Source organism: Nonomuraea sp. NPDC048826, assembly GCF_043198225.1.
Taxonomy (GTDB): Bacteria; Actinomycetota; Actinomycetes; order Streptosporangiales; family Streptosporangiaceae; genus Nonomuraea.
Genome location: NZ_JBICUQ010000001.1, coordinates 465,385 through 578,526 on the forward strand (window position 1 = coordinate 465,385; position 113,142 = coordinate 578,526).

Annotated in this window: 104 protein-coding genes and 1 pseudogene (2 of these 105 cut by a window edge); 61 read left to right on the forward strand and 44 right to left on the reverse strand. The window is 71.5% G+C overall.

The window, feature by feature from the left end; all coding sequences use genetic code 11:
• On the reverse strand, positions 1-732 hold the 5' portion of the coding sequence (locus ACGFI7_RS02515; protein ID WP_393398213.1) for a pyridoxal phosphate-dependent decarboxylase family protein. It extends 627 nt beyond the left edge of the window; only the first 732 of its 1,359 coding nucleotides appear in the window; the start codon lies at positions 730-732; the stop codon falls past the left edge of the window.
• 64 nt (positions 733-796) lie between these two features.
• Here ACGFI7_RS02515 and ACGFI7_RS02520 point away from each other — a divergent pair, with 64 nt between their 5' ends.
• Genes ACGFI7_RS02520 through guaA form a run of 4 tightly spaced genes read left to right on the forward strand, consistent with a single transcriptional unit; the run spans position 797 to position 5,125 of the window.
• Positions 797-1,270: an Lrp/AsnC family transcriptional regulator gene (locus ACGFI7_RS02520; protein ID WP_393398215.1), complete on the forward strand. Its 474-nt coding sequence runs from the start codon at positions 797-799 to the stop codon at positions 1,268-1,270.
• 12 nt (positions 1,271-1,282) lie between these two features.
• On the forward strand, positions 1,283-2,029 hold the full coding sequence (locus tag ACGFI7_RS02525) for an N-acetyltransferase (RefSeq protein WP_393398217.1): 747 nt from the start codon (positions 1,283-1,285) through the stop codon (positions 2,027-2,029).
• Between the two features lie 24 nt (positions 2,030-2,053).
• Positions 2,054-3,544, forward strand: coding sequence for a DUF885 family protein (locus tag ACGFI7_RS02530; RefSeq protein WP_393398219.1), 1,491 nt, complete (start codon positions 2,054-2,056; stop codon positions 3,542-3,544).
• Between the two features lie 33 nt (positions 3,545-3,577).
• Positions 3,578-5,125, forward strand: coding sequence for a glutamine-hydrolyzing GMP synthase (guaA, locus tag ACGFI7_RS02535; protein WP_393398221.1), 1,548 nt, complete (start codon positions 3,578-3,580; stop codon positions 5,123-5,125).
• Positions 5,126-5,208: 83 nt separating this feature from the next.
• On the opposite strand, the gene ACGFI7_RS02540 is transcribed toward guaA, so the two are convergent.
• On the reverse strand, positions 5,209-6,192 hold the full coding sequence (locus tag ACGFI7_RS02540) for a CapA family protein (protein WP_393398223.1): 984 nt from the start codon (positions 6,190-6,192) through the stop codon (positions 5,209-5,211).
• 123 nt (positions 6,193-6,315) lie between these two features.
• On the opposite strand from ACGFI7_RS02540, the gene ACGFI7_RS02545 reads away from it, so the two are divergent.
• Positions 6,316-6,750, forward strand: coding sequence for a CBS domain-containing protein (locus ACGFI7_RS02545; protein WP_393398225.1), 435 nt, complete (start codon positions 6,316-6,318; stop codon positions 6,748-6,750).
• An 83-nt stretch (positions 6,751-6,833) separates the two neighbouring features.
• Here the strand turns inward: ACGFI7_RS02545 and ACGFI7_RS02550 are convergent, their stop codons facing one another.
• The 4 genes from ACGFI7_RS02550 to ACGFI7_RS02565 form a co-directional block, all read right to left on the reverse strand.
• Positions 6,834-7,253 carry a PIN domain-containing protein gene (locus tag ACGFI7_RS02550; RefSeq protein WP_393398227.1) on the reverse strand — a complete coding sequence of 140 codons (420 nt, stop codon included), beginning with the start codon at positions 7,251-7,253 and terminating at the stop codon, positions 6,834-6,836.
• Positions 7,250-7,534 carry a hypothetical protein gene (locus tag ACGFI7_RS02555; protein WP_393398229.1) on the reverse strand — a complete coding sequence of 95 codons (285 nt, stop codon included), beginning with the start codon at positions 7,532-7,534 and terminating at the stop codon, positions 7,250-7,252. Before ACGFI7_RS02555 ends, ACGFI7_RS02550 begins: the two co-directional genes overlap by 4 nt.
• A 193-nt stretch (positions 7,535-7,727) precedes the next feature.
• On the reverse strand, positions 7,728-7,931 hold the full coding sequence (locus ACGFI7_RS02560; RefSeq protein ID WP_393398231.1) for a DUF397 domain-containing protein: 204 nt from the start codon (positions 7,929-7,931) through the stop codon (positions 7,728-7,730).
• Positions 7,924-8,781: a helix-turn-helix domain-containing protein gene (locus ACGFI7_RS02565; RefSeq protein WP_393398233.1), complete on the reverse strand. Its 858-nt coding sequence runs from the start codon at positions 8,779-8,781 to the stop codon at positions 7,924-7,926. Before ACGFI7_RS02565 ends, ACGFI7_RS02560 begins: the two co-directional genes overlap by 8 nt.
• A 220-nt stretch (positions 8,782-9,001) precedes the next feature.
• On the opposite strand from ACGFI7_RS02565, the gene ACGFI7_RS02570 reads away from it, so the two are divergent.
• From ACGFI7_RS02570 to ACGFI7_RS02585, 4 genes are all read left to right on the forward strand, one after another.
• On the forward strand, positions 9,002-9,277 hold the full coding sequence (locus tag ACGFI7_RS02570; protein ID WP_393398235.1) for a hypothetical protein: 276 nt from the start codon (positions 9,002-9,004) through the stop codon (positions 9,275-9,277).
• The gene (locus ACGFI7_RS02575) at positions 9,274-9,723 is read left to right on the forward strand and encodes an ATP-binding protein (RefSeq protein ID WP_393398237.1); all 450 of its coding nucleotides are present in this window, start codon (positions 9,274-9,276) and stop codon (positions 9,721-9,723) included. The genes ACGFI7_RS02570 and ACGFI7_RS02575 overlap by 4 nt, the downstream gene beginning before the upstream one ends.
• Before the next feature lie 309 nt (positions 9,724-10,032).
• Positions 10,033-12,948, forward strand: a complete 2,916-nt coding sequence (locus ACGFI7_RS02580) for an AAA family ATPase (RefSeq protein ID WP_393398239.1) — start codon at positions 10,033-10,035, stop codon at positions 12,946-12,948.
• A 211-nt stretch (positions 12,949-13,159) separates the two neighbouring features.
• Entirely contained in the window at positions 13,160-17,065 is a 3,906-nt protein-coding gene (locus ACGFI7_RS02585) for a S8 family serine peptidase (RefSeq protein ID WP_393398241.1), read from the forward strand.
• A gap of 45 nt (positions 17,066-17,110) precedes the next feature.
• Here the strand turns inward: ACGFI7_RS02585 and ACGFI7_RS02590 are convergent, their stop codons facing one another.
• From ACGFI7_RS02590 to ACGFI7_RS02600, 3 genes are all read right to left on the reverse strand, one after another.
• Positions 17,111-18,112, reverse strand: a complete 1,002-nt coding sequence (locus ACGFI7_RS02590; RefSeq protein WP_393398243.1) for a zinc-binding dehydrogenase — start codon at positions 18,110-18,112, stop codon at positions 17,111-17,113.
• Positions 18,113-18,198: 86 nt separating this feature from the next.
• A complete protein-coding gene (locus ACGFI7_RS02595; RefSeq protein ID WP_393398245.1) occupies positions 18,199-18,873 on the reverse strand; it encodes a polysaccharide deacetylase family protein in 675 nt (224 codons plus the stop codon).
• A gap of 98 nt (positions 18,874-18,971) precedes the next feature.
• Positions 18,972-20,147: an acyl-CoA reductase gene (locus tag ACGFI7_RS02600; protein WP_393398247.1), complete on the reverse strand. Its 1,176-nt coding sequence runs from the start codon at positions 20,145-20,147 to the stop codon at positions 18,972-18,974.
• Positions 20,148-20,405: 258 nt separating this feature from the next.
• Here ACGFI7_RS02600 and ACGFI7_RS02605 point away from each other — a divergent pair, with 258 nt between their 5' ends.
• The 3 genes from ACGFI7_RS02605 (at position 20,406) to ACGFI7_RS02615 (ending at position 24,001) form a co-directional block, all read left to right on the forward strand.
• Positions 20,406-22,028 carry a hypothetical protein gene (locus tag ACGFI7_RS02605; RefSeq protein WP_393398249.1) on the forward strand — a complete coding sequence of 541 codons (1,623 nt, stop codon included), beginning with the start codon at positions 20,406-20,408 and terminating at the stop codon, positions 22,026-22,028.
• Positions 22,029-22,127: 99 nt separating this feature from the next.
• Positions 22,128-22,934: a CDP-alcohol phosphatidyltransferase family protein gene (locus ACGFI7_RS02610; RefSeq protein ID WP_393398251.1), complete on the forward strand. Its 807-nt coding sequence runs from the start codon at positions 22,128-22,130 to the stop codon at positions 22,932-22,934.
• Positions 22,935-22,954: 20 nt separating this feature from the next.
• The gene (locus tag ACGFI7_RS02615) at positions 22,955-24,001 is read left to right on the forward strand and encodes a sulfotransferase family protein (protein WP_393398253.1); all 1,047 of its coding nucleotides are present in this window, start codon (positions 22,955-22,957) and stop codon (positions 23,999-24,001) included.
• A gap of 42 nt (positions 24,002-24,043) precedes the next feature.
• Here the strand turns inward: ACGFI7_RS02615 and ACGFI7_RS02620 are convergent, their stop codons facing one another.
• The 8 genes from ACGFI7_RS02620 to ACGFI7_RS02655 form a co-directional block, all read right to left on the reverse strand.
• A complete protein-coding gene (locus ACGFI7_RS02620; RefSeq protein ID WP_393398255.1) occupies positions 24,044-25,108 on the reverse strand; it encodes a glycosyltransferase in 1,065 nt (354 codons plus the stop codon).
• Positions 25,105-27,735: a CDP-glycerol glycerophosphotransferase family protein gene (locus tag ACGFI7_RS02625; protein ID WP_393398257.1), complete on the reverse strand. Its 2,631-nt coding sequence runs from the start codon at positions 27,733-27,735 to the stop codon at positions 25,105-25,107. The genes ACGFI7_RS02620 and ACGFI7_RS02625 overlap by 4 nt, the downstream gene beginning before the upstream one ends.
• A gap of 85 nt (positions 27,736-27,820) precedes the next feature.
• Positions 27,821-28,522, reverse strand: coding sequence for an SRPBCC family protein (locus ACGFI7_RS02630; RefSeq protein ID WP_393398259.1), 702 nt, complete (start codon positions 28,520-28,522; stop codon positions 27,821-27,823).
• A 90-nt stretch (positions 28,523-28,612) separates the two neighbouring features.
• Positions 28,613-29,467: an FAD binding domain-containing protein gene (locus tag ACGFI7_RS02635; RefSeq protein ID WP_393398261.1), complete on the reverse strand. Its 855-nt coding sequence runs from the start codon at positions 29,465-29,467 to the stop codon at positions 28,613-28,615.
• A complete protein-coding gene (locus ACGFI7_RS02640) occupies positions 29,464-31,791 on the reverse strand; it encodes a xanthine dehydrogenase family protein molybdopterin-binding subunit (protein ID WP_393398263.1) in 2,328 nt (775 codons plus the stop codon). The genes ACGFI7_RS02635 and ACGFI7_RS02640 overlap by 4 nt, the downstream gene beginning before the upstream one ends.
• Positions 31,788-32,270 carry a (2Fe-2S)-binding protein gene (locus tag ACGFI7_RS02645; protein ID WP_393398265.1) on the reverse strand — a complete coding sequence of 161 codons (483 nt, stop codon included), beginning with the start codon at positions 32,268-32,270 and terminating at the stop codon, positions 31,788-31,790. The genes ACGFI7_RS02640 and ACGFI7_RS02645 overlap by 4 nt, the downstream gene beginning before the upstream one ends.
• Before the next feature lie 74 nt (positions 32,271-32,344).
• Positions 32,345-32,548: a hypothetical protein gene (locus ACGFI7_RS02650; protein ID WP_393398267.1), complete on the reverse strand. Its 204-nt coding sequence runs from the start codon at positions 32,546-32,548 to the stop codon at positions 32,345-32,347.
• Positions 32,538-34,118, reverse strand: a complete 1,581-nt coding sequence (locus ACGFI7_RS02655; RefSeq protein ID WP_393398269.1) for a PspC domain-containing protein — start codon at positions 34,116-34,118, stop codon at positions 32,538-32,540. The genes ACGFI7_RS02650 and ACGFI7_RS02655 overlap by 11 nt, the downstream gene beginning before the upstream one ends.
• 111 nt (positions 34,119-34,229) lie before the next feature.
• Here ACGFI7_RS02655 and ACGFI7_RS02660 point away from each other — a divergent pair, with 111 nt between their 5' ends.
• The 9 genes from ACGFI7_RS02660 to ACGFI7_RS02700 all read left to right on the forward strand — a co-directional run bounded on the left by ACGFI7_RS02660 (position 34,230) and on the right by ACGFI7_RS02700 (position 41,296).
• Positions 34,230-35,438, forward strand: a complete 1,209-nt coding sequence (locus ACGFI7_RS02660) for a PspC domain-containing protein (protein WP_393398271.1) — start codon at positions 34,230-34,232, stop codon at positions 35,436-35,438.
• Positions 35,435-36,067 carry a response regulator gene (locus ACGFI7_RS02665; RefSeq protein ID WP_393398273.1) on the forward strand — a complete coding sequence of 211 codons (633 nt, stop codon included), beginning with the start codon at positions 35,435-35,437 and terminating at the stop codon, positions 36,065-36,067. The genes ACGFI7_RS02660 and ACGFI7_RS02665 overlap by 4 nt, the downstream gene beginning before the upstream one ends.
• 143 nt (positions 36,068-36,210) lie before the next feature.
• On the forward strand, positions 36,211-37,674 hold the full coding sequence (locus tag ACGFI7_RS02670; protein WP_393398275.1) for a glutamate--cysteine ligase: 1,464 nt from the start codon (positions 36,211-36,213) through the stop codon (positions 37,672-37,674).
• 5 nt (positions 37,675-37,679) lie between these two features.
• Positions 37,680-38,333, forward strand: a complete 654-nt coding sequence (locus ACGFI7_RS02675) for a neutral zinc metallopeptidase (protein ID WP_393398277.1) — start codon at positions 37,680-37,682, stop codon at positions 38,331-38,333.
• A 110-nt stretch (positions 38,334-38,443) separates the two neighbouring features.
• Positions 38,444-38,683 (forward strand): WhiB family transcriptional regulator, encoded by a 240-nt coding sequence (locus tag ACGFI7_RS02680; protein ID WP_393398279.1) that lies wholly within the window; start codon positions 38,444-38,446, stop codon positions 38,681-38,683.
• A 56-nt stretch (positions 38,684-38,739) separates the two neighbouring features.
• A complete protein-coding gene (locus ACGFI7_RS02685) occupies positions 38,740-39,480 on the forward strand; it encodes a CPBP family intramembrane glutamic endopeptidase (protein ID WP_393398281.1) in 741 nt (246 codons plus the stop codon).
• Entirely contained in the window at positions 39,480-40,466 is a 987-nt protein-coding gene (locus tag ACGFI7_RS02690) for a DUF2804 domain-containing protein (protein ID WP_393398283.1), read from the forward strand. The genes ACGFI7_RS02685 and ACGFI7_RS02690 overlap by 1 nt, the downstream gene beginning before the upstream one ends.
• 195 nt (positions 40,467-40,661) lie before the next feature.
• Complete coding sequence (locus ACGFI7_RS02695; protein WP_393398285.1) at positions 40,662-40,886, forward strand: type II toxin-antitoxin system VapB family antitoxin; 225 nt, start codon at positions 40,662-40,664, stop codon at positions 40,884-40,886.
• Positions 40,868-41,296: a PIN domain nuclease gene (locus tag ACGFI7_RS02700; protein ID WP_393398287.1), complete on the forward strand. Its 429-nt coding sequence runs from the start codon at positions 40,868-40,870 to the stop codon at positions 41,294-41,296. The genes ACGFI7_RS02695 and ACGFI7_RS02700 overlap by 19 nt, the downstream gene beginning before the upstream one ends.
• A 24-nt stretch (positions 41,297-41,320) precedes the next feature.
• Here ACGFI7_RS02700 and ACGFI7_RS02705 read toward each other — a convergent pair whose 3' ends face one another.
• Positions 41,321-42,040, reverse strand: a complete 720-nt coding sequence (locus ACGFI7_RS02705; RefSeq protein ID WP_393398289.1) for a PIG-L deacetylase family protein — start codon at positions 42,038-42,040, stop codon at positions 41,321-41,323.
• A 124-nt stretch (positions 42,041-42,164) separates the two neighbouring features.
• Here ACGFI7_RS02705 and pcrA point away from each other — a divergent pair, with 124 nt between their 5' ends.
• Positions 42,165-44,387 carry a DNA helicase PcrA gene (gene pcrA, locus ACGFI7_RS02710; protein ID WP_393399588.1) on the forward strand — a complete coding sequence of 741 codons (2,223 nt, stop codon included), beginning with the start codon at positions 42,165-42,167 and terminating at the stop codon, positions 44,385-44,387.
• A gap of 147 nt (positions 44,388-44,534) precedes the next feature.
• Here pcrA and ACGFI7_RS02715 read toward each other — a convergent pair whose 3' ends face one another.
• From ACGFI7_RS02715 to ACGFI7_RS02725, 3 genes are all read right to left on the reverse strand, one after another.
• Complete coding sequence (locus tag ACGFI7_RS02715) at positions 44,535-45,533, reverse strand: L,D-transpeptidase (RefSeq protein ID WP_393398291.1); 999 nt, start codon at positions 45,531-45,533, stop codon at positions 44,535-44,537.
• 219 nt (positions 45,534-45,752) lie between these two features.
• A complete protein-coding gene (locus ACGFI7_RS02720; RefSeq protein WP_393398293.1) occupies positions 45,753-46,625 on the reverse strand; it encodes a hypothetical protein in 873 nt (290 codons plus the stop codon).
• 235 nt (positions 46,626-46,860) lie between these two features.
• Positions 46,861-47,676: a hypothetical protein gene (locus ACGFI7_RS02725; protein ID WP_393398295.1), complete on the reverse strand. Its 816-nt coding sequence runs from the start codon at positions 47,674-47,676 to the stop codon at positions 46,861-46,863.
• A 277-nt stretch (positions 47,677-47,953) separates the two neighbouring features.
• Between ACGFI7_RS02725 and sucC the strand changes: the two genes are divergently transcribed.
• From sucC to ACGFI7_RS02740, 3 genes are all read left to right on the forward strand, one after another.
• Positions 47,954-49,135, forward strand: a complete 1,182-nt coding sequence (sucC, locus tag ACGFI7_RS02730) for an ADP-forming succinate--CoA ligase subunit beta (RefSeq protein ID WP_393398297.1) — start codon at positions 47,954-47,956, stop codon at positions 49,133-49,135.
• Positions 49,136-49,138: 3 nt separating this feature from the next.
• A complete protein-coding gene (gene sucD, locus ACGFI7_RS02735) occupies positions 49,139-50,014 on the forward strand; it encodes a succinate--CoA ligase subunit alpha (protein ID WP_393398299.1) in 876 nt (291 codons plus the stop codon).
• A 145-nt stretch (positions 50,015-50,159) separates the two neighbouring features.
• Positions 50,160-51,788: a DUF6350 family protein gene (locus ACGFI7_RS02740; RefSeq protein WP_393398301.1), complete on the forward strand. Its 1,629-nt coding sequence runs from the start codon at positions 50,160-50,162 to the stop codon at positions 51,786-51,788.
• A gap of 28 nt (positions 51,789-51,816) precedes the next feature.
• Here the strand turns inward: ACGFI7_RS02740 and ACGFI7_RS02745 are convergent, their stop codons facing one another.
• Complete coding sequence (locus tag ACGFI7_RS02745; protein WP_393398302.1) at positions 51,817-52,236, reverse strand: hypothetical protein; 420 nt, start codon at positions 52,234-52,236, stop codon at positions 51,817-51,819.
• 76 nt (positions 52,237-52,312) lie between these two features.
• Here ACGFI7_RS02745 and purN point away from each other — a divergent pair, with 76 nt between their 5' ends.
• The 3 genes from purN to ACGFI7_RS02760 all read left to right on the forward strand — a co-directional run bounded on the left by purN (position 52,313) and on the right by ACGFI7_RS02760 (position 54,783).
• Positions 52,313-52,942, forward strand: coding sequence for a phosphoribosylglycinamide formyltransferase (gene purN / locus ACGFI7_RS02750; protein WP_393398304.1), 630 nt, complete (start codon positions 52,313-52,315; stop codon positions 52,940-52,942).
• A complete protein-coding gene (gene purH / locus ACGFI7_RS02755; protein ID WP_393398306.1) occupies positions 52,939-54,483 on the forward strand; it encodes a bifunctional phosphoribosylaminoimidazolecarboxamide formyltransferase/IMP cyclohydrolase in 1,545 nt (514 codons plus the stop codon). The genes purN and purH overlap by 4 nt, the downstream gene beginning before the upstream one ends.
• A 117-nt stretch (positions 54,484-54,600) precedes the next feature.
• Complete coding sequence (locus tag ACGFI7_RS02760; protein ID WP_393398308.1) at positions 54,601-54,783, forward strand: hypothetical protein; 183 nt, start codon at positions 54,601-54,603, stop codon at positions 54,781-54,783.
• On the opposite strand, the gene ACGFI7_RS02765 is transcribed toward ACGFI7_RS02760, so the two are convergent.
• From ACGFI7_RS02765 to ACGFI7_RS02775, 3 genes are read right to left on the reverse strand one after another with little or no spacing between them, the layout of a single operon-like run.
• Positions 54,762-55,751, reverse strand: a complete 990-nt coding sequence (locus tag ACGFI7_RS02765; protein WP_393398310.1) for an ROK family protein — start codon at positions 55,749-55,751, stop codon at positions 54,762-54,764. The two genes, ACGFI7_RS02760 and ACGFI7_RS02765, sit on opposite strands and share 22 nt — an antisense overlap.
• Entirely contained in the window at positions 55,751-56,494 is a 744-nt protein-coding gene (locus tag ACGFI7_RS02770) for a hypothetical protein (RefSeq protein ID WP_393398312.1), read from the reverse strand. The genes ACGFI7_RS02765 and ACGFI7_RS02770 overlap by 1 nt, the downstream gene beginning before the upstream one ends.
• Positions 56,491-60,708 carry a glycoside hydrolase family 38 C-terminal domain-containing protein gene (locus ACGFI7_RS02775; protein ID WP_393398314.1) on the reverse strand — a complete coding sequence of 1,406 codons (4,218 nt, stop codon included), beginning with the start codon at positions 60,706-60,708 and terminating at the stop codon, positions 56,491-56,493. Before ACGFI7_RS02775 ends, ACGFI7_RS02770 begins: the two co-directional genes overlap by 4 nt.
• 112 nt (positions 60,709-60,820) lie before the next feature.
• Between ACGFI7_RS02775 and ACGFI7_RS02780 the strand changes: the two genes are divergently transcribed.
• Entirely contained in the window at positions 60,821-61,687 is an 867-nt protein-coding gene (locus tag ACGFI7_RS02780; protein ID WP_393398316.1) for a bifunctional methylenetetrahydrofolate dehydrogenase/methenyltetrahydrofolate cyclohydrolase, read from the forward strand.
• Positions 61,688-61,834: 147 nt separating this feature from the next.
• Positions 61,835-62,605: an IclR family transcriptional regulator C-terminal domain-containing protein gene (locus tag ACGFI7_RS02785; protein ID WP_393398318.1), complete on the forward strand. Its 771-nt coding sequence runs from the start codon at positions 61,835-61,837 to the stop codon at positions 62,603-62,605.
• Between the two features lie 6 nt (positions 62,606-62,611).
• Here the strand turns inward: ACGFI7_RS02785 and ACGFI7_RS02790 are convergent, their stop codons facing one another.
• The gene (locus ACGFI7_RS02790) at positions 62,612-63,748 is read right to left on the reverse strand and encodes an epoxide hydrolase family protein (protein ID WP_393398320.1); all 1,137 of its coding nucleotides are present in this window, start codon (positions 63,746-63,748) and stop codon (positions 62,612-62,614) included.
• A gap of 222 nt (positions 63,749-63,970) precedes the next feature.
• On the opposite strand from ACGFI7_RS02790, the gene ACGFI7_RS02795 reads away from it, so the two are divergent.
• Positions 63,971-65,680, forward strand: coding sequence for a hypothetical protein (locus tag ACGFI7_RS02795; RefSeq protein ID WP_393398322.1), 1,710 nt, complete (start codon positions 63,971-63,973; stop codon positions 65,678-65,680).
• A gap of 9 nt (positions 65,681-65,689) precedes the next feature.
• On the opposite strand, the gene ACGFI7_RS02800 is transcribed toward ACGFI7_RS02795, so the two are convergent.
• Positions 65,690-66,571, reverse strand: coding sequence for a MurR/RpiR family transcriptional regulator (locus tag ACGFI7_RS02800; protein ID WP_393398324.1), 882 nt, complete (start codon positions 66,569-66,571; stop codon positions 65,690-65,692).
• The gene (locus ACGFI7_RS02805; protein ID WP_393398326.1) at positions 66,556-67,986 is read right to left on the reverse strand and encodes a glycoside hydrolase family 3 N-terminal domain-containing protein; all 1,431 of its coding nucleotides are present in this window, start codon (positions 67,984-67,986) and stop codon (positions 66,556-66,558) included. The genes ACGFI7_RS02800 and ACGFI7_RS02805 overlap by 16 nt, the downstream gene beginning before the upstream one ends.
• A gap of 205 nt (positions 67,987-68,191) precedes the next feature.
• Here ACGFI7_RS02805 and ACGFI7_RS02810 point away from each other — a divergent pair, with 205 nt between their 5' ends.
• Positions 68,192-69,604: a glycoside hydrolase family 10 protein gene (locus ACGFI7_RS02810; RefSeq protein ID WP_393398328.1), complete on the forward strand. Its 1,413-nt coding sequence runs from the start codon at positions 68,192-68,194 to the stop codon at positions 69,602-69,604.
• A 4-nt stretch (positions 69,605-69,608) separates the two neighbouring features.
• Positions 69,609-70,760 (forward strand): anhydro-N-acetylmuramic acid kinase, encoded by a 1,152-nt coding sequence (locus ACGFI7_RS02815; protein ID WP_393398330.1) that lies wholly within the window; start codon positions 69,609-69,611, stop codon positions 70,758-70,760.
• On the opposite strand, the gene ACGFI7_RS02820 is transcribed toward ACGFI7_RS02815, so the two are convergent.
• On the reverse strand, positions 70,713-71,354 hold the full coding sequence (locus ACGFI7_RS02820; RefSeq protein WP_270156883.1) for an FHA domain-containing protein: 642 nt from the start codon (positions 71,352-71,354) through the stop codon (positions 70,713-70,715). The genes ACGFI7_RS02815 and ACGFI7_RS02820 overlap by 48 nt on opposite strands.
• A 181-nt stretch (positions 71,355-71,535) precedes the next feature.
• On the opposite strand from ACGFI7_RS02820, the gene ACGFI7_RS02825 reads away from it, so the two are divergent.
• The 4 genes from ACGFI7_RS02825 to ACGFI7_RS02840 all read left to right on the forward strand — a co-directional run bounded on the left by ACGFI7_RS02825 (position 71,536) and on the right by ACGFI7_RS02840 (position 75,380).
• A complete protein-coding gene (locus ACGFI7_RS02825) occupies positions 71,536-72,657 on the forward strand; it encodes a citrate/2-methylcitrate synthase (RefSeq protein WP_393398333.1) in 1,122 nt (373 codons plus the stop codon).
• Positions 72,654-72,959 carry a DUF3017 domain-containing protein gene (locus tag ACGFI7_RS02830; protein WP_393398335.1) on the forward strand — a complete coding sequence of 102 codons (306 nt, stop codon included), beginning with the start codon at positions 72,654-72,656 and terminating at the stop codon, positions 72,957-72,959. The genes ACGFI7_RS02825 and ACGFI7_RS02830 overlap by 4 nt, the downstream gene beginning before the upstream one ends.
• A gap of 51 nt (positions 72,960-73,010) precedes the next feature.
• Positions 73,011-74,225: an NADP-dependent isocitrate dehydrogenase gene (locus tag ACGFI7_RS02835; RefSeq protein WP_393398337.1), complete on the forward strand. Its 1,215-nt coding sequence runs from the start codon at positions 73,011-73,013 to the stop codon at positions 74,223-74,225.
• Between the two features lie 153 nt (positions 74,226-74,378).
• Positions 74,379-75,380, forward strand: a complete 1,002-nt coding sequence (locus tag ACGFI7_RS02840) for a polysaccharide deacetylase family protein (RefSeq protein WP_393398339.1) — start codon at positions 74,379-74,381, stop codon at positions 75,378-75,380.
• Here ACGFI7_RS02840 and ACGFI7_RS02845 read toward each other — a convergent pair.
• Together ACGFI7_RS02845 and ACGFI7_RS02850 are read right to left on the reverse strand one after the other, a co-directional pair.
• The gene (locus ACGFI7_RS02845) at positions 75,377-76,375 is read right to left on the reverse strand and encodes a hypothetical protein (RefSeq protein ID WP_393398341.1); all 999 of its coding nucleotides are present in this window, start codon (positions 76,373-76,375) and stop codon (positions 75,377-75,379) included. The genes ACGFI7_RS02840 and ACGFI7_RS02845 overlap by 4 nt on opposite strands.
• Positions 76,372-77,838, reverse strand: a complete 1,467-nt coding sequence (locus ACGFI7_RS02850) for a hypothetical protein (RefSeq protein WP_393398343.1) — start codon at positions 77,836-77,838, stop codon at positions 76,372-76,374. The genes ACGFI7_RS02845 and ACGFI7_RS02850 overlap by 4 nt, the downstream gene beginning before the upstream one ends.
• A gap of 243 nt (positions 77,839-78,081) precedes the next feature.
• On the opposite strand from ACGFI7_RS02850, the gene ACGFI7_RS02855 reads away from it, so the two are divergent.
• The 3 genes from ACGFI7_RS02855 to ACGFI7_RS02865 all read left to right on the forward strand — a co-directional run bounded on the left by ACGFI7_RS02855 (position 78,082) and on the right by ACGFI7_RS02865 (position 81,748).
• Complete coding sequence (locus tag ACGFI7_RS02855; protein ID WP_393398345.1) at positions 78,082-78,621, forward strand: hypothetical protein; 540 nt, start codon at positions 78,082-78,084, stop codon at positions 78,619-78,621.
• A gap of 114 nt (positions 78,622-78,735) precedes the next feature.
• Positions 78,736-80,718, forward strand: a complete 1,983-nt coding sequence (locus tag ACGFI7_RS02860) for a serine/threonine-protein kinase (RefSeq protein WP_393398347.1) — start codon at positions 78,736-78,738, stop codon at positions 80,716-80,718.
• A gap of 55 nt (positions 80,719-80,773) precedes the next feature.
• Positions 80,774-81,748 (forward strand): malate dehydrogenase, encoded by a 975-nt coding sequence (locus ACGFI7_RS02865; RefSeq protein WP_393398349.1) that lies wholly within the window; start codon positions 80,774-80,776, stop codon positions 81,746-81,748.
• 60 nt (positions 81,749-81,808) lie between these two features.
• On the opposite strand, the gene ACGFI7_RS02870 is transcribed toward ACGFI7_RS02865, so the two are convergent.
• The gene (locus ACGFI7_RS02870; RefSeq protein WP_393398351.1) at positions 81,809-81,943 is read right to left on the reverse strand and encodes a hypothetical protein; all 135 of its coding nucleotides are present in this window, start codon (positions 81,941-81,943) and stop codon (positions 81,809-81,811) included.
• Positions 81,944-82,002: 59 nt separating this feature from the next.
• Complete coding sequence (gene galE, locus ACGFI7_RS02875) at positions 82,003-82,950, reverse strand: UDP-glucose 4-epimerase GalE (RefSeq protein WP_393398353.1); 948 nt, start codon at positions 82,948-82,950, stop codon at positions 82,003-82,005.
• A gap of 86 nt (positions 82,951-83,036) precedes the next feature.
• Between galE and ACGFI7_RS02880 the strand changes: the two genes are divergently transcribed.
• From ACGFI7_RS02880 to ACGFI7_RS02895, 4 genes are all read left to right on the forward strand, one after another.
• Positions 83,037-84,344, forward strand: a complete 1,308-nt coding sequence (locus ACGFI7_RS02880; RefSeq protein WP_393398355.1) for a hemolysin family protein — start codon at positions 83,037-83,039, stop codon at positions 84,342-84,344.
• Between the two features lie 14 nt (positions 84,345-84,358).
• A complete protein-coding gene (gene trpS, locus ACGFI7_RS02885) occupies positions 84,359-85,363 on the forward strand; it encodes a tryptophan--tRNA ligase (protein WP_393398357.1) in 1,005 nt (334 codons plus the stop codon).
• 76 nt (positions 85,364-85,439) lie between these two features.
• Positions 85,440-86,039, forward strand: coding sequence for a hypothetical protein (locus tag ACGFI7_RS02890; RefSeq protein WP_393398359.1), 600 nt, complete (start codon positions 85,440-85,442; stop codon positions 86,037-86,039).
• On the forward strand, positions 86,039-86,281 hold the full coding sequence (locus tag ACGFI7_RS02895; RefSeq protein WP_393398361.1) for a helix-turn-helix domain-containing protein: 243 nt from the start codon (positions 86,039-86,041) through the stop codon (positions 86,279-86,281). The genes ACGFI7_RS02890 and ACGFI7_RS02895 overlap by 1 nt, the downstream gene beginning before the upstream one ends.
• A gap of 2 nt (positions 86,282-86,283) precedes the next feature.
• Here the strand turns inward: ACGFI7_RS02895 and ACGFI7_RS02900 are convergent, their stop codons facing one another.
• Together ACGFI7_RS02900 and ACGFI7_RS02905 are read right to left on the reverse strand one after the other, a co-directional pair.
• Positions 86,284-86,712 (reverse strand): MarR family winged helix-turn-helix transcriptional regulator, encoded by a 429-nt coding sequence (locus tag ACGFI7_RS02900; protein WP_393398363.1) that lies wholly within the window; start codon positions 86,710-86,712, stop codon positions 86,284-86,286.
• Positions 86,713-86,926: 214 nt separating this feature from the next.
• A pseudogene (locus ACGFI7_RS02905) lies at positions 86,927-87,991 on the reverse strand (ATP-binding protein); the annotation flags it as partial.
• A gap of 261 nt (positions 87,992-88,252) precedes the next feature.
• On the opposite strand from ACGFI7_RS02905, the gene ACGFI7_RS02910 reads away from it, so the two are divergent.
• Positions 88,253-89,203: a YihY/virulence factor BrkB family protein gene (locus tag ACGFI7_RS02910; RefSeq protein ID WP_393398365.1), complete on the forward strand. Its 951-nt coding sequence runs from the start codon at positions 88,253-88,255 to the stop codon at positions 89,201-89,203.
• On the opposite strand, the gene ACGFI7_RS02915 is transcribed toward ACGFI7_RS02910, so the two are convergent.
• Positions 89,198-90,298 (reverse strand): D-alanyl-D-alanine carboxypeptidase family protein, encoded by a 1,101-nt coding sequence (locus ACGFI7_RS02915; protein WP_393398367.1) that lies wholly within the window; start codon positions 90,296-90,298, stop codon positions 89,198-89,200. The two genes, ACGFI7_RS02910 and ACGFI7_RS02915, sit on opposite strands and share 6 nt — an antisense overlap.
• A gap of 89 nt (positions 90,299-90,387) precedes the next feature.
• On the opposite strand from ACGFI7_RS02915, the gene ACGFI7_RS02920 reads away from it, so the two are divergent.
• Positions 90,388-90,582, forward strand: a complete 195-nt coding sequence (locus ACGFI7_RS02920) for an SCO4848 family membrane protein (RefSeq protein WP_393398369.1) — start codon at positions 90,388-90,390, stop codon at positions 90,580-90,582.
• A 65-nt stretch (positions 90,583-90,647) separates the two neighbouring features.
• Here ACGFI7_RS02920 and ACGFI7_RS02925 read toward each other — a convergent pair whose 3' ends face one another.
• Positions 90,648-91,997, reverse strand: a complete 1,350-nt coding sequence (locus ACGFI7_RS02925) for a peptide ligase PGM1-related protein (RefSeq protein WP_393398371.1) — start codon at positions 91,995-91,997, stop codon at positions 90,648-90,650.
• Positions 91,998-92,539: 542 nt separating this feature from the next.
• On the opposite strand from ACGFI7_RS02925, the gene ACGFI7_RS02930 reads away from it, so the two are divergent.
• Positions 92,540-93,772, forward strand: coding sequence for a M20 family metallopeptidase (locus tag ACGFI7_RS02930; protein WP_393398373.1), 1,233 nt, complete (start codon positions 92,540-92,542; stop codon positions 93,770-93,772).
• 51 nt (positions 93,773-93,823) lie between these two features.
• Here ACGFI7_RS02930 and ACGFI7_RS02935 read toward each other — a convergent pair whose 3' ends face one another.
• Entirely contained in the window at positions 93,824-95,710 is a 1,887-nt protein-coding gene (locus tag ACGFI7_RS02935; protein ID WP_393398375.1) for a Xaa-Pro dipeptidyl-peptidase, read from the reverse strand.
• A 280-nt stretch (positions 95,711-95,990) separates the two neighbouring features.
• Between ACGFI7_RS02935 and ACGFI7_RS02940 the strand changes: the two genes are divergently transcribed.
• The 6 genes from ACGFI7_RS02940 (at position 95,991) to ACGFI7_RS02965 (ending at position 102,764) form a co-directional block, all read left to right on the forward strand.
• Entirely contained in the window at positions 95,991-97,067 is a 1,077-nt protein-coding gene (locus ACGFI7_RS02940) for a BMP family protein (RefSeq protein WP_393398377.1), read from the forward strand.
• A gap of 88 nt (positions 97,068-97,155) precedes the next feature.
• Entirely contained in the window at positions 97,156-98,700 is a 1,545-nt protein-coding gene (locus ACGFI7_RS02945) for an ABC transporter ATP-binding protein (RefSeq protein WP_393398379.1), read from the forward strand.
• Entirely contained in the window at positions 98,700-99,839 is a 1,140-nt protein-coding gene (locus ACGFI7_RS02950) for an ABC transporter permease (protein WP_393398381.1), read from the forward strand. The genes ACGFI7_RS02945 and ACGFI7_RS02950 overlap by 1 nt, the downstream gene beginning before the upstream one ends.
• On the forward strand, positions 99,836-101,098 hold the full coding sequence (locus ACGFI7_RS02955) for an ABC transporter permease (RefSeq protein ID WP_393398383.1): 1,263 nt from the start codon (positions 99,836-99,838) through the stop codon (positions 101,096-101,098). Before ACGFI7_RS02950 ends, ACGFI7_RS02955 begins: the two co-directional genes overlap by 4 nt.
• Complete coding sequence (locus tag ACGFI7_RS02960) at positions 101,095-101,490, forward strand: cytidine deaminase (RefSeq protein ID WP_393398385.1); 396 nt, start codon at positions 101,095-101,097, stop codon at positions 101,488-101,490. Before ACGFI7_RS02955 ends, ACGFI7_RS02960 begins: the two co-directional genes overlap by 4 nt.
• Positions 101,490-102,764, forward strand: a complete 1,275-nt coding sequence (locus ACGFI7_RS02965; RefSeq protein WP_393398387.1) for a thymidine phosphorylase — start codon at positions 101,490-101,492, stop codon at positions 102,762-102,764. Before ACGFI7_RS02960 ends, ACGFI7_RS02965 begins: the two co-directional genes overlap by 1 nt.
• Here the strand turns inward: ACGFI7_RS02965 and ACGFI7_RS02970 are convergent.
• Together ACGFI7_RS02970 and ACGFI7_RS02975 are read right to left on the reverse strand one after the other, a co-directional pair.
• Entirely contained in the window at positions 102,754-103,746 is a 993-nt protein-coding gene (locus ACGFI7_RS02970; RefSeq protein ID WP_393398389.1) for a hypothetical protein, read from the reverse strand. The two genes, ACGFI7_RS02965 and ACGFI7_RS02970, sit on opposite strands and share 11 nt — an antisense overlap.
• A gap of 32 nt (positions 103,747-103,778) precedes the next feature.
• On the reverse strand, positions 103,779-104,171 hold the full coding sequence (locus ACGFI7_RS02975; protein WP_393398391.1) for a MarR family winged helix-turn-helix transcriptional regulator: 393 nt from the start codon (positions 104,169-104,171) through the stop codon (positions 103,779-103,781).
• 165 nt (positions 104,172-104,336) lie between these two features.
• Between ACGFI7_RS02975 and ACGFI7_RS02980 the strand changes: the two genes are divergently transcribed.
• The 3 genes from ACGFI7_RS02980 to ACGFI7_RS02990 are packed head-to-tail and all read left to right on the forward strand — an operon-like array spanning position 104,337 to position 106,374.
• The gene (locus tag ACGFI7_RS02980) at positions 104,337-104,912 is read left to right on the forward strand and encodes a hypothetical protein (RefSeq protein WP_393398393.1); all 576 of its coding nucleotides are present in this window, start codon (positions 104,337-104,339) and stop codon (positions 104,910-104,912) included.
• A 4-nt stretch (positions 104,913-104,916) separates the two neighbouring features.
• Entirely contained in the window at positions 104,917-105,270 is a 354-nt protein-coding gene (locus ACGFI7_RS02985) for a cupin domain-containing protein (protein WP_393398395.1), read from the forward strand.
• A gap of 30 nt (positions 105,271-105,300) precedes the next feature.
• Positions 105,301-106,374 carry an adenosine deaminase gene (locus ACGFI7_RS02990; protein ID WP_393398397.1) on the forward strand — a complete coding sequence of 358 codons (1,074 nt, stop codon included), beginning with the start codon at positions 105,301-105,303 and terminating at the stop codon, positions 106,372-106,374.
• Positions 106,375-106,413: 39 nt separating this feature from the next.
• Here the strand turns inward: ACGFI7_RS02990 and ACGFI7_RS02995 are convergent, their stop codons facing one another.
• On the reverse strand, positions 106,414-106,788 hold the full coding sequence (locus ACGFI7_RS02995) for a helix-turn-helix domain-containing protein (RefSeq protein ID WP_393398399.1): 375 nt from the start codon (positions 106,786-106,788) through the stop codon (positions 106,414-106,416).
• 14 nt (positions 106,789-106,802) lie between these two features.
• On the opposite strand from ACGFI7_RS02995, the gene ACGFI7_RS03000 reads away from it, so the two are divergent.
• Positions 106,803-107,414 carry a hypothetical protein gene (locus tag ACGFI7_RS03000; protein ID WP_393398401.1) on the forward strand — a complete coding sequence of 204 codons (612 nt, stop codon included), beginning with the start codon at positions 106,803-106,805 and terminating at the stop codon, positions 107,412-107,414.
• Here ACGFI7_RS03000 and ACGFI7_RS03005 read toward each other — a convergent pair.
• Positions 107,411-108,262 carry a helix-turn-helix transcriptional regulator gene (locus ACGFI7_RS03005; RefSeq protein WP_393398403.1) on the reverse strand — a complete coding sequence of 284 codons (852 nt, stop codon included), beginning with the start codon at positions 108,260-108,262 and terminating at the stop codon, positions 107,411-107,413. The two genes, ACGFI7_RS03000 and ACGFI7_RS03005, sit on opposite strands and share 4 nt — an antisense overlap.
• Before the next feature lie 103 nt (positions 108,263-108,365).
• Here ACGFI7_RS03005 and ACGFI7_RS03010 point away from each other — a divergent pair, with 103 nt between their 5' ends.
• Together ACGFI7_RS03010 and ACGFI7_RS03015 are read left to right on the forward strand one after the other, a co-directional pair.
• Entirely contained in the window at positions 108,366-109,913 is a 1,548-nt protein-coding gene (locus tag ACGFI7_RS03010; protein WP_393398405.1) for an MFS transporter, read from the forward strand.
• Positions 109,910-110,410 (forward strand): hypothetical protein, encoded by a 501-nt coding sequence (locus tag ACGFI7_RS03015; RefSeq protein WP_393398407.1) that lies wholly within the window; start codon positions 109,910-109,912, stop codon positions 110,408-110,410. Before ACGFI7_RS03010 ends, ACGFI7_RS03015 begins: the two co-directional genes overlap by 4 nt.
• Before the next feature lie 34 nt (positions 110,411-110,444).
• Here ACGFI7_RS03015 and ACGFI7_RS03020 read toward each other — a convergent pair whose 3' ends face one another.
• Positions 110,445-111,275: a hypothetical protein gene (locus ACGFI7_RS03020; protein WP_393398409.1), complete on the reverse strand. Its 831-nt coding sequence runs from the start codon at positions 111,273-111,275 to the stop codon at positions 110,445-110,447.
• 89 nt (positions 111,276-111,364) lie between these two features.
• Here ACGFI7_RS03020 and ACGFI7_RS03025 point away from each other — a divergent pair, with 89 nt between their 5' ends.
• Positions 111,365-111,793, forward strand: a complete 429-nt coding sequence (locus ACGFI7_RS03025) for a MarR family winged helix-turn-helix transcriptional regulator (RefSeq protein WP_393398411.1) — start codon at positions 111,365-111,367, stop codon at positions 111,791-111,793.
• Between the two features lie 67 nt (positions 111,794-111,860).
• Positions 111,861-112,367, forward strand: a complete 507-nt coding sequence (locus ACGFI7_RS03030) for a F0F1 ATP synthase subunit B (RefSeq protein WP_393398413.1) — start codon at positions 111,861-111,863, stop codon at positions 112,365-112,367.
• Between the two features lie 282 nt (positions 112,368-112,649).
• Here ACGFI7_RS03030 and ACGFI7_RS03035 read toward each other — a convergent pair whose 3' ends face one another.
• A protein-coding gene (locus tag ACGFI7_RS03035) for an enoyl-CoA hydratase/isomerase family protein (RefSeq protein WP_393398415.1) crosses the window boundary here: on the reverse strand, positions 112,650-113,142 show its 3' portion. It continues 236 nt past the right edge of the window; 493 of the gene's 729 nt are visible here — the last part of the coding sequence; the start codon falls outside the window, past its right edge — the gene reads right to left on this strand; the stop codon is at positions 112,650-112,652.

Here is a 113,142-nt window from a genome sequence, read left to right on the forward strand (position 1 = left end):
CTCGCCGATCGCCCGCAGGTCGTCGTGCAGCCCGGTGCCGGTGGCGCAGGCCGCCGCCACCAGCGCCATCACCCGCCGGCCTGAGAGGTCGGGCAGCCGCGCCGGGTCGATCCGGCCCAGCTCGTCCGTCTCCAGCGGCACCATCGCCCGCTGCCCGAGTCCGAGGATGGAGACCGCCCGGGAGATCGAGTAGTGCGCCGACGGCGGGGCCAGGATCACCAAGTCGCCCGGCACGCCCTCCTCCCACGCCTCCGGCACCGCCCGCGCCCGGGCCGCCAGCATCGCGGTCAGGTTGGCCAGCGAGCCGCCGTGCGTCAGCACCCCGCCGCCGGCCGGGAAGCCCACCTTGTCCAGCATCCAGCGCAGGACCTCGAACTCGACGGTGGCCGCCGACGCGCCCATCTCGTAGATGTTCATCGGGTTGTTCATCGCGCCGTGCACGAAGTCGGCCAGCGCGGCGGGGAAGTCGGGGGAGGCGGTCTGGTGGGCCAGGAACGCCGGGTGGTGCAGCCGGGTGCCCTCGGCCAGGTAGGCGCGCAGGAACGCGCGGTACGAAGCCGGGGTCATGCCGCCCTTGGCGATCAGCTCACGCAGGCTCAGCCGGTCCGCGAGCTCGCGCGGCGGAGTGCGCCGGAGCACGGGGGCCTCGCCCCGCTGGCTGTCGGCCACGTAGGCGGACAGCTCCTCGACCGTGACGCCGGCCGACTCGATGAACTCTTCCACGTTCCACATATCTCGAAATAGTGAGGACATCGTCGGCGTACGGCTAGTCTTGCCGAATCGGAGGGCGATATACGTGCATAACGCCGAACTGGATTCGATCGATCTGGCCATCCTTGCCGAGTTGCAGAGGGACGCCCGGCTGCCCAACAAGGATCTCGCGGAACGGCTCGGCGTCGCACCCTCCACCGCGCTCGAACGGGTGCGCGCGCTGCGCCGGCGCGGAGTGATCACCGGCTTCCGCGCCTCGGTCGACATCGCCAGGCTGGGCCGCCCGCTGCAGGCGCTGCTCGCGCTCCGGGTACGCCCGCACACCAGCCAGCTCGTCGACCCGCTGCGCGCCTTCGTCCTGTCACTGCCCGAGACCATCACGCTCTTCCACGTGGCCGGGGCCGAGGACTTCCTGGTGCACGTGGCCGTGGCCGACGCCGAACACCTGCACCGGCTCTGCCTGGAGAGATTCCTCGTACGGTCCGAGATCGTCCATCTGCAGACCACGCTGATCTTCAAGAGCGAGCACCAGCCCGTCCAGCGGCCCGCCGAAATGTGAAAATATCCGGGCATGGCCCTTCGGATCACCACGCTCGCCGAACGCCCCGAGTTCGCCGCCTCGCTGTGGGACATGGACAACGCCTGGCCGGAGTTCATGATGAAGGACCCGCTGGCCGACTTCTTCTACACGATCGCCGACACGGTCTACCCCGAGTACGTCCTGGTGGCCGACGACGACGCCGAGCCCGGCAGGCTGGCGGCACGGGGCTGCATGATGCCGTTCACCATGAAGGGCGACGAACTGCCCGACGACGGCTGGGACGGCGTCATCAGGCGCGGCTGGCTGGCCCGCGAGCGCGGCGAACGGCCCGACCGGGTCTCCGCGCTGGAGATCACCGTCCGCCGCGACCTGCTCGGCCAGGGCGTCTCGCCCCTCATGGTGGCCGCCATGCGCGACAACGCCGCCCGCCTCGGGTTCGCCGAACTCGTCGCGCCGGTGCGGCCCTCCTGGAAGCACGAGGAGCCGTACACCCCCATGCCGGAGTACGTCGCCCGCACCCGCTACGACGACGAGCTGCCCTACGACCCGTGGCTGCGCGTGCACGTACGGGCCGGCGGCGAGATCGTCAAGGTGGCGCCGCGCTCGATGACGATCGCCGGGACGCTCGCCGAGTGGCGCGCGTGGACCGGCCTGCCCTTCGACAAGCCCGGCCCGGTGGAGGTGGCGGGCGCGCTCACCCCCGTCCTCGTCGAGCCCTGGCACGACTTCGCCGTCTACGTCGAGCCGAACGTCTGGGTCCGCCACCCGCTCTGCTGACCATGAGGCGTTAGCGTTTCCGGCATGACGGAACTCCAGCCAAGATTGCGGGCCATCATCGACCTGATGGTCCCGGAAGCGCGCGAGTCGGGCGGACGGCACGAGTACGACGGCGCCGTCCAGGACCTGTCACCCGAGGGCGTGCGCGCGGGCCTGGCCCGGCTCGGCGACGGCGACCTGCCCGGCGACCCCCACGACGCCCGCCACCTCCAGGTCTTCGAGGAGGCCCTGCGCGTCCAGCTCGGCGAACTCGAACTGCACCGCAAGAACCCCCTCATCCACCTGTCCAACCTGGAGCTCGCCTGCTACGACCGCGAGTACGCCCCCGAGGAGCACCGCACCGCCGCCCAGGCCGCCCACCTCGCGCGCTGGCCCGAGGCCGTGGAGCACGCGATCACCTCGCTCGACCAGGTCAGCGCCCCCGTGGCGGCCTCCCTGCTGGGCGCCGTCAAGGGCCTGGCCGCCGGCGTCACCGACCCGGCCGCCCTGGAGGCGCACGCCCGCCTGGTCGCCCACATCGAGCGGGCCGCCGGGCACGGCGCCCCCGACGCCGCGCTCGGCGCCGCCGCGCTGGCCCGGCTCATGGGCTCCGCCGAGGGCCTGGACGTCGACCTCGGCAGGCTGGCCGAGCGCGCCGACGCCGAACGCGACCGGCTGACCGCCCGCCTGGCCGACGCCTGCGACCGGCTCGGCCAGGGCGGCAGGCCGCCGCTCGACGTGGTCCGCGAGCTGGTCAAGCAGCACCCCGACGCCGACGGGGTGATCGAGGCGGCCAGGATCGGCACCGAGAAGGCCATCGCGTTCACCCGCGAGAAGGACCTCGTGCCCTACCACGACGGCACCTGCCTGGTCGGCCTCGCCCCCGAGTCGCGCCGCTGGGCGATGGCCATGATGTCGTGGAACGCCCCCGGCGAGCCCGACGGCCCGTCCTGGTACTACGTCACCCCGCCCGACCCGTCCTGGCCGGAGCAGGACACCGAGGAGTGGCTGGAGGTCTTCAGCGACACCACGCTGCCCGCGATCAACGTGCACGAGGTCGCCCCCGGCCACTTCTCCCACGGCCTCGCGCTGCGCCAGGCCCGGTCCGACGTGCGGCGGCTGCTGGTGTCCCTGTCGTTCGTCGAGGGCTGGGCGCACTACGCCGAGGAGCTCTGCGTCGAAGAGGGCTTCGAGTCCGGCGACCCGCGCTTCGAGATCGGCGTCTGGGTGGAGGCGCTGATCCGCGTCACCCGCCTGGCCTGCGCGATCGGCGTGCACACCGGCACGATGACGGTGGACGACGCGGCCGCCCGGTTCGCCTCACACACCCACCTGGCCGGCCCCGCCGCCATGGCCGAGGCCAGGCGAGCCACGTTCGATCCCACGTACGGCCGCTACACCTGGGGCAAGCTGGCCATCATGGACCTGCGCGAGCAGGCCAGGCAGGCGTGGGGCGCCGGCTTCACCCTCCAGCGCTTCCACAAGCACCTGCTGGACCTCGGGTCCCCGCCGCTCGGTCTGCTGTCGATAGACTGAGTCCACCGCATTCGCCTTTGGGGGGTCCTTTCGGTGTCTGAGTTCGACACGGTCCTGGTGGTCGACTTCGGCGCGCAGTACGCGCAGCTCATCGCCAGGCGGGTACGCGAGTGCCACGTCTACTCCGAGATCGTCCCGTCGACCATGCCGGTCGCGGAGATGATGGCGAAGAACCCCAAGGCGATCATCCTGTCCGGCGGCCCCTCGTCCGTCTACGCCGACAACGCCCCCGCCGTGCCGCACGGCCTGTTCGAGACCGGGGTGCCGACGTTCGGCATCTGCTACGGCTTCCAGGCGATGGCGCAGGCGCTGGGCGGCGAGGTGGCCCGCACGGGCGTCGCCGAGTACGGCGGCACCGCCCTGGAGGTGCTCGACGAAGGCGTGATCTTCGCGGGCCTGCCCATGGCGCAGAAGGTCTGGATGTCCCACGGCGACAGCGTCGCCGCCGCCCCCGAGGGCTTCCTGGTGACCGCCTCCACCCGCGAGACCCCGGTCGCCGCCTTCGAGCACCCCGGCCGCGGGCTCTACGGGGTGCAGTTCCACCCCGAGGTGCTCCACAGCGAGCACGGCCAGCAGGTGCTCAGACACTTCCTGGACGCGGCGGGCTGCCGTCCCACCTGGACCATGCTCAACATCGTCGAAGATTCGGTGGAGGCGGTGCGTCGTCAGGTCGGCGACGGGCGTGCCATCTGCGCGCTGTCCGGCGGGGTCGACTCGGCGGTGGCCGCCGCGATCGTGCAGCGGGCCATCGGCGACCGGCTCACCTGCGTCTTCGTCGACCACGGGCTGCTGCGCAAGGGCGAGGCCGAGCAGGTCGAACGCGACTTCGTGGCCGCCACCGGCGTGCGACTGCGGGTGGTCGACGCCTCCGACCGGTTCCTCAAGGCCCTCGACGGGGTCTCCGATCCTGAGGAGAAGCGCAAGATCATTGGCCGCGAGTTCATCCGGGTCTTCGAGGACGAGCAGCGGGCCATCATGGCTGACGGTCCGGTGGATTTCCTGGTGCAGGGGACGCTTTATCCGGATGTGGTGGAGTCCGGTGGGGGTACGGGGACGGCCAACATCAAGTCCCATCACAACGTGGGCGGGCTGCCGGAGGATCTGCAGTTCAAGCTGGTGGAGCCGCTCCGCACCCTCTTCAAGGACGAGGTGCGGCGGGCCGGCGAGGAGCTGGGGCTGCCGTCGGCGATGGTGTGGCGCCAGCCGTTCCCGGGGCCGGGGCTGGGGATCCGGATCGTGGGTGAGGTCACCCGTGAGCGTCTCGATCTGCTGCGTGAAGCCGACGCGATCGCTCGTGAGGAGTTGTCGCGGGCGGGGCTCGACCGGGAGATCTGGCAGTGCCCGGTGGTGCTGCTCGCCGATGTTCGGTCGGTGGGGGTGCAGGGGGATGGTCGTACGTACGGGCATCCGGTGGTTCTGCGGCCGGTGACGTCCGAGGACGCCATGACGGCGGACTGGTCGCGGGTGCCTTATGACGTGCTGTCGCGGATCTCCACGCGGATCACGAACGAGGTGCGTGAGGTGAACCGCGTGGTGCTGGATGTCACCAGCAAGCCGCCGGGCACCATCGAATGGGAGTGACCCCGGCGACCTCGTCACGTCGTACACCAAGCGGCGGGGCCGGTCGGTTCGTTCCCCTCGTCGGCGAGCACCTCTGATCGCGGTCATCCTCCCCGCCTGGCGCGCAGGTCCACGACGAGCAGGTCGTCCTCCCAGGAGGCCGCCGTGCCGAGCGCCTCGCATGCCCGGACGAACCGCCGGACGAGCCAGGAGCGCTCCGCGCCTTCCGCCAGGACGGTGCGGCAGTAGTCGAGCTTGAGCGGTACGGCGCGCAGCCGTATCGGGCCGAGCTCGTCGACGGTCACCAGGAACAGCAGCGACAGGTCGTTGCGCAGATCCGGGTCCACCGCGTAGTCGTCGATGAAGTCGCCCAGGTCGTACAGGATCGGCGGTGCCACCCCGTGCGCGACGTGCGCGGAGTGGCCGGCGATCAGCGTCGCCCCGGCGTCGGCCAGCATCGTGGCCGCGACGCGGACGTACGGCAGCGGCCCTGTTGTCATGTTGGGCCCCCAGTGCGGGCTGACCAGCACCGCATCCGATTCCGTATGCATCCTCGCCACGGTGTCCATCAGCCAGCCCGGGACCCCGGAGGGCAGGTCGGCGTGGGCGACGCCGGGCCGGTCGGGCGTGGCCGCGTAGTCGTCCGGGTGGTCGGTCACGGAGACGACGGCGACACGCAGCCCTCGTACGGCGAGGACGACCGGCGCGCGCGCCTGCTCCAGGGTCGCGCCCGCACCCGCCGCCCGGATCTCCACGCGTTCGAGCTGGGCCCGGGTGTCGAGCAGCGCGTCGTAGCCGTAGTCCAGCGCGTGGTTGTTGGCCAGCGTTACACAGCTGACGCCGAGCTCGGCGAGCAGGTCGGCGGCCTGCGGCGGGGCGCGGAAGTGGAAGGCCTTGCCCGGCGCGGGCCAGGGACTGCCACGGTCGGAGACGCAGCACTCCAGGTTGAGCACGATGGCGTCGGCCTCGGTCAGGTATGCGCGGACGCCGTCCGAGACGAACGCGTCCGGGGCGTGGGAATCGGCCAGCCGGTCCGCGACGCCCCTGCCGAGCATCGTGTCACCTGCGAGCGCGAGCGTTACAGCCACGGGATTCCCCTGCCCCCGATGACGGGTTGAACGCCGGAAAACCCCGTTTCACCTGCAATGATCCACCATCTGGGGGTAGGGGGTCAGGTGAAGCAGCAGCGACCTTCTCGGGGGAGGCAAGCGATGAGCACACCGGGAATCGGCAAGAGGGTCCAGGACGTGATGCACCAAGGGGCCGAGTGCATCGGCGAGCAGGACAGCCTGCGCAAGGCCACGCAGATGATGCGTGACCTGTCGGTCGGCGCGCTGCCGATCTGCGGCGACGACGACCGGCTCAAGGGCATCATCACCGACCGCGACATCGTGGTGAAGTGCTGCGCCGAAGGGAAGGACCTCGACCGCACCACGACGAGCGAGCTGGCCCACGGCCTGGTCTGGGTCGAGGCCGGCAGCAGCGTCGAAGAAGCGCTGGAGAAGATGGAGAAGCACCAGATCAAGCGGCTGCCCGTGATCGAGAACAAGCGGATCGTGGGCATGGTCAGCGAGGCCGACCTGGCCAAGGAACTCCCCGACAACAAGCTCGCGGAGTTCGTCCACCGGATCTACGCACCCTCCTGACGGAGCAGGGCGGGCCCGCCATCGTCCCGGCCGCGCGAACAGCGGCCGGGACGCCGTCTGCAGGACGACTTCCGCCTCGGCGGCTACGCCCCAGGGTCGGCGATCTCGATGACGTGCAGCGATTGCTCGAAGGCGTGGACCGCACGCTCCCAAAGGTTCTTGTCCAAGGTGAGCACCGGGCAGACGGAGGCGTCGGCGATGGCGGCGACGTGAGCATCGCCCCAGTCGAGACCGGTACGAGTGATCGCGGACGCCAGCGCGATCCCGTGATCTGGCTCCCGCAGGCCGGCGACGGTGATCTGTTGCATGGTGGCGATGCCCAGGAGCAGGTCGGCCGCGTCCTTGGATCCGGAATCCACCGAGGCCCCCGCGACGGCCAGGACAGAGAGGACCATCGGCCGGCCCTCTGCGTCGAATCGGGCGACCATCTCCATCAGGTTGTTGTCGCCCCTGGCCAGTTCGACAAGGATGCCGGTGTCGAGGATGAGCGGCGGCAGGGTCACTGCCCGCCGCCATCGGAGTAGCGGGGATTGTCGGCGAGCTGCCTTTTGACGTGGGCCATCATGCGATCGACACGCGCGTGGTCGGCGCTCGCGTGAGCGCGGGTCAGATGGGTCTCGAGGAGTGCCTTGCGCCGGCGCTCCTCACGAACACGCGCGGCGAGGGCTTCGTTGACGTAGGTCGACAGGGACTTGACGTCGTCATCGCCGACCCGGCTCTTCACGTAGTCGATGAGGTCGGGGTCGAGGGTGACGGCGATGCTGGACTTGGGCCGGCTGCTCATGGGCTCAATGCTAATACCGTCCTATGATCTTTTGGCGTCATCGGCGGTGACCGATGGTGTGCGGGTCTGCCGAGAGGCAAGGCCGCCTACCGTGACACCAGCATCAGGCCCGACTGGGCCGCCGCGACATTCCCCAAAAGCCGCCGATCAGATCGGCGAGCCGAACCGTAAGAGAACGCGGTGAACCTGCTAGTCAGGCCAGGTCGAACTCGCCGCCCTTTACTCCGGAAACGAATGCTCTCCACTCGCTGGGATTGAAGACCAGTGCCGGCCCCTGAGGGTCCTTGCTGTCGCGTACGGCCACGATGCCGGGAAGGTTGTCAGCCACTTCGACGCAGTCGTTCCCGCTTCCGCTCAGGCTGCTCTTACGCCACGCGGCGTTCGCCAGGTCAGTCATGAGTCAGCTGCTCCTTGACGTCGATGATGAGCTTCCGGGATTCCTCAGGCGACAGGGCGACATCCCATATGCGCCCGAATACGATCTTATAGCGATCTACCTGCTCCGAGCTCTCCACATATATGTCACCGGCCGTGCCTTCGACGTAGGCAACATCTGGGTCCACCGCTTCGGCGAAGGATAGGACAGAGAAGGCCCCTTCGAGCCCTGCGTGCGCGCCGACGCTGTAGGGGAGGATGCGGATGGTGATGTTGGGCCGACGAGCGGCGATCAGGATGGCTTCCAGCTGATCTCGCATCATCTCGCGACCGGCGATGGGGCGATGGAGAACGCTCTCGTCCATCACGGCATGCAACTCTGGCGCACCTGGACGACTGAGCAGTGTCCGCCGTGCCATGCGCGCCATCACGCGGCGCTGGATGTCTTCAGGGTCATGCGGTTCAGGTCTTCCGGCCTTGATCACTACGCGCGCATAGTCTTCAGTCTGCAAGAGCCCCGGAACGAGTTGCACCTGCCACTGGCAGATCCGCGATGCTTCATCCTCCAAGCCCACGTAGGAGCCGGTGAACACGTCGGCATAGGCGGTCCACCAACCCCGCTTGCGAACCTCCTTCGCCAACTGAATCAGCATGGCGCGAACGTCTGACCTGGCCCCGTACAGATCGCAGACTGCGGCGACATCCGAGAGGCTGGCTTTGGTACGGCCCGTTTCGATTCGGCTGATCTTGCTGCGGTGCCATCCGAGTTGAGCGGCGGCGGTTTCGGGAGTCAGTCCCTTCTCCTCCCGCATGGTGCGTAGCTCACGAGCGAGACGACGCAGTCTCACGGTTGGACTGTGACTCGATTGCATGAAGTAACTATTTCAGTTCGCTGCGTGATGTAGATGGTGATTGCTCAAAGTCATGCTCGCGTGCACTGTGCATTGACAGATTACACTACGTAGCTACATGCTTGCGGACTGAAGCGGATGTGGACCCTCACGGACTGACCCGTCTCTGACCGTCCGGAGTCTGCTGTTCCGGCACCGAAGGGCGGTTCCAGCGATGCGACGTACGCGGAAGCATGACGACGTGACGGGGCCGGCGCCGCCGAGCCTGGAGCAGGTGCAGTTCTTTCACCTGACCCGGCTGGCCTGGGCGTTGAAGGTGCGGGGGCTGGCCGTTTCGGTCCAGTTGCCGCGACGGGGAGAGCCGTGTCTCTCGGTGCGGCGGGAGTCCGGGCCGCTGCTCGTCCGGGCCGCGCTGCACGGGCAGCGATGGGTCTTCACCTGGGGGCGCGGGCGTAGCCGGTGCGTGGACGAGCGGGACGAGAGCGCGTTCGAGCGGGTGTGGGAGGTGGCGCAGTGAGTGAGCGGGTTCTGGTGGATCTGACGATTCCGGGCAACGCGGCTTGGGTCTGCTTGGTTCGCCGCTGGGTAGCCGACGCTTTGACGGTGGCCGGTCATCGTGATGTGGACGATGCCCGGCTTGTCGCGAGTGAGCTGGCGGGGAACGCCGTGCTGCACACTGCGTCGGGGCGGCCGGGTGGGCTGGTGCGGGTGAGGGTTTTCGAGGTCACTGACGCGCTGGCCAGGGTCGAGGTGATCGACGAGGGGGCGGCGACGGTTCCCCATCCCCGTCGGCCGGGTGAGGAGGAGTGCGGCGGCCGAGGGCTCTGGCTGGTTCAGCAGAGCGCAATCAGATGGGGGACCCGGACCGTACCGGAGCAGTGGAATCTGGTCTGGGCCGAGGTGCCCACGGTGGACGTGCTCCTTGCCCGTGGCACCGAAGACGCGGAAGAGGTTTCAGCATGATCCCTGACTTCCACGGACCTCACGCCGACGTCGGTGTTGCCCGCAATGGCCTCAGGCGAATCTCACAAGGTCGGGTAGCCCGGGGGAGAGACTCCCTCGGGCTACCCGACCATCGAAGTCGGCCGCGGACGAGGACTTCACCAGCGACACACCCTCGGGACGAGGCTCGCCCGCGAGGGCTACGAAGAGGACCTGGCACGCGGCAGCCCGGAGGGCCCGGGTCGGAATTCTGGCGTGGTGTGTTCTCTGACGACTATGATGATCTAGCTCGGTTCCGGTCTGTGGTCTCACGATAGGGAGCACCCGGCTGTGGCTGGTGCGGCGACTTCCGGCGCCGGTGCGCCGCGGCTGATGGCGGTGCCCGCGTTCGTGGGCCGCGAGTCCGAGCTGGCCGCGTGCCGCCGGGCGCTGGCAGGGGAGCCGGCGATCGTGCTGGTCGAGGGGGAGGCCGGGGTCGGCAAGAGCCGCCTGTTACGGGAGCTCCTGAGCACGCGTACGGACCGCGGCCTGGTGGCTTACTGCCCGCCGTTCCGCGAGCCGCACACGCTGGGCCCGGTGGTGGACGCGGTCCGGCAGGCCGTCGGCAGCGTCGCGGAGCTGGGGCTGAGCGCGCTGGCCGGGGCGCTGCGGCCGTTGTTCCCCGAGTGGGCCGACGGGTTGCCGCCCGCGCCTGAGCCGCCCGGGGACGCCCCCGCCGCCCGCCACCTGCTCTTCCGCGCCCTCGACGAGGTGCTGGACCGGCTGGGGGTGTCGGTGCTGGCGGTGGAGGACGCGCACTGGGCGGACGAGGCCACGCTGGAGTTCCTGCTGTTCCTGGCCGCCCGGCACCCGTTGCGTACCAGCCTGGTGGTGACCTACCGCCCGGATGACGTGCCGCAGACCTCGCTGCTGCTGCGGTTGTCGTCCCGGCTGCCCGCGACGGGGCTGCGGCTCGCGCTGGAGCCTCTGGACGTGGCGCGCACCGGCGCGCTCGTGTCGTCGATGCTGGACGACGAGCCCGTGTCCCCGGGGTTCGCCCAGCTGCTGCACCGGCACACCGACGGGGTGCCGCTGGCCGTCGAGGAGTCCGTACGCCTGATGTACGAGCGCGCGGACCTGACCCGCAGGAACGGGGAGTGGGCGCGGCGCAAGCTGGCCAGGATCGACGTGCCGCCGACCGTGCGGGACGCGGTGCTCGAACGGGTCGCGCGGCTCCGCCCGGCCGCGCGGGCCGTCCTCCAGGCGGCGGCGGTGCTGTCCGCCCCGGCGGACGAGGCCACGCTCGCCGCCCTCGTCCGAGGGCCCGGCGAGCACCCGCCGGACGGGCCGGGTCTGCCGGACGCGCCGCTGGACGGGCTGGCCGAGGCGCTGGCCTGCGGGCTGCTGCGGGACGACGGCGGGTCGCTGTCGTTCCGGCACGTGCTCGCCTCCAGAGCCGTGTACGAGGCGATCCCCTCGCCGCGCCGCCGGGCGATGCACCTGAGAGCCGGTCGCGCCCTGGCCTCGCGGACGCCGTCTCCGGTGTCGCAGCTGGCCCGCCACTTCCGCGAGGCGGGGGACGTGGCCGCCTGGCGGCGCCACGCCGAGCGGGCCGCCTGTCTCGCTCTGGCCGCCGCCGACGAGGCCGGCGCCGCGTCCTTGCTGTACGACCTGATCACCCATCCGGCCGCGCCCCCGGCCGACGCCGCCCGGCTGGTCGCCGAGATCCCGTTCTCCTCCTTCACCGGTGACGACCGCTTCCAGGGGCTGGTCCGGAGCCTGCGGTCCGCGTTGGAGCCGGGCAGGCTGTCGCTCAGGGACGCGGCGGAGACCCGCTGCCAGCTCGGCCGGGTGCTGCTGATCATGGAGGAGATCGAGGCGGGCCGGGCCGAGCTGAGGAAGGCGGTCGCCCACCTGCCGCCCGGCTCACTGAGCGCCGTGCGGATCATGACGTACCTCGGCTGGCCGCGCGATCCGTTCACGCCCGCGTCCACGCACCTGCGCTGGCTGCGCCGCGCGGCCGCGGCCACCGAGTCGGTGCCGGCGACGGAGCGGCTCAACCTCCTGGTCGAGCGCGCCACCGCGCTCCTGATGCTGGGGGAGGAGGAAGGGTGGGCGGAGACGCCCCGCCTGACCCGTGAGCCGGCCGACGCGGAGGAGGCGCGCGAGGTCGGGAAGGCCCTGCTGAACCTCGGGGACGCCGCGGTGCGCTGGGGCCGCCACGCGGACGCCGCGCGCTTTCTGGCGCGGGCCGAGCTGATCACCGAGCGCCACCGGTTCCTCCGCTACCGGGACGTCATTCTGGCCACGCGCCTGCATCTCGACTGGCACGAGGGCCGCTGGCGGGGGCTCGCCGACCGGGCCGCCGGTCTCTTGGACAACGACGCGGTGCAGCCGGTGACGAGGCTGGAGGCGATCCTGGTGGCCGGGCTGCTGCGCGGGGCGGCGGGTGACGCCGGGGCCGAGGAGCGGCTGGCGCACGTGCTGGCGGAGAGCCGGCGGTACGGCGCGGTCGAGCTCCTGGCCGAGCCCGCGGCGGCCCTGGGCGAGCTGCTGCTCGCGCGCGGGGCCACAGGCCAGGCGCTGCAGGTCACCGACGAGCCCGTGCGGCAGGTGGCGGAGAAGGGGATCTGGCTGTGGGCGGTGGACCTGGCCCCCGCCCGCGTCCGGGCGCTGGCCGACGCCGGACGGCCGGACGAGGCCGGCGACCTGGTCGACGCGTTCGCCGCCTGGCTGAGCGGCAGGGACGCCCCGTCGGCCGCGGCCGGGCTGGTGCTGTGCCAGGCGATCCTCGCCGAGGTACGCGCCGGTCCCGTCGAGGCGGCGGCCGGGTACGGTCGCGCGGCGGAGGCCTGGCAGCGGCTTCCCCGGCCCTACGACGCCCTGCTGGCCCAGGAACGGCAGGTCGCCTGCCTGCTGGCGGCCGGTGACACCGAGACGGCCCTCCCGCTCGCCCGGCGGGTGCTCCAGGGGCTGACGGCGCTCGGCGCCCGCGCGGCGGCCGAGCGGGTGGCCGCCCTGCTCCGCGAGCACCAGGTGGAGGTGCGCGGACGGGGGCGGCGCGGCTACGGCGACCAGCTCTCGCCCCGTGAGCTGGAGGTCGTCCGCCTGCTCGCCACCGGCAGGACCAACCGGGAGATCGCGGCCGTGTTGTCGAGGTCGCCGAGAACGGTCGCCGCACAGGTCAACTCGGCCATGCGCAAGCTCGGGGTCAACTCCCGCACGGCGCTCGCGGTCGCCGCCGTCGAGGCGGGTCTCGTTTCCTGACCGCGCACCGGTTCCTGCTGTCATTTATTAGGTCATCCAACCCATGACAAGGGCGGTGGACTCACGCAAGATCGCTGCGTGAAGACCCCTCCGAGCGACCTTCGGGATGACTCTCCGGCCGACGAGGACGCGCCGCCCGAAGCCGAGGCCGAGGAAAGACCGGCCGAAGACGAGTACGAACCGCTCTGACACCCCCTCAGGAGAACCCCCCATGAAGATCTTCACTGGCGTGCGCCGACGATGGCCGGTCGCGGCCCTCGCGGCGCTCGCGATGGCCGCCACGGCGGTGCACGCGCCGGCCGCCGCGGCCGGCGACAACACCGGCGGCGACAACGCGGGCGAGCCCGCCCGGGCCGCCGCGCCGATCACCCTCGACGGCGTCGCGCCGGGCACGCACGAGATCACCCTCATCACCGGCGACAAGGTGACGCTGACCGAGGAAGGCGGCGGACGCTACCGCTTCGAGACGAAGGCCGCGCCCAGGCCCGGCGGCGCCCTGCCGTCCTTCCACGGCCAGGGCGGACCCGACGGCTTCTACGTCTTCCCCGCCGACGTGCTGCCGGCGGTCGAGTCGGGCCGCGTCGACCGCGCGCTGTTCGACGTGAAGTACCTGGCCGAACACGGCTACGCGGACGACCGGTCGACCCCGGTGATCGTGCAGTACCCCGGCGCGTCCGGGAACCGCAGGGCCGCGGCCGACGCGCTGCCGGCCAGCACGCCGACCGCGGCGCTCGACAGCATCAACGGCGCCGCGCTGACGGTTCCGCACGACCGGACGGCCACGTTCTGGTCCGCCGTGCTGGGCGGCACGCCGAACGGGCGGGCGGCGAGCACGCTCGGCGCGGGGCTCGCCAAGGTGTGGCTCGACCGCAAGGTCGAGGCCGACCTCGACGTCAGCGTGCCGCTGATCGGCGCGCCGCAGGCGTGGGCCGCCGGTTCGGACGGCACCGGCGTCAAGGTCGCCGTGCTGGACACCGGGATCGACGACACCCACCCGGATCTCGTCGGCAAGGTCACCGAGAGCCGGTCGTTCGTGGCCGGGGTGGAGACGGCGAAGGACGGCCACGGGCACGGCACCCACGTCGCCTCCACCATCACCGGCAGCGGCGCCGCCTCGGGCGGCACGCACAAGGGCGTCGCGCCCGGCGTGGAGCTGGCCGTCGGCAAGGTGCTCGACGACAGCGGCAGCGGCGAGTGGAGCGACGTCATCGAGGGCATGCAGTGGGCCGCGGCCAGTGGCGCCAAGGTCGTCAACATGAGCCTCGGCGGCGGCCCCACGGACGGCACCGATCCGCTCAGCCAGGCACTCGACAACCTGACGGCCGAGACGGGCGCGCTGTTCGTCGTCGCCGCGGGCAACGCCGGCCAGGCCGAGAGCGTCGGCGCGCCGGGCGCCGCCCGGTCGGCCCTGACCGTCGCGGCCACCGACAAGCAGGACAAGCTCGCGCCGTTCTCCAGCCGGGGCCCGCGCACCGACGGCGCGCTCAAGCCGGACATCGCGGCCCCCGGCGACGACATCGTCGCGGCCCGCGCCGCGGGCACGAGCATGGGCACCCCCACCGGAGACGCGTACACGTCGGCGGACGGCACCTCGATGGCCACGCCGCACGTCGCCGGCGCGGCGGCGATCCTCGCCCAGCGGCACCCTGACTGGACGGCGGCCCAGCTCAAGGCCACGCTGATGAGCACCGCCAAGGACGTCGGCCTGACCGTCTACGAGAGCGGGGCCGGACGGCTGGACCTGGCGAACGCGATCACCCAGAAGGTCCACGCGACCACCCCGAACCTCGACTACGGCTACGTCGAGGCGGGCGCCGCGCCGGTGACCAAGGAGATCTCGTACGTCAACGCCTCGGACCGGCCGGTGACCCTCACCCTGACCCCCGAGCTGGCCACCACCGCCGGCGAACCGGCCCCGCAGGGCACCCTCACGGTGGACGGGACGCTGACGATCGAGCCCGGCCGGACGGGCACGGCCACGGTCACGCTCACTCCGGCGGACCTGGCCATCGGCGCCTACACGGGCGCGGTGACCGCCACGGACGACCAGGGCACCCGGCTGACCGTCCCCGTCGGCCTGCTCCGCGAGCCGCCGAAGGTCAAGCTCTCCATGCGCTTCCTCGACCGTGCGGGCACGCCCTTCCTCCCCCGGCTCCTGTCCGTCATCGACGTGACCGGCGACCGGGGCAACCTGGCCGGCCGCGCCCAGCTGGAGGAGCCCGACGTCATCACCGTCATGGTGCCGCACGGCGTCTACAGCGTCACCGGTCATCTCGGCTGGATCGACCCGGTGACGTACGTGCCCAGCGACGCCTGGCTGACGAGCCCCGAGGTGAAGGTCGACGGGGACACCGAGGTCACCCTCGACGGGCGTACGCTCCGGGAGATCCGCTTCGACACACCGAAGCGGGCCGTCCCGTCCCCCGAGTCGCAGACGTACACCCACCTCCAGCAGACGATGAAGAACGGCGTGCCCTGGTGGAGCTACACGTCCAGCGCGCCCTTCTTCCAGCACTGGATCACTCCCACCAAGCGCACGACCGAGAGCGAGCTGCTCTTCACCACCAGCTGGGGTCTGGCGCTGCCCGAGGTGACCATGGAGGTGCGCGGGCGGGACCGGCTCAAGCTGAATCCCGCGGTCTGGCCGCACGCGGGGAAGGTCGCCAGGGGCTTCCCCATGGAACAGATCCCCTTCACCGGTGACCTGAAGGCGGGCCTGGTCGACGTCGGCGTGGGCGACAACCTGACGGGTCGCGACCTGCGCGGCAAACTGGCGCTGCTCGACGACGGCGGCGACTGCGGCGGACGCGTGGAGATCTTCCGGAGGCTCCGGGACGCGGGAGCGGCCGGGATCCTGATGTGGCCGTCGGCGCCGTTCGGATCCTGCGGCTTCGGACCGCTCATCCCCCAGCCGGTGTACGCAGAGCCGGGCGACACCAGCACGGAGGTCGGCATCCCCTACGTCACGGTGGCCCCCGCCGAGGCGAAGGAGCTGATCAAGCGGCTGGCCAAGGGCCCGGTCACCATCGCCGTCAAGGGCACGCCCCACTCGCCCTACGCCTACCAGATGCACCCCGTCGAGCGGGACCGCGTTCCCGCGTCCATGACGTACAAGATCACCGAGCGGCAGCTGGCCACCGTGGACACCCACTACCACTCCGGCACGCCCGCGGACTACGAGTCCAGCTCCTGGCCGGTGGCCAAGGGCCTGCCGAGCGTCTACCCGGCCTTCCTGCCGATCGTCCGGGCTCCGGACAGGCGCACCGAGTACGTCGGCCCGATCGACCCCGAGGTCGTGGTCGTGCGTCAGACGAGCAGCGAGCAGCGGAACCTCATCCGCACCATGCACGTGTTCGACAAGCCGGTCCGGTTCACCCAGCGGTGGAACGCGGGGCCGTTCACGCCGGGCGCCTTCACCGCGTCGGAGCCCGTCCGCCGGGCGACCGACGGGGAGACGATCGGGTTCTGCCCGATCTGCCGTCAGGGAGACGTCCTGTGGGCCGCCTACTCCATGATCGGGCCCGACGGCCAGCTCGGCGACACGTACATCGGCGGCACGCGCCTGTACAAGGACGGGACGGAGATCCCGCCGAGCGACGCCGGCGGGCTCCCGGCCTACGTCCTGCCCAAGGAGACGGGCGACTACCGGCTGACCCTGGACGATCCCGGGAACGGCACCACGGCGGAGTGGACCTTCCGCTCCGGCACGGTGACCGAGGACGCCACCCGCGGCCTGGGATGCGTGGGCAACCTGTTCGGCATCACCGATCCGTGCCGGCCGGAGCAGGTCGTGTTCGTCTCGTACGACATGTCCGACGGCATCGGGCTCGACAACAGCGTGCCGGCGGGCAGGCGGCACACCTTCGACGCCGACGTCCACCACACGCCGACCAAGGCCCGCACGCCGAAGGTCTCCGGGCTCAAGCTGTGGACCAGCACCGACGACGGCGCGAGCTGGACCCCGGCCGACGTCCGCCGGGGCCGTGACGGCGGCTACACCGTCTCGGCCACCTATCCCCGCTCCGCCAAGGGCGCGGTGAGCCTGCGGGCCGAGGCCTGGGACGCCGCGGGCAACCGCGTCACCCAGACCACGCTCCGCGCCTTCACCCTCCGCTAGACGTCTCCCGGCGGGCTCCGCATCCAAGCGGGGCCCGCCGGGGCGTCAGTCGCAGGTCAGGAGGGTCTTGCCGAGGGTCGTCCTGGCGGCGACGGCCGCGTGCGCGTCGGCCGCGCGGTCCAGCGGGAACGTCTGCCCGACGTGCGGCCGGAGCCGTCCCGCCGCCGCCTCGGCCAGCGCCCGCTCGATCAGCTCCCGCACCCGGTCCGGTCCCGGCGCGCCGTCCGTGATCCCGATCAGCCGCACGCCGCGGGCCGCCGCCTGCTCGGCGGTGAAGTCGGCGAACGCGCCGCCGGCCGCGCCGTAGGCGAAGAAGCGGGCCCCGTTCGCCGTCGTCTCCAGCGCCTGGCGGCCGAGCGGGCCGCCCGCTCCGTCGAACACCGCCTGGACACCGCCGGTCAGGTCGAGCACCCGCTCGGCCCAGCCTTCCTCCGTGTAGTCCACGGCTTCCGCCGCGCCGGCCTTGCGCGCCAGGTCCAGCTTGTCCCGCCCGCGCGCCGCCCCGACCACCCGCGCCCCGGCGGCGGTCGCGAGCTGGGTGATCACCACGCCCAGGCTTCCGCCCGCCGCCGTGACCAGCACCGCGTCGCCCGGCCGGAGGCCGGCCCGGTCCACCACCCCCAGCGCGGTCGGCCCGTCGTGCAGCAGCGCCAGCGCCTCGTGCGCGCCCAGCCCGCCGGGGACCTCCACCAGGGTCTCGGTACGGGCGACCGCCTTCGTGGCGTACCCGCCGACCGGGGCCAGGACGGGGCTGCCCTCCCGCACGGGCTTCCCGGTACGGGCGACCACCCGCCGACCTGCCCACCCGGGGTCCACGCCCTCCCCGACGGCCACCACGGTCCCGGCCACCCCGTCACCCGGCACGTACGGCGGCCGCACCGGGAAGAACTCCACACCCCAGCCCGACCGGAGCTGGGTGTCGAGGAACAGCACGTCCACGGCCACCACCTCGACCAGGACCTCACCGGGCCCGGCGACCGGATCCGGCGCGTCCCGCGCCACCAGCACCTCGGGCTCCCCGAACGCGGTCACTTCGACGACTCGCATGCCACTCGCTCCACTCCGTCTGTCGGTAACTGTCTCCGACAGCCTGTGACCTCAACCAAAGTTGAGGTCAAGACGGAGGTCGCGCGTTACGGGTAGCTGACGCCCGCCCTCAGCTTGCCGCCGTAGAGCTGCGGCACGGTCACCAGGTGGTAGCCCTGCTTCTTGAGCTCCTTGATGACCTCCGGCATGGCCTGCACCGTCTGCGGCACCGTGTCGTGCATCAGGATGATGCCGTCGCGCTTGGCGAGGCTGAGCACCTTGGCCTTGATCTTCTTCTTGTCCTTCAGCGCCCAGTCGTGGGTCGTGCCGGTCCACTTCACCTCGGCGAGGTCCAGCTCGTCGGCGATGCGCAGCACCCGCTCGTCGGTGTGGCCGAACGGCGGCCGGAACATCGTCGGCGTCCGGCCGGTGGCCTGCTCGATGGCCTGCTTGCCGGCCTGGATGTCGTCGAGGATCTCGCCGTCGAGCCGGGGCGTCAGCGAGAAGTGGGAGTAGGTGTGGTTGCCGACGGCGTGGCCCTCGGTCATGATCCGCTTCGCCAGCCGGGGATGCTGGTCGACGTACTTGCCCGTCAGGAAGAACGTCGCCTTGGCGCGTTCCTTCTTGAGGGTCTTGAGCAGCTTCGCGGTGTGCTTGCCCGGGCCGTCGTCGAAGGTGAGGGCCAGGCACTTGACCTTGGTGCAGTCGATCTTCGCCTGGGTGGTGGCGGCGGGGGTCCCGCTCAGGGCCAGCGACACGACGAGCAAGCCATGAATCAGCACAGCGAACACTTTACGGGCAAACCGGACCTGTCAGTGATCATGCCGAGGCATCGGTGCAGGTCGTCGTCTTTTGGACCGTTATTTGTTATCGACCCGTGTCAGGCGAACACCGTCACCAGGCGGGTGAACTCGGCCGCGACGTCCATGCCGTCCCAGACCCGGTGGAAGCTGAGCGCGTCGCCGAACGGCACCATGCGGTCGACGCCCCGCCCGGCCAGGGCGTGGGCCAGCTCCATCAGCTCCTCGCGGGTGAAGCCGAAGTGGGTCATGGTCTGGTCGCGCCGGCCCACCAGGGGAACCAGCTCGGCCAGCGAGTCGAGCCTGGCGTGCGCGAACGTGCCCGTGCCCAGCCAGCGGCGCGGCACGGTCGTGGCCGGCGCGAGTGGGTCGTCGTGCGGATCGGCCGCCACCTCGTAGGCGGCCACCCGCTTCCGCACGGCCGTGGTCGCCTCGACCGCCCACCCGCGCCGCCGGACGGCGTGCGCCAGGCAGGCGACGAAGTCGGCGCGGGCGGCGTCGCAGTCGGCCCGCCGCCCCACCCAGAACACCGTGCGCGGCGAGGAGCAAGCGGCCTGGTCGAACCAGTAGAAGTCGTTGACGAACCCCTCCGCCACGGCCGTACGGGTCTCGGGCGGCGCGCTCAGCCAGGCCGGGGCGCGCACCACCGCGAACGAGGATCGGTCGGGGAAGGTCAGCTCCCGCGCGTGCGGGGCCAGCGGATGGCGGCGGAGCTCGTGCACCGTGCGGTCGCCGCCCCAGATGACGCGCAGGTCGCAGGCCGAGGAGAGGGCGGCCGTGATGGTGGCGGAACGGTCGTAGCAGATGATCCGCTGGGTGGCGGCCACCACCGGGTCGGCGCCGTCGAGCGCCTCTTGCAGGGTGTCGACGATGGTGGCGGCCAGCGGGCCGGCCCGCGGCGACAGCCGCACCACGTTGCGGTTGCCGGTCAGCGCCGACAGCGCCCACGAGTAGACGAACACGGTGTCGACGGTGGCGGGCGGGATGTGGAAGGCCAGGCCGCGCGGCATCCGCACGTGGTCGCCGCGCAGCGCGTCGATCGTGCGCAGCAGCTCGCCGGGGCTCAGGAAGAAGCCGAGCGTGTCCAGCTCGCGATGGCGGCGGGCCAGCGACGGTCGCAGCAGCCTGCGGCCGAACGCCACCAGGAAGTCGCGGATCCGCTCGTCGCCCACGGTCAGCCGGCTCCCGGCCATGATCTCGTCGAGCAGGTGGTCGACGGTGACGGGGGGACCGGCGGGGAACCTGACGTCGAGCATTACGCCCTCGCCCGCCCGCTGACACGCGCCACGGCACTCACTCTCCGTTATCGGATGGCACTCAGTGTAGCCGGGATGGGTCGTAACTGAAACCGAGACCCCGGAGCGAGTAAGGGAACCGTATAAGCCCCCGTGACCCCGGCGCGCGGCTGCGAAGGTCGGACGGGGCGCGCCAACCGCACGAGGGGACACCATGGACGATCGCGACGACGGGTACGGTCACTCCTGCGTTCCGGGCGGGAAGCGGGTGCGGGGCGCGTGACCGAGGCACTCGAGAAGCGCGTGTGCGAGGGGCCGGGTAACGTCCGGCTGATCGGCGGCGAGATGCTGCTCTGGTCCGACACGGGCGAGGTCACCGGCTGGCGGGCCGCCGCGCTGGAGCTCCTCGACCGGCTGCTGCCCGGCGCGGCCCGGGTCCTGCTGGTCGGCCCGCACCCGATGGAGCTGGTCGACCGGGTGGTCGAGCGGGCCGGGTCCGTGGCGGCGGTGCTGCGGTCGTTCCCCGACGCGTGCGCGCTGGGCGAGCGGCACCCGGGCGTCGGCGTCCACTGCGGCCGGCTGGACCTGCTCGCCCTGGACGGGCCGTACGATCTGGTGCTCGCGCTGGACGGGCTGGCCCGCACCCACTCGGCGGAGGCCCCGGCCGTGCCGTGGGGGCAGTCGCTGGCCGCGCTGGCCGGGCTCGCCGCCCCCGGCGGGCGGCTGGTGCTCGGGGTCCGCAACGACCTGGGGGTCGACCGGCTGATGGACGCCCGCCCGCCGGACCGCGACGGGGCCGACGAGGGGGAGCCGCCCGGCTTCGATCCCACGTACCCGAGCGGGCCTGTCGCGCTCGACGTCGCGCTGGAGTCGGCCGGGCTGCGCGTCGAGCGCTGCTACGCGGCCTATCCCGACGGCCGGGCGCCGCGGGCCGTGCTCGCCCGCGAGCTGCTGGCCATGGACCTGCCGGAGGCGCTGACGTTCCCGTTGAGCGCGCGCGACGGGCAGCGCATGCTGGCGGCCGATCCGCTCCGGCTGACCAGGCTCGTGTTCCGGCACCGGCTGGGCGAGGAACTGGCCCCGCTCTGGCTCGCGGTGGCCGCCCGGGGCGAGCCCGCGCCGGTGGAGCTGCCGCTCGGGCTGGTCGAGGAGGGCGCGTCCGTGCACGAGCTGGTCGGCGACGGCGCCGGCCGGCTCGCCGCCAGGCGGCTGCCCGCGGGCCGCGAACGGCCGGTCCCGGCGGGCCGGGTCGTGGAGGAGGTCCTGGTCGAGGCCTGCGCCCGCGAGGACGTGCGGGCGGTGCGGGTGCTGCTCGGCGCGCTCGCCGAGTGGGTCGAGGACGGCGGCGACGTCACCGCGGCGACCGACACGCTGGTCTGGGACGGCGACTCCTTCCATCCGCTCGACCCCGGCCCGGACCTGCCGGACCCGCCCCCGCCCGCCGTGGTGCTCTGCCGGATGCTGTGGCGGTTCGCGGTGCGGCTGCTGGCCGCCGGGCACCACCATCCGTGGCCGTGGCCCCTGGAGAGCGACCAGCTCACGCTCACCCTGTGCGGCCTGGCCGGGCGGCCCTGCGACCGCGCCGAGCTGGAGCGGGCCCGCAGGCTCGACGCCGAGCTGGGCCCGGCCGCGGAGCCGGGCGGGCAGGCGCCGACCTATCGCGACCTGCTGCGGGCCAGGGACCGGCTGGCCGAGCAGCTCGCCGCCGCGCTGGCCGGCATCTCCCGGCTGGAGGAGCGGCTCGCCTCCCGCGAGCGGGCGCTGGCCAGGGCGCGCTCGCGGCTCAGGCGGCGCCGGCACAGCGCGTCCGCCTATCGCAGGACGCTCGGTTACCGGCTGTCACGGGGGCTGTCGCGCCCCCGCAGGGTCGCCCGCAAGGTCATGCGCCTGCTCTCAGGCTGAACACCCGGGGCTGCAGATGGTCAAGAACAGGCATGGACATCCCCTAGGAGTAGCAGAGAGTAAAGATCCAAACACGGTAAGTCGTCATGCTGTTAGCCCATGAGGACCTATTCGCTCGATGACGTCTACGAGACACGCAAGCGGAGAGACTCCTGGTGGACGGTGTACTTCGTGGACCCGGTCGCCTGCCGGGTCGCGCTCGTGGTCGCCAACAGAAGCCAGATCACACCCAACAACCTCACCGTGTTCTCGCTGGTCCTCGGCCTGGCTTCGGCCGTGTGCCTGGGGGCGGGCGAGCTGGTGGCCGGTGCGCTGCTGTTCTATCTGAGCTTCATGATCGACTGTGTCGACGGCAAGATCGCCAGGCTGAAGGGCACGGGGACGCCCTTCGGGCTCTGGCTCGACTACGTCGGCGACCGGGTGCGGGTGGTGCTCTGCGCCGCGGGCCTCGCCTACGGGCAGTACGAGCGCACCGGGGAGGTCGCCTACATCCTGCTGGGCGCGGCGGTGGCCGTGCTCGACCTGTTCAGGTACGTCAACGCGCCGCAGATGAAGCGGGTCCGCGACGCCATCACCAGGGATCGGGCCGCCGGGGAGCCCCTGATCGACCTGGTGCCGGCGCCGCGCGAGGAGGACGCCGAGGTGCCCGGGGGGCCGGGCTTCCTGCGACGGCTCAACAGGTTCCTGGCCCGTCACCGGGTGCGATCGCACCTGATCAGCGGGATCGAGTTCCATGCGGCCGTGTTCGTGATCGCGCCCCTGATCGGGGTGGCGGCGCTGATCCCGGTGGCGGCGGGGGCGAGTTTCCTGCTCCTCGCCAATGAGGTCTTCCTTGTTTACCGGATGTGGCTCTTCGCGCGCAGGCACGAGGTGTCCCAGGAGAGCCGAGAGCACGTTCTCGTCTAAGTTTCGGGGGTTAGTACGAAATGTCCGACCGGCCGGTGTTCGTCATCGGGTGTCCGCGCTCCGGCACCACGATGCTCCAGCTCATGCTCCACTCCCACCCGCGGCTGGCGGTGCCGCCTGAGACGAGGTTCGTCCTTCCCGCCTACTACCGCCGCCGCGTGTTCGGGGACCTGCGCGAGGCCGCGCGCCGCCGCTCCCTGGCCGAGTGGATCGCCAACGACCGCAGCACCAAGTTCCGCGAGCTGAAGATCGACAAGGTCGACTTCGTCCGCCAGGCCGTGGAAGGGCCGGGCTCGCTCGGCTCGGTGATCGGCACCGCCCTGCGCATGTACGCCGACCGCTTCGCCAAGCCCCGCTGGGGCGACAAGCGGCCCAGCTACATCAAGCACACCGACCTGCTGCTCAGGCTCTTCCCCGACGCCCAGTTCATCCACCTGATCAGGGACGGGCGCGACTGCGTCGCCTCGCTCAAGGAGATGCCCTGGTACACGGCCGACTCCTTCCACGCGGTCGCCACCTGGGCCGAGGCCATGGACGCGGGAGAGCGGCTGCGCCGGACCCTGCCCGAGGACACGTACTTCGAGCTGCGGTACGAGGACCTCACCGACGATCCGGAGACCGAGCTGAAGAAGCTCTGCGTGTTCCTGGAGGAGGACTTCTCGCCCTCCATGGTCTCGCCGCGCGAGGCGGCCAGCGTGGCCGTGCCGACGCACAAGGTCTGGCACAGCAACACCCACGGCGAGGTGACCCGCAGCCGGGTCGGGAGCTGGGCCACCCGGCTGGACCCGTGGGAGATCTCGCTGTGCGAGCAGATGTTCGGCGAGCGGCTGGAGTCCAACGGCTACGAGCTGTCCGGCGCGCCGCGCGCGGCCAAGGAGCACGTGACGGCCTGCCAGAAGACGATGGCCAGGCGGCGGACCAGCCGGTTGCGCAAGAGCTTCCGCGACCGGCTCAACCGGATGCGCGAGCCCGGCCCGGTGGCGGCCCTGCTCACCAGCGGCCAGCGCGTGCTGGCAGGCGTGCCGCAGCAGCGCAACGAGTCGCCAGAACTGGCCGAGCACAGCTGACCCGCGGGGCGGCGCCGGCCACGGGGGCCCGGCGCCGCCCCGTCAGCGCTCGATGTGGGCGAACAGGGACTCCCAGTGGTCCAGGACGCGGTCCAGGCGGAAGGCCTCGGCGCGTTCGCGGGCGGCGGCCCCCAGCCGTCGCCGCTCGCGCTCCGACCCGGCGAGCCATCCCAGCCGATCCGCCAGCGCGTCCACGTCGCCGGGCGGCACGAGCACCGGCCGCGCCGAACGCACCCCGCCCGACACGTCGAACGCCACCGCGGGCACCCCGTGCGCGGCGGCCTCCAGCAGCACGACCGGCAGCCCCTCGTGCTCGCTGCTCACCGCGAGGAGCGAGGCGGCCCGGTACTCGGCCGGCATCTGACCGGCGGACACCCGCCCGCGGAACACCACCCGGTCCGCCACGCCCGCACGCGCGGCGTGGTCGCGCAACCGGTCCAGCTCCGCCCCGTCACCCAGCAGGTGCAGCTCCCACGGCGGCGGCGCCCCCGACCGGGCGAAGGCGCTGATCAGCCGGTCGAACCGCTTGACCCCCTCCAGCCGCCCCACGCCCAGCACGCGCGGCGCGGACAGCTCCGACACCCGGTCCGGCCAGCTCGCCAGCGGGTTCGGCAGTGCCCGGGCGTTGGGCAGCAACGCGTGCTCGGCGAAGCGCCACGCGTCCTCCTCGCTGAGGAACACCGCCTGCTCAAGCCCCGGGTAGTGCTTCCTGATCGAGCCCAGGTGCCAGCAGCCGCTCGCGTGCTCGTACGAGCCGTGATACTGGCCGATCGCCCGCAGGTGCGCGGGCACCAGCCCGGCCGTCCTGGACACCGCGCCCGGCGAGGTGAGCACCGCGTAGCCGGGCCGCATCCCGCCCAGCAGCTCCCGCAGCCTGCGCCGGGACCGGAGGCGCGCGAGCCGGCCCTCGGGGCCCACCGGCGCCCGGCTGATGAGGTGGGCGCGGTAGCGCGGGCGCTCCACGTAGCGGAACGGCGCCTGCGCCCGGTGCAATCCGATCACGTGCACCTCGTGCCCGCGCCCGGCCAAGCCCTGCGCGAGGGTGTGGGTGACCTGCTGGATGCCGCCGAGCGTGTCGGCGTCCAGACAGGCGAAGACGACGTTCACGCCGCGCCGCCGAAGAAGTCGGTGACGACCCGGGCGGCGGCGTCGCCGCGTTCGTCGGCGCACCATAGCTCGCGGAACGCCGCGTAGCGGCCGGCGTGCGCGGCGTGCCCGGCGGGCAGGTCGCGCAGGCGTTCGACGAGCTCCTCCGTGGTGGTCACGCACGGTCCTGGCGCGATGGAGAGCAGGTCGTGGTAGACGCCGCGTTCGGTCAGCCGGTACTCGTCCCAGTCGTCGACGAAGAACAGCATCGGCTTGCCGGTGATCGCGTAGTCGCACATCACGGACGAGTAGTCGGTCAGCAGCGCGTCGGAGACCAGCATCAGGTCGTTGATCTCCGGGTACCCGCCGGCCGGGCGCACGAAGGGGAGCAGGTGCTCGGGCGGCCGGTAGCGCTCGACCGGGTGGGTGCGCAGGATGACCACCCACTCGCCGGACAGCTCCGCGGCCATCAGCTCCAGGTCCACCCGGATGGAGCGGCCGCTGCCCTTGGCCCGGTCCCGGTAGGTGGGCGCGTACAGCAGCACCTTCTTGCCGGCGGGCAGCTCCAGCCGCCGGCGCGGGTCGCCCGCCAGCTCGCCCTTGACCAGCGCGTCGCAGCGCGGCGTGCCGTGCCGGTAGACCGGCCCGCGGTAGCCGTTGGACGGGACGAAGCAGCGGGAGAACTCGGCGCTGGGCGAGATCAGCGCGTCCCAGCGGGCGACCGCGGCCCGCCATCGCGCGCGCGGCTTGTCGAAGTCGCCGCGCAGGTCGGGCGCGTCGAAGCCGATGGACTTGATGCCCTGGCCGTGCCAGGTCTGCAGGTAGCGGGTGCCGCGCGGCTTGGGGTAGTCGAGCGGGAAGCCGTGGCTGTCCACCCAGTAGCCGGCCCTGGCCAGGGTCCAGACGTACTTCCAGCCGCCGCGCCGCACCGTGCGCGCCCCGGCCGGGGCCTTGCCGCGTCCCTTGGCCACCGACCAGACCACCTCGACGGGCAGGCCGCGCCGCCGCAGCTCCTCGTACACGGCCCGGGGGCTGCCGGTGCAGCCCTTGCCGACGTCCGACTCGAACAGCGCCAGGTCCGCGCGCGGCCGCAGCACCTTGATCAGCAGCTTGTACGCGCGCAGCTTCATCGCCGGCGTGCCGAGTCTTCTGACGAGCGCCCGCTTGACCCGTCCGAGCAGGGCCGGTCGCCGGGCGGGGCGGCGCACGCGCAGGTAGGCGGCGTGGCCTTCGGGCCCGAGGACGCCGCCGGGCAGCTCGATCGGCGTCATCGCCGGGTCGACGATGAGCCGGTCGGTGGTGGTGAGGCCGTCGGCCGCCCGGGTGAAGCCGATGCGCGGCTCGCAGGCGCCGTCCGGGGTGAAGAGCACCTCGGTGACGTAGCCGCCGTCGCCGGACGGGCGCGGCCGGATCGGCACGCGCCGGCCGCCGAGCTTCAGGAACGCCTCCCGGTCGACCGGCAGCACGCCGAACGGGTCGAAGGTGCGCACCGTCATCCGGACCGTGCCGCCCTCCGCGGTCAGCTCGGCGACCTCGTGCCGCAGCCGCGACGCCGAGAACGGCAGCTCGGCCAGGCGCAGCCGGGTGATGTCCAGGCCGGGGGAGACCGTGGTGCCCCAGTAGGTGCGCCCGCCGAGCTGCACGGCGGCGCGCGGCGCGGCCCGGGGCCCGGTCAGGCAGCCGGCCGCGATGCGCAGGTCCTCCACCCGGTCGTCCATGATGAGCCGGCAGCACACCTTGACCAGCGGGTCCACCCGCTCGTACACCTCGTCGGGTATTTCCTCCAGGTACGGGCGGACGACGGCGGCGAACTCCTTCGTCCACACCAGGTCCCTGCCGGGCAGCGGGTTGAGGTAGACCCGCAGGTCCTGGCGGAGGAAGCGGTACTGGCGGGCCGGCACCAGGTCGGCGGCCCCGTGCCGGCGCAGCACGTCGTCGCTGCGCCGGGCCGCGGCCACGCGGTCGCGGACGTTGTCCATCTCCTTGATCGACAACGAGATGGAGGAGCCGGCGCGGGCCCGGTGCCAGTGGTAGACCACCCACGGCACGACCGCGAACCGCCGCGCCCGCGCGTACAGCTCGGTGGCGAAGACGTGGTCCTCGTAGTGGATGTCCTCGGGGAAGCGCACCCCGCTCTCCCGCAGGAAGCGCACGTCGTACAGCTTGTTGGTGCTGAAGGAGTCCAGGAACAGCTCCGGCTCCTCCCGGATGTCCGCGACCACCCGGCGGCGGGCGAACAGGTCCGGGTAGTACGGGTGCAGCCGGCCGTTCCACTCGTACAGCCGGGAGATCTGGCCGGACACGAAGTCGGCCTCGGTCCGCTCGATCTCGGTGAGCAGGCTCTTGCAGGCGTGCCGGGGCAGCTCGTCGTCGCTGTCGAGGAACATCGCGTACGGGGCCGCGGCGGCGTCCAGCCCGTCGTTCCTGGGCGCGCCGCAACCGCCGCTGTTGCGCTCCCTGCGCAGGTAGCGCACGCGCGGGTCGGACTCCGCCAGTTCGGCCGCCACCCGCGGGGTGTCGTCCGTGCTGGCGTCGTCGGAGATGATCACTTCCAGGTCGCGCAGCGTCTGGCCGAGCACCGAGCGGACCGCCCTGGGCAGGCGGCGGGCGTCGTTGTAGGTGATCACGACAACCGTGCAATCCGGCATGCCAACCCCCGTGTGTCACGACGTGGGAGTAGGCGTTCCCTGCACTTCGCGAGGTACGTCCGGATTTCGAGGTTTTTGCCTTAAATCACCGAATAAGGCGACGAATTACCCAGATGATGACGAGCAGCGCGGCCACCCCGCCCAGCACTGGCGCCAGCCGCTTGAGCAGCGGCGCGCCCGCGATGTCGAGCAGGTCGAGCGCCTCCTCGTCGGGCGTGCGGGAGGTGCGCATGGTGCCCGCCGGGCGGACGTCGTCCTCGGGCGCGGGCACGGCGGCCAGGTGACGCTCCGACGGCTCCTCCGCGGCGGCGGTCTCCTCCTGCTGCGGCTCCTGCGCCGGCTCCGCGAGCAGCTCGGCGAGGTTCTGTGCGAACCGGTCGATGAGCTTCCCGCCGACCTCGGCCATCACGCCGCGGCCGAACTGCGCGGGCCGGCCCGTCACGTTGAACGACGTCTCGACGGTCACCGTGGTCGTGCCGTCGGCCGGCGTCAGCCGCGCCTTGACGGTCGCGGCGGCGGTGCCGGAGCCCCGCGCCTCCTTGCCCGTCGCCTGGATGGTGAGCGTGTGCGCGTCCTTGTCGACGTCCTCGAACGCGGCCGAGCCTCGATAGGTGACGGTGATCGGACCGACCTTGACCTTCATCCTGCCGGTGAACTGCTGACCCTCGACCGTGTCGAGAGCCGCTCCCGGCAGGCACGGAGCCACCCGCTCGACATCCAGCAGGACCGCCCAGGCCTGCTCGATGGGGACCGGGACCGTGAACTCGTGCTCGAACCGCATCGCCATCGATTCGCTCCTTCCCGCTGCTGCGAGACTACGTGCCACGGGGGCGCCCCGGAAGGGGGACGCCCCCGCGCATCTGTGGTGCCTCCCTGGTCAGGGCGTTCCGGCCGCCGTGCGCACCGCGCGGTGCGTCAGCACGCGGGCCAGATGCCGCCGGTAGTCGGGCTGCGCGTTCAGGTCCGCGGGCGGCGAGGTGTCCGCCGCCGCCTCCTCACACGCCTGCCTGAGCCCGTTGCCGAGCTCCACGCCCTGCAGCGCGCTCTCGACCGCCCGGGCCCGCAGCGGGGTCGGCCCCATGTTGGTCAGCCCGATCCTGGCCTCCTGGATCGAGCCGTTGGAACGCCGCACGGCCGCCGCCACGCCGACCACCGCCCACGCCTGCGCGGTGCGGCGGAACTTCTCGTAGTGGAAGCCCCAGCCGTCGCCCAGCTTCGGGATCTTCGCGCCGACCAGGATCTCGCCCTGGCGCAGCGCCGTCTCCAGGTAGTCGACGAAGAAGTCGGCCGCCGGGATCTCCCGCTCGCCCTGCGCCGAGCGGACCACCAGCACGCCGTCCAGCGCCAGCACCACGCCGGGCAGGTCGCCCGCCGGGTCGGCGTGCGCCAGCGACCCGCCGAACGTGCCCCGGTGCCGCACCGCCCGGTCCGCCACCAGGGCGGTGGCCAGCGCCACCAGCGGGCAGCTCGCCGCCACCACGCCGGAGCGCAGCACCTCGTCGTGCGTCGTCATCGCGCCGATGAACACGTGGTCGCCGCGATCGTGCACGCCCGCCAGCTCCGGCAGCCGCGCCACGTCGACCAGCTTCGTCGGGTACGCCAGCCGGAGCCGGAGCAGCGGCAGCAGCGACTGCCCGCCCGCGATCACCTTGGCGTCCTCGTCCGCCGCCAGTTCCTGGCACGCCTCCGCCAGCGACCCGGGACGTACGTAGTCGAACGGTGCCGGGATCATGCCCGTCCTCCTTCCAGCGCGCGCCACACCCGCTCGGGGGTGCACGGCATCGGCACGTCCCGCACCCCGTGCGGCCGCAGCGCGTCCACGATGGCGTTGACCACCGCCGGGGTCGAGGCGATGGTGCCCGCCTCGCCGACGCCCTTGGCGCCCAGCGGGTTGCTGGTGGCCGGCGTCTCGGTCCTGTCGGTCACGAAGTCGGGCAGGTCCGCCGCCGACGGCACCAGATAGTCGGCGAGCGTGGCGGTGAGCAGGTTGCCCTCCGCGTCGTACACGGCCTCCTCGAACAACGCCTGGGCGATGCCCTGCGCGATGCCGCCGTGCACCTGGCCCTCGACGATCAGCGGGTTGATCACCGTGCCCACGTCGTCGACCGCGACGTACGAACGGATCTTCACCCTGCCGGTCTCGGTGTCCACCTCCACCGCCGCCAGGTGGGTGCCGTGCGGGAAGGAGTAGTTGATCGGGTCGAACGTGGCGTCCGAATCCAGCCTGGCCTCCGCTCCCTCGGGCAGGTTGTGCGCGGCGAAGGCGGCCAGCGCCAGCTCCTGGATCGTCGTCTGGGAGTCGGTGCCCTTCACCTTGAACGCGCCGCCGGCGAACTCCAGGTCGTCCGGCGAGCACTCCAGCAGGTGCGCGGCCAGCTTGCGGGCCTTCTCGCGCACCTTCTCGCACGCCTGCAGGACCGCGACCCCGCCGACCACCAGCGAGCGGGAGCCGTAGGTGTCCATGCCCTTGTGCGCGATGGCGGTGTCGCCGTGCACGACCGTGATGTCCTCGAACGGCACGCCGAGCGCGTCGGCCGCGATCTGGCTCCACGACGTCACGTGACCCTGGCCGTGCGGCGACGTGCCGGTGACGACCTCCACCTTGCCGGTCGGCAGCATCCGCACCGACGCGTGCTCCCAGCCGCCCGCGCCGTAGTTGGCCTCGCCGAGCATCCGCGACGGGGCCAGCCCGCACATCTCGGTGAACGTGCTGACGCCGATGCCGAGCTGCACCGGGTCGCCCCGGTCGCGCCGGTCGGCCTGTTCGGCGCGCAGCTTGTCGTAGCCGAACAACGACAGCGCCTTGTCGGTCGCCGCCTCGTAGTTCCCGGAGTCGTACGTCAGGCCCGCGATCGTCGTGTAGGGGAACTCCTCGTGCTTGATCCAGTTGCGCCGCCGCACCTCGATCGGGTCCAGCCGCAGCTCCGCGGCGAGCTCGTCCATGACCCGCTCGATCGCGTACGTCGCCTCGGGGCGGCCCGCGCCCCGGTACGCGTCCGTCGGCGTCTTCGTGGTGAACACGCCCTTGCACGCGAACTCGTACGCGTCCATCTTGTAGATCCCGTTGAACATGGTCGCGCCGAGCATCGGGACGCCCGGGGTGACCAGCATCAGGTAGGCGCCCATGTCGGCGAGCAGGTCCACCTGGAGACCGCGGATGCGGCCGTCGGCCTCGGCCGCGAGCCTGATGTGCTGGAGCTGGCCGCGCCCGTGGTGCACGGCCATGTTGCCCTCGGTGCGGGACTCGGCCCACTTGACGGGCTTGCCCAGCCGGCGGGAGAGCAGTAAGCAGAGCACCTCTTCGGCGGTGACCTGCAGCTTGGTGCCGAACCCGCCGCCGACGTCCGGCGCGATCACGCGGAGCTTGTGCTCCGGGATGCCGGTGACCATCGCCAGCATCACCCGCAGCACGTGCGGGATCTGCGTGGAGGTCCACATCGTGAACGAGTCGCCGTCGGTGTCGGCCAGCACGGCCCTGGGTTCCATGGCCGCGCCGATCAGGCGTTGCTGCACGTACGTCCGGTCGATCACCACCGGGGCGTCCCTGAAGGCCGCCTCGATGTCACCGGAGTTGATCTTCACGGAGAACGCCTGGTTGCCCGCCTCGTGCACCTTCGGGCTGTCCGGCGTGAGCGCCGCCTCCAGGTCGAGCACCGCCGGCAGCGGCTCGTAGTCGACCTCGATCGCCTCCAGCGCGTCGGCCGCGCGGTAGCGGTCGGTGGCGATCACGCAGGCCACGATCTCGCCGACGTACCGCACCTCCGACACCGCCATCGGCGGGTGCTCGGGGATGACGATGTCCTCCGACACCGGCCACGCGCACGGCAGGCTGCCCTGCTCGTCCGCGACGTCCTGGCCGGCGAACGCCGCGACCACCCCGGGCAGTTCGCGTGCCCCGGCCACGTCCACCCTGGTGATCCGCGCGTGCGCCATCGGGCTGCGCAGGAAGGTCACGTGCAGCATCCCCGGCTGCTGCAGGTTGTCCGTCCACCGCGTGCGCCCGGTCAGCAGCCGGGCGTCCTCCTTGCGCTTCCTCGCCCTGCCCACCTCGGTCATGACGACTTCACCGCCTGACCCATCTCCTGGGCGCCCCGTTTCACCGCTCTGACGATGTTGCAGTAGCCGGTGCACCGGCAGAGGTTGCCCTCAAGTCCTTCCCTGATGGCCTCCTCCGACGGGTCCGGTGTGTCTCTCAGCAGGTCGATCGCGGCCATGACCATGCCGGGCGTGCAGTAGCCGCACTGCAGCGCGTGTTCCTCGTGGAAGGCCCGCTGCATCGGGTGCATGGACCCGTTCGCGCCCAGGCCCTCGATGGTGACGATGTCGCAGCCGTCGGCCTGGATCGCGAGCATCGTGCAGCTCTTGACGGTCTTGCCGTCCAGCATCACGGTGCAGGCGCCGCAGTTGCTGGTGTCGCAGCCGACGGGGGTGCCGGTCTTGCCCAGCCGTTCTCGAAGTAGGTGAACGAGCAGAAGTCGCGGCTCGACGTCTTCCTCGTAAGTGATTCCGTCCACTTTGACGGAGATTCGGGGCATACGTCCTCCCTCACAGGAGCAGGGGGAAAGGCGGACAACGCCAACCGTACGCCCGAGTTTGTCCCGGTCAAGGGTCACTTACTACGAAACACCCTGGCAATGATCGCCATGAGGCCCGCGAACCCGAGTCCGGTCACCATCACAGGCAGCAGGACCAGCGGATCCGTGATCGACCGCGTCAAGATCAGAATGCCCAGGACGATGAACAGGATCCCGCTCAGCAGGGCCATCCAGTCGGTCCTGTGCAGCTGCCGCGGCCGGTCGACGTCACGCGCCACGACGCACCTCCACGTCGCCGACGCCGCCCCGGATGCGCAGCACGATCGTCGCCGGCTCGCCCTTGGGCGTGACCTCCGGCTCCAGCACCTTGTCGAGCCGGACCTCCACGCCGCCGCGCAGCGACTGGTCGACCTGGATGTCACCGATCTTGTTGGTCGCGTGCACCTCCAGCCGCACCTCGGGTGGCACGATCACCTCCAGCGATCCCACCGAGATCGAGGCGCGCACCTCGGCCTTCGTCCCCGGCTTCAGCGCCAGCTCGGTCAGGTCCAGCTCGCCGTCGCCCACGCCCACGTCGAACACCTCGCGCGTCTCCTCCAGGGTGACCGGCTGCCACACGGACGCCCCCACCTTCCCCGGAAGACCGCCGAACATCAGCCCGATCCCGATCAACGTCGCCACCATGGTGCCCGCGCCCACCAGCCCGGCGCCCCTGCCCCACCAGGCGGCGATCAGCAGCCCTGCCCCGATGGTGACCAGCACCGCGCCGCCGATGATCGTGGGCTGCACGCCAGAAGGCGATGCCGCCTGCACGGCCACGAGGATCCCTCCAATGATGGTTGCCAGCAGGATGGTGATGGCGCCGATGAACGACCTCGGCCGCCTGCTCCGCTGCGGCCGCGGCGGCGGCGCGTACAGCGCGGGGTCGTACGGCGAGTAACCCTCCGCGCGCCGGGCCGGGTCCAGCGGACGGTAGGGGCCGTGCGGCGCGAACGGCCCGCTGTGCGAGCCGGCCAGGGTGTCGCCGGCGAGCGGCGGGAAGGTCGGGATCCGGCGCGTCTCGCCCGGCCCGGCCCCGAACCCCACCGGCTCCTCCTGCACCCCGTACGGCCGGATCCGCTCGTCTTCCGCCTCGGTCTCGGCCTTCTCCTCGGCGGCGGGCAGCCGCACGGTCTCGCCGGCCCGCGCGTCCGTTTCCGCGTAGGCGGCGGCCCGGTCGCCGGTGGACGTGTCCTCGCCGGTGCCCTCAGCCTGCTCCGGAAGCGGCGCGTCCGTCAGCGGGGGCACGTCGTCCGGGCCGGAACGCGGCGGGCGGTGGGCCACCGTCGGAGCCGTCCGCGGGTAGGAGGACACGCTCTGCTCGTACGGGGGCTCGTCCATCTCCGTCACCCGGGACCGCCGGTTGAGGCGTTCGGGCATCGAGCGCACCAGCCCCAGCAGGTCGACCCCGTGGGCGTGCGCCGCGAGCAGCGCGACGGCCAGGAACAGCCCCGCCACCAGGGTGCCGGTGTCGAGCCACACGGTCGACAGGTTGATGCCGAGCCCCAGCGCCAGCACCGCCGTCAGCAGCGCCATCACCGTGTCGGCGTCGAAGTCGCGGCGGGTCCACTGCTCGATGAGCCCCGGCCGCCCGCTGGGCTCCTTCATCAGCAGATAAGCAGCGATGTACAGGAACAGCCCGATACCGGACCCGAACAGCAGGATCACGAACCCCACGCGGAACACCACGGGGTCGATGCCGGTGTGCCTGCCGAGCCCGGCGCACACCCCCATGAGGAATCGTCCCTCGCTGCTGCGACGCAGCACGCCGGGGGGCGCGGCCGGTTCCCTGGGTGGCGCTTCTGTCATGCGACCATCGTGACTCACCGGGAACCGGCCCGCATCCGGGAGACCCCTGACCCGACCCGGGGGTCGTTCCCTGATGCCCGGAGCGTCATGTCATGTGACGATGGCGATGTTATGGCAGACCAGAAGACACTCGCCGAGCCCGAGACCAGCGGGCCGTACCGCCGCATGATGCGCCCCATGGAGGGCCGCCTCGTGGGCGGCGTCGCCCAGGGCCTGGCCGCGCAGCTCAAGCTCGATCCGGTCGTGATCAGGCTCATGTTCGTGCTGCTCAGCGTGGTCGGAGGAGTCGGCGGTGTCGCGTACGCGGTGCTGTGGATGATCACGCCGCGCGAGCCGTACCGCGGGGAGTCGCCCGCCCGCGACTGGAGCCAGCTGGCCGCGTTCACCGCGATCGGGGTGGCGCTGTTCGCGTTCGGGTTCCTGACGGGCGCCTCGCGGGGCGGCATCGGCATGCTGCCGTTCGCGGTGGGCGGCATCGGCGCGCTGATCCTGTGGCAGCAGGCCGACCCCGAGCGCCGCAAGCACTGGGTGAGCGGCGCGACCAAGAGCATCAGGAAGAACCGGGTGCGCACGCTCCTCGGCGTGATGCTCGTGGTGGCCGGCGGCATCGGGTTCCTCGTGGTCGAGGGCCAGCTCCAGGAGGCGGGCCAGGGCCTGCTGTTCACGACGGTCGTGGTCGGCGGGCTGGCGGTCATCGCCGCCCCGTGGCTCGCCGGTCTGTGGAAGGAACTGCAGCTCGAACGGCGCGAGCGCATCCGCCAGGAGGAGCGCGCCGAGGTCGCCGCGATGGTGCACGACTCCGTGCTGCACACGCTCACGCTCATCCAGCGCGTCGCGCACGACTCGCGCGAGGTCACCCGCCTGGCCCGCGCCCAGGAGCGCGACCTGCGCAACTGGCTCTACCAGCCGGCCCAGGACGCCGACGCCACCCTCGCCGCCGCCGTCCGGCGGATCGCCGCCGAGGAGGAGGACTCGCACGGCGTGCCGATCGAGGTGGTCTGCGTCGGCGACATCGACCTCGACTCCGGCGGCCGGCTCGCGGCCACGCTCAAGGCGGCCAGGCAGGCGATGGTCAACGCAGCCAAATACTCTGAGAGCCCGTCCATTTCCGTCTACGCCGAAGTAGAGGGTGAAGAGGTCACGATTTTCGTGAAGGATCGGGGCAAGGGGTTCGACCTCGACGCGGTGCCGGTCGACAGGATGGGGATCAGGGAGTCCATCATCGGCAGAATGGAACGTCACGGCGGCGCCGCCAGGGTGCGTACCGAGCCTGGTGAGGGCACTGAAGTGATGCTGACGATGAAGGTGGAGAAGCAATGACGCGGGTGCTGATCGTCGACGACCACCGGCTCTTCCGCTCCGGAGTGCGGGCCGAGCTGGGCGACTCGATCGAGGTCGTGGGCGAGGCCGAGGACGTCGACACGGCGGTCAAGGCCATCGCCGAGCTCCAGCCGGACGTCGTCCTGCTCGACGTCCACATGCCCGGCGGCGGCGGCCAGGAGGTGCTGCGCCGGGTCCTCGGCTCCGGCTCGCAGGTGCGCTTCCTCGCCCTGTCGGTGTCGGACGCGGCCGAGGACGTGATCGGCGTCATCCGCGGCGGCGCCCGCGGCTACGTCACCAAGAACATCAGCGGCAAGGAGCTCACCGACGCCATCCGCCGGGTCGCCGACGGCGACGCGGTCTTCTCCCCGCGGCTGGCCGGCTTCGTCCTCGACGCCTTCGCCTCCTCCGAGGCGCCCCCCATCGACCCCGAGCTCGACTCGCTGACCCAGCGCGAGCGCGAGGTGCTGCGGCTGATCGCCCGCGGCTACGCCTACAAGGAGATCGCCAAGGAGCTGTTCATCTCGGTCAAGACGGTCGAGACCCACGTCTCCTCGGTGCTGCGCAAGCTCCAGCTCTCCAACCGGCACGAGCTCTCCCGCTGGGCCACGGCCCGCCGCCTCGTCTGACGCGGTTCCGGTGGCCGCCTCCGCGCGGCCCGGCAGACCGTGGACCTGGAGAGCCGGGTCTCGTAGGTTTCTTGCCCGGTCCAGGGTGAAGGCTGGGCGTGGTGGGGTGGTTAAACCGGGGCTGGCGTGCGACATTCCCAGGTATGGGCAGGGATGTGCCGAGTGTCGTGTTCAGCCGGGAAGACCGGCGGAAGTACCGCGAGAAGGTGCGCCGGTGTCTCGACGTCTTCGCGCAGTTGCTCCGCGAGTCGAAGTTCGAGGACGACCGGCCGCTCGCCGGCCTGGAGATCGAGCTCAACATCGTCGACGGCGAGGGCGTGGCGTGCATGCGCAACGCCGAGGTGCTCGCCGCCATCGCGCGGCCCGACTGGGCCACCGAACTGGGTCAGTTCAACATCGAGATCAACATCGAACCGCAGGAGCTGACCGGCGACGGGGCCCGCCGCCTGGAGGACGACGTGCGCGCCCGGCTCAACCACGCCGAGGAACGCGCCAGGTCCGAGGGCTCCCACCTCATGCTGGTCGGCATCCTGCCCACCCTGCGCGAGCAGGACATCGGCGAGGGGACGCTCTCCGCCAACCCCCGCTACCGGCTGCTCAACGAGCAGATCTTCGCCGCGAGGGGCGAGGACCTGCACCTGGAGATCGAGGGCGTCGAGCGGCTCGACACGCACGCCGACAGCATCACCCCCGAGGCCGCCTGCACCAGTGTCCAGCTGCACCTCCAGGTCAGCCCGCCGCAGTTCGCCGCGCACTGGAACGCCGCCCAGGCCATCGCCGGCCCCCAGGTCGCCGTCGCCGCGAACTCCCCGTACCTGTTCGGCAAGGAGCTGCACCGCGAGACCAGGATCGCGCTCTTCGAACAGGCCACCGACACCCGCCCGGCCGAGCTGAAGGCGCAGGGGGTGCGCCCCCGGGTGTGGTTCGGCGAGCGGTGGATCACCAGCGTCTTCGACCTGTTCGAGGAGAACGTCCGTTACTACCCGGCACTCCTGCCGCTCTGCGAGGACGAGGACCCGCGGGACGAGCTGGCGCACGGGCGCATCCCCCAGCTGCACGAGCTGACCCTGCACAACGGCACCGTCTACCGGTGGAACCGCCCCGTGTACGCGGTCGTCGGCGGCAAGCCGCACCTGCGCGTGGAGAACCGGGTGCTGCCGGCCGGCCCGTCCGTGCTCGACATCACGGCCAACGCCGCCTTCTACTACGGGCTGATGAGCGTCCTGCCGCACGCGGAACGCCCGATCTGGAGCCAGATGTCGTTCGCCGCCGCCGAGGAGAACCTCTACAGCGCCGCCCGCCACGGCCTGGAGGCGCGGCTCTACTGGCCGGGGCTCGGCGAGGTGCAGGCGGACGAGCTGATCCTGCGCCGCCTGCTGCCGATGGCGTACGAGGGGCTGGACCGGTGGGGCGTGGACCGGGAGGTCTCCGGCCGCCTGCTGGGCGTCATCGAGGGCCGCTGCCTGACCGGCCGCACGGGAGCGACCTGGCAGGTCGACAAGGTACGGGCGATCGGCGGCGACCGTCACCGGGCGCTGCGCGCGATGACGCTGGAGTATCTCGCCCGAATGCACGCGAATGAGCCGGTGCACACGTGGGAAGTCTGAGGCGTGTGACACCTCCTCCCGTCGTGCGCCTCCTGCTCGCCGTCCTGCTCCTGGTCCCGGCCGCCGCCTGCGGGCTGATCGAGGTCCCCTCCAGAGATCGGCGCGGGCTCGACACGTTCGAGGACGACGTGTGGGGGGCCAGGACACTGTCGGAGGAGTTCTGGAAGCAGCAGTTCGCGGCGTCCGGGGCGGCCTATCGCCCCGTCAACGCGTTCATCCCCTATGCCGGGACGAACGGGCCGAGCTGCGGAGGGCAGCCCTCCGTGCCGAACAACGCCTTCTACTGCTCGGCCGGCCACTTCATCGCCTATGACGAGGAGTGGATGCGGATGCTGTGGGACCGGATGGGCGACGGCTCCGTCTACCTGATCATCCCGCACGAGTTCGGCCACGCCGTGCAGGCCCAGCTCGGCACCTCCTTCCGGCTCAACGTGCAGATGGAGCTCCAGGCCGACTGCTACGCGGGCGGCACGCTGCGCGCCCTGATCGACTCGGGGGCGCTCACCGCCGAGCCCGGTGACGAGGACGAACTGCTGCTCAACCTGGCCGCCGCCGGCGACCCGACCGACGACTGGCTCGACCCGGCGGCCCACGGCACGGCCGAGCAACGCCAGCGGTCGTTCGCCGCCGGCTACACGCGTGGGGTGAGCGCCTGCTGAGCTGAGCCGCACCCCCGGGACAGCCGGCTGAGCCGCACTCCCAGGGATGTAGGCGCGTGTCCATCCCCAGGATGATGCGACTGATCTTGTCCACGGCATAGCGTTGGCCCATGCCATTGGAGGAGATCGGCTGGCTGCGCAGGGGGGCCTGCAAGTCCAGCGACCCGGAGCTCTTCTTCCCCCTCGCCCCCTCACCCGTCCAGGAGGCGCGCGCCAAAGCCGTCTGCGCCACCTGCCAGGTCCTCACCGAGTGCCGCTCCTACGCGCTGAAGGCGGGCGAGGCCGACGGCATCTGGGGCGGCCTCACGCCCGACGAACGCCGCCGCTCCCGCTTCCCCGCGGCCTCCTGACCCGGGTCACCTCACCCCGCGACACGAGAGATCGTGAGCCCGGCTAGCCTTCAAGGGTGCTGCTTCGCTCGATCGCCGTGCTGACGGCGGCCAACGTGCTCAACAACCGGGTCGCCCCACGGCTCGGCCCGCTCACGTCCGCCGCGGCCACGGCGGCGCTGGTGGCGATGGCCCGCAGGTCGGGGGTGACGTGGGAGGAGCTCGGCTTCGAGCACGGACGCCGCGGAGCGGCCATCGGCGGTGCCCTGGTCGCCGGCGTGGTCGTGGTCTACACCGTCGGCATCAACCTCCCCCGTACCCGCCCGTTCTTCCGCGACGAGCGGGCGCTCTCGCTCAGCCGCGCCCGCGTCCTGGAGGAGGCCCTGCTCCAGGTCCCGGTCGGCACCGTCCTGCTGGAGGAGGTCGGGTTCCGCGGAGCGCTCCACGCCCTGCTGCGCCGCGACCACGGGCAGGCCGCCGCCACCGCGGTGTCGTCGGCGCTGTTCGGGCTCTGGCACATCCTGCCGGCCGTCGACATGGCACGCGCCAACCCGGCGCTGGGCGCCGTCGTCGCCGGCGAGTCGCCGCAGCGGCTCGACACGGCGCGGGTCGTGGCGGGCAGCGTGCTCTCCACGGCCGCCGCCGGCGTGCTGTTCACCGAGCTGCGGCGCCGGGGCGGGCTGCTGGCCCCCGCGATGCTGCACCTGGCGACCAACTCGCTGGGCTACCTCTTCGCCCGGCTCGCCGCGCAGGCCGAGCCGGTCGGAGCCACCACGGCCACGGCCGCGAACGACACGAAGCGGGAGGTCTCCCTCTGATGGCGACGCGCGAACGGGAGATCACCGAGCCGGTCGACCTCTGCCTGCCCGACGGGCGGCTCAACCCCGCCGCCGTGGGCTGGACCCGCCGGCCGCTCCACCGGGCCAACCTGCGCGGCTGGGGCCGCACCAAACGCTGGGAGTACTGGGGCGTCGTCACCCCGTCCCACATCGTCGGCGTGGTGGCGTCCTCGCTCGACTACGCGGGCGTGCACGGCCTCTACGTGCTCGACCGCGCGACCGGCGCCGAGGTGGGCAAGGACGTCGTGGCGCCGTTCGCCCGTGGCACGGTCATGCCCGACCGCAGCGGCGCGGGCACCGCCCTCGCCACGGGCGGCGGCGGGCTGTCCATCCAGATCACCCAGACCCCGGGCGGCACCTCGCTGCGCGCCCGCGCCGAAGGCATCGAGCTCGACCTGGAGATGCCGCTGCGCGAGGGTCACGAGTCGCTCGGCGTGGTGGTGCCGTGGAGCCCCCGGCGCTTCCAGTACACGGTCAAGGACCTCGGCCGGCCGGTCCACGGCAAGCTCGTGCTCGACTCCGTCCCGTACGAGGTGCGCGAGGAAGACTCGTTCGCCGTGCTCGACCACGGGCGGGGGCGCTGGCCCTACTCGATCGTCTGGAACTGGGCGGCGGGCTGCGGGCCCGGCAAGGCGATCCAGCTCGGCGGGCGCTGGACGGCCGGCACCGGTTCGACGGAGAACGCCCTGTTCATCGGCGGGCGGCTGCACAAGATCGGCGAGGAGCTGGCGTGGAGCTACGACCGCGCCGACTGGATGCGGCCGTGGCGGATCACCGGCCCCCGGGTGCAGGTGGAGTTCACGCCGTTCCACGAGCGGGTGGCCCGCACCGAGCTGGGGGTGGTGGGCTCGGAGACCCACCAGTGCTTCGGCCACTTCACCGGCCGCGCCCAGGCCGACGACGGCACGTGGGTGGAGCTCGACGGCCTGACCGGCTGGGCTGAGGAGGCTCGGCAGCGCTGGTGACGTTTCCCCCGGCGGTGGGGGTGGGTTCCGCCCGGGGATGAAGATCCTTCACCTCGTGGCTCCGGCCTGCGCATCTTCTCTTGACCTCTGCTTTAAGGTCGCCTCTGCGCCTCAACGTAGTCGTATCGACACGTTGAGTACGTATATCAAGATCACAAACTGTGATATACGCTGGAGGTTCGGAGGTGGTGTTCCATGCGAACGGTCATCGACATCGACAAGGAGCTCGTGCAGGCGGTCCAGGAGAGGCTGGGCACGAGCAGCATGAAGGAGACGGTCCACTCGGCCCTGCGGTCGGTGCTCGAACGGGACGAGGAGAGGGCGGAAGCGATCGAGGCGTTCGAGTTCTGGCGGACGGAGGGGAGCCCGGATCTGCTGAATCCGGAGGTCATGAAGCACGCGTGGCGGCGACAGGAGTGATCTACCTGCTCGACACGAGCGCGCTGGCCCGCATCAGGACCAGCGAGGTCGTCGCCAAGGCGCTGCATCCGCTCTACGCGGCTCGTGTCGTGGCCACCTGCGACATCATCGACCTCGAGGTCGGCTACAGCGCGCGTAACCACGCCCACTACAAGCGCATCATCCGCGCCCAGCATCAGGTGATCAGGCTGTCGGCGGGGCAGGACGTCTGGGCGCGCGCCCGCGAGGTTCAACTGGAGCTGATCAAGTCCTCCCAGCATCGCGGCGTCAGCCCGCCGGACCTGCTCATCGCCGCCTGTGCCGAGGTGTACGGCGCGACGGTGCTGCACTACGACCGCGACTACGACCGGATCGCCGAGGTCACGGGGCAGCCGTCGCTGTGGGTGGTGCCGCCCGGCTCGGTGCCGTAGCCGGGCGAAGGCCGGTGGACCGGTCTACGCGGTTTCGACGACCTGGAAGCCCTCGGCGTAGTGCCCGTCGGGGAAGCCCGCCTGGCGGGCCCAGGCGGCCAGGCGGCTCTTGACCGTCTCCAGGAGCCCCTCGGCGTGGCCCACCTGGCTGGCGTGCGCCCGCAGCGCCGCCAGCTTGCGGTCGATCGCCGGGGTGATGTCCACCCAGTGGTTCCTGGTGGGCCCGCCCATGAGCCACACCTCGCGCACCGTCCACGCCTCCAGGCCGTCCTCCTCCAGCAGGTCGGGGAAGGCGTACGGGTTGCGCGCGTCGGGGTAGACGGCGTCCAGGGCGGCGCCGCCGACGGCCCGGTGGTCCGGGTGGCTGGGGGCGATGAACTGGTAGTTGCGCTCCGGGTGATGGGTGATCACCAGGTCGGGCCGTACCTGCCTGAGGGTGCGGGCGATCTCCTTGCGCAGCTCCAGCGAGGGCACCACGGTCCCGTCGGGACGGCCGAGGAAGCGCACGTCGGTCACGCCGACGCACTTGGCCGCCGCGGCCTGCTCGGCGCGGCGCAGCTCGGCCATGCCGGCGTGGTCCAGGGCGCGGTCGTTGCCGCCGGCGTCGCCGTCGGTGACCAGCAGGTAGGTCACCTCCACGCCCTGGTCGGCGAAGAGCGCCACGCTGCCTGCCGCGCCGAAGTCGGCGTCGTCCGGGTGGGCGGTCACGACGAGGACCCTGGTGATCTCGCTCTCCGGCAGCATGGCTCCCCTTTCGCGGCGTCTGTCCGGCACAACGGGAGTTCGCTCCGGGGCATTCCGGGCCCCGTTTGTCGGTGGGGGGTCTTAACCTAGGTGGGTGCCCACCCAAGTCTCTGTTGACCACCCCTTGCTCGACGGCCTCAACCCTCAGCAGCGCGAGGCCGTGCTCCACCACGGCAGCCCGCTGCTGATCGTCGCAGGCGCCGGGTCCGGAAAGACGCGGGTGCTCACCCACCGCATCGCCTACCTCCTGGCCGAGCGTGACGTCCACCCGGGCGAGATCCTGGCCATCACGTTCACCAACAAGGCCGCGCGGGAGATGAAGGAGCGCATCGACAAGCTCGTCGGGCCGCGCTCGCGGGCGATGTGGGTGATGACCTTCCACAGCGCGTGCATGCGCATCCTGCGCCGCGAGGCCAAGCGGCTCGGCTTCCCGTCCAGCTTCTCCATCTACGACCAGGCCGACTCCCAGCGCCTCATGGCCATGGTCTGCCGCGAGATGGACCTCGACCCCAAGCGCTATCCGCCCCGGTCGTTCTCCGCCCAGGTCAGCAACTTCAAGAACGAGCTGATCGACTACGAGACCGCGATCGAGCGGGCCGGCTCCCATCTGGAGAAGACGCTGGCCCAGGCCTACAAGAGCTACCAGCTCAAGCTCACCGAGGCCGGCGCGATGGACTTCGACGACATCATCATGAACACGGTGACGCTCTTCCAGCTCTTCCCCGAGGTGGCCGAGCACTACCGGATGCGGTTCCGCCACGTCCTCGTCGACGAGTACCAAGACACCAACCACGCGCAATACATCCTGATCCGCGAGCTGGTGGGCTTCCCCGAGCTGCGCACCGCCGACGGCGACCAGGTGCGCTCCGGCACCGACCAGTCGGAGCTCTGCGTGGTCGGCGACGCCGACCAGTCGATCTACGCCTTCCGCGGCGCGACGATCCGCAACATCCTGGAGTTCGAGCGCGACTACCCCGACGCCCGCACCATCCTGCTGGAGCAGAACTACCGCTCCACCCAGAACATCCTGGCCGCCGCCAACGCGGTCATCTCCCGCAACGAGTCGCGCAAGCCGAAGAACCTCTGGTCCGACCAGGGCGACGGGCCCAAGATCGTGGGCTACGTCGCCGACAACGAGCACGACGAGGCCGTGTTCGTGGCGCAGGAGGTCGACCGGCTGGCCGACGAGGAAGAGGTCAGGCCGGGCGACGTCGCGGTCTTCTACCGCACCAACGCGGCCTCCCGGGTGTTCGAGGAGATCTTCATCCGCACCGGCCTGCCCTACAAGGTCGTCGGCGGGGTGCGCTTCTACGAGCGCAAGGAGGTCAAGGACCTGCTGGCCTACCTCCGGGTGCTGGCCAACCCGTTCGACGTGGTGTCGCTGCGCCGCATTCTCAACGTGCCCAAGCGCGGCATCGGCGACCGGGCCGAGGCGATGGTCGAGGCGTTCGCCGCGCGTGAGCGCATCCCGTTCTGGGAGGGGCTGCGGCGGGCCGACGAGGCGCCGGGCATGGCCACCCGCTCGCTCAACGCGATCAGGGAGTTCGTCGCGATGATCGAGGAGCTGATCGCCAAGGGCGAGGGCATGCCGCCGTCCGCGCTGGCCGAGGAGGTGCTGGTGGCCACCGGCTACCGCGCCGAGCTGGAGGCGTCGGAGGACCCGCAGGACGAGTCCCGCCTGGAGAACCTCCAGGAGCTGGTCTCGGTGGCGAGCGAGTTCGAGGAGGCCAACCCCGAGGGCACGCTCGTGGAGTTCCTGGAGCAGGTGTCGCTGGTGGCCGACGCCGACCAGATCCCCGAGCAGGACGGCGGCCAGGGCGTGGTGACGCTGATGACGCTCCACACCGCCAAGGGCCTGGAGTTCCCGGTGGTGTTCCTGACCGCCATGGAAGACGGCGTCTTCCCGCACATCCGCTCCATCGGCGAGCCGAAGGAGCTGGAGGAGGAGCGCCGGCTGGCCTACGTCGGCATCACCCGGGCCCAGCAGCGCCTCTACCTGACGCGGGCCGCGGTGCGCAGCTCGTGGGGCGCGCCGTCGTTCAACCCGGCCTCACGGTTCGTCAACGAGGTGCCGGCCAAGCTGGTCGAGTGGCGCACCGACCCCGACAAGTCCGCGTGGAGCGCCGCCACCCGCCGCGAGCCGGCCCCGGCCGCGGCCCCGAAGAAGACCGGCGGCCGGGTCGTCCCGTCGCTGACGCCGGGCGACCGGGTCACCCACGACGCCTTCGGGCTCGGCACCGTGGTAGCGGTCGACGGCGTGGCCGAGAAGACCAAGGTCAAGATCGACTTCGGCTCGGGCGGCGAGAAGACGCTCCTGCTGGCGTACGCGCCGTTGGAGAAGCTCTGATCGCGCGTAGGGAGAGGCTCTGGTCCCGCGTAGGGAGAGGCGCTGATCCCGAAAGGCGCTGATCCCGTCTGCTGAGCGTGACCCCGTCTACGGAGAGGCGGTGATCCTGTACGGGCGCGGCCCGTACAGGATCGTCAGCCGGGGGTGTCAGCTCTGGGCGGTGGCGGTGCGCAGGGCGCTGCCCTTCTTCCACTGGGTCCAGTTGAGCTGCCAGTAGCTCCAGCCGTTGTTCCACTGGAGCTTGCGCTTGGTGCCGACGATCTTGACGACGTCACCGCGCTGGGCGATCTGATAGAACCACTTGGCCCCGGCCGGGGTGGCGCGGACGCAGCCGTGGCTCTGGTTGGAGCGGCCGAGATACTGGTAGTCGCCGTAGCTCTGGTGGACGTACTCGCCGCTGTCGGAGATGCGGACCGCCCAGGGAATCTGCTCCTTGTAGTAGCGCGGGTCCTTCGGGTCGGTCACCCCCATCCACGACGACGTCATGGTCTCCACGGCCTTCTTGCCCATGGTCAGGTGGACGCCGCTGGTGGTCAGGTAGACGTCGACGCCGTTCCTGATCATGCCGCCCCGGCCGGCGCTGATCGGGATCTTCTTGGCCAGCCTGCCGTTGCGGTAGACCTTCATCACGTGCTTGCGGGTGTCGACCAGCGACACGTGCTTGGGCCCGACGGCGAAGCGGCGGCTGACGTTCTTGGCCTTCTGGTTTCCGGGGATCTCGTTGAGCAGGGCCTTGAACATCACCTTCTGGTAGGGCTGCCAGTAGGTCTTGGTGCGGTAGATGACCTTGCGCGGCGACACCCACCGCCAGGCGCCCTCGACCGGCTTCTCCGGCTCCACCCGGAGCACGGACTCGACCGCGGCCTTGTCGGGCACGTCGCGGTCGAAAGTGACGATGATGGGGAAGCCGACTCCCACCTTCTCCGTCTTCTCTCCCATGGGAGTGATGTCGGCGATGCCTATCTTGAACTTCTTCTGCGGCTTCGTGATGGTCCGCGCCGCCTGTGCCGCTGATGCCGCCTGCGCCGCCTGGGGCTGCACGGCCTGCTGGGCGACGGCCTGCCTCGGGACGGGGGCGCCCTCCGCCGCGCAGGCCACCGCGGTCGCCAGCGCGGCGGCGGCGAGAATCCGGGGGAGAAGATTCACGGGTCGTACTCCTGAGCTATGGTTCTCCGCTTTACGCGGCCGTACGTGTGACAACTGGGACACGTGTTTCGACGGCCGGTTGGCTGTCACGATGTTGTAACGGTCCAACGAAGCGGGCAGCCGCGCCCCCTCAGGAGAACGCGGCCGCAGTACGGTACCCGGCCGTGACCAGCGACGCCGCGAAGGCGACGGCGGTCACGGCCGGGCCGGGGCCGGCCGTTACAGGCCGACCTTCACGCCGTTCAGCATCTCGATGTGGTCGAGGGTCTCCTCGCCGCCCTCCTTCGGCTTGGTCGTGGTGTCGCTCGTGGACGGCGCCTTGATCGTGACCTTGGTGCCCCAGCCGGTGTACCGGGTGTCGACGCTCAGCGTCTCGGTCTTCTTCGGCTTGCCGTCGATGACGCCCAGCGGGTACGTGGTGACCAGGCGCGTGGGCAGGCCCTTGGCGTCGACGCTCAGCCGCCACTTGATCTCGGTCCTGAGCACCTTGGCCGGGTAGCGCTCCAGCATGACCGTGGCGCGGAACCAGGGAGAGACCTTGCGGACCTGGGCCACGGTGATCTTGCCGGAGTAGCCGCCCCGGGTGGCCTTGGCGTTCTTCAGCATGGCCCGGAGGGTGGCCGGCTCGGCGACGTTCAGCGGCTGCCCGGTGACGCCGGTGACGCCGCCCGTCGGGCCGTTCGGCAGCTTGAACCAGGTCTTGTCCTCGGGCAGCACCAGGGACCAGATGCCGCCCGACAGGTAGGAGGTCCCGCCCACCCAGATGGTGCGCTCGGGGATGACCAGGCCCTTGGCCAGCTCGGGAGCATCCTCGCCGACGTCGCTGGCCTTCAGGTTGAGCTTGCCGGTGATGTCGGACCCGGCCACGCCGCCCTTGCGGAACCCGATCGTGCCGCTGCGGCGGACCATGATGTCGTGGAAGAGCGGGGTGCTGATGGTGGTGCGCTCGGTGAACTTGACGCCCTTGCCCGCGACCAGCTGCTTCTTCACGGAGACGAGCGGGTTCTCGGGCGCGGCCTGGGCCTGCGCGGGGACGGCCGTCACGAAGGTCGCGGCCGACGCCAACGCCAGACCGGCGATCAAACGCTTCATGCGAATCTCGATTCGTGGAGGGGGAGGTGAACATGGAGCGGCCAGGCGTCGGTGGATTGCCGGAACCTGCCTTTCTTCCGGGCACGCCGGAAGAGTGCGGTGGCCGAACTCCGCCCCGCCGAAGTGAACAGGCGAGGTCGTGCGCCCGGGCCGGCCGGGAAATGGCGACGCGCCATTCCCCGGCCCTGAGCACCGGGGTATTACGCCTCTCGCGTACGGGAGAGGAAAAGGGAAACTAGCGGCCCTGGCCCAGCGAGCTGAGCGCGTTGTCCGGGATCTCGGCCGGCACGTCGGTCTCGGTCATCTGGTCGAGCAGGTCGGCGCTGTCGATCCACTGCGACTCAGGCGGGGCGACGACCTTCACCCGGGCGCCCCAGCCCGTGTAGCGGCTCTCGGCGACCGAGCGGCTGGCGCCCAGGATGCCGTAGTCAAGCGTCCAGTCGCTCACCACGCGGGTCACCACGCCCTTGCGGTCGGTGTCGATCAAATAGTTGACCTTGACCTTGCCCAGCGGACCCGAGAGCCGATCGCCATGGAGCGCGGCCAGCTTCTTGACGGTGATGGCGCCCCGGTAGTCACCCCTGACGACCTTGGCGCCGGCGATCAGGCTTTTGAGCACCTTCGGGTTGAAGATGTCGACGACCTGGTTGCTCTGGTAGGCGGACACGCCCTCGTAGCGGACCCATTTCTTGCCCTCGGGCAGCACATCGCCCCAGATGCCGCCCTGCACGTAGGTGTGGCCGCCCACGCTGATCGAGCGCGTGGCGGCGGCCGACGTGGGCGTGAGGTCCTTCTGCGACTTGTAGCGGTTGCGCAGGTCGGCGCCGATCACTCCCGACTTGCCGAACTCCAGCTTTCCTGTCGTCCGGAAGACGGTGGCGGCCTTTCCGTCGGTGTAAGTACGCACCGTTTCGGAAACGCGCACTCCGTGACCGGGGGAGAATTGCTTCTTGAGCGTCTTGACCGGGTCGACCGCCGTGGCCTGCGCTGGCGCCACCGTAACCAGCGTCGCCGCGGTGGCCAGTGCCAATCCGGCGATGATTCGTCTCATCGTGATCCTCGGTAAAAGAGTAAGGATCACGCATCCTGCCAATCGAAGATCACGAAGAAATCTCAATGAGTGGACATATCCCGCCTAAACGGTGCACATTTCGTGCAGAGGGGCGCTGCCGGAGTGAGATCACCGTCACATCCAGGCACAACCGCGACCCAGTGACCTGGAAGGGTCGACGCTGGGGCTAGGCTTCACTGGCGGAAACGCCCGGCACGTACGTACGGGGTGGCCCGGGCCGTCGAACATTCAGTCGGAGAAGCAAGGACGGACCCTCGTGGACCTGTTCGAACATCAGGCGAAGGAGCTCTTCGCCGACTACGGCATCCCGGTGCCACGCGGCATCGTCGCCCACACCGTGGAGGAAGCACGCGCGGCCGCCGAGGAGCTCACCGGCCGCGTCGTCGTCAAGGCGCAGGTCAAGACCGGCGGGCGCGGCAAGGCGGGCGGCGTCAAGGTCGCCGACGACGTCGCCGACGCCGTGGAGAAGGCCCAGGCCATCCTGGGCATGGACATCAAGGGCCACACGGTGCACAAGGTGCTCGTGGAGGAGGCCAGCGCGATCGCGGAGGAGTACTACTTCTCCTTCCTGCTCGACCGCGCCAACCGCACCTTCCTGGCCATCTGCTCCGCCGCGGGCGGCATGGACATCGAGGAGGTCGCCCACGCGACCCCCGAGAAGGTCGCCAAGATCCCCGTCTCGCCGCTGACCGGCGTCGACCGCGCCACGGCCCGCGAGATCGCGCTCGCCGGCGGCCTGCCGGAGAAGGCGCTCGACGGCGCCGCCGAGCTCATCGAGAAGCTCTGGTGCGCGTTCGTCGACGAGGACGCCAGCCTGGTCGAGGTCAACCCGATGATCCTGGCCGCCGACGGCCAGGTGAAGGCCCTCGACGGCAAGGTCACGCTCGACGACAACGCCTCCTTCCGCCAGCCCGACCACGAGGCCTTCGTCGACCAGTCCGCCGAGGACCCGCTGGAGGCCGCGGCCAAGGCCAAGGACCTCAACTACGTCAAGCTCGACGGCGCGGTCGGCATCATCGGCAACGGCGCCGGCCTGGTCATGTCCACGCTCGACGTGGTCGCCTACGCGGGCGAGTCGTTCCCCGGCAAGCCGGCCCCGGCCAACTTCCTCGACATCGGCGGCGGCGCGTCCGCCGAGGTCATGGCGGCCGGTCTGGAGATCATCATGTCCGACCCGTCGGTCAAGTCGATCTTCGTGAACGTGTTCGGCGGCATCACCGCCTGCGACGCCGTGGCCAACGGCATCGTCTCGGCGTTCAAGCTGCTGGAGAGCCGCGGCGAGTCGGTCAGCCACCCGCTGGTGGTCCGCCTCGACGGCAACAACGCCCAGCTCGGGCGGCAGATCCTGGCCGACGCCGCGCTCCCGCGCGTCGAGCTGGTCGACACGATGGACGACGCGGCCAAGCGGGCCGCCGAGCTCGCTGCGGTAGGTGCGTGACACATGGCTATCTGGCTGACGGAAAACAGCAAGATCATCGTTCAGGGCATGACCGGCTCGGAGGGCACCAAGCACACCCGCCGCATGCTCGCCGCCGGTTCCCGCATCGTGGGCGGCGTCAACGCCCGCAAGGCGGGCACCACCCACGAGGGCCTGCCCGTGTTCGGCACGGTCAAGGAGGCGATGGAGAAGACCCGGGCCGACGTGTCCGTCGTCTTCGTGCCCCCGGCGTTCACCAAGGACGCCGTCAAGGAGGCCGTCGACGCCGAGATCCCGCTCTGCGTGGTGATCACCGAGGGCGTGCCGGTCCACGACACCACCGAGTTCTGGGCGTACGCGGTCGAGAAGGGCAACAAGACCCGCATCATCGGCCCCAACTGCCCGGGCATCGCCTCGCCCGGCGCGTCCAACGCCGGCATCATCCCCGCCGACATCACCACCGCGGGCCGCATCGGCCTGGTGTCCAAGTCCGGCACGCTGACCTACCAGCTCATGTACGAGCTGCGCGACTTCGGTTTCTCCACCGCGGTCGGCATCGGCGGCGACCCGGTCATCGGCACCACGCACATCGACTGCCTCCAGGCGTTCCAGGACGACCCCGGCACCGACGCGATCGTGATGATCGGCGAGATCGGCGGCGACGCCGAGGAGCGTGCGGCCGCCTACATCGAGCAGCACGTCACCAAGCCGGTCGTCGCCTACGTCGCGGGCTTCACCGCGCCCGAGGGCAAGACCATGGGCCACGCCGGCGCCATCGTGTCCGGCTCCGCCGGCACCGCCCAGGCCAAGAAAGAGGCCCTGGAGAAGGTCGGCGTCCGGGTCGGCAAGACGCCGTCCGAGACCGCCCGCCTCATGCGGGAGATCATGCAGTCCCGCTGACGGCTTCCGTGCGAAGGCCCCGCGGCTCCCGCGGGGCCTTCGGCATGTCCAGGACCGCAGCCGGATGCCGAAACGATGCATAAACCGGGCGGGCGCGGCGCGTCAACCAAGCGCCGGTCGGGAAAGATTGAGAAAATCGCTTGTTGTGACGGCGATACTCGATCAGCTGCGCACCGCCCCCCGGTCGGTGCTCGGCAAGCTCCCCGGCATCTCGAGTGACGACGACGAGTCGCGCCGGCCGCTTCCCGTGTCCGGCATGCTCGCCGCCGCCATCACGCTGGGCGCGGGGCTCGCGGTGCTCACCACGCTCACCCTCGTCGGCTGGATGGCCGCCCCGCGCGGCGCGCTCGGCCAGGGCCTGCCCAGCGTGTTCCGCACGGCCGCGCAGATCTGGCTGGCCGCGCACCACGCCGGCTTCGACATCCCCGGCGGCCGGGTCGGCCTGCTGCCTCTCGGCCTGATGGTGCTGCCCGGCCTCCTGCTCTACAAGGCGGGGCGGTGGATGGCCCGCGACGCCGACCTGCGGCTGCGGCTGCCGGCCCGGCTGCCGAAGAACAGCCCCAAGGACAAGGCGAACGCCCGGCGCCGGGCCCAGCTCGTGCTGGTCGTGCAGGCCGGCGTCTCGCTGGCGGCTCCGTACGCGATGCTCGCCGGCGGCATCGCCCTCGTCACCACCAACGACATCACCACGCCGTCCATCGGCGAGACGCTGATCAGCCACTTCATCCTGGCCTTCCTGGCCGGAACGCTCGCCACCGCGCGCACGATCGGCCCGTGGCGGGTCATGCCGCGGCTGCTGCCCGAGCGGGTGCGGGCGGTGACCGTCGGCACCGCCGTGGCCACGGCCATCATGCTCGCGGCCGGGCTGGTGCTCGTGCTGGTCGCCCTGGTGCTCAACTTCGACCAGGTGCGGGCGCTGTCCGACGTGCTCGCGCCGGGGTTCGTGGGCGGCGTGCTGCTCCTGCTGGTGCAGCTGCTCTACCTGTTCAACGCCGTCATCTGGGGGATGTCCTACATCGCCGGGCCGGGGTTCTCCGTCGGCGCCGACACGCTGGTGGCGCCGACGGGCGTGCAGCTCGGCACGGTGCCGAGCCTGCCGATGCTGGGCGCGCTGCCCGACAGCGGCCCGGTGCCGGTCTGGATGATGGGCGTGATCGCGCTGCCGTTCGCCGCGGGTGCGGTGGCGGGCGTGGTGGTCGCCAGGATCTCGCCCTCTCCCGCGTACGAGGCCGCGCCGCTCTGGGGCTTCGTCACCGGCGTCACGACCGGGCTGGCGGCGGCGGCGCTGGCCGCGTTGTCCGGCGGGCCGATCGGCGGCGGTCGCCTGACGGTGGTCGGGCCGCCGGTGTGGGAGGTGGCCCTGTCGGTCGCGCTGGAGGTGGGCGTGGCCGCCGGCATCTCCGCGGGGGTGACCAACCTGCTGCTGCTCAACCGCAAGGCCCGCGCGCCGCTCGACAAGGCCGCCGCGCCGGTGCGCAAGGCCGGGGCGGCGATCGCCAGGGCGGCCAGCAAGGTCGGGCTGGCCGAGTCGGACACCCGCCCGCTGCCCGGCCACTGGATGGACGCCACCGAGGCTGACACGCAGCCCATCCCGGTCATCAGGGACGACTGGCAGGACGAGCACGCGTCGGCCGCCGCCGAGACCCTGGCCCAGGCCCGCCCCCGCACACCGCTGGACCAGGCGCAGCCGAGCCGCAGGGACATCGTGGACGAGTCCGACGACAAGGGCGGCCACGTGATCTACGTCGACCCGTACGCCTGGGACCGCGACTGACCTCCCGGCCCCAAGCGCGCAGGCGGGGTCAGGGTTGGGCCGCGCCGAGCAGTTCGAGCACGTCCGGCGGGAGCTTCTTCTCGGCCGCCTCCCTGAACTGCACGAAGCACTCACCCTGGGCCTGGACCGTGCCGGCGCCCTTCAGGCACTCCTGATAGGCGGAGTTCTCGTCCATCAGGTAGACCTGCATGGTCGTGGCCCCGGCTGACAGCACCAGCGCCGCCATCGCGACGGCGATGCCGCCCGACGCCACGCCGGTGGGCTTGCCCGCCCCTTTCAGGAGCGGGAGCGCGCGGATGCCCGCCACGAGCGCGAACACCGCCATGACCAGCCCGGCCAGCGGCAGCATGAACGTCATGGCCAGCGCTGCGATGGACAACCAGATCGCACGGCGGCCCGCGGACTCCGCGGGCTGCTGACCGGCCGGTGCTTGCACCGGTGTCGACACCTGACCTCCTCTGCGTCACCGGGTGAGGAACGGATACGCTTGCAGCCCCACCCCGCGAATGTCCATTGGAGTGTGCGTGTCTAAGGCTGGGCGGCTCGTCGTCCTCGTCTCCGGCTCTGGAACAAACCTACAGGCCCTGCTGGACGCTTCCGCCGATCCTTCGTACGGGGCCCGCGTGGTGGCCGTCGGTGCCGACCGCGATGGGATCGAAGGTTTGGCCAGGGCGTCACGCGCAGGCGTACCCACTTTCGTGCGACATTTGCGAGATTTTCCGTCTCGCGCGGATTGGGATGCCGCGATCGCCGCGGACATCGCGGCCCACAAGCCCGATCTGGTGATCTCGGCCGGCTTCATGAAGATCCTCGGCGCTCCGACCCTGGACGCGTTCCCGGTGGTCAACACCCATCCCGCGCTGCTGCCGTCGTTCCCCGGGGCCCACGGCGTGCGTGACGCGCTGGCGCACGGGGTGAAGGTGACGGGCTGCACCGTCATGCTGGCCGACGCAGGCGTCGACACCGGGCCGATCATCGATCAGGAAGCCGTCCGCGTGCTGCCCGGCGACGACGAGGCCGAGCTGCACGAACGCATCAAGACCGTCGAGCGCCGGCTGCTCGTCGACACTGTCGGCCGGATGGTCCGCGAGGGCTGGACGGTCAGCGGACGCGTCGTCCGCATCGGCAACCACATTGGAGGGGAAAACTCGTGACCCGCATCGCCATCAGGCGCGCGCTGATCGCCGTGTATGACAAGTCAGGGCTGGAAGAGCTCGCCAGGGCCCTGGACGGTGCGGGGGTGGAGATCGTGTCGACGGGCGGCACGGCCGCCGCCGTCGCGTCGTACGGCATCCCGGTGACCAAGGTCGAGCAGCTGACCGGGTTCCCCGAGTGCCTCGACGGGCGGGTCAAGACGCTCCACCCGCGGGTGCACGCCGGGCTGCTCGCCGACCTCGGCAAGCCAAGCCACGTGGCGCAGCTCGAGGAGCTGGAGATCGACCCGTTCCAGCTCGTGGTGGTCAACCTCTACCCGTTCGAGGCGACGGTGGCCTCGGGGGCGTCGCCGGAGGAGTGCGTCGAGCAGATCGACATCGGCGGGCCCGCCATGATCCGCGGCGCCGCCAAGAACCACAACACCTGCGCGGTCGTGGTCGACCCCGGCTCCTACGGCGAGGTTTTGTCGGCGCTGGAGCAGGGCGGGTTCAGCCTGGCCGAGCGCAAGCGGCTGGCGGGCGTCGCCTACGCCCACACCGCCGCCTACGACGTGGCCGTGGCCTCCTGGTTCGGCAACGCCTACGCGGCCGAGGACGACGCCTTCCCGGCCTTCATGGGCGCCACCTGGCGGCGCAAGGCCGAGCTGCGCTACGGCGAGAACCCCCACCAGGGCGCCGCCCTCTACACCGCCGGCGGCGACGGGCTGGCCAACGCCGAGCAGCTGCACGGCAAGGAGATGTCCTACAACAACTACCTCGACGCCGACGCCGCCTGGCGGGCCGCCTGGGACTTCGCCGACCCGTGCGTGGCCATCATCAAGCACCAGAACCCGTGCGGCATCGCCGTCGGCGCCGACGTGGCCGAGGCGCATCGTAAGGCCCACGCGTGCGACCCGGTCTCCGCGTACGGCGGCGTGATCGCCGTCAACGGGCCGGTGACGGGCGCCCTGGCCGGCCAGATCGCCGAGGTGTTCACCGAGGTCGTGGTGGCGCCCGCGTTCGAGCCCGAGGCGCTGGAGATCCTCACGAGGAAGAAGAACCTGCGCCTGCTCGTCTGCCCGCAGGGCCCGGCCAACGCGGCCGAGTTCCGCCGGATCGACGGCGGGCTGCTCGTCCAGCAGGTCGACCGGGTCGACGCGGCCGGCGACGACCCGTCCACCTGGCAGCTCAAGGCCGGCGACCCGGCCTCCCCAGCGATGCTGGCCGATCTGGCGTTCGCCTGGCGGGCGGCCCGCTCGGTCAAGTCCAACGCGATCCTGCTGGCCAGCGACGGCGCCACCGTGGGCGTGGGCATGGGGCAGGTCAACCGGGTCGACTCGTGCCGCCTCGCGGTCACCCGCGCGGGCGAGCGGGCGGCGGGCTCGGTGGCCGCGTCCGACGCGTTCTTCCCGTTCCCCGACGGGCCCCAGGTGCTCATCGAGGGCGGCGTGAAGGCCATCGTCGAGCCCGGCGGTTCCGTGCGTGACCAGGAGGTCATCGAGGCGGTGGAGAAGGCGGGCGTCACGCTCTACTTCACCGGCACCCGGCACTTCTTCCACTGATCACCGGGATCGGCGGCCCGAACTCGGGCCGCCGATTTGCCGGGAAAAGTATTTCAGCATGCCTCTTGTCCGGTTACTCTGATGCGCGTCGCGTGTCCCGTTCCCCCGGAGTCCTCCATGACGCTGTTCGACGCATCCCTGCACGCCTTCTTGGCCGTGAACGGATTCGGCACCAGCCCCTTCGTGCTCATCCTGCTGGCCTTCATCGGCGCCTACCTCGGTGGCAGGGTCATGGAGCTGATCCCGTACACCCGCAGGATCATCGAGCGTCGCGAGGCTCAGCTCGCCGAGCGCGAGTAGTCCCAGGCCAGCCTGGCCGCCCCGGCCAGGCCCGCCCGCACCCCCAGCGTGGTCGGCCGCACCTCGACGGCCCTGACGAAGCCCAGCCCGCCGACGTCGTCCAGCGCCGCCTCCAGCGGCCCGAACAGCACCGGCCCCGCCTGGGCGACACCCCCGCCCACGACCGCCGTCGTCACCTCGACCGCGGCGGCCGTGGAGGCGATCATCCCGGCCAGCGCCCTGGCGCCCCGCTCGAACGCGGCCACCGCCACGGCGTCACCGGCCGCGGCATCCCGCGCCAACGTCCGCGCATCGGCCGCCACCTCACCGTCCCGCACCTCACCGTCCCGCACCTCAGCGTCGCCTGTCTCTGCGTCGCGGGTCTCTGCGGCGCCTGAGGCGTGGCCGGGGGTCCAGCCGTTGTCTAGGGCCCAGCGCGCCATGTTGGGGCCGCTCGCGTACCGCTCGACGCAGCCGCGACCGCCGCACTCGCACCGTTCCCCGTACGGGTCCACGCTCATGTGGCCGACGTGCCCGGCGTTCCCGGTGGTGCCGAGCAGCGGCGTGCCGTCGATGACCAGGCCGCCGCCGATCCCGGTGGACACCACGATCCCGAGCAGTGCCGGGCTCCGCCGACCGGCGCCGAGCCAGTACTCGCCCAGCGCCATGCACTGCGCGTCCCCGGCCAGCACGGTGGGCAGGCCGGTCAGGTCCCGCACCTCGTCGCGGAGCGGGAAGCCGCGCCAGCTCGGCATGTTCACCGGGCTCACGGTCCCGGCGGCGAGGTCCAGCGGCCCCGCGCACCCGATCCCGACGGCCCCGGGTCCGGGCCCGCCCCCGGTCACTTCCTTGATCAGGCCGCGCAGCGCGGCCATGACCTCCTGGCCCGGCGTCGGCCGGGTGGCGGTGCGCAGGACGGATCCGCTCGCGTCCACGAGCGCGGCGGCGAGCTTGGTCCCGCCGATATCAATGGCAAGTACGTGATTCATCAGTGTTTGTGGTGGTTGTCGGGCTGGCGGGGATCGCCAGGATGTTCCAGTCCGGGTACGAGCCGTACCGTCGCGGCCCGTTTCTCGTCGGCCCACCGCGCGAAGGCGAGCCGCCGCGCGGCATCGAGCAGGGACGCCTGAGCGCTCCGGTCAGGGGGCGCGGGCTCGGCGACGGCGACGTGCCACCCCAGGGCATCCCGTACGGGACCCACGAGAGCTCCCGGCGGCCGGGCGCGCAGGGCCTCGGCGAGGGCGGCGGGCAGCGACTCCAGGGTCACCGCGCCCAGCGGCTCCAGGTCGTCAGGTCCGGCCCGCCGGGCGGTCTCCCGGTCCTCGAACAGGCGGTGCCGCACCAGGTGGCGGGCCGCCCGCTCGTCCCGTACGGGGGAGTGACGCCAGGCCGGCGGCGGTTCGGCGGTCGCGGTCACGTGCCGGTACACCGCGCGCACCCACGGGCTGCCGTGGTAGGCGGCGGCGTTGACCGACCCGAGCTCCACGGCGGCGATCCGGTCCAGGGGCGCGTCGTCCACCGGGTCCAGCCCGAGCCGCGCGGCCTCGTCCTGGCAGAGCGTCTCGGTCAGGATCACCTGGGTCAGCCAGCGGGCCAGTTGCCGGTCCTCGGCGGTCCCGGGCGCGGGCAGCGCGGACCGCAGCGGTCCTTCCCGCAGCTCGGCGATCCGGCGGTCGAGCGTTTCCCGTCCCACGGGCCGGTCGCCGACGAACCCGATGGCCGCGCCCGTCACCGGGTCACCTCCAGGCTGACGGCGGCGGCGTACTGGCAGCGGCCGAACCACATGACCTTGGGCAGCGCCCAGAACCGGCCGGGCGGCGCGTCCGCCGGGACCTCCACGGGGAACGTCACGTCGCGGGTCTCCCCGGCGGGCACCGTGAAGCCCTGGATCACCGAGGGGAGCAGCTCCCACGTGCCCCAGGGGGCGGCGAGCTGGGCCTCGCCCCTGATCTCGCCCTCGGTGCCGTTCGCGAGCCGTACGGTCAGCGCGGCGCGGTCGCCGGGGCGCAGGGCGAGCGCGTCGGTGAGTGCGGTCACGGACAGGCCGGTGGGGCGGGCCGTCGCGGCCGTCGTGCCCCGGACGGCGTCGGCGGTGGCGGGCGCCGGGCCGGGCACGGGCAGTTCGGGGGCGTCGCCGAGCGCCACCGTGGCGACGTCCTCGACCACCTGCCCGCCGACGCCCGTGCGCGCGGCGACGAAGTACAGGCCCTGGCCTGGCGCGGGGGAGACGGTGACCGGGAAGCGCACGTGCCCGCCCGGCCCGACGCGGAACGGCCGCCGCGACGGCAGCGCCGCCCACCCGTCGGGCGCCACCAGCTCCACCACGCCCTCGTGGGGGGCGTCGGTCAGGTGCGAGGCCACCACCACCGACACCTCGAACGGCCCGTCCGGGACGACCAGCCCCGGCGTCACCGCCACGGACACCGGCAGGTAGCCGAGCGGCGCGGGCCCCTTGTTGTGCAGCCAGTACCGCGCGTACACCGGCTGCGCGACCTCCCGCACAGCCCCCAGCTCAGGCCCGTCCTCCTGCGTCCCGCCGTTGACCACGAAAGTCCCCACCTCGGCCCCACCGAGCCGAGCAACCCCCACCACGGGCCCCTCAAGCCCTGTAGCACCGGCCTCAGCCCCGCCGGGCCGGGTGACGCCCGTCTCGGACCTCTCCACCTCAGGGTGTGCGGGGAGGGGTTGTTCGAGGAGGTCGGCGGGGATCAAGGGGCCGGCGAGGAGTGGGGAGTGGATGCGCGCCGTCGCGCCGAGGCCCGTGGCTTCGACCAGACGCAGGGTGACCGTCTCGTCGGTGTGCCGGGCGCGGCCTCGGGCGTGCGGGTTGCCGGTGGCCTTGAGGGTGCCCAGCAGCACGTCGCGGGCAGGCTCGACGCGCAGCAGCGAGTGCGTCTGGGGCAGGGACCCGCCCGCCGGGTCCACCACGCGGGGCAGCAGCGGCGTGACGAACTCCTGGCCGAGAGCAGGCAGCCGATGCGCCCGCCAGTCGCCGGGCCCGCCCGCGAGCGCGTACGAGAACGTGTGCGTCCAGTGCTGGAGCTGGAACGCGGCCCCGTCGGGTGTGGTGCGGCGCGGCGGGTCGAGCCAGACGCCGGAGGGCCAGCCCGTGCAGGACCGCATGAGCGACAGGTGCAGCGCCCCCGACGGGTCCACGGCGAAGCCCGGCAGCCCGTACGCGAGCAGCGCCACCGTACGGTCGTCGAGCCGTTCGCCGCCGGCCGGGCAGACCGCCGGGACGACGGCGTCGGCCAGGTCCGCCACCAGCTCGTCGACCGGGCCCGCGACGATCAGGGCCGGCAGCGCCCGCAGGTCGCGCAGGTCGGCGGTCGGCTGCCACACCTCGGCCAGCGGCCGTTCGGCGGGCGCCCACACGCGCGGCGCCCCCGCCTTCAGGGCCTCCTGGAAGGCAGGGTCGCAGCGGGACAGCAGCTCGGCGGCGACCGGGTTGGCGTCCGGCCCGCCGAGGACGATCCGCACGTCCGGCAGGTTGGAGTCCACGGCGAGCCACCCGTACCGGGTGCCGGAGGCGGTGGACGTGGTGGCGGTGACGCCGGCCTTGGCCAGCGCCGCGACGAGCGCGCGGGCCCCGGGCGCGTCCTGCGGTCCTGGCACCACGATCTCGGCCACGCCGATGGCCCGCGCGCCCGCCTCGCCGAGGTCGACCCGGGCGGTGGAGGACAGGCCGAACCAGGTGCCCGCCGGGTTGTCGAGCGTCCACGGGTGTTCGGCGGAGTCGGCGTCCGGCAGCGCGAACCCGCGCCCGATCACCGCCCCGGCCACGTCCGACACCGGCAGCGCGCCTTCGACGTGCGCCGGGAACCGGACTCGGAGCAGCCGGTCGGCGCCGGTGTAGGAGAGCACGCGGGTGGTGAAGTCCACCCGGTTGGAGCCCGCGAGCAGGGTGACGGTCTGCTCGTACGCGATCTCGCCCACCTGCCCGGTGACGACGATCCGCTGCCCGATGGGTGAGGACTCGGCGCGCACGGAGGTCGCCGGGGCGTCGCCGGACCCGACGGCGCGGCCGGTGGGCATCAGGTGCCAGGGTCCCTCGCCCATGTCGGGGTGCTGCGGGTACTCCTCGTACAGGCGCAGCTCGTTGCCCAGGCCGGTGAGCAGTTCGCGGCCGGTGGCCAGGTCGGTGACGGAGGCGAGCGCGCCGCCTCGGGCCGGGTCGGCGGCGACCCGCCACCGCTCGTTCTCGATGACCGGGCCGGGCAGCGGCTGCCACGCGTCGGCCGGGCCCTCGACGATCCGGTACGTGCGCCAGCCCGTCGCGGGCACGTCGCGGGCCGGGAACACCAGCGTGCCGTCCTCGGAGACCGCGGGGATCTCCACGCCCGCCGGGTCGGCGACCCGCAGGCCGGGCCCGAGGCGGACGCGGACCAGGCCGTCGCGGGCGAACGGCAGCGTGTTGGTCACCACGACGCTGCGCCCGTCCACCGCCACCTGGCCCATCAGCGCGTCCAGCGCCCGGTCGCGGGCGTCCGCCGCCAGGTCGTGCGCCTCGCGCCAGCCGGTCAGCAGGTCGATGTAGACCTGGTCGGACTCGGAGCCGGTGATGGCGTCGTGGTGGGCGCCGTACGCGAGCTGCCGCCACACCTTGTCCAGCGCGGTGTGCGGGTAGCGGCCCAGCCCGAGCAGCGCGGCGAGGGCGGAGAGCCGTTCGGCGTCGAGCGCCGCGACCTCGGCCGCCCGCTGGGCCTGCTTGGTGTCGATGTAGGAGACGTCCTTGCCGGTATAGATCGGGTTCATGTCCCGGGATTGCGGGCTGAAGGACGACTTCTCGGTACGGACCGCGTCCAGGAAGTCCCGGGGCGTCCCGCACACGAACCGCGGCCACACGTACCGCGCGTTCCAGGCACGGTGGATCTCGGTGACCCATTTGTTCGGCGGGGTGTAGTCGGTGCCGACGGGCAGCAGGATGTTCCGGGTGGCGGCCACCGGCTTGAGCGACCTGTAGAGCTCGTACACCGCCGTCATGGCGTCCGTGAGCGTCGGCGCGGAGTCCATCCACCAGCCGGCGGAGTAGTGCGCCGGCATGTAGTGCGTCAGCACGCCGCGCCCGGACGGCGCGATCCACTCGAACTCGCTGGGGAACTGCATCAGGGCGGCGTCGCCCCTGGCCACCCTGAAGTTCTTGCTGATCGGCCCCCACTGGTGGAACGGCCCGCGCGCCCAGGCGCTCCCGGTCAGCCCGGCGGCCGCGAGATAGCCGGGGAACTGCGGGTCGTGCCCGAACGCGTCGAGCTGCCAGGCGGTGCGCGGGTCGCCGCCGAGGATGTCGCGCTGGTAGCCGATGCCGAGGACGAGGTTCCTGATGGTGGTCTCGGCCCCGGTCAGGTTGGTGTTGGGTTCGTTGTACGTGCCGCCGACCAGCTCGGCGCGGCCCTCGGCGAGCAGGGCGCGCAGGTCGGCCCGGCGCTCGGGGTGGGTGTCGAGGAACGGCTTCAGGTAGTCCACCTCGGCCAGCACGAACCGGTAGTCGGGGTCCCGGAGCGCCAGCTCGATGTGCGCCTCGACCAGCGCGAACGCGTTGCGCTCCCAGAGCGGCCTGGTGGTGGCGTCGGCCGACAGCAGCTCCCACGGGCTGGTGTACGCGGCCTGCGTGTTCCACCAGACCGGGTCGTAGTGGAAGTGGGAGACCATGAACACGGTCCACCCGGGCGACTCGGCCGTCACGGTCACGTCCAGCGTCTCGCCCTCCAGCGACACGACGCACGGCACCACCGCGCCCGGCGGCGCCTCGCCGTCGAGCGGCACCTCCACCGTCACCGGGCCGTCCCCGGCGGGCACGGCCGCGTGCCCGCGCAGGCCGTCGCCGCGCACCTCCAGCGCGGTCTCGCGGGCGCCGCGCGCGACGGTGACCTTCAGCACCTGGCGCGGGCGGTCCGCCGGTCCCACGAAGAGATCGGTCGGCTCCGCGGCCAGCAGGCGAACAGACAAATCAACCCCTATCACCCGGGACCGACGGCCACACTATGCCTTCCCGGAGGTGATGACAACGATGTCATGGGTGCCGGAACACGCGGCGGAGCGGCATGGAAGGATTGGACGCATGAGCGCAGTGAGACTCGACGGCAAGGCCACCGCGGCCAGGATCAAGGCAGACCTCGCGACCCGGGTGGCGGCCCTGGCCGAGCGCGGCATCACCCCCGGGCTCGGCACGGTCCTCGTCGGCGACGACCCCGGCAGCCAGATCTACGTCGGCGGCAAGCACCGTGACTGCGCCGAGGTGGGCATCGCCTCCATCCGCGTCGACCTCCCCGCCACCGCCACCCAGGCCGAGGTCGAGGCCGCCGTCGACGAGCTCAACGCCTCGCCCGAGTGCACCGGCTACATCGTCCAGCTCCCGCTGCCCAAGCACCTCGACACCATGGCCCTGCTGGAGCGGATGGACCCGGCGAAGGACGCCGACGGCCTCCACCCGGTCAACCTCGGCCGCCTGGTCCACATGGTCGACGCGCCGCTGCCGTGCACGCCGCACGGCATCGTGCTGCTCCTCCAGGCGTACGGGGTCGCGATCAAGGGCGCCGAGGTGGCCGTGGTCGGCCGCGGCATCACCGTGGGCCGCTCGCTCGGCCTCCTGCTGACCCGGCGCAGCGAGAACGCCACCGTGACCCTCTGCCACACCGGCACCCAGGACCTCGCCGGCCACGTGCGCCGGGCCGACATCGTGGTGGCGGCGGCCGGCGTGCCCGGCCTGATCACCAAGGACATGGTCAAGCCCGGCGCCGCCGTGCTCGACGTCGGCGTCTCCCGCGTCGACGGCAAGATCGCCGGTGACGTGGCGCCCGACGTGGCCGAGGTGGCGGGCTTCCTCACCCCCAACCCCGGCGGCGTGGGCCCGATGACCCGCGCCCTCCTGCTGGCCAACGTCGTGGAGGCCGCCGAGCGGCTCGCCGGTCAGGCGCTCAAGGCCTGAAGCCGGCGACCACCGGGCGGTCCGGCAGCGCGAACGCGCGACGCGTGATGTCTCCGGTACTGTTCGCTATGCGTACACCTATTCACTCTCCGAACAGCCCCGCGACCGGGAAGCCACGCCTTCGCCCGGGAGTGTCAAGGGATCCTCATGGTCGAACACGTGCAGTCGCTGGCCCGCGGCCTGGCCGTGATCCGCGCCTTCAGCGCCGCCGCTCCCGAGCTGACGCTGAGCGAAGTGGCCCGCGCGACCGGCCTCACCCGCGCCGCCGCCCGCCGCTTCCTTCTCACCCTCACCGACCTCGGCTACGTGCGCAACGACGGGCGGCTGTTCTCTCTCACGCCGCGGGTCCTCGAACTCGGGTACGCCTACCTGTCCAGCCTGTCGCTGCCCGAGGTGGCCGCGCCCCACCTGGAACGCCTGGCCGCCGAGGTGCACGAGTCGGCGTCGGTCGCGGTGCTGGACGGCGAGGACGTCGTGTACGTGGCCCGCGTCGCGACGGCCCGCATCATGCGCGTGTCGATCAGCATCGGCACCCGCTTCCCCGCCTACTGCACCTCCATGGGCCGCGTCCTCCTGGCCGGCCTCTCCCCGGCGGACCTCGACGCTTACCTCGACCGGGTCCGGCTGCGCCGCCTCACCTCCCGCACCCTCGCCACCCCGTCGGCCCTGCGCGACGAGCTGGACGGGATCCGCGAACGGGGCTGGGCCATGGTCGACCAGGAGCTGGAGGAGGGGCTGCGGTCGATCGCCGCCCCGATCCGCGACCGGACCGGGGCGGTGACGGCCGCCGTCAACGTCTCCACCCATGCCAGCCGCACCTCGCTGCAGCAGGCCCGGCGCGTCCTCCTCCCGCCGTTGCTGGCCACGGCCGCCAGGATCGAGGCGGACCTTGCGCCGGCCCGCCGAAGCCCCGGCTGAGCCGGATCAGCCGCCGAGGCCGGCGAAGAACTTCCGGATGTCGGCCACCAGCGGTTCGGGCGTCGCCATCGCCACCATGTGGCTGGGGTGCTCGTGGTCCTCCCAGTGCGCGATGGCGTTCGCGCGCTCGGCGATCCGGCGGAAGACCGGCGGACCGCCGTGGGAGACGCCCGTCGGCACCACGTCCTGGTCGATCGGCATGCCCGCGGCTCCTTCGTAGTAGGTCCACGACGAGGACCCTCCGGTGTTCGTGAACCAGTACAGGCTCGCGTTGGTGAGGATCAGGTCGCGGTCGACGGGCTCAGGCGGCGCCGCGCCGTCGGGCCAGCCGTCGAACTCCTTGAACCGCTCCACCAGGTAGGCCAGCTGGAAGACCGGCGAGTCCGCCCAGCCGAAGCCGAGGGTCTGCGGGCGCGCGGCCAGGTAGGGCGCGTAGCCGCTGCCGCCCGCGCCGCTCATCATGTCGGTCACCCACGCCAGGGTGTCGCGGTCATCCTGCGACAGTCCCTCGTACGCGTTCAGGTCGCCGCTCGGGATGCCGAGGCCGCCGGTGATGTGCACCCCGGCCACCCGCTCGGGGTCCAGCACGGCGAGCTGCGGTGAGACCAGCGCGCCCGCGTCGTTGCCGTGCGCGCCGTAGCGTTCGTAGCCCAGCCTGCTCATCAGCTCCGCCCACGTGCGGGCCACCCGTTCGACGCTCCAGGGTCGCTCGTCCGCGGGCTCGGGGAACGGTGAGAACCCGAACCCGGGCAGCGAAGGGGCGATCACGTGGAAGGTCTCCGACAGCGGCCCGAGCAGATGCGTGAACTCGACGACGGAGTTCGGCCAGCTGTGCGTGAGAATCAGCGGGAGCGCGTCAGGGTCGGCTGACCGGACGTGGAAGAAGTGCACGGTCTGCCCGTCGATTTCGGTCGTGTACTGCGGGAACCGGTTCAGTTGCGCTTCCTGGGCCCGCCAGTCGTACTCCTTCGCCCAGTAGTCCGCCAGGTCCTGGAGATAGGAGACGGGCACCCCCAGGTTCCAGTCGGCGCGCGGCAGGCGGCTGGGCCAGCGGGTGCGGCCGAGGCGCTCGCGCAGCTCGTCCAGGTCGGCCTGGGGGATCTCGATGCGGAACGGGCGGATGTCGGTCACGTCCTGTGTCATGAAACTCAAGGTAGACAGCACTGCGGAACAGTTTGTTCCGCAATGATCCGGACTCCGTGCAACATTTACCGCGACATCCGTACTTTTCCGGCGGGGCCATTCCCGGAAGAAAAGTTCTCGGAGGGAGAATGCGCGGCGCTAAGCTCGCGTCTCGTGCTTTCGGAGAAACTCTGGCGAATCACCAGATTTGCGGTAGTAGGTCTGGTTCTTGCCGCGACGGTCGTGGGCCTGGTGCTCGGCGACGCCTGGCTCTGGGTGGCCGTCAACTGGTCGCCGCCGGCTTACCTGGAGTTCTACGCGCCCGACGGGCTCGGCGCCCCGGGCGTCGCGGCGCTGCTCATGGCAGCCGTGGCGAAGGCCGCGCTCCTGTGGCTGATCCTGCGGCCTCCCGTGGCGGGGCCGATGGACCGCCGGGCGAAGGCGCTGCGCGGGCTGCTGTATCTGGCGGTGGCGTACTCCCTCGTGCTGTGGATCCCGATCGCGCTGCTGCCCGCCGAGGTCGACGCGGCATCCCAGCTCGTGCTCTGGATCACGATCTACATCCTCCACCTGCTCGTCATCCGCTGGCGGTCGCGCCTGCTGCGCGCGACGGCGGCGGTGGTGTTCGCGCTCTCGCTGGCCGGGGCGGCCGACAACCTGCTCGACGAACTCGACCTCCCGCAGCTCGCCTCGGGCGACCTGGTCATGTCGGTCCTGATGCTGAGCGGGGCGGCGGCGACCGTCGTCACGGTCGTCGGGCAGTGGCGCGACGGCCGGTGGAGCCGCGGCACGCTGACCCTCGGGTGGCTGTCGGTGGGCGTCTACGCGCTGGTGATGCCGTTCACCTTCCTCTTCGAGAGCTCCGCCGGCGCCAGTCTGGTGGTGATGGTCGTGATGGACGCGATGGCGCTCGTGACCACCGCGTGGCACGCGGCGACCGCCCGCGAACTGCCCGACGGGGAACGCATCGAGGACCTCCCGGCCGCCCGGGGGCGGCTGGTCCGCGTCGCGGTGGCGGCCGCGGTCCTCCTGCCGGTCATCATGTTGATCCAGCCGGAGCGGTCCCCGCGCCTCACCTACACCGGCGGGTCGGCGGACTGCTACGACCATGTCGCCTTCGGCGACGTGAAACCGGCGGAACGGGAAGCCACGTTCCTGTGCCGGGCGCGGAGCACCATGTACGGGCTCCCGCCCCTGTTCCCGGACAGCCTGTCGGACCAGGAGATCCTCGCGTACGGGCGGGCGCTGTGCCGGGCGAAGGATCCCGCCGAGCAGCAGGCGATCCTGGAGCGGGCCGGGTCCCAGGGGGCAGCCCGGGGCGCGAGCCCGTGGGACCTGGTCTACGTCTGCCCCGAGGTCATCGGCGCGACCAACCCCGAGCTGCTGAGGTCGGCCGAGGAGGCCCAGGCGGCGGAGGCCGCCTGGGTCGCCGAGGAGAACGCGCGGTGCCGCGACCCGTGGCCCAGGACGAAGGGCGTCGTCCAGGCCACGGCCAAGTACCACCTGTTCGCCGACGGTGATCACGGCTATCTGGTCCACGAGTCCCGGGACGAGGCGATCGAGGGGGCGATGGACCAGGCGGTGGACGACCTCTACGACGACAGGTCCAACGTCGGGGTGGCCGACGGACTGGTGCTCGTCGGGCACGTCGCGGACGTCATCGACCTGTGCCTCACCGTGAAGGGCCTCCGCACCGCGCCGCCCCGGCGGACGGCCGGGTGGGACCAGGTCACCGAGGTGCCGATCGTCAGCCGTACCGGCCGGCTCACCGTGCCGGAGATGGGCGAGGGCGGAGAGGTCGGCGCGGGCGCGCCGATGCCGAACCTGGCGATCGCCGGGAAGGGCCGCTACCGGGTCCGGGTCTACGTGCGGGTGGACAAGACGGGGGAGGAGCAGCACCTGGTCGTGGTGTTCCCGGGACCGTCACGGAAGAAGATCGTCCTGAAGCGGTGAGCGGGGGCGTCACGAGCGGTGCCGGTAGCGGTCGGTGGCTTGGCGGGTGGCGCGGATGGCCGCGTCCGCCTTGTCGTACGTCCGCTGCGCCAGCCCGACGAAGATGCAGTCCACGATCAGCAACTGGCTGATCCGGCTGGCCAGCGCCCCGGGCCGGAAGGCGGTCTCCCGGCCCGCCGACACCAGGGTGTGGTCCGCCAGCCCGGCCAGGGAGGAGCGGGGGTTGTTGGTGATGGCGACGACCAGCGCCCCGGTGTCGGCGGCGGTACGGGCCGGGACGAGCACGTCGGGGGTCTCGCCGCTGCAGCTGATCGCCACCGCCACGTCGCCGGGCCGCAGCAGGGCGGCGCTGGTCAGGGCCAGGTGGGCGTCGCTGAACGGGTGGCTCGACAGGCCGATCCGCAGCAGCTTCTGCGACATGTCGGTGGCCACCAGGCCGGAGGCGGCGACGCCGTAGACGTCGACCCGGCGGGCGGCCACGATGGCGGTGACGACCTCGTCGAGCCGGTCGGGGTCGAGCTGGGCTGCGGTGTCGGCGAGGGCTTCCGACTCGGCGCGGGCGACCTTGGCGATGACGTCGGTGAGCGGGTCGTCGGGGGCGAGGTCGCCGGGGACGAGCCGTTCGGGCTCCTTGGCGACGGCGGCGGCCAGCGCGAAGCGCAGCTGCGAGTAGCCGCTGAAGCCGAGGGCTCTGGCGGTGCGGACGATCGTCGCCTCGCTGGTGCCCGACACCGTGCTGAACTCGGTGATGGTGCTGCGCACGACCAGGCCGGGGTCGTCGAGGATGAGGCGGGCGATGGCCTGGGCGGCGGGCGTGAGCGACGGCAGGACGGCGCGTACCGCGGCGACCGGGCTGGCGGGCTCGGGGACGCCGCTCACGAGACCAGCCATTCGGCCGCGGCCTGCGCGGAGACGCGGGAGATGCCGTGGGTGGCCAGGTGGGCGCCGCCGGCGGGGTCGGCCGGGATGCCGGTGTCGATGACGATCACGTCGGGACGTTCCCGTACGGCCTGGTCGACGCGTTCGCGGACCCACGCGTGGCGGGCGGCGTCGTGCACCACGAGAACCACGGGGCCGGTGCCGAGCGGCGGGAGCGCGCCGCCGGGCTCCAGCGGCACCCGGCGGGTGCCCGGCAGCGCGGCGGACAGGGCGGCCGTGACGCCGGTGGGGTTGTCCTGGTCGACGGCCTGGCTGTGGCGGGTGTTGACCTCGACGACGAGCGGGGGTCCGCTGAGCCTGGCGGTGCCGGTGACGGTCAGGGCGGTCCGGGCGGCTTCGAGGCCGGCGGGCTCGTCCGGTTCGGCGAGCGCCTTCTGGCGGCGCGGGGCCTGGTCCGCGTACCAGGTGGAGACGGCGCGGACGCGGGCGGCGGCCTCGGCGAGGCGCTCTTCCGGCAGCCTGCCCGTGCGGACGGCGTCGACGAGGGCGTCGCGCATCGCGTAGAGGCCGTCCTCGGTGACGAGTCCGGCGCAGACGGCGTCGGCGCCGGCGGCGACGGCGCGCACGGCGATCTCGCCGGGGTCGAACATGGCGGCCACCGCGCGCATCTCGATGGCGTCGGTGACCAGCATGCCGTCGAAGCCGAGCTCGTCCCGCAGGAGCTCGGTGAGCGCGGCCCGGCTGAGCGTCGCGGGCAGGTCGGGGTCGAGGGCGGGCACGAGCAGGTGCCCGCACATGACCGCCCGCACCCCGGCCTCGACGGCGGCGCGGAACGGCGGCAGGTCGCGTTCCGCGAGCAGCTCGCGGGAGGCGTGCACGGTGGGCAGCGCCAGGTGGGAGTCGGTGGCGGTGTCGCCGTGGCCGGGGAAGTGCTTGGCGCAGGCGGCGACGCCGGCGCCCTGGACACCGGCCACGTAGGCGGTGGTGTGGCGGGCGACCAGGGCGGGGTCGGGGCCGAAGGACCGGACGCCGATGACGGGGTTGGCCGGGTTGGCGTTCACGTCGGCGCTCGGCGCGTAGTCGAGCGTGATGCCGGCGCGGGCGAGCATGCGGCCGAGCTGGCGGCCGACGCGTTCGGTCAGTGCGACGTCGTCGACCACGCCGAGCGCCCGGTTGCCGGGCACGGAGCTGCCGGTCTCGACCTCGAAGCGGGTGACGGTGCCGCCCTCCTCGTCGACGGCGATGACCGCGTCGGGGCACTGCTCGCGGATCTGCCGGGCGGCGAGGTCGAGCGGATGGTTGCGCGCGAACAGCACGATGCCGCCCAGCCCCTGATCGAGGGCCCCGCGCATCCAATCGGGAAGCGAGGCTCCCGCGTACCCTGGCTGGAGCACGGTCATGGCCAGCCGGGTCAGGTCTAGGGTCATGCGGCATTTTCCTTCACGGTTGTTGATCTGAAGGTAATTTTCTGTCATCGTCGCCCTCGACACAACCTGTTCCGGGAGGCCACCCCCCATGCCCAGCCGAAGGACTCTCCTGAAGGGTCTTGCCCTCGCCGCCGCCGCTACGGCGGTCCCCCTGCCCGCTTTCGCGTCGACCGAGTACGTCCCCCCGCTCCGCCAGATGCGCGGCATGTGGATCGCGTCCGTGGTCAACATCAACTGGCCCTCCAAGCAGGGGCTCAGCGTCGAGGAGCAGAAGGCCGAATACCTCGCCTGGCTCGACCTGGCCGAGCAGCGCAAGCTCAACTCCGTGTTCGTGCAGATCAGGCCCACCGCCGACGCGTTCTGGCCGTCGTCGTACGAGCCGTGGTCACACTGGATCACCGGCGTGCAGGGGCAGGACCCCGGCTACGACCCGCTCGGGTTCGCCGTGGAGGAGACGCACAAGCGCGGCCTGGCCTTCCACGCCTGGTTCAACCCGTACCGGGTGTCGATGCAGGCGGACCCGAACCAGCTCCACCCCGACCACCCCGGCCGCAAGAACCCCGACTGGATCGTCCCGTACGCCGGCAAGCTCTACTACAACCCCGGCATCCCCGAGGTGCGGAAGTTCTGCCAGGACGCGATGCTCGACGCGCTCAAGCGGTACGACATCGACGGCCTGCACTTCGACGACTACTTCTACCCGGTCAACAGCACGGCCTTCGACGACGCCGAGGAGTTCGCCAAGTACGGAGCGGGCTTCCCCGACCTGGCCGCCTGGCGCCGCCACAACGTCGACCTGATGGTCTCGGAGATGCAGCAGCGGGTCCGCGAGGTCAAGCCGGACGTCGCCTGGGGCATCAGCCCGTCGGGCATCTGGCGCAACAAGGGCACCGACCCGATCGGCTCCGACACCAACGGCGGCCAGTCGTACGACAACCTGCACGCCGACACCCGCGGCTGGGTGAAGAAGGGCTGGCTCGACTACATCGCGCCGCAGCTCTACTGGTACATCGGGCAGCCGCCGGCCGACTACTCCAAGCTCGTGCCGTGGTGGTCCGACGTGGCCGACGGCACCGGCACCATGCTGTGGATCGGCCAGGCCGCCTACAAGGCGGGCGACCCGGCGCAGGCGCCCGAGTGGCAGGACCCGAAGGAGCTGTCCGACCACCTCACGCTCAACCGCGACCACCCGCAGATCAGCGGCGACATCTGGTACAACGCCAACGACCTGCGCCAGGACCGGATCGCCTCGATCAGCACCGCCGTCACCGACCACTACACCCGCCCCGCGCTCGCGCCGGTGCTGCCGCGGCTGGCGAACGGGAAGGCGCCGCAGCGTCCCGTGCTCGCCTACGCGCTGCGCAAGCACGGCGGGGTCGAGGTGCGGGCGGTGGCGACCGGCAGGGAGGAGCCGTTCCAGTTCGCGATCTTCCGCTTCTCCCGGCCCGCCGGGGAGGCGGCGTTCCAGGACGCCCGCCACCTGGTCGCGGTCGTCCCCGGCGACCGGCAGGTGCGCTGGACCGACCCCGACGGCAAGCGCGGTGACCACTACTACGTGGTGGCGGTCGACCGGGTCAACCGGACCAGCAAGCCCAGCAACGGCTTCCGGGTGATCTGAGCTCGTGCGGGTTCTCGGTCTCATCTCCGGCACGTCCCACGACGGCATCGACAGCGCCGTCGTGGACTGGGCCCTCGACGGCGGCGTGCTCACCGGCACGATCGCGCACGTCGGGGAGCGGCCGTACGAGCCGGGGCTGAGAGCCCGCATCCTGGCCGCGCTGCCGCCGCACCGGGTGGACCTGGGCGAGGTGTGCGCCCTGGACACCCTGATCGGGCAGGCGTTCGCCGGCGCGGCCGCCGAGGCGCCGCCGTGCGAGCTGATCTGCTCGCACGGCCAGACCCTGTTCCACTGGGTGGAGGACGGCCGGGTGCGCGGCACGCTGCAGCTCGGCCAGCCCGCCTGGATCGCCGAGCGCACCGGGGTGCCGGTGGTGTCGGACGTACGGGCGCGCGACGTGGCCGCCGGAGGCCAGGGCGCGCCGCTGGTGTCGTATCTCGATCTGCTGCTGATGGCCGGGCTGCCCGCCGGCCGGGGCCGCGCGGGCGCGCTCAACCTGGGCGGCATCGCCAACCTGACCGTGCGCGAGCCCGCCCTGGCCTACGACACCGGGCCCGGCTGCGCCCTGATCGACGCCGCGGCGCCGCCGTACGACGCGGACGGCGCGCTGGCGGCGGCGGGCACGGTCGACACCGGACTGCTGGACCGGCTCCTCGCCGACCCCTATTACCGGCTGGAACCGCCGAAATCCACCGGTAAAGAGTTGTTCACCCCGGACTACGGCAAGGCGGACCTGCCCCTGCCGGACCTGGTGGCCACGCTGACGGCGCTCACCGCGGAGACCGTCGCGGCGGAGATCCGCCGGCACCGGCTCGACACCGTGATCGTGTCGGGCGGCGGCGCGCGCAACCCCACGTTGATGAGCATGCTCCGCGACCGGGCGGCGCCCGCCGCTTTCGTGACCAGCGACGAGCTCGGCGTGCCGGCCGACGGCAAGGAGGCGATCGCCTTCTCGCTCTTCGGCTGGCTCACCGCGCACGGCCTGACCGCCACCGTGCCCAGGTGCACCGGCGCATCGGGTGCGCGGGTCCTGGGCACGATCACGCCGGGTTCCGGTCCGTTGGCGCTGCCGGAACCCCTCGCCGAAGCCCCGGTCGCGATCCGGTTTTCAGGAAGCCCTGCGGCCGGCCGCGGACGGCTCGGAGGCGGTGCCTGACCGCTGCGGGGGAACCACAGGGGTCGGGCGCACCAGGCCCAGCGCGACGACCTCGTTGGCCAGCCGCGTGCGCCGGTTGGTGCCCTCGGGGATCCTGAATTTCTGGTAGAGCCGCAGCAGGTGTTGCTTGACCGCGGCCTCGGTCACGACCAGGTCGTCGGCGATCTCCCGCGCGGTGGCCGGAGCGACGAACGCCTCGTCGGACAGCGCCGGTCGGCAGAGCGAGGTGAGCACGTCGACCTCGCGCCTGGTCAGCTCGGGCGCCGCTGCCCTGCGGAGCTCCACTTCGGGGGCGAAGTCCTCACGGGGGACTCCGCCGACTCGGGCCCGCGCGGCCCCGAAGGAGACGACGTCGCCGTCGTCGAGCACCCGCCGGGCGATCGGCCTGCCGTTGACCCGTGTGCCGTTGCGGGACAGGCCCAGGTCAACGACGTACAGGTAAGGCCCTCGCCTGACGAACTCGGCATGCAGCCGAGAGACGCTGGGATCGGTGAGCCGGATGTCGACGCCTCGGCCTCTTCCCACCGTCGTGATCTCGGGGCGCAACGGGATCACCTCGCCAGTGTCCTCGATGCGTATGAACGGCCCCTCCACGGCAGTTCCTCCCCAGGTAGCCCGCCGTAACTCTTACTACAGCTCCGGCTTACCCAAACGCGGGGATGCGGAATCGCCTTTGCCGAAAGCAGAATCGTTCGTGAAATTGGTCTGGACCTATGCGGACGGTTTTGCCTGCTCACGGGTAGACTTCCTGCGAAGATAAGCGGAGGAAACACTCATGGCGGACAAGCCCACCAAAGGCCTGGCTGACGTCGTCGCCGCGTCCACAGCGCTCAGCGACATCGACGGAAAAGCCGGTCGGCTGTTCTACCGGGGATACGACATCCACGACCTGGCCGGCCGCGCGACCTTCGAGGAGACCGCGTACCTGCTGCAACGAGGCAAGCTGCCCACTCGCGCCGAGCTCCAGGAGTATGGCGACGAGCTGGTGCGCGGCCGGGAGCTCGGCGCGCTCGTCTCGGCGAACATCTCCGAGATCGCCGAGCGGCAGAAACCGATGGAGGCGCTGCGCAGCTACGTGTCGCTGTCCGGCGCGGACGACCCCGACAAGGACTCCAACAGCCCTGACGCGAACCAGCGCAAGGCTGCCCGCATGACCGCCCAGCAACCTCTGCTGGTCGCCCGCTACCACGCCGCCCGCACCGGCGCCACCGCCCCGGACCCGGACCCGTCGCTCAGCATCGCGGCGAACTTCCTGTTCCAGATCACCGGGCGGGCGCCCGGGCAGCGCGAGGTCGAGATCTTCGACACCTGCCTGGTGCTGCACGCCGACCACACGATGAACGCCTCCACGTTCGCCGCCCGCGTCTGCGCCGCGACCCTCTCGGACATGCACTCCGCCATCGTCGCGGCGATCGGCACGCTCAAGGGCCCGCTGCACGGCGGCGCGAACGAGCAGGTCATGAAGACCCTGGAGTCGATCTCGCCGACGGGCGTCGCCCAGGCGGTCCGCGACAAGCTCGCCGCCGGCGAGAAGATCATGGGCTTCGGCCACCGCGTCTACAAGACCGAGGACCCGCGCGCCACCCATCTGCGCCGCATGTCGCAGGAGCTGGCCGAGGCGGCCGGCGACGACACCTACTACCGGATGTCCAAGGAGATGGAGGAGGTCGTCTTCGAGGAGAAGGGCCTCTATCCGAACGTCGACTTCTACGCGGCCTCGGTTTACCACTACCTTGGCATTCCGACAGACCTGTTCACTCCCGTGTTCTCGATCAGCCGCATGTCGGGCTGGACGGCGCACGTGATCGAGCAGCACGCCGACAACCGCCTGATCCGCCCGGACAGCGAGTACATCGGCGAGACCGACCAGAAGTGGAAGCCGATCGACGAGCGATGAGCCTGCGTGACGACGTCGGACGCGAGGGCTGGGGGCCGTACCCGCTGATTCTGGCGGGTGCGGCCGTCGCCGTGGGATTGGTCTTCCTGATGGACCCCCGCTGGGGCGGGTTCGCCCTGGGCGGTGTCATCATGATCGGCGCCGCACTGCGCTTCTCCGGATTCGGCGGGCCCCTCGCGGTGCGCGGCCGGAAGGCGGACGCGATCACGCTCGGCCTGGCCGGGTTCATGCTGGTGCTGACTTCGCTGCTGCTCTACAACCAGGCCGCGAAGGCCCTGATCGAGTCCCTTTTCTCTCGCTGACGAGGCGTCCGATAGCCTCAACGCACTCATTCATGAAGGGGAACCGTTCGCATGCCCAAGATCAAGGTGGAGGCCCCCGTCGTCGAACTCGACGGCGACGAGATGACCCGGATCATCTGGCAGTTCATCAAGGACCAGCTGATCCTTCCCTACCTCGACATCGACCTGAAGTACTACGACCTCGGCATCGAGCACCGTGACGCCACCGACGACCAGGTCACCATCGACGCCGCCAACGCCATCCGGCAGTACGGTGTGGGCGTCAAGTGCGCCACCATCACCCCGGACGAGGCGCGCGTCGAAGAGTTCGGCCTGAAGAAGATGTGGAAGTCCCCGAACGGGACCATCCGTAACATCCTCGGCGGCGTGATCTTCCGCGAGCCGATCATCATGTCCAACGTGCCGCGGCTCGTACCCGGCTGGACCAAGCCCATCGTGGTCGGCCGTCACGCCTTCGGCGACCAGTACCGCGCCACCGACCTGAAGGTCCCGGGCGAGGGCACGCTCACCCTGACCTTCACCCCGAAGGACGGCTCGGAGCCGATCGAGCTCGACGTGTACGACTTCCCGGGTGCGGGCGTCGCCATGGCCATGTACAACCTGGACGAGTCGATCCGCGACTTCGCCCGCGCGTCCATGCGCTACGGCCTGAACCGCAACTACCCGGTCTACCTGTCGACCAAGAACACGATCATGAAGGCCTACGACGGGCGCTTCAAGGACATCTTCGCCGAGGTGTTCGAGACCGAGTTCAAGGACGAGTTCGAGAAGGCCGGTCTCACGTACGAGCACCGCCTGATCGACGACATGGTCGCCGCCGCGCTCAAGTGGGAGGGCGGCTACGTCTGGGCCTGCAAGAACTACGACGGCGACGTCCAGTCCGACACGGTGGCCCAGGGCTTCGGCTCGCTCGGCCTGATGACCTCCGTGCTCATGACCCCCGACGGCCGCACCGTCGAGGCCGAGGCGGCGCACGGCACCGTGACCCGCCACTACCGCCAGCACCAGCAGGGCAAGCCCACGTCCACCAACCCGATCGCCTCGATCTTCGCGTGGACCCGTGGCCTCGCCCACCGCGGCAAGCTCGACAACACCCCGGCGGTCAGCGCGTTCGCGGACACGCTGGAGCGGGTCTGCGTCGAGACCGTCGAGGGCGGCCAGATGACGAAGGACCTGGCGCTCCTGGTCGGCGGCGACGCCGAGTGGCTGACGACCCAGGACTTCCTGGCGGCGCTGGACGAGAACCTGAAGAAGAAGATGGCCTGACCGCCGTCCCACGTGAAGGGCCGCCCTCGGGCGGCCCTTTTCGCTACCCGGACGATCTCTTGGTGCGCCGCGGTTGATCAGCGGGGTAGAAGCCCTCCGTAACAGTCGTGCGCGTCTCGGGGGGTTCGAATGCGACTGCGTTTCATCGGTGGCGTGGGTGTGGTCGCGGTCGCCGCGATCGTGGCCGGATGCAGCTCCGAGCCGGTCACCCAGGCGAAGAACGCCAAGGCCGACACCGCCGCCAAGCAGCAGCAGTCCAGAGCCGCCAAGGCCAAGGCGGCTGCCCAGGTCAAGGCGAACGAGCTGGGCCAGGTCCCGGTCCTCATGTACCACCGGATCGTCGACAAGCCGGCGACCACCGACGACCGCACGCCCGCCCAGTTCCGCACCGAGCTCGAACGGCTGGCCAAGGAGGACTACGTCCCGGTCACCGCGGCCGAGTTCGTCACCGGGAAGATCGACATCCCGGCGGGCAAGCACCCGGTGGTGCTGACCTTCGACGACTCCTCGCCCTCGCAGCTCACGCTGGACGCGATGGGCACGCCCAAGGCGAACACCGCGGTCGCCATCATGCGCGAGGTGGCCGCCCAGCACGCCGGCTTCCGGCCGGTCGGGACCTTCTACATCACCCGCGACATGTTCGGCAAGCACGTGCGGGAGGAGCAGGCGCAGACCCTGCTGTGGCTCAAGTCGAACGGCTTCGACCTGGGCAACCACACCCGTGACCACCACAACCTGCGCTCCCGCACGCACGCGCAGGTCGAGGAGCAGATCGGCTCGATCGGCAAGGAGATCCAGGAGCTGGCCGCGGTCAAGCCGGTGACGATCGCGCTGCCGTACGGGGTGCAGCCCCGGAAGAAGGAGTGGGCGGCGCGCGGCAAGGCCTACCACCACCAGGGCGTCTTCCTGGCCGGCTACACCCCGGCCGCGTCGCCGTTCAGCAAGTCGTTCGACCCGCTGGGCATCCCGCGCATCAGGGCGATGGACAAGAAGGGCGACTGCGCGCAGTTCTGCTCGACGGCCTGGCTCGACTGGCTCAAGGCCAACCCGGACATGCGCTACACCTCCGACGGCGACCCGGCGACGGTCGCGTACCCGAAGTTCAAGAACCCGTTCCTGCGCACCTCGTACAAGGCCAAGGCGCTGGCCTACTAGCGGACCGCGCCGATCACCAGCGCGGCGTCCGCCTCGGCGACGGGGAACTCGGCGAAGGCCGGCACGGTGACGCCGGCGTCCCGCGCCTCTCCTGTGGCCAGGTCCACGACGTGGTAGAAGTCCTGCACGTACCGGTTCTCAGACCGCACGAGCAGGGCTTCTTCGTTCTCCCAGCGGAGGATCTCCTCGGCCCGCAGGCCGTCCGGCAGCTTCGGGACGACCGTGCGGAGCGTGCGCCCGGTACGGAGGTCGGTGAGCGCGATGCCGGTGGTCACCACCGCGTCAGGGCGGATCTCGCCGGCGAGCGTCGCCAGCGTGCGGGCCGACGGTGACGGCAGGCCGTCGGTCAGGTTGCCGGGCAGCGTGAAGCGCCGCACGGCCACGCCGCCGGGACCCCGGATCACGTACGCGGCCTCGGTCGGATGGCCGGGCCGGTCGCCGGTGGGCCGCTCGGTCACCAGGGCGAGGCCGCGGCCGGTCCAGCCGGCGGCCCGCCCGCCCCGGGGCAGGCGGCTCGCCGTGCCGCGCGCCACGTCCACGAGCACGGGCCGTCTCCCGTCCTGGACGAGCAGGTGGCGGCCGTCGGGGGAGAGCAGGGGCTCGCCGCCGGCCTTGACGGGCAGCCTCGTGACGGCGCCGGTGGCCAGGTCCCGCACGACGAACCGGCCGCCCGCCGGATGGACGGCGCGGGTGCCGTCGGCGGACAGCGCGAACGGCTCGTCGGCGCGGGCGCCGTCCAGCCGCCGCCGCTGGCCGGTCGTCGTCACCAGCACGCGCTGCGGGCAGTCGCCGGTCACGTGGTCGCAGGGCGGCGCGTAGGAGTACCGCACGGGGTCACGCAGGGGCGCGGCCTCGGTGAGCGGAGGCGGGTCCGGGTCGTCCGATGGGACCGCCGCAGGACGCAGGAACTCGACGGGCCCCGCCGCGCCCCCGACCAGCCACGCCGCCGCCAGCACCGCCGCGACGGCCACCCAGAGCCGCCAGAGCGCGCTCACGAGATCCGCCCGAACACGGCGTCCGCGGCGTCGGGGCCGCGCGTCGGGGCCGACGCGCCGGTGGCCGGGTCGACCAGGCGGTAGCGGTCCCGCGGGTCCTCGACCCGGACGACGAGCCTGCCGTCGTCCGTCCAGCCCAGCGGCTCGGGCGCGCCGGGCAGGCGGGTCGCCGCCCGTCCCGTCACCCGGCCCGTGCGCGGGTCCAGGGTGACGACCTCGCCGGGGGCGAACACGACCAGGGAGCGCCCGTCGGGGGCGGCCAGCGCGGGCTTGGTCGGGTCGAAGGGCACCCGGCCGCGTTCCCGCCCGCCCAGGTCCAGGGTGATCAGCTCGGTGGCGGGCGTGCCGGGCGGGGCGCGGTGGCCCGCCGTGCCGATCACTCCGTACGGGCCGAGCCCCAGCACACGCCTGACCTCGGGCAGGGCCGTCCTGGCGCCGGTGGCGGTGTCGACCAGTTCGGTCCCCGAGCCGGACACCAGCGCCGCGAGACGGCCGTCGTGGGAGAGCAGCGGCAGGGGGACGGCACGGGCGGGCAGCGGCGCCGTGAGGTCGCGCCGGGCGCCCGTGGGGAGGCGCTGCAGGACCAGGCGGCCGGTGACCGTGTCGAGGTAGGCCACGCTCTGACCGTCGCCGCTGAGCGCGAGCGGCCCGGTCCGCCTGGTTCCGTCGCCCAGGTCGAGGCGGGCCGCGGCCCGCTCCAGGGCGAGCGTGCCCTCGTTCGGCGGACCCGTGAGCCGCCACTGCCCGGCGGGCCCGGTGACGTGCGCGTACGCGACCACGCGGCCGTAGGGCCCGGCGGGCGCGGGCGGCGGCTCCTCCGGCGCGGGGACGGCGGCCCAGCCGGCCGCCAGGGCGGGCGTGAGCAGCACCGCGGCCGTCGCCCGCCACCGGAGCGGCCGTCCCGCCGGGGTGACGGGGTCGGGGGAGGACGCCAGCACCCAGGCCATCAGCGTCACGACCAGGCCGAGCAGCGAGCGGAACACGTCCAGGTCGGAGGACCAGCCGCCGCCGGGCGCCGACCAGACCGCCACGATCGTCCCGCCGGCCAGCAGCATGCGCGCGGTCCTGGCGCGCACGGCCACCTCGGCGCCCACCAGGTCGGCGGGCCCCGCTCGGAGCGGCCGCCGATTCAGCCCCATGACGAGCAGGTTCACGGTCAGGATCACGGCCAGCGTGCCCACCGCCCAGCCGCGCTCGGCCAGGTTCACCTCCGCGCGGAACGAGCGCAGCACCGAGGCCAGCGCGATCGCGCCGGACGCCATCGCGACGATCACCCACAGCCCTGTCGTCCGCGGCGAGGCCAGCCGCAGGCCGAGCGGACGGCCCAGCCGCCCGCCCTGCCGGGCGTTCAGCGTTTCGGCCACCACATGACCGCAGAACCAGCCGGCCACCGGCCAGAAAGGGCTCAGCGCGGGCGCTTTCGCCACCATGATGACGAATCCGGCGGCCATTCCGATCCACACCGAACTCTGGGTGACATGCAAATGACGGAGAATGGCCGCGCCGTTGTAAGGAGTGACATCCAGCCAGTGGCGATGGGCGAAACGGTGCGCCGAGACCCGGGGCACCGATGCCGAGAGCACGCGAGGGGAAAGCAGCAGCCCGCCGGTCAGAAATGCCAGAAAAAGAAATAACCCCAAGAAAAGCCCTCCGTCGCCCCGGGAAAAGCTAGCAGAATGTCCCGTCAAGGGGACAGAGGTGTGCGAGTGGTAACAGATGACGTATGGGACCGGCTCGGCCGCGGCGCCGGGACGGCCACCAGGGGCGAGATCCGCCGGGTGCGGGCCGTGTTCGCCGCACTGCTGGCCGGGGTGCTGCTCGCGCTGGCCGGGTGGGTCAGCGGGGCGGCCGTCCCCCGGCTGTCGTACCGTCCGGGCAGCCTCGACGCCTGGGTGTTCCAGGACGGTGACGGCTTGGTCCGGCGCCCCGTCGTCCGGCTGCCGCACATGATCGTCAACGACGGCTGGTTCCCCGTCACCGTCACGGGCGCCGGGCTGCGCGCGGACGGCGCCCGGCTCGTCGAGGTCCGGGAGGACGAGGGGCGCGCCTTCCCTCTGACCGTCCGTCCCGGCGGGCGGATCGAGCTGACGTTCGCCGCGGAGGTCCTCGACTGCGGGCGGGCCGCGGCGGCGGTCCCCGAGCCGCTGCTGCGGGTCGAGCGCTGGTGGGGGAGCCAGACCGTGAACCCGGCCGAGGAAACGGACGTCTTCTGGGTGTACGGCGTCGAGTCCGCGTGTGAGCGGTGACGCGGCATCTGTCCGCGAACCGTGACGTCACGAACGGTTAACAGTTCTCTGCGAAGTTGCTCAACGTCGTAAAGTTTGCCTCGTCGACCTCGTCCGGACCCATGGGGAAGTGGAATGCCGCAGATCTCGCCGCTCGTCGCCGGCGATCCCACCCAGCTGGGGTCGTTCCGGATGACCGGAAGGATCGGCGAGGGCGGGCAGGGCATCGTCTTTCTCGGCGTCAACCAGCACGGCGAGCGGGCCGCCGTCAAATTGCTGCACGTGAAATTCACCGGCGACAAGAGCGCACGCTCGCGTTTCGCCCGCGAGTTGAAGGCCGCCGAACGGGTGGCCTCGTTCTGCACCGCCAGGGTGCTGGAGGCCGACCTCGACGGCGACACCCCGTACATCGCCAGCGAGTACATCGACGGGCGGGCGCTGCGGGAGATCGTCGACACCGACGGGCCGCTCACCGGCATCGCGCTCGACCGGCTGGCCATCGGCACCGCCACGGCGCTGACCGCCATCCACCACGCCTCGATCATCCACCGCGACCTCAAGCCCGACAACGTGCTCATCGCCGCCGACGGGCCGCGCGTGGTCGACTTCGGCATCGCCCGCATCATCGACTCGACCGGCACCATCACCAGCCGGGCCATCGGGACCCCCGCCTACATGGCTCCCGAGCAGATCGCCGGCGAGGAGATCGGGCCCTACACCGACGTCTTCGCCTGGGGGGCGACGATCGCGTTCGCGGCCACCGGCACCGCGGTGTTCGAGGGCAACTCGATCGCGACCGTGCTCAACCGGATCCTCACCCACGAGGTCGACGTGGGCATGATGCCCGAGCCGCTGCGCGGCGTGGTGCGGGCGGCGCTGTCCAAGTCGGCCGCCGAGCGGCCCTCCGCCGACCAGATCCTGCTGCGGCTGCTCGGGCAGCCCGAGACGGTCGGGGCGTCCACCGCGCTGCTGACCAGGGGCGTGCAGGTGGCCGGCGACGACACCACGCCGTTCAGCCGCGTCTCGGTCACCGAGCGCCCGGCCGCCGACGGCCAGGCTGTCTCGGCCTTCCCCGCGGTCTCCGGCGGCGCCGACGCGCGGGCCGCCCAGGGCCATGAGACCGCCGGCGGCACGGGGCCGCAGGGGAGCGCGGCGGGCGGCACCGGCGCGCACGGCGTCGCGGCGGGCGGTCCCGACGTCCCGACGCGCGCCGGCGACGCCCAGACGCCCGCGCCGCCCCGGCGCCGGGGCCGGGCGAGGTGGTGGCTGGCGCTCGCCGTCGCGCTGTCCGTGGCCGCGGCGGTCGCCGCGGTGGCCGTGTCCAACGGCTGGACCCTCGCGCTCGGCCAGGCCCCCGGCCCCACCGCCGACCCGAAGCCGCCGCCCGTCTTCACCAGCGTCGCCGAGAAGGCGGCCGGCACCGGCAAGCTCGTGGTCGGGGTCAAGGCCGACCTGCCCGGCGTCGGGCTCCGGCGCGGCGACGCGTTCGAGGGCTTCGACGTCGACATGGCCCGCCACATCGCGGCGGGGCTGGGCGCCCGTGACGTCGAGTTCGTCGCCGTCTCCCCGAGCGCCCGGGCCGGCGCGCTGGCCGAGAGGCGCGTCGACCTCGTCGTGGCGACCTACTCCATCGTCGACGACCCCGACGTCACCTTCGCCGGCCCCTACTACCTGGCCCACCACGACGTGCTGGTCCACCAGGGCGCCGTCGACTCCATCGGCGACCTGAAGGGCAAGAAGATCTGCGGGATCAACAGCCCGTCGGTCGGCGCGGTGCAGGACCGGGTGCAGGTGCGGCCGGTGCCCGCGAGCAACTACGCCGAGTGCATGAACATGCTGCTCAGCGGCGCCGTCGACGCGGTGCCCGGCGACGACGTCATCCTGGCCGGGTTCGCCGGTCGCGAGCACCTGCGCTTCCGCGTGCTCGGCGCCAAGCTCACCGACGAGCGCTACGGCGTCGGCCTGCGCAAGGGCGACGTGCGGACGTGCAAGGCGATCTCCGGCGTGGTGGCCGACCTCTACCGCACGGGCGTGGTCAAGCAGTTGCTCGCGAAGCATTTCGGCAACGTGGAGTTCAAGCCGGAGACGAAGGTGCCCGCGATGGAACCCTGCGAATGACGACCGGGTAGCATCCGAAAGTCAACGAACCAGCTTGCGAGTTAGGGGAAAGGCCATGGCCACGCCCGTTAAGGTGACCGTCACCGGCGCAGCCGGACAGATCGGCTACGCGCTGCTGTTCCGCATCGCGTCGGGCCAGCTGCTCGGTCCCGACGTCCCGGTCAAGCTGAGCCTGCTGGAGATCCCGCAGGCGGTCAAGGCCGCCGAGGGCACCGCCATGGAGCTCGACGACTGCGCCTTCCCGCTGTTGTCCGGCATCGAGATCACCGACGACCCGAACGTCGCGTTCAACGGCGCCAGCGTCGCCCTGCTGGTCGGCGCCATGCCGCGGAAGGCCGGCATGGAGCGCGGCGACCTGCTGGAGGCCAACGGCGGCATCTTCGGCCCGCAGGGCAAGGCCATCAACGACCACGCCGCCGACGACATCCGGGTGCTGGTGGTCGGCAACCCCGCCAACACCAACGCGCTCATCGCCCAGCAGCACGCCCCCGACGTGCCGGCCGAGCGGTTCACCGCGATGACCCGCCTCGACCACAACCGTGCGATCTCGCAGCTCGCCGCCAAGCTCCAGGTGCCGGTGACCGAGGTCAAGCACATGACGATCTGGGGCAACCACTCCGCCACCCAGTACCCCGACCTGTTCCACACCGAGGTGGGCGGCAAGGTCGCCGCCGAGCAGGTCGACCAGGAGTGGCTGCGCGACACCTTCATCCCGACGGTCGCCAAGCGCGGCGCGGCCATCATCGAGGCTCGCGGCGCCTCCTCGGCCGCCTCGGCGGCCAACGCCGCCATCGACCACGTCTACGACTGGGTCAACGGCACCGACTGGACCTCGGCGGCGATCGTCTCCGACGGCTCCTACGGCGTGCCCGAGGGCCTGGTGTCGTCGTTCCCGGTGCGCGCGGCCGACGGCAGGTTCGAGATCATCCAGGGGCTGGAGCTCGACGCGTTCTCCCGTGAGCGCATCGACGCCTCGGTGCGGGAGCTCGCCGAGGAGCGCGACGCGGTCAAGTCGCTGGGCCTCATCTGAGCCGTACCGGTCCAAGCCGTACGAACGAGAAGGCGCGCGTCCGCGAGGGCGCGCGCCTCGTCATTTCCCGGTGGACCCGGGGCAGGTCGACGACGCGGGCACGGCCGTCAGGGGCGCCGGTGTGGCGAACACCGCCCCTGCCGCGGCCATCGCGCACCCGGCCACGACGACGACGCCGACGAGCGCCCTCGTCACCCTTGGTGAAATGCTCCTCACATTTCGGTATCACAGCACATATCAGCCACCGGTATGGGTCAAATCCCGGAAAGCGCCTCCCAGGCGTCCGAGACGATGTCCCGCAGCTCCGTGCGCTCCGGCTTCCAGCCGAGGTCACGCTGGATCCGCTCCGACGAGGCGACCAGGACGGCCGGGTCGCCGGGGCGGCGCGGGCCGACCGCGGCGGGGATCTCGTGGCCGGTGACCTCGCGGCAGACCTCGATCACCTGCTGGACGGAGAAGCCGGTGCCGTTGCCCAGGTTGTAGATCCGGTGCTCGCCCTCCCGGCACGCCTCCAGCGCCAGCAGGTGGGCCCTGGCCAGGTCGGAGACGTGCACGTAGTCGCGCACGCAGGTGCCGTCGGGCGTCGGGTAGTCGGTGCCGAACACGCTGACCGACTCGCGCTCGCCGGTGGCCACCTTGAGCACGTTCGGGATGAGGTGGGTCTCGACCGTGTGGCGCTCGCGGAAGCGGCCCTGGGCGCCGGCCACGTTGAAGTAGCGCAGGCTCACCGCGCCCAGCCCGCGCGGCCCGGCGAAGGCCGTCAGCGCGGTGTCGACGGCGAGCTTGGTGGCGCCGTACGGGTTGGTCGGGCGGGTGGGGTCGGTCTCCAGGATCGGGGAGCGCTCCGGCTCGCCGTAGGTGGCCGCGGTCGAGGAGAACACGATCTTGCGTACGCCGCGCTCGTGCATCGCCTCCAGGAGCGCCAGCGTGCCGCCGAGGTTGTTGGCCCAGTAGAGTCCCGGCTTCTCCACCGACTCGCCGACCAGTGACTTGGCGGCGAAGTGGAGCACCGCGTCGACCCCGTCGAGCGCCTGCCCGGCGTCCGTGATCGAGGCCTCCACGAAGGTCGCGCCGTCCGGCACCGCGTCGGCGTGGCCGGTGGACAGGTCGTCGAGCACGATCACCTCGTGGCCCGCCGCCACGAGCTGTGCCGCGACGACGCTGCCGACGTACCCGGCGCCTCCGGTGACCAGCAGCCTCATGTTGACTCCCGTTCGAATCTGTTTGATTTTGTACGGCTCGCCGTTCAGCATACGCCGGAAGGCGCCCGTATACGCTGCCAACCACCATGTTTGACACCGTCGCGGCCAACATCGCCGTGGTTCTTCTGTTCATCCTGGTCGGTGGGTTCTTCGCCGCCGCCGAGATGGCCATGGTCTCGCTGCGTGAGAGCCAGGTGCGCAAGCTCTCCCAGAAAGGCCGCCGAGGCGAGCGCGTCGCCAAGCTCGCCCGTGACCCCAACCGCTTCCTCTCGGCCGTGCAGATCGGCGTCACCGTCGCGACCATGCTCTCGGCCGCGTTCGGCGCCGACCGGCTCAGCGGGCAGCTAGCCCCCGTGCTCGAAGGCTGGGGGGTGCCCGGCGCGTCCGTGCTGGCGCTGGTGCTGGTCACCCTCGCCATCTCGTACGTCTCCCTCGTGCTCGGGGAGCTCGCCCCCAAACGCCTCGCGCTCCAGCGGGCCGAGGGGCTGTCGCTGATCGTCGCCCCGTTCCTCGACCGTCTCGCCGCGCTGTCGCGGCCGGTCATCTGGGCGCTGTCGAAGTCCACCGACGGGGTCGTCCGGCTGCTCGGCGGCAACCCGCAGGCCGATCGGGAGGAGGTCACCACCGAGGAGCTGCGCGACATGGTCGTGGGGCACGCCGAGCTGACCACCGACGAGCGCAACCTGATCGCCGAGGTGTTCGCCGCCGGCAAGCGCCAGCTCCGCGAGCTGATGCTGCCGCGTACCGAGGTCGAGTTCATGGAAGCCGACACGCCGCTGGCCGAGGCGGCGGTGCTGGCCGCCGCGCTGCCCCACTCGCGCTTCCCCGTCTACCGCGAGTCCTACGACGAGGTCATCGGCTTCGTGCACGTCAGGGACCTGCTCGACCCCGTGCTCACCGGCCGCACCGAACCGCTCAGCGAGCTCGTGCCGATCCGCCCGGCCAAGTTCGTGCCCGCCTCCAAACGGCTGCTCACCACGCTCTCCGAGATGCGCGACGAGGGGCAGCACATGTGCATCGTCATCGACGAGTACGGCGGCACCGCGGGCATCGTCACCATGGAGGACCTGGTCGAGGAGCTGATCGGCGACATCAGGGACGAGTACGACGTCGAGGACCAGTCCGTCACCCTGTCCACGGGCGCGATGGAGATCGACGGGCTCACCAACCTCAACGACTTCGCCGACGAGACCGGCATCCGCCTGCCCGACGGCCCGTACGAGACCCTGGCCGGCTTCGTCATGGCCATGCTCGGCCGGGTGCCCGAGCTGAACGACTCCGTCGAGGTGCATGGCTTCGAGCTGACGGTCATCGAGCTCGACGGCCGCAGGATCGCCAGGGTCCGGGTGAAACGCCGCGCCGTCGCCGAGTCGCCGCCCGAACCTGATTCCTGACACAATGAACGGCTATGGCCAGACCTCGTGTTCTCTCCGGCATCCAGCCCACCGCGGACTCCTTCCACCTGGGCAACTACCTGGGTGCGGTTCGTCAGTGGGTCACGTTGCAGGAGACTCACGACGCCTTCTACTGCGTGGTGGATCTGCACGCGATCACCGTGCCCACCGAGCCCGCCGCGCTGCGCCGCCGCACCCGCGTCGCCGCCGCCCAGCTCTTCGCGGCCGGCCTCGACCCGGAACGCTCCACCGTGTTCGTGCAGTCCCACGTCCGCGAGCACGCCGAGCTGGCCTGGATACTCAACTGCCAGACGGGCATGGGCGAGGCCGGGCGGATGACCCAGTTCAAGGACAAGTCGGCCAAGTTCGGTGAGAGCGCGGCCAGCGTCGGCCTGTTCACCTATCCGATCCTGCAGGCCGCCGACATCCTGCTCTACCAGGCCAACAGCGTGCCCGTCGGAGCCGACCAGAAGCAGCACCTGGAGCTCACCCGCGACCTCGGCCAGCGCTTCAACCACCGCTTCGGCGACACCTTCACGATTCCCGAGCCGTACATCCTGAAGGAGGTCGAGAAGATCACCGACCTGCAGGACCCGTCGGCGAAGATGTCCAAGTCCTCCTCCAGCCCCGCGGGCATCCTCGACGTGCTGGAGCAGCCGGGGCCGCTGCGTAAGAAGATCATGCGGGCCGTCACCGACACCGAGACCGAGATCCGCTTCGACGAGGACACCAAGCCGGGCATCTCCAATTTGCTGCGCATCCAGTCGGCGCTGACCGGCACGCCGATCCCCGACCTGGTGGCGCGATACGCCGGGCAGGGCTACGGGACCTTCAAGAAGGAAGTGGCCGAGGCGGTCGTCGAGGCCTTCGCCCCGATCCGCGAGCGCACCGAGAAGCTCCTGGGCGACGAGACCGAGCTGGACCGGATGCTGGCGGTGGGGGCCGAGCGCGCCCGCGCGGTGGCCCGGCGCACCATGGCCGAGGTCCGCGACCGGGTGGGCTTCCTCCCCACGGTCTGATCCACGGGCTTGCCTTATCGACAATCGATAACTACTGTACCGGTAGTTATCGATTGTCGATATGAAGGAGCCTGTCTTGGCGACCGACGCCGTCCCGACCGCCCGCCGTCCCACCCTGGTGCCGCTGAGCCTGCTCGTGGCCGGGGTGGCCGCGCTGTTCGTCCACTACCAGGTCGTCGTGATCGGCGGCGCGCTGCGCGCGGTGGCGGTCGGCTCGTACTCGTCCTTCGGCCTCCCGCTGGCCGGGGCCTACGACCTGCCCGCGCCCGGGGTCAGGGTCACGGCGAGCGAGGTCTCCTACCTCGTTCCCGATCCGAGCCTCGGCCATCACGTCATGCTGCTGCTGACCGAGGCGCCCGGATTCGTGGTCGTCGACGGGGCCGTGGTCCTGATGGGCATGCTGCTCTGGCGGGTGCGCCGGGGCGTCTACAGCCCGCCGGTGGCGCGGCTGGTGCGGGTGTCCGGGTGGTGGCTGGTCGCGGGCGGGCTGGTCGCGGCCGTGGTCGAGGAGGTCGCCAGGCTCCGGCTGCTGGCGGCGGTGTCGCAGGAGACGACGGGCTTCGGGCTGCGGGAGCTGGAGCCGGTCATGCTGCTGGCCGGGGTGGGCATGCTGGTCGTGGGGCACGTGCTGCGCGACGCGGCGCGCATGAGGGAAGACCTGGAAGGGACCGTCTGATGTCGCCTGCCGACATGGAGGGGCACGCCATCGCCGTCCACCTGGACCGGCTCCTGGCGGAGCGCGGCATGACCCTCACCGAGCTGGCCGAGCGGGTGGGCGTGACGCTGGTGAACCTGTCGATCCTGAAGAACGGGCGGGCCAAGGCGATCCGGTTCACCACGCTGACCAAGCTCTGCGAGGTGCTCGACTGCCAGCCGGGAGACCTTCTCGCGTACGAGCCGGAACGCGTGCGCGAGTAGCGTCAGCGGGCGAACGCGGCGCGGATGGTGTCGGCGAGCCGCCGCTGGATCGGGTCGGCCTCCGGCCCGAACAGGCGGTCGTCCACCTCGCCGATGATCCGCTCGGCCGCCTCCAGGAGGCGGCGGCCCTCGGAGGTCAGCTCGATCGTGGAGGCCGAGCCGGCGCGGGCGTTGCCGTCGCGGACGAGACCGGCGGCGACGAGCGCCTTGACGGCGGAGTGCACGCTCTGCACGGCGGTGCCCGACATCCGGGCCAGGTCGCTGAACGACACGCCCGGCACGGCCGCGATGTGCCCGAGCAGCCCGAGGCGGGTGACGGTGAGGTCGAGCGGCGCGAGCGCGGCGCCGAGCTCGGTCTCGACCCGGCGCGCCAGCGTCAGCACGACGATGGAGGGGCTGATGGGCGGCGGAGAGCCGTTCTCGGTGGTCACCCTCCCAGTTTTCCGCGTCGGAGCACGACGTGCGTCACCCCGGCGTGGTCCACAGCGCGGAGATGGGCAAGCAGGCCATGCCGTCGCCGAAACTCAACGACTCGGGACCGCAGTAGAACACGAAGCCTGCTCTCATGCGGTCACCCAGGCGGCGTCGCAGGAGACGGAGACCGCGGAAGTCGTCGCTGCGCACGGTCTCCGCCGCCTTTACCTCGATCCCGATGATCTCGCCCGCGTTGTTCTCCAGAACTCCGTCGACCTCGTACTGGTCGCGGTCTCGATAGTGGAACAGCCGGGCGGGGGTGTTCGCCCAGGTGAGCTGTTTGCAGATCTCGCTCAGGACGAAGTTCTCCAGGAGCCCGCCGACGGCGGCGGGGCCCGTGGTGCCGAGCGCCAGGTAGCCGGCGACTCCGGGGTCGACGAAGATCACCTTGGGCGTGGAGACGGCGCGGCCGGTGGTGTTCGCCGACCAGGCGGGAAGAAGACGGACAAGAAAGATCGTCTCCAGGATGTCGACGTAGTGGCGAACGGCCGGACGGGAGAGTTTCAGCTCGTTCGCCAGCCTGTTGGCGTTGAGCAGACCGGCGGTCTGACCGGCCAGGAGCGAGATGAGTCGGCGCATCTGGTCGGCCTGCTCGATCTGGGCGACTTGGCGGACGTCACGCTCGATGAGATCCGCAACGTATCCCTCGAAGAAGCGTTGCCGCCGCCGCTGGTTGGTGCGTTTGATGGCTTCCGGGTAGCCGCCCCGGGCCGCCAGAGCCAGGTAATCCCTCTTGCGTAGCTCGCCCGGCTCTCCCCGGAGGGCAGGGCCTTCCACGAAGGCGGCGTCGACGAAGCCGTCTTCGTGCCCGGCTATCTCTCCCTGAGAGAGCGGCCACAGCTCGATGGTTTCGGACCGGCCGGGCAGCGCGTCCGGCAGGTTGCGCAGGGCGAGCAGTCTTGCCGAGCCCGTGAGGAGGAACCGGCCGGGGCGGGGGTCGCGGTCCACGACGTGTTTGATCGCCAGCCAGAGGTCTGGCACTCGCTGCACCTCGTCGATGAGCAGAAGCCCATCGTGCCGGACGAAACCCAGGGGGTCGTCCGTGGCCGCCGCACGGGTGAGGGGCTCGTCGAGAAAGCGCGCGACCCCGCCGGAGGCGTTGCGCAACACCCTCTCTGCCAGAGTGCTCTTGCCGACTTGCCGAGCTCCGTTGATGACCACCACTCGCGTGTCGTCCAGCGCTTCGTAAATGAGCGAAGCAGCACGTCGGGGGAGGTAATCGATCCCTTCTCGCACTCTCGGAGCCTACTCGCTCTTTCGATCTGCCGGAGGCCACTCTTTCGATCTGCCGAACGTTGCTCTTTCGATCTGCCGCAGCACGCCCTTTCAATCTGCCGAAGACGATCGGCGGTCCGCGGACTACGTGCTGATCCGTACCGGGCACGCCCGACCTGGTCGGCGCCGGTCGGCGTGGTCGTCATGCACGCGGGGTGGACACCGTACCGGCCGGTGACCTTGCGGAGGATACGAAAGTCTCTTCATGGGCAGATCTGGGGCGTGAGCGCGAGCCTGACCGGGCGGATCCGGTCCGTGAAGAACCGGGCCAGGCGGGTGGTGGAGGCGTGGCGGGTGCGCAGACCGTCGGTCGACCACCTCATCAAGACGGGCGGGCGTTACCAGGCGCAGTCAGGTGACCGGCTGGCCGGAGCGGTGACGTACTTCTCCTTTCTGTCCTTCTTCCCGTTGATCGCGCTGTCGTTCGCGTTGCTCGGATACGTGGTGACGGTCAGCGAGGCGTTCGCGGCTGCCCTGGAGACGGCGATCGTGCAGCGGCTGCCCGGCCTGGCGGGCGAGCTCAACCTGTCGGCGATCAAGGACGCCAGGGCGACCGCGGGCATCATCGGCCTGCTGGGCCTGCTCTACGCGGGGCTCGGCGCGGTGGACGCGCTGCGCGGGGCGCTGCGGGAGATCTCCATGACGACCACGCCGCCGCTCTCGTTCGTCCTGGGCAAGCTGCGCGACCTGGTCTCGCTGCTGCTGCTGGGCGTGACGCTCATCGTGTCGGTGCTGGTCGGCGGGCTGGCGACGTCGGCCACCAAGATCGTGGCCGACTTCCTGTTCGGCGTCAGCTCGCCCCTGGTCACGACCGCGACCGGGCTCGCGGGCATCGTGGGCAGCGTCGTCGCCGACTGGCTGCTGTTCATGATCGTGTTCGGCTGGGTGTCCAGGCCGGCCCAGCCGCTCCGGGTGCTCGCCCAGGGCGCGCTGCTCGGCGCGATCGGGTTCGGCCTGCTCAAGCAGCTCGCCTCGCTGCTGCTCGCCCCGACCATGTCGAACCCGGTCTACGGCGCGTTCGCGGTGATGGTCGGCCTGCTGCTGTGGATCAACTTCTCCGCCCGGCTGGTGCTGTTCGTGGCCGCGTGGATCGCCACGGCGGGAGGCGCGCCGCCGCCGGCGCCCTCGCCGGTGCCCTCGACGGACGCGCCCGAGCCCGCCGACCGGTCATAGCCTCCTGCGCCTGCGGTGGATGCCGTAGCCGAGCCAGATCAGCCCGAACAGCAGCCCGCCCCCGATCACCAGCGAGCCCATCGTGCGCGTGCTGTCGGTCTGCTCGGACGCGGCCGCGTCGATCATCGGCTGCCGGTCCGGCACCGGGGTCGAGTCGGCCGTGGCGACCGGCGCCGCCTGCTGGGCCGGCTCGTCCGGCAGCGGGTCGACGAGCTGCCCGACCGGCGTGACCTTGCCCCGGGCGGCGAACCCCCAGTCGAGCAGGTCGGCCACCTCTTCCCAGAAGTAGCCCTCGTGTTTCATGATCGACACGATGATCGTGTGGCCGTCGCGGGTCGCCGCGCCCACGAACGTGGCCTGCGCCTTCGACGTCCAGCCGTTCTTGACCCCGATCATGCCCTGGTAGCGCCAGAGCAGCTTGTTGTGGTTGCTGATCTCGTACCACTTCTTCGGCGCCGGGAACCTGGCCGTCTTCGTGCTCACGTACCGCCGGAAGTCCGCGTTGGACAGGCCCGACCGGGCGATGAGCGCCAGGTCGTAGGCGGAGCTGCTCTGGCCGGGCTTGTCGAGGCCGCTGGGTGTCTTGGCCACCGTGTCGTTCGCCTGCAGCCGCTTGGCCTCGGCGTTCATGTCGCTCATGGTCTTGTCGAGGCCGCCGTTCGTCTCGGCCAGCGCCATCGCGGCGTCGTTGCCTGACGACATCATCAGGGCCTTGAACAGGTCCTCGACCTTGTAGATCGGTTTGGTCTGCAGGCCGACCGCGCTACCCTCCTGGTTGACGGCGTTGCGGCTCGGCTTGACCTTGAGGTTCTTGTCGAGCTTGGGGATCAGCGTCGCCGCGGTGAGCATCTTCAGCGTGCTCGCCGGACGGTAGCGGCCGTGCGGGTCCTTCGCCGCGAGCACCTGCCCCGTCTCGTGATCCGCGATCACGTACGAGGTCGCCTTGGTCTTCGGCGGGGCCTTGAACCCCGCCGGTTTCACCAGGCCACGGCTGGAGAGAAGGTCGCCACCGACAGGCGGCGGAGTCGGGGAGGCCTGCGCCGCCCCGGTGAACGTCACCGCCGCGAGGAGTGCCGTGATAGGCACCAGTTTCATCCACATCGCGAACTCAGCGTAGCTTCGTGTCGTCGCCCATGTGCCGACACATCCCCTGAAGATCCGCTCCAGATGCTAGAGAGATGGTCATGTCACGAAAGATCGCCGGATTCCTCATCGCGCTCGCGGCGTTCATGGTGTTCGAGTGGATCAATCTGGGATTCAACCTGGCCGACGGGCACAAGACCAGCTTCTACGTGGTGCACGGGATCCTCATCGGCGTCAACATCGTGCTGGCGATCGTGCTGGCCGTGATCGGCTGGCGCGGCCTGCGCGCGCGCTGATCAGAGGAAGGCCAGTCGTTCCTGAGAGCCGGCGGACGGGCTCAGGGCACAGAACCCCGGCTGAATCAGCCGCAGAGGGCGCGGCGGGTCTGGCGGTGCAGTTCGTCGGCCTGCTCACGGGAGTCGGCGATCGTGGTGAACCCGAACTTGCCGTGCTCGGGAATGGCGCCGAGCAGGTGGAAGACGTTGCCGGTGCGGGTGGCGTGGTCGAAGCCGAGGCCGAGCCGGTCGGCCTTGCGCAGCACCTGCTCCGGGGTGCCGCCGCGCAGGCAGTCGGCCGAGCAGTTGTCGGTGGCCGTGTAGTACTTGGGCCGGCCGTCGGCCACCAGCAGCCCGCTGGCGGGGTCGTAGGCGGCGCCGGTGGTCAGCAGCGCGGCCCCGTACGGGTGGGTGGTGCCGCCGATGCGGAGGTTGATCTCGCAGAGCAGCGCCGCATAGCCGGCGTCGGTCTTCATGGCGAAGAAGTCCATGCCGAACAGCCCGATCACGCCCTTGGCGGCCAGTGCCCCGGCGATGCGGGTGGCGGAGTCGCCGACCTCGGCGCGGTACTCAGGGGCGGCGGGGAACGTGCAGCCCTGGTAGACGTGGTTGTTCGGGCCGCCGAGCACCTGGTCGTGGGTGGCGACCACCTCGTACTGCCCGCCTGGGGAGATGCGGGCCAGCGCGCTCGGGTGGTAGAGCGGCCGGTGCTCGATGAACTCCTCGACGACCGCGCCGCGCTCCCGGACCTTCTCGGCGAAGGTCTCCCAGGTCTCGCCCTCGGCCGCGAAGCTGGTGCCCCCCAGGTCGCCTCTGGGCACGATGGCGTTGCCGAGCCCGGAGTAGGCGTCGTTCACCTTGACGATCAGCCGTTCGCCCGGCAGCGACTCGATGGCGTCCTCGATCTCGGCGAGCGTGTAGAGGTCGCGGAAGCCGCGCGCCATCGGCACGCCGGCCTCGACGCCGATCTCCCGTGAGCCGCTCTTGGAGCCGTAGTAGGCGTGCGACGTGGCCGGGCCGTAGAGGGGAACGCTGAGTAACGAGGCGAGCTCCTCCTCCAGCTCGCTCAGCACGAACGGGACCAGCCACGCGTCGCCGTCGATCGCCGCCCGCAGCTGTTCCAGGACGTCGGGACGGGACAGTAACGTCCGGGTGAGAGGCTGCGCGTCGGGGGTGTCGAGGCTGATCAGCGTCAGCCGTTTGGCGGCCTCCTCCGGGTCGGGCAGGAAGCCGAAGTAGTAGTCGACGATGGCCGGGTCGATCGGCGCCGACGACAGATAGATCACTTTCACCGCGGGCTCGCGCAGCGTCAGCAGAAGGAAGAGCAGACGCTCCTCGTAACATCGCGCGCCTGTGATGCGGCGCAGCTCGTCCTGGGGGAGGGAGAGCGAGGGTACGACCACCAGGGTCCCCTCGCCCGGCTCGAAGATGCTCAACCCAGCATACTTCTCCCCGAACGGGATATTAGTGATCATATAGCGAGTGAAACACGCATTTCCCCCAAATGCAGCCAGCGCGGTAGTGTGATGACCATGGCCGAAAGTGACACGATTCGGAATCGGTCACCACGTTTGGAAGTGGCGGCCGCGGGTCAGGATCCAATGATCCCTTGTGACTATTTTTGGGTTACGTGATCTGTCACCCTACGTAACCGTTCATGGTTACGGGCATGCCGTCGGCTAACTTTTGGTGTAGTCGTCAGCGCGAAGCCGCGCGGGGGCGATAAGGTCGGAGCATCGCCAGGTTCCACGGCCGACCGCTGTGATCCGGGCTGTAGCGGTTGTCCTCAACAGGCGACCGAGAGTCGTGCCCCGCTGACGATCCCCGATGACCTCCGGGTGTGCGGCAATCGTGATTCGCCGGACGGCTGCTCCAGACAGAACAGTCGGCCGCAGTGGGACAAGTACGGATACGGCGCTATTGGTCGTGCGATTTCCGGGCAGTAGAGGACGCACGGCACGGGACGGGATGGTGACTGATGCAGGGGCGTGAGCTTCGAGGGGAACTCGACGCGTTCCTGGCGGAGACCGAGCAGGACCTCGTGGCGTTCCGCCGCGACCTGCACATGCATCCAGAGCTGGCCTTCGCTGAATACCGCACGACCCAGCGGCTCGCCGAGCGGCTCGTAGCCGCCGGGCTGACGCCGTCGGTGCTCCCGCGCGGCACGGGCCTCATCTGCGATGTGGGCAGCGGCGACGGTCCCACCATCGCGTTGCGCGCCGACATCGACGCGCTGCCGCTCCAGGACGAGAAGGACGCGCCTTACCGCTCCACCGTTCCCGGCGCCTGCCACGCGTGCGGCCACGACGTGCACACCACGATCCTGCTCGGGGCTTCGCTCTTCCTCGCTCAGCAGGCCGCCGCCGGGCTGCTGCCCGGCCGGGTGCGCCTGATCTTCCAGCCGGCCGAGGAGCTTCCCGGCGGCGCGCTCGAGGTGATGGCCCACGGCGGCATCAGCGGCGTCGACCGCATCTTCGGCCTCCACTGCGACCCCCGGGTCGACGTGGGCCAGCTCGGCCTGAAGAGCGGCTCGATCACCTCGGCCTGCGACAAGGTCGTCATCCGGGTGTCCGGACCCGGGGGTCACACCGCCCGCCCGCACCTCACCGCCGACCTGGTCTTCGCGCTGGCCAAGGTGCTCACGGAGCTGCCCGCCGCGCTGTCGCGCCGGGTCGACCCGCGCTCCTCGCTCAGCCTCGTCTGGGGCCGGGTCGAGGCCGGCACCGCCGCCAACGCCATCCCCGACGACGGGGTGGCCGAGGGCACGGTCCGCTGCCTCGACGAGGACGCCTGGCACGCCGCGCCCGACCTGATCAAGGCGCTGCTGGAGTCGGTCGCGGGCGCGTACGGCATCGAGGCCACGATGGAATACACCCGCGGCGTGCCGCCGGTGGTCAACGACGAGGCCTGCGTGCAGATGCTGGGCGAGGCCGCGGAGCGCGCGCTGGGCGCGGGCGCCGTGGTGTCCACCCACCAGTCGCTCGGCGGCGAGGACTTCGCCTGGTACCTGGAGTCGATCCCCGGCGCCTTCGCCCGGCTCGGCACCCGGTCGCCCGGCGGCACCACCTACGACATCCACCAGGGCACGTTCGACATCGACGAGCGGGCGATCGCGATGGGCGTGCGGGTCATGGCCACGACCGCGCTGACCGCGCTGTTCGAGAGCACCCGCGTGCCGGCCGCCGACGAGATCACCTCGGCGCTGGCCTGACGAGCGGTGTGACGGCGGCGGGAGACTCCGGTCTCCCGCCGCCGTCGCGTGTCAGGAGATCCTGCCGAAGACCACCGGCAGCTGCACCCACGACAGACCGGGCGACAGCGTCACCTCGGTGCCCGCCGGGTAGCGCAGGGTGTAGTCGTAATCGGTCGAGATGATCACGACGCCGATCCTGTGGCCCTTCTTGAACAGGTAGTCCTGAGGCTGGAAGTCCCAGGTGAACGTGTACTCCTTGCCCGCGCGGACCGGCTCGCTCCGGTCGTCCCGGTGCCGGTTGCGCACGTCCAGCCAGCCCCGGCTGACGATCTTGTACGGGGTCTCGGCCGTGCCCAGCCGGCGCAGCACCGTGCAGCCGGTGTCACCCGGGATGCCCTGGCCGTAGCAGTACTCCACGCCGGTCGACAGCAGCCTGCCGTCGGGCCGCGTGTCGGTGCCGTAGTCCACCAGCAGCGCGGTCAGGAACGGTGAGGAGCCGTTGCGCATCGAGGCCCGTACCGACACCGTCGGGGTGCCGGAGATCCGCACGTCCGCGGGGAGCGCGCCGGTGAGGTAGGCCAGCCGGTTCGGGTCGGCGGCCGGGGCGGTCTCCACCAGCTCCTCCGCCGTGCGGGTCTTCTGGTCCACGAACGACTCGCGCGCCGAGAGCGGGCGCGGCAGCAGGCCGAGCTTCGCGCCCGGGCCCATCCACAGCCGCACCGGCGCGGCTCCCGGCAGCGGCCACGACCGGTGCTGACCCCACTCGCCGGCCGCGATCTCCACGTCCGCCTGCGGCTCACGCATGATCCCGCTGTCGATCCCGTACAGCCAGTGGTCGAACCAGCCGTGCAGCTGGCGCAGCCACTCGGCGGTGCGCAGGCTGAAGGGGTTCATGTGGGTGCCCTGGTGCAGCCAGATCTTGCGCGGCACGTTCCGCTCGGCCAGCGCGTACCACCACTGGGCGGCCTGCTTGGTCTTGACGTTCCAGTCGTTGAGCCCGTGCACCAGGAAGACGCTGGCCCGCACCTTGCGCACGTCGTTGAGGTAGTTGCGGTCGTCCCAGAAGTCGCTGTAGTCGCCGGTGATCCGATCCTGGGCGGCGGTCAGGTGGTCGATGACCGGCCCGCACGCCTCTTGGCCGTTCTCCCGGGTGAGCACGTACTTGGCCAGCACGTCCGCGTCCTCGCCCTGGAAGCCGCCGGGCGCGACCACGCCGCCGTTGGCCCGGTAGTAGTCGTACCAGGAGGAGATCGCGGCGATCGGCACGATCGTCTCCAGGCCCTTCACACCGGTCGCGGCCACCGCGTTCGGCAGGGTCCCGTTGTACGAGACGCCGATCATGCCCACCTTGCCGGTGGACCAGGTCGCCGTGACGGGGGCGCCGGTGGCGTCGAAGCCCTTGGCGCGGCCGTTGAGCCAGTCGATCGCGGCCTTGGGGCCCGCGGTCTCGTTGCGGTCGCCGGTGGTGGGGCAGCCGGTGGCGCGGCCGCTGCCGAGGTTCTCGACCAGGACGATGGCGTAGCCGCGGGGCAGGAAGTAGTTGTCGTAGTAGGAGTCGAACGGCTCGCTGACGAGCTTGGCCTGGGACCGGAGCGGGCTGGGCAGCGGGTTGCCGTGCTCGTCGACGTCCACGACGTGGTTGGCGACGTCGTTGCCGCCCGCGTAGTACGGGCTGGCCTCCATGATGACCGGGACCTTGAGTCCCTGGTCGGTCTCCTTGGGACGGAGGATGTCGACGGCGACCCGGTCGGGGCTGCCGTCGTTGTCGCTGTCGGTTCCGGCGACCTCGACGAAGACGGTCTCCTTGATCGCGTCGGCGCGGGAGAAGACCGGTTGGGTCGCGCCTCCCTCGACCTTGACGGCGGGGACGTCCGCCGACGCCGCGGGGGGCGCGGAAGCCATGGTGAGGACCATGGCCGCGGCCAGCGGCACGGCGATTGCCTTCCAGGGGTGCATGGCAGGACTCCAGATCGGTTCCACCGGTTGGGGGAATGCCCTGTCATGATCGATCCCCCCGGACCGGATGGCGAGGCCCAAAAATGGGCAAAGCTTTCGCGAGCCTGGTGGGCGGCGTAGCCAGGTCACAGTCGCGCTTGAGGTCGATAACGGAGCGGTTGCGACCCTGTGTGCCGGTTTGGTAGGGCCTGGTCAACCAACTATCTTCCGTGCAGGGTTGCCGTGCATTTCTTCGCGCCTGCGATGAAGTTTGACGGCGGGGAAATGGAAGGGAGTCGCCTTGCTCAGCAAGCGATTCGGCAGGTTGGCGACCGGCACGCTGGCCGGTGCCATGCTCATGGCGGCCGCGGCTTGTGGCGGCGGCAGCAACAGCGGGGGGGAGACCACGGCCAGCACGGCCCCGTCCGCTGCGGAGAGCAGCGCCCCCGCGGGTGGCGCGCTCAAGGTCGGTCTGGCGTTCGACATCGGCGGGCGCGGCGACAAGTCGTTCAACGACGCCGCCTACGCGGGCCTGGAGAAGGCGAAGGCCGAGCTGGGCGCGGAGATCAAGGAGCTCAGCCCGGCGTCCGACGGCTCCAACCGCAGCGAGCTGCTGACCCAGCTGGCCGACGCGGGCTACAACCCGATCATCGGCGTCGGCTTCGCCTACGGCGAGGACATCAAGAAGGCCGCAGCCGAGTACCCGGAGATCCAGTTCGCGGTCGTCGACTCGGCCTCCAACGCCCCCAACGTGACGGGCCTGCTGTTCGCCGAGGAGCAGGGCTCCTACCTGGCGGGCGTCGCCGCGGCGCTCAAGGCCGAGAGCGGCCACGTCGGCTTCGTCGGCGGTGTCGAGAACGACCTGATCAAGAAGTTCCAGGCGGGCTTCGAGGCCGGCGTGAAGTCGGTCAAGAGCGACGCCAAGATCGACGTCAAGTACCTGACGCCTGACGGTGACTTCACCGGCTTCCGCGCCCCCGACAAGGGCAAGGTCGCGGCCGAGAAGATGTACCAGGACGGCGCGGAGATCGTCTACCACGCGTCCGGCGACTCCGGCCTCGGCGTGTTCCAGGCGGCGGCCGCGGCCAAGAAGAAGGCCATCGGCGTCGACTCCGACCAGCGCCAGACGGTCAAGGAGACCAACCTCCAGGAGGTCATCATGACCTCGATGCTCAAGCGCGTCGACGTGGGCGTGTTCGAGTTCGTCAAGGCCTTCCAGGGCGGCGCCAAGGGCGGCAGCGACGTGATCTACGACCTGAAGGTGGACGGCGTCGGCCTTTCCACCACCGGCGGTGAGATCGACGACATCGCCGACAAGATCGACGCTGCCAAGAAGGACATCGTCGACGGCAAGATCACGGTCCCGACCAAGCCGTGATCTGAGGAATGCCTCTCCGAGGGCCCGGCGTCCCGTGACCCGGGCCTTCGGCCTGTATCTGCCCAAGGAGAGATCGAATGAGCGGCCGATGAACGCTGAGACCGCCGCCGCGACGCCGCCCGCCGTCCGACTGGAGGGCATCACCAAGCGCTTCCCGGGTGTCGTGGCCAACCACGACATCAGCCTCACCGTCGAAGCCGGAACGGTGCACGCGATCGTCGGGGAGAACGGCGCAGGCAAGTCGACGCTGATGAAGATCCTCTACGGCATGCAGAAGCCGGACGAGGGCACGATCGAGGTCGACGGGAAAGAAGTCGCCTTCCGCACGCCCAGCGACGCCATCGCCGTCGGCATCGGCATGGTCCACCAGCACTTCATGCTCGCCGACAACTTCACGGTGCTGGAGAACATCGTGCTGGGCGCCGAGCCGAGCAGGGTGGGCGTGCTCGACAAGTCCGGCGCCCGCCGCCGCATCAACGAACTGGCCGAGCGCCACGGGCTGCGGGTCGACCCCGACCGGCTCGTGGAGGACCTCGGCGTCGGCGACCGCCAGCGGGTGGAGATCCTCAAGGTCCTCTACCGCGGCGCGCGCATCCTCATCCTGGACGAGCCGACCGCGGTGCTCGTCCCGCAGGAGGTCGACGAGCTCTTCGAGAACCTGCGGGAGCTCAAGGCCGGCGGCCTCACCGTCATCTTCATCTCGCACAAGCTCGACGAGGTGCTCGACATCGCCGACGCGATCACCGTGATCCGGCGCGGCACCACCGTGGCCAGCGTCGATCCCGCCGGCACCACCGCCCGCCAGCTCGCCGAGCTCATGGTCGGCAGCGAGCTGCCCACCCCCGAGACCCGCGAGTCCACGGTGACCGACACCGTCATGTTCCGGGCGTCCGGCCTGACCATGGAGGCCGAGGGCGGCCGGCGCCTGCTGGACGACGTCTCGTTCGAGATCCGCCAGGGCGAGATCGTCGGCATCGCGGGCGTCGAGGGCAACGGGCAGTCCGAGCTGATCGAGGCCATCATGGGCATCCGCCCGGTGGCCGGCGAGCTCAGCCTCGGCGGCGAGGACATCGCCGCCTGGCCCACCCGCCGCCGCCGCGAGGCGGGCATCGGCTACATCCCCGAGGACCGCCACCGCCAGGGCCTGCTGCTGGAGGCCAGCCTCTGGGAGAACCGCGTGCTCGGCCACCAGACCAGACCTCCGGCCAGCCGCGGCATCTGGGTCGACCGGCGCGCGTCCAGGGCCGACACCCAGCGCATCGTCGAGGCGTACGACGTCCGCACGCCCGGAGTCGACACGCTGGCCCTGGCCCTGTCGGGCGGCAACCAGCAGAAGCTCATCGTCGGCCGCGAGATGAGCGGCGACCCCAAGGTGCTCATCGCCGCCCACCCGACCCGGGGCGTCGACGTGGGCGCGCAGGCCGCCATCTGGGAGCACCTGCGCAACGCCCGCGCCGCCGGGCTCGCGGTGCTGCTCATCTCGGCGGACCTGGACGAGCTGATCGGCCTGTCCGACACGCTGTACGTGATCTATCGAGGGCGGTTCGCCGCTCGGCTCGACCCGTCCGGCGTCACGCCCGAACGGCTGGGCGGCTACATGACCGGTGCCATCACCGGCACTGAGGAGGCGTGATGCCCGCAGGGCTCTTCAGGGCGCTGCTCACCGTCGCCGGCGCCGCCGCGGCCATCGTGCTGGCCATCGGCATCTCCAGCGTGGCGATCGTCGCCGCGGGCGCCAGCCCGGCAGCCGCGTTCGCCGCGTTCTTCGACTTCGGCGCCACCGAGAAGGCCGTGTCGACGAGCATCGCCGACATGATCAACCGGGCGGTGACGCTGTTCATCGCCGGGCTGGCGGTGGCCATCGGCTTCCGGATGAACCTCTTCAACATCGGCGTCGAGGGCCAGTACCGCATCGCGGCCATCTGCGCCGCGTTCGTCGGCTCGACGTTCGTCGCGCCCGCGCCGATCCAGATCACGGTGATCATCCTCGTGGCGGCGGCCGCCGGCGGCCTGTACGCGCTGATCCCGGCCGTGATGAAGGTGACCCGGGGAGTCAACGAGGTCATCTCCACGATCATGCTCAACTACATCGCCATCAACCTGGCCGCGTACCTGGTCCGCGGCCCGTTCGCGGGCGAGCGGGCGGAGGGGCAGCTCACCACGAGCACGCCCGCGCTGCCCGAGTCGGCGTGGTTCCCCAACGTGAACGTGCTGCTGGAGATGTTCGGCCTGCCCGCGCCGCGCGGCGACGGGCTGTGGGGCTTCCTGATCGTGGCGATCCTGCTCGGCTTCGGCATCTGGCTGGTGCTGGAGCGGACCCGGTTCGGCTTCGAGGTCAAGGCCAGCGGACTCAACGCGCCGGCCGCGCTCGCCTCCGGCGTCGACCCGAAGAGGATGGTCATCTCCGCGATGGTGCTCTCCGGAGCGGTCGCGGGACTGATCGGCATGCCCGAGATCCTCGGCGACGAGCACGCGTTCGGCTCCAACTTCACCCCCGGCCTGGGCTTCCTCGGCATCGCCGTGGCCCTGCTCGGCCGCAACAAGCCCGCGGGCATCGCGGTGGCCGCGCTGCTGTTCGGCTTCCTCGACCGGGCGCAGGGGCCGCTGCAGTTCGCGGACGTGCCGCCCTCGGTCATCACGATCATGCAGGGCACCATCGTCCTCCTGGTGGTCATCGCCAACGAGGTCACCAGCAGGATCGCGCTGCGGCGCGAGGAACGGCGGGCCGCCCAGGCGCTCGGCAGGAACACTCCCGTTGAGGTGGCAGCATGACCAGGACCCGCAAGTACCATCTGGCGCTCATCGGCGTCGCCGCGGCCATCCTGCTGGTGGCGCTGATCCGCCTGATCACCGGGGCCGACGAGATCACCTCGTCCGGCACGTTCGCGGCCGCGCTCATGCTGGCGGTGCCGATCGGGCTGGCCGGGCTCGGCGGCCTGTGGGCCGAGCGGGCCGGCGTGGTCAACATCGGTCTCGAAGGCATGATGGTGCTCGGCACCTGGTTCGCCGGCTGGGCCGGCTACCAGTGGGGCCCGTACGCGGCGCTCGTCGCCGGGCTGCTCGCGGGCGCGATCGGCGGCCTCATCCACGCCATCGCCACCGTCACCTTCGGCGTCGACCACATCATCAGCGGCGTGGCCATCAACCTGCTCGGCCCCGGCGTCACCCGGTTCCTGTCCGAGGTGCTCTACAAGGAGGGCAGCCCCGCCAACCAGGCGGGCGCGGGCATCACCACCTCGCCCGCGCTGTCGTCCGCGGCGCCCGAGCTGAGCCTGCCGCTGCTGTCCGACGGGCCCGACTGGCTGGGCAGCCTGGAGAGCACCAGGTGGTTTTTGGTCGGCGACCTGGCGGGCATCCTGCGCGGGCTCACGCACAACGTGAACGTGCTGGTCATCCTGGCCGTGCTGATGCTGCCGCTGACGTACTTCGTCCTCTGGCACACCTCCTTCGGGCTGCGGCTGCGTTCGGCGGGCGAGAACCCGTGGGCGGCCGAGTCGCTGGGTGTCAACGTGTACCGGATCAAGTACCTCGCGGTGATCATCTCCGGCGCGTTCGCCGGGCTGGGCGGCGTGTTCCTGGTCTTCGTCAGCACGAAGTACGTCGAGGGGCAGACGGCCGGGCGCGGCTTCATCGGTCTCGCCGCGATGATCTTCGGTAACTGGCGGCCCGGCGGGCTCGCGGCCGGCGCCGCGCTCTTCGGGTACGCCGACGGCCTGCAGCTGCGCAGCCAGGGGGCGATCACGTCCTTCCTGCTCCTCGGCGCGATCCTGCTGCTGATCTACCTCGGCGTCCGGGTCCGCCGGGCGGACGGGCTGTCGGCGCTGACCGCCAAGGACTACACGGCGATGGGCGCCGCCGTGGTCGGCGCCGCCGTGCTCTTCTGGCTCTGGCTGACCGTCGACCGGCTGCCGAACGAGTTCGTCTTCATCACGCCGCACGTGCTCACGCTGCTGGTGCTCCTCGTCGCGTCGCAGCGGCTGCGGATGCCCAAGGCCGACGGCGTACGCTACCGACGGGGGGAACAGCATTGAGCATCGACTGGGAGTCACTGCGCGCCGAGGCCGCGGAGGCCATGCACCACGCCTACGCTCCATACTCGAAGTTCCCGGTCGGCGCCGCGGCGCTGGTCGACGACGGGCGCGTGGTCACCGGCTGCAACGTGGAGAACGCCTCGTACGGGGTGGGGCTGTGCGCCGAGTGCGGGCTGGTGTCGGCGCTGCAGGCGTCCGGCGGCGGCAGGCTGGTGGCCTTCACCTGCGTCGACGGCCACGGTGAGCTGCTCATGCCGTGCGGCCGGTGCCGTCAGCTGCTGTTCGAGTTCGGCGGCGCCGACCTGCTGGTCGAGACCGTCGACGGGCCGAAGCGGATGGCCGAGATCCTGCCGTACGCGTTCGGCCCCGACGACCTGTCCCGGATGTCGTGATGGACGCGATCGAGGTCATCGTCGCCAAGCGCGACGGCGGCGAGCTGACCGGTGACCAGATCGACTGGGTGATCGGCGCCTACACGCGCGGCGAGGTCGCCGACGAGCAGATGGCCGCGCTCGCGATGGCGATCCTGCTCAACGGCATGAACCGGCGCGAGATCGCCGGCTGGACACAGGCGATGATCCGCTCCGGCGAGCGGATGGACTGGTCGGCGCTCGACCGGCCCACCGCCGACAAGCACTCCACCGGCGGCGTCGGCGACAAGATCACGCTGCCGCTGGCGCCGCTGGTCGCCGCCTGCGGGGCCTACGTGCCGCAGCTCTCGGGGCGCGGTCTCGGCCACACCGGCGGCACGCTCGACAAGCTGGAGTCCATCCCCGGCTGGCGGGCCTCGCTCTCCAACGAGGAGATGCTCGGCGTGCTGCGCGAGGCGGGCGCGGTCGTCTGCGCCGCCGGGTCCGGGCTGGCCCCCGCCGACAAGAAGCTGTACGCGCTGCGCGACGTCACCGGCACCGTCGAGTCCATCCCGCTCATCGCCTCGTCGATCATGTCCAAGAAGATCGCCGAGGGCACCGGGTCGCTGGTGCTCGACGTGAAGGTGGGCTCCGGGGCGTTCATGAAGACTCCCGAGCGGGCCCGCGAGCTGGCCGAGACCATGGTGGCGCTCGGCACCGACGCGGGCGTGCGCACGGTCGCCCTGCTCACCGCCATGGACCGGCCGCTCGGCCGGGCCGTGGGCAACGCCCTGGAGGTCGAGGAGTCGGTCGAGGTCCTCGCCGGCGGCGGGCCGTCCGACGTGGTGGAGCTGACCGTACGACTCGCGCGGGAGATGCTGGAGGCCGCAGGGGTGTCCGGCAAGGACCCGGCCGACGCGCTGCGCGACGGGTCGGCGATGGACGCCTGGCGGCGCATGATCACGGCCCAGGGCGGCGACGCGGACGCACCGCTGCCCCGGGCGGGCGAGACGATGACGGTCGAGGCGCCGGCGTCCGGCGTGCTGGCCCGGCTGGACGCCTACGCGGTCGGCCTGGCGGCCTGGCGGCTCGGCGCGGGCCGGGCCCGCAAGGAGGACCCGGTCTCGGCGGGCGCCGGTGTCACCCTGCACGCCAAGCCCGGAGACCGGGTCACCAAGGGTGAGCCGCTGCTGACCCTGCACGCCGACGACGCCGCCCGGTTCGAGCGGGCGCTGGCGGCGCTGGACGGCGGCTACGAGGTGGGGGAGACGGCCGCCGACGCGCTGCCGCTGATCATCGACCGCGTCACACCGTGACGAACGCGTACAACGCCCGGTGGTTCGACTTCGTGCCGGCCACCGTGTGGTCGACCGGCGACGGCCGCACGGCGCCCTTGACGAACAGGTAGTCGATCTTCCTGGAGCCCATCGTGGGCTTCGCGCCGTACCCGGTCATGCCGTAGCCGCCGAGCGTGGCCGGGGCGATGCCCGTCCGGTTCGCGTCGACCCCGACGACCCGGACCGTCGAGGCGTTCATCAGCCTCCTGGCGTCCGCGCCCAGGCGCAGGCCGGAGTTCGCGATGCCCGGGTCGCCCGGCCCGGCGCAGGCGTTCTTGCCGTTCTGCTCGGGCAGGTGCATGGACGCCGCGAACACCGCCGTCCCCGTCGCCTTGACGGTGAACTTCGCCGCGATGGCGCTGGTCCGCTTCCACTTGTGCGTGTACGCGGCGCCGTCGTCGTTGCTCGGCGGCTTGTACAGCGTGCACCCGGCCCCGCCGGCGTACGCGGTGCCCGGCTTCAGCCAGCCCGCGCTCCAGTACTTGGAGGTCTCCGCGAGGCTCAGCGTCCGGGTGTTGTAGATGATCCCGTTGGTCTGGCGCTTCTTCAGGTCGCCGAGCGACTGCCGGCTGCAGTGGTGGGAGCCGCCCCACTGCTCCGGGTCGCCCCAGGCGACGATCGCCTTGAAGGTGCCCGCCGGATAGCCGAACTTGGCGGAGAGCTGGTCGGCGTAGGCCGTGGCCTGCCCGGTGCCGCGCACCTGCTGCACGATCAGCAGGTCGGGAGCCTGCACGCCGGACGTGCCCGTCTTGCCGTCGTCGTCGACCAGCATCGAGGTGAGGTGGGCCGGGCCCGAGATCCGGGTGCACGACCCGTCGGCGTTGTTCATCACCAGGTTCTCGATGTTGTCGCTGTAGACCCGTAAGACCCGGGCCGTCTCCTGCGCGTGCGCCGCGGGCGTCGTGACGGCGGCGGCGAGCGCGGCGGCCACCGTGACCGTCTTGACTGCGATGTATGACATCGCGGCAGCGTACCGGCGAAAGGGACAGACGGTCACCGGGTGAGGAGCGGCGCGGCGTCCTCGGTGAAGATCTCGGACAGCACCGCGCGCTGCGTGGGCAGGGCGGCCGCGTGGCGGGCCCGGCCCTCGTCCGTGATGCGCACGAACACGCCCCGCCGGTCGGAGTCGCACACGTCGCGGGTGACCAGAGCGGCCTTCTCCAGCCGGGCCACCACGCGCGAGAGCGCGCTCTGGCTCAGGTGGACCTCGTCGCACAGCTCCTGGATGCGCAGCTTCCTGTCGTGGTGGACGATCCGGTCGAGCACCTCGAACTCGCTCGGCCCCAGCCCGTGCTTGGCGCCCAGCTCGCGCTCCAGCGCGCACATGGCCCTGGCATGCGCGGACAGGACGTAATGCCAGGTGTCGACCACGAACCGCTCGTCCATGCGCGGAGGTTACCACGCCGTAAAGATCTAGGTTAGATGCGGACGCATCCAGGCCGCCGGGTGCGGAAACGCCGAACCTATCGCGTCCTGGGGCTCCGCGGCGCGCCCCGATGCCGATCAGGTCGCGGGCGCATCGGACCCGCGGTCACCGGGCATCCAGGTCACATGACCCCGTTCGTACGGGCCGCCTTCGCCTTCCTCGCGTGCGGCGCGGCCCTGATCTCCTGCGGCACGACACCCCCCGGCGGCACCCCGGCCGAGAGCGCCACGTCCGCCGCCCCCGCCACCGAGCCGCACACCGCCACGGCCGCCCCCGGGCCCACCGGCACCGCCCCCGTCCGCGTCGCCCGCGACGGCATGGACCCCGCCCTGGTCACCGGGGTGCGGCTGGGCCGGCATCCCTCGTACGACCGGGTGGTCGTCGACCTCGACGGCGGTGTGCCCGGCTACACCGTGCGCTGGGTCAGGGAGCTGCACCAGGACGGCTCCGGCACGCCCATCGACCTGAAGGGCGGCCGTGCCCTGCACATCCAGCTCAAACCCGCCGACGCCCACACCGAAGACGGCAAGCCCACCTGGAACGGCACCCCCGTGGCCCCGTCCGGGACCGTCACCGCCATCGCCAAGACCGGCGACTTCGAAGGCGTCGTCGGCATCGCCCTGCTGACCGGGTCGGTCAAGGGCTTCGAGGTCCGGGAGCTCACCGGCCCGCCGCGACTGGTGGTCGACGTGGCACACTGACCGTGTGGTGAGAAAGATCGAAGGACCTTCGCGCATCCCGGTGCCGGGCGGCAAGCTCATCGACGAGCACGTGGGCCGCGTCAACAGCGGCGACGAGGCGATCTCCATCGCCCACATGGTCGCCCCGCCCGGGTGGGAGGAGCCCGCCCAGACCCCGGAGTTCACCGAATACACGCTCGTGCTGCGCGGCAGCGTCCTGGTCGAGCACGCCGGCGGCACCACCGAGGTGCTCGCCGGCCAGACCCTCGTCACCGAGCCCGGCGAGAAGATCCGCTACCGCGCCGGCGACGAGGGCGCCGACTACGTCGCGGTGTGCCTGCCCGCATTCAGCCCCGAATCCGCCCGTCGCGACGAGTGACGCGGCCCCCGCGGCTCGTATCATGGGCGGATGAGCCCCACGATTGACGAGATCCGGCGCGCACCCAAGGTTTTGCTGCACGACCATCTCGACGGTGGTCTCCGCGCCGAGACCATCGTGGACCTGGCCCGCGACACCGGCTACGACCGGCTGCCCACCACCGACCCCGACGACCTGCGCCGGTGGTTCGAGGAGGCGGCCGACTCCGGCTCGCTGGAGCGCTATCTCGAGACCTTCCAGCACACCGTCGGCGTCATGCAGACCCGCGACGCGCTCGCCCGCGTCGCCGCCGAGTGCGCCGAGGATCTGGCCGCCGACGGCGTCGTCTACGCCGAGGTGCGCTTCGCGCCCGAGCAGCACACCACCGCCGGGCTCAGCCTCGACCAGGTGGTGCAGGCCGTCCTCGACGGGTTCCGCCAGGGTTCCGAAGGCCGCGGCATCCGCGTCGGCACCCTCCTCACCGCCATGCGCCACCAGGCCCGCTCGATGGAGATCGCCGAGCTGGCCGTCCGCTACCGCGACGTCGGCGTCGTCGGCTTCGACATCGCCGGCGCCGAGGCGGGCTACCCGCCCACCCGCCACCTCGACGCGTTCGAGTACCTCCAGCGGGAGAACGCCCACTTCACCATCCACGCCGGCGAGGGCTTCGGCCTGCCGTCCATCTGGCAGGCCATCCAGTGGTGCGGCGCCGACCGGCTCGGCCACGGCGTGCGCATCATCGACGACATCTCCGTCGCCGACGACGGCGCCGCCAAGCTCGGCCGGCTGGCCGCCTACGTGCGCGACAAGCGCATCCCGCTGGAGATGTGCCCCACGTCCAACCTCCAGACCGGAGCCGCCGCGTCCATCGCCGACCACCCGATCGGGCTGCTGCGCCGCCTCCACTTCCGGGTCACGGTCAACACCGACAACCGGCTGATGAGCTCCACCACGGTGTCGCAGGAGTTCGCCAAGCTCGTCGAGGCGTTCGGCTACGGCTGGGACGACCTGCAGTGGTTCACGGTCAACGCGATGAAGTCGGCCTTCCTGCCGTTCGACGAGCGCCTCGCGCTCATCAACGGCGTCATCAAGCCCGGATTCGCCCAGCTCAAGTGGCAGCCTTGACATCCTCCCGGCGCTGAAGCACGGGGATTCCAACCGCAATCACCCCACGAGGAGGAGGTCGCGTTGAGGTCCGCGGTGCTCCGGCCCGGCAACCCGTGGCCCTTCCCGCGCAGACACGACATGCCCTGCCGCGTGTGCGATGTTCCCGGCCGCGTTCACATCGGCGTTGCCGGCGTATCCGCAGGACCGGCACCGGTAACGCGCTTGGCTGTGGGCGTGCTGCTCAACCGCGAGATTCCACACATACCGGGCATGCCCGCAATGCTCCAGCAACGCCGCCTCTTGGGCAGGCGAGGGCAGGAGCCGGTAACGGGACACGCCGATCAAACTACCGACCGCAACCGACAAATCCGGGAGAGCACAGTGTCCGGCCGTTCCGGCTTTCCTTTCCGCCCTGAGGGACGGGGCCTCCACCCTCTAGGTATCCGGTGAAACAGGTTTACCGCTCCAAGACCGCCTTCGTCTTCGGCTGGGTGTGGGTCGTGTTCGTCGCGGCCAACGTCGTCGACCTGGTCCTCCGCTACAGCGGCCAGTCGTCCATGGTGGCGCTCGCCGTGCTGGGCACGCTCACCGCCGTCGTGTACGTCGTCGCCATCCGGCCGGCGACCGTGCTCACCGAGCCCGGCCTGCTCGGCCGCACCCCGCTGCGGACCACGTTCGTGCCCTGGGCCTCGGTCGACGACGTGAGCGTCTCCCACTCGATCAACGTCACCCACTCCGGCGAGCAGCTGCTCCACCTGTGGACCCCGATGACCTCGGCCAGGGAGCGCGCCAAGGCCCAGCGCCGCGGCGCGGCCCCGACGCGCCGCGGCCGCTTCCAGACCGAGCCCACGCTGACCAGGGGCGAGCAGGCGGCGGCCGAGGCGATGGCGGGCAAGACCCACGCCGACTGGGTGGGCGAGCAGATCACCGACCGCGCCGAGCAGGCGAAGTTCCGCAAGGAGGAGCCGGGACCGGCCCGGGTGACCTGGGCCTACGACTCCATCGCCGCCTTCGTGGTCGCGCTGGCGCTGATCGTCGCCGCCTACGTGGTCGACTAGCGTTCCGCCTGACCGGCCTGGTGGGCCAGGATGCGCAGCGCGTCGGCGGAGCCCGGGTCGTTCGGGGTGTAGATCTCCAGCCGGTGGTCGGGGCTGTCGGGCTGCAGCCACACCTGATAGTCGACGCTCAGCGCGCCGACCGTCGGATGGCGCAGGCGCATGGTGCCCACCGTGCAGTCGGAGACGTCGCCCGTCGCCCACAGCGCCGCGAAGTCGTCGCTGCGCATCGTGAGCTCGCCGATGAGCCCGGCGAGGCGGGCGTCCATGGGGTAGCGGCCCGCGGTGAGCCGCAGGTAGGCGACGTGGATCCGGGCCAGCTCCAGCCAGTTGCGGTGCAGGTCGCGGGTGACCGGGTCGAGGAAGAACATCCGCGGCACCGACGGGCGTCGCGCGGGATCCGCCGGCGCGTCGAAGTCGGTGTCCCCGGCCATGAGCGCGTGGCCGGTGCGGTTCCACGCGAGCACGTCGCCGCGCCGGCCGAGCACGAGGGCGGGCACGGCCGCGCCGAGGCTCTCCAGGAGCGCGAGGACGCGCGGGTGCGGCTCCTCCGGGCCCGGGTCCGACGGGCGCGACACGGCGCGCTGCCGGGCGAGGTTGTGCAGGTGGTCGGTCTCCACCCGGTCGAGCTTGAGCGCCCGCGCGAGTGCGTCGAGCACCTGCTCCGAGGCGGTCTCGGCCAGGCCCTGTTCGAGCCGCGTGTAGTAGCCGGCGCTCACCCCCGCGAGCGCGGCCAGCTCCTCGCGCCGCAGACCGGGCACGCGGCGCAGCGCGCCGTAGGTGCGCAGGCCCAGCTCGGCCGGTGTCACCCGGTCACGGCGGTTCTTCAGGTACGTGCCGAGGCTGTCCATGACGTCAGCCTAGAAGGCACGCCCGGCCGGTGGGTGTACCTGTCGTGGGTACCCACAGCTGGGGAATGGCAGCGGCGGGCACCGGGGGAGCACCGTCGAGGCCATGACTTCACACTCTCCCGGCTCTCCCGGCCTGCGGGCCTGGCTCGGCCTCCTGGTGATCCTCTGCCCGGTGCTCCTGGTCTCCATGGACGGATCGATCCTGTTCCTGGCGATGCCCCGGATCAGCGGGGCCCTCTCGCCGACGGCCGACCAGGCGCTCTGGATCCTTGACGTCTACGGGTTCGCCGTGGGGTCCCTGCTGATCGCCTTCGGCAACATCGGGGACCGGTACGGCAGGCTGCGGCTGCTCATGATCGGCGCCGCGCTCTTCGGCGCGGGATCCGCCGGCGCGGCGTACGCGCCGAACGCGGAGCTGCTCATCGCCTTCCGGGCCCTCATGGGGGTGGCCGGGGCCACGCTGCTGCCGTCGGCGCTGGCGGTGCTGAGCGAGCTGTTCCCCGACCCGCGGCGGCGGGCGCGGGCCATCGGCATCTTCGCGGCCGCGTTCGCCGCCGGGTTCGCGATCGGGCCGATCGTCGGGGGCGTCCTGCTGGAACGGTTCTGGTGGGGCTCGGTCTTCCTGGTCAACCTGCCCGTCATCAGCGTGTTCCTGCTGTTCGCACCCGTCCTGCTGCGGGAGGCGCGGGTCACCCGGCCCGGCCGGGTCGACGTGCCGAGCGTGCTCAGCTCCGCCGGGGGTCTGCTCCTGGCCGGCTACGGCATCAAACACGCCGCCGCGGAAGGCCTGTCGGCGGTCCCGGTCGCGGCGGTCGTCGCCGGGGTCGGCCTGCTGGCCTGGTTCGCCCGCCGCCAGCGGGTGCTGGAACACCCGTTGATCGACTTCTCCCTGTTCCGCGACCGCGTCTTCACGCTGGCGATCGTCACGGGCGTGCTGCCGCTGGCGGCGTGGTCGGCGGCGGCCTACCTGTCGGGCGTCTACCTGCAGTCCGTCCTCGACGTGCCGGTTCTGGGCGCGGCGTTCCTCGCGATCCCGGGGGCTGCTGTCCTGACGACCATGTGCGTCGTCACACCCGCCGTGATCGACCGCATCGGCAAGAGGACGGCGCTCGCCCTCTGCCACCTGTTCATCACCACCGGGCTCGTGCTGCTGCTCATGACCGGCGTCTCGGGCGGTATCGGCTGGTACGTCGCCTCCACGGTCATCGCGGGCGTCGGGTACGGCATCTCGTTCAGCGTCGTCGCCGACACGGCCGTGGGCGCCGTGCCCGTGGAGCAGGCGGGGGCGGCGAGCGCCATCGCCGAGACCGGGAACGAGCTCGGCAACGCCCTCGGCATCGCGCTGCTCGGCTCGCTCGCCGCCCTGGTGTTCCGGCTCCAGGGGCCGGACCTGGCGCCCACCCTCGACGAGACCCGCCGGATCGCCGAACTGGCCCCGGAAGCTCTCGCGGACGCCAAGGCCGCCTTCGTCACCGGCCTGCACGCCGCCGCGGCGGTCGCCGCCGTGCTGCACGCCGCGCTCGGCGTCCTCGTCCTGCGCCTGCTTCCCCGGCCCCTGTCCCGCCCCCGCCCCCGGCCCCGGCCCCGGCCGTCCGGGCCCGACGGCGGGTCGCCGCGCGCCGGTCGCCGGCATGCCAAGGTGGAGAGATGACGACGTCAGCCCAGCTGCGCAAGACCGCGCTCTCCCATCCCGAGGCGGTCGCCGCCGACGGCGGCCGGGTGTTCACCGTGGGCGGCCAGGAGTTCGCCGCGCTGGACCCGGACGCCCACGTGCGGCTCCGGCTGCCCGCCGCCGAGGCGGAGGACATGCTCTCCCAGCACGCGACGGCCGAGAGGGGAGGCGCCTTCGTCCGGCTGCCGATCGCCGACATCAACGGCCAGGCGCTCAACTACTGGGTACGGCGCGCCTGGCTCGCGTGCGCCCCGCCGGAACTCGCCGCCGCGGCGTCCGCGGCCGAGCAGGCCGGCGCGGGCGAGATCGGCGACCTGCCCAAGGCGATCGGACGACCCGCCACCCGCGCCCTGGCCAATGCCGGCATCACCACCCTCGACCAGGTCGCCCACCTCTCGGACGCGGAACTCGCCGCCCTGCACGGGGTCGGCCCGAAGGCCGTCCGAATCCTGCGCGAAACCCTCGCCACCCGCTGATGTCGTCGGCGCGGCTGGGGGATGCCCGTCGGCGTCACTCGGACGGGGTTCGCCACGCGTCGAGGTGAGTGTCGAGGAACGTGCTCAGCGATGTGGGCTCGTGTCCGGTGATCAGCTTCACGGCAGGGGAGAGGTCGGCGAAGCCGCCGTTCCGGACGCGGTGGTAGAGGTCGTCGAGGATGCCCGCCGTCCAGGGGTCGAGCCCGTGGTGGGTGTCTTCCGGTACGGGGTCCTCGGCGCGGATCTCATGGCCGAGGCGCGACGACAGCTCCTTGGCCACGGTCGCGACCGTGATCGCCTCGGGGCCGGTGATCGTGTACGCCTGGCCGCGGTGCTCGTCCGGCGCGAGGAGCGCGGCCACGGCGACCTCGGCGATGTCGCGCGCGTCCACCCATGCGAGCGGCGCGCCGCCCGAGGGCAGGCTCAGGACGTGGTCGTCCCGTACGGCGTCGAGGTAGAACCGGGAGTCGGTCAGGATCTGGTGGAACCAGGACGGGCGGAGCAGGGTCCAGGAGGCGGCGCGGGTGACGACCGCGTCCTCCACCCGGCGCGCCCAGTGGTCCGGCGCGACGGTCTCGGCGCCCTGCTCGGACAGCAGGACGACATGCGCCTCCGGGTTGACCTCGACCAGGCCGGCCACGAGCTCCGGGGCGGCGAGGAGGTCGGGGCGCATGAGGTAGATCGCGTCCACGCCCGCGGCGGCCTCGCGCCAGGTTGTGGGGTCGTCCCAGTCGAAGCGGATCTGATCGGTCCCGTCGGGCCGGGACGACCCGGCGCGTACGAGGATCCCGGCGCGGCGCAGCCGTACGGCCACCTCGCGTCCCGTCTTGCCGCGAGCGCCGGTCACCAGGGCTGTGCGAATCATGGCATGGCCTTTCGTGGATACTTGATTCAATCAAGCACTCACCCTGACACAGATACTTGAGGACATCAAGCTTTTGGTAGGATGAGGCCATGGCCGTACCCCCGGGACCCGTCACCGCCTCGACCGACGCCGAACGCGCCATGTTCGACTTCGTCGACGCCTACGACCGCGCCTACGAGACCGCGGCCCTGGAGCACGGGCTGAGCGTGGCCCAGGCCTGCGTGCTCGGGCGGCTCGACCGGCAGTTCGGGATGCGCGAACTGGCCGACCTGCTCGGCTGCGACGCGTCCAACGTCACCCAGATCATCCGCAGACTTGAGGCGCGCGCCCTCGTCCGCCGCCGGCCGCACCCCGACGACGGGCGCTCCCGTCAGATCGTCCGGACCGCCGAAGGGGCCACCCTGTACGCCGCCTTCGAGAAGTCCTTCGCGTTCGCCCGCGCCGCCGTCGCCAACCTGGACGCCCGCGAACAGGACCAGTTGGCCGCCCTGCTCCGCAAGGCCCTCAACGGAAACTGACCCGGCTTCCTCTTCCATTTCTTACATGCGCCTTTTCGTGATGCGGACCGCCACGTAAGGTTCATTCGTGAACCCCCTCTTCCCGAACGACTTCTACGAGCCCGTCATCGGACTCGTCGTGTTCCTTGTCACCCTGTTCGTCGTCGGCAAAGTGCTGATACCGCGCTTGCAGAAGACGCTGGTCGAGCGGGCCGACGCGATCGACGGGGGAATCCGGAGAGCGGAGGAGGCCCAGGCCGAGGTCCGAAATCTGCAGCGGCAATACCATGAGCAGTTGGAAGAGGCCCGGCGCGAAGCGGCACGGCTGCGGGAGGAGGCGCGCGAGCAGGGCGCGCAGATCAGGGCCGAGTTCCGCGCGCAGGCACAGGCCGAGGCTCGCCGCCTCATCGAGACGGCGCACGCCCAGATCGAGGCCGACAGACAGGCGGCGTTCGCCCACATCCGCACGGAACTCGGCCGGCTGTCGACCGACCTGGCGGGCCGCATCATCGGGGAGTCATTGGAAGATGACGTGCGGCATTCCGCCATCGTGGCACGATTCCTGGACGAGCTGGAGAATCGACCGGTCTCTTGAGGTGACGGGCCAAGAAGTCGGCAGGAATGGTTTCACGGCCGCCAAATGCTCCGGCGACAAGGCGCGGTCTTGATGGTGCGGTGCGTGCCCGGCCTGCTGCCTGACTTCGACCGCAGGAATTGCTGGGATTCGGCCGAGCATGCCGGATTGGCCAGCCCGCCGACCATGCGATTCCGGCGTGCTCGTACGCCGATGTCGTTCGTGATGACGTACGCGGCCAGGTCATCGAAAAGCCCGGCCAAGGCGGTGTGCTGAGCGTGGACGAGACCGGCTTCTCGGAGGTCAGCGGTCGCGGTTGACGAAGCGGGTCATGCCGGCTCGGGCGATGCCCGAGGCTTCGACCTCCTTGGCGGCCTCCGTCTCCACGGCGAAGGCGGCCTCGACCTCCTCCAGCGACGGGCGCAGGAGGCGGAGGTGGACGCCGGTGGCGGTGCCCGGGAGGGTCCAGCGGTGGACAAGGCCGATCGCCGTGTCCAGGAGGGCGTCGGGGGTGACGAGTTCGTCCAGGATGCCGAGCCGCTGCGCCTCCTCCGCGCTGATGCGGGACGAGTCCAGCACGAAGCGCAGCGCCCGGCCGCCGAGGAGGCGGCGCAGCAGGAGGCTGGAGGCGTTGGAGATGGACAGGCCGATGTGGTTCTCGGGCAGGAAGTACTCGGCGGCGGAGGTGCCGAGGCGGGCGTCGAAGCAGAGGGTCCACTCGGCGGCGCCGCCGACGCACAGGCCGTTGACGGCGGCCACCACGGGCACCCGGGTCTGCAGGACGGCCCTGGTCAGG

Coding starts and splice junctions, on each gene's coding strand:
- ACGFI7_RS02525 (WP_393398217.1), top strand. CDS start 1,283: ATGGCCCTTCGGATCACCACGCTCGCCGAACGCCCCGAGTTCGCCGCC.
- ACGFI7_RS02530 (WP_393398219.1), top strand. CDS start 2,054: ATGACGGAACTCCAGCCAAGATTGCGGGCCATCATCGACCTGATGGTC.
- ACGFI7_RS02545 (WP_393398225.1), top strand. CDS start 6,316: ATGAGCACACCGGGAATCGGCAAGAGGGTCCAGGACGTGATGCACCAA.
- ACGFI7_RS02555 (WP_393398229.1), bottom strand. CDS start 7,534: ATGAGCAGCCGGCCCAAGTCCAGCATCGCCGTCACCCTCGACCCCGAC.
- ACGFI7_RS02560 (WP_393398231.1), bottom strand. CDS start 7,931: ATGACTGACCTGGCGAACGCCGCGTGGCGTAAGAGCAGCCTGAGCGGA.
- ACGFI7_RS02565 (WP_393398233.1), bottom strand. CDS start 8,781: ATGCAATCGAGTCACAGTCCAACCGTGAGACTGCGTCGTCTCGCTCGT.
- ACGFI7_RS02585 (WP_393398241.1), top strand. CDS start 13,160: ATGAAGATCTTCACTGGCGTGCGCCGACGATGGCCGGTCGCGGCCCTC.
- ACGFI7_RS02590 (WP_393398243.1), bottom strand. CDS start 18,112: ATGCGAGTCGTCGAAGTGACCGCGTTCGGGGAGCCCGAGGTGCTGGTG.
- ACGFI7_RS02600 (WP_393398247.1), bottom strand. CDS start 20,147: ATGCTCGACGTCAGGTTCCCCGCCGGTCCCCCCGTCACCGTCGACCAC.
- ACGFI7_RS02610 (WP_393398251.1), top strand. CDS start 22,128: ATGAGGACCTATTCGCTCGATGACGTCTACGAGACACGCAAGCGGAGA.
- ACGFI7_RS02615 (WP_393398253.1), top strand. CDS start 22,955: ATGTCCGACCGGCCGGTGTTCGTCATCGGGTGTCCGCGCTCCGGCACC.
- ACGFI7_RS02625 (WP_393398257.1), bottom strand. CDS start 27,735: ATGCCGGATTGCACGGTTGTCGTGATCACCTACAACGACGCCCGCCGC.
- ACGFI7_RS02630 (WP_393398259.1), bottom strand. CDS start 28,522: ATGGCGATGCGGTTCGAGCACGAGTTCACGGTCCCGGTCCCCATCGAG.
- ACGFI7_RS02635 (WP_393398261.1), bottom strand. CDS start 29,467: ATGATCCCGGCACCGTTCGACTACGTACGTCCCGGGTCGCTGGCGGAG.
- ACGFI7_RS02640 (WP_393398263.1), bottom strand. CDS start 31,791: ATGACCGAGGTGGGCAGGGCGAGGAAGCGCAAGGAGGACGCCCGGCTG.
- ACGFI7_RS02645 (WP_393398265.1), bottom strand. CDS start 32,270: ATGCCCCGAATCTCCGTCAAAGTGGACGGAATCACTTACGAGGAAGAC.
- ACGFI7_RS02655 (WP_393398269.1), bottom strand. CDS start 34,118: ATGACAGAAGCGCCACCCAGGGAACCGGCCGCGCCCCCCGGCGTGCTG.
- ACGFI7_RS02660 (WP_393398271.1), top strand. CDS start 34,230: ATGGCAGACCAGAAGACACTCGCCGAGCCCGAGACCAGCGGGCCGTAC.
- ACGFI7_RS02665 (WP_393398273.1), top strand. CDS start 35,435: ATGACGCGGGTGCTGATCGTCGACGACCACCGGCTCTTCCGCTCCGGA.
- ACGFI7_RS02670 (WP_393398275.1), top strand. CDS start 36,211: ATGGGCAGGGATGTGCCGAGTGTCGTGTTCAGCCGGGAAGACCGGCGG.
- ACGFI7_RS02680 (WP_393398279.1), top strand. CDS start 38,444: ATGCCATTGGAGGAGATCGGCTGGCTGCGCAGGGGGGCCTGCAAGTCC.
- ACGFI7_RS02690 (WP_393398283.1), top strand. CDS start 39,480: ATGGCGACGCGCGAACGGGAGATCACCGAGCCGGTCGACCTCTGCCTG.
- ACGFI7_RS02695 (WP_393398285.1), top strand. CDS start 40,662: ATGCGAACGGTCATCGACATCGACAAGGAGCTCGTGCAGGCGGTCCAG.
- ACGFI7_RS02705 (WP_393398289.1), bottom strand. CDS start 42,040: ATGCTGCCGGAGAGCGAGATCACCAGGGTCCTCGTCGTGACCGCCCAC.
- ACGFI7_RS02720 (WP_393398293.1), bottom strand. CDS start 46,625: ATGAAGCGTTTGATCGCCGGTCTGGCGTTGGCGTCGGCCGCGACCTTC.
- ACGFI7_RS02725 (WP_393398295.1), bottom strand. CDS start 47,676: ATGAGACGAATCATCGCCGGATTGGCACTGGCCACCGCGGCGACGCTG.
- sucD (WP_393398299.1), top strand. CDS start 49,139: ATGGCTATCTGGCTGACGGAAAACAGCAAGATCATCGTTCAGGGCATG.
- ACGFI7_RS02760 (WP_393398308.1), top strand. CDS start 54,601: ATGACGCTGTTCGACGCATCCCTGCACGCCTTCTTGGCCGTGAACGGA.
- ACGFI7_RS02765 (WP_393398310.1), bottom strand. CDS start 55,751: ATGAATCACGTACTTGCCATTGATATCGGCGGGACCAAGCTCGCCGCC.
- ACGFI7_RS02780 (WP_393398316.1), top strand. CDS start 60,821: ATGAGCGCAGTGAGACTCGACGGCAAGGCCACCGCGGCCAGGATCAAG.
- ACGFI7_RS02785 (WP_393398318.1), top strand. CDS start 61,835: ATGGTCGAACACGTGCAGTCGCTGGCCCGCGGCCTGGCCGTGATCCGC.
- ACGFI7_RS02790 (WP_393398320.1), bottom strand. CDS start 63,748: ATGACACAGGACGTGACCGACATCCGCCCGTTCCGCATCGAGATCCCC.
- ACGFI7_RS02800 (WP_393398324.1), bottom strand. CDS start 66,571: ATGGCTGGTCTCGTGAGCGGCGTCCCCGAGCCCGCCAGCCCGGTCGCC.
- ACGFI7_RS02805 (WP_393398326.1), bottom strand. CDS start 67,986: ATGACCCTAGACCTGACCCGGCTGGCCATGACCGTGCTCCAGCCAGGG.
- ACGFI7_RS02810 (WP_393398328.1), top strand. CDS start 68,192: ATGTGGATCGCGTCCGTGGTCAACATCAACTGGCCCTCCAAGCAGGGG.
- ACGFI7_RS02825 (WP_393398333.1), top strand. CDS start 71,536: ATGGCGGACAAGCCCACCAAAGGCCTGGCTGACGTCGTCGCCGCGTCC.
- ACGFI7_RS02830 (WP_393398335.1), top strand. CDS start 72,654: ATGAGCCTGCGTGACGACGTCGGACGCGAGGGCTGGGGGCCGTACCCG.
- ACGFI7_RS02835 (WP_393398337.1), top strand. CDS start 73,011: ATGCCCAAGATCAAGGTGGAGGCCCCCGTCGTCGAACTCGACGGCGAC.
- ACGFI7_RS02860 (WP_393398347.1), top strand. CDS start 78,736: ATGCCGCAGATCTCGCCGCTCGTCGCCGGCGATCCCACCCAGCTGGGG.
- ACGFI7_RS02865 (WP_393398349.1), top strand. CDS start 80,774: ATGGCCACGCCCGTTAAGGTGACCGTCACCGGCGCAGCCGGACAGATC.
- galE (WP_393398353.1), bottom strand. CDS start 82,950: ATGAGGCTGCTGGTCACCGGAGGCGCCGGGTACGTCGGCAGCGTCGTC.
- ACGFI7_RS02880 (WP_393398355.1), top strand. CDS start 83,037: ATGTTTGACACCGTCGCGGCCAACATCGCCGTGGTTCTTCTGTTCATC.
- trpS (WP_393398357.1), top strand. CDS start 84,359: ATGGCCAGACCTCGTGTTCTCTCCGGCATCCAGCCCACCGCGGACTCC.
- ACGFI7_RS02895 (WP_393398361.1), top strand. CDS start 86,039: ATGTCGCCTGCCGACATGGAGGGGCACGCCATCGCCGTCCACCTGGAC.
- ACGFI7_RS02915 (WP_393398367.1), bottom strand. CDS start 90,298: ATGAAACTGGTGCCTATCACGGCACTCCTCGCGGCGGTGACGTTCACC.
- ACGFI7_RS02920 (WP_393398369.1), top strand. CDS start 90,388: ATGTCACGAAAGATCGCCGGATTCCTCATCGCGCTCGCGGCGTTCATG.
- ACGFI7_RS02930 (WP_393398373.1), top strand. CDS start 92,540: ATGCAGGGGCGTGAGCTTCGAGGGGAACTCGACGCGTTCCTGGCGGAG.
- ACGFI7_RS02935 (WP_393398375.1), bottom strand. CDS start 95,710: ATGCACCCCTGGAAGGCAATCGCCGTGCCGCTGGCCGCGGCCATGGTC.
- ACGFI7_RS02945 (WP_393398379.1), top strand. CDS start 97,156: ATGAACGCTGAGACCGCCGCCGCGACGCCGCCCGCCGTCCGACTGGAG.
- ACGFI7_RS02950 (WP_393398381.1), top strand. CDS start 98,700: ATGCCCGCAGGGCTCTTCAGGGCGCTGCTCACCGTCGCCGGCGCCGCC.
- ACGFI7_RS02955 (WP_393398383.1), top strand. CDS start 99,836: ATGACCAGGACCCGCAAGTACCATCTGGCGCTCATCGGCGTCGCCGCG.
- ACGFI7_RS02965 (WP_393398387.1), top strand. CDS start 101,490: ATGGACGCGATCGAGGTCATCGTCGCCAAGCGCGACGGCGGCGAGCTG.
- ACGFI7_RS02970 (WP_393398389.1), bottom strand. CDS start 103,746: ATGTCATACATCGCAGTCAAGACGGTCACGGTGGCCGCCGCGCTCGCC.
- ACGFI7_RS02975 (WP_393398391.1), bottom strand. CDS start 104,171: ATGGACGAGCGGTTCGTGGTCGACACCTGGCATTACGTCCTGTCCGCG.
- ACGFI7_RS02980 (WP_393398393.1), top strand. CDS start 104,337: ATGACCCCGTTCGTACGGGCCGCCTTCGCCTTCCTCGCGTGCGGCGCG.
- ACGFI7_RS02990 (WP_393398397.1), top strand. CDS start 105,301: ATGAGCCCCACGATTGACGAGATCCGGCGCGCACCCAAGGTTTTGCTG.
- ACGFI7_RS03005 (WP_393398403.1), bottom strand. CDS start 108,262: ATGGACAGCCTCGGCACGTACCTGAAGAACCGCCGTGACCGGGTGACA.
- ACGFI7_RS03010 (WP_393398405.1), top strand. CDS start 108,366: ATGACTTCACACTCTCCCGGCTCTCCCGGCCTGCGGGCCTGGCTCGGC.
- ACGFI7_RS03015 (WP_393398407.1), top strand. CDS start 109,910: ATGACGACGTCAGCCCAGCTGCGCAAGACCGCGCTCTCCCATCCCGAG.
- ACGFI7_RS03020 (WP_393398409.1), bottom strand. CDS start 111,275: ATGATTCGCACAGCCCTGGTGACCGGCGCTCGCGGCAAGACGGGACGC.
- ACGFI7_RS03025 (WP_393398411.1), top strand. CDS start 111,365: ATGGCCGTACCCCCGGGACCCGTCACCGCCTCGACCGACGCCGAACGC.